This is a genomic window from Pseudomonas sp. R15(2017) (genome assembly GCF_002112685.1).
GTDB classification, from domain to species: domain Bacteria; phylum Pseudomonadota; class Gammaproteobacteria; order Pseudomonadales; family Pseudomonadaceae; genus Aquipseudomonas; species Aquipseudomonas glycinae.
This window is the reverse complement of the sequence record NZ_NEII01000001.1, coordinates 1-113,349: the sequence shown is the minus strand read 5'-3', so window position 1 is coordinate 113,349 and position 113,349 is coordinate 1. Positions and strand designations below refer to the sequence as shown.

Here is a 113,349-nt window from a genome sequence, read left to right as displayed (position 1 = left end):
CCTGGGTGGTCAGCAACTGCGACCGGGTTTCGGGAATTCTGAAAAGAAAAAAGGGTAGCCGAGGCTACCCTTTTTTATCAATCGCACAACAAGTGGCTGACGGATTAACCGCCAAACTTCTTGCGGATCTGCTGGACGGTGCGCAGCTGAGCTGCAGCCTCGGCCAGACGTGCGGACGCAGCTCCGTAGTCGAAATCTGCGCTCTTCTCGTGCAGAGCAGCTTCGGCAGCCTTGAGAGCTGCTTGAGCCTGAGCTTCATCCAGGTCGGCGGCACGTTGCACGGTATCGGCAAGCACCTTGACCATGTTCGGCTGAACCTCGAGGAAACCACCGGAGATGTAGAACACCTCGGCTTCCCCGCCTTGCTTGATCAGGCGGATCGGACCTGGCTTCAGATTAGTGATCAGCGGCGCGTGGCCCAGAGCGATACCAAGATCACCCAGAGCACCGTGCGCAATCACCATCTCGACCAGGCCGGAAAAGATTTCTCCTTCCGCGCTGACGATGTCGCAATGGACTGTCATAGCCATCTGATTGCCTCAACCTAAATTAGCGCCCGTTGCCGGGCGCCTGGATTACAGTTTCTTGGCTTTCTCGATCGCTTCTTCGATGCCGCCGACCATGTAGAACGCTTGTTCTGGCAGGTGGTCGTAGTCACCGTTGAGGATGCCTTTGAAGCCAGCAATGGTGTCTTTCAGGGAAACGTATTTACCCGAAGCACCGGTGAAGACTTCAGCCACGAAGAACGGCTGCGACAAGAAGCGCTGGATCTTACGAGCACGGTTTACCAACTGCTTGTCGGCTTCCGACAGCTCGTCCATACCCAGGATCGCGATGATGTCCTTCAGCTCTTTGTAACGCTGCAGCACGTACTGAACACCACGAGCGGTCTCGTAGTGATCGTTGCCGATCACGTTCGGGTCCAGCTGACGCGAAGTCGAGTCCAGTGGGTCAACCGCAGGGTAGATACCCAGGGAAGCGATGTCACGGGACAGAACGACGGTGGCGTCCAGGTGAGCAAACGTGGTCGCTGGCGACGGGTCAGTCAAGTCGTCCGCTGGTACGTATACGGCCTGGATCGAAGTAATCGAACCTTGCTTGGTCGAAGTGATGCGCTCTTGCAGCACGCCCATCTCTTCAGCCAGGGTCGGCTGGTAACCTACTGCCGAAGGCATACGGCCCAGCAGTGCGGATACTTCGGTACCGGCCAGGGTGTAACGATAGATGTTGTCGACGAACAGCAGAACGTCGTTACCTTCGTCACGGAACTTCTCGGCCATGGTCAGACCGGTCAGCGCTACGCGCAGACGGTTTCCCGGTGGCTCGTTCATCTGACCGTAGACCAGGGCTACCTTGTCGAGAACGTTGGAGTCCTTCATCTCGTGGTAGAAGTCGTTACCCTCACGAGTACGCTCACCCACACCGGCGAACACGGAATAACCGCTGTGCTCGATGGCGATGTTACGGATCAGTTCCATCATGTTTACGGTCTTGCCTACACCGGCACCACCGAACAGACCGACTTTACCGCCCTTGGCGAACGGGCAAACCAGGTCGATAACCTTGATGCCTGTTTCCAGCAGCTCGTTGCCACCGGCCTGTTCAGCGAAGGAAGGAGCGGCGCGGTGGATACCCCAACGCTCTTCTTCGCCGATCGGGCCAGCTTCGTCGATCGGGTTGCCCAGTACGTCCATGATCCGGCCCAGGGTCGCTTTACCGACCGGTACGGAGATGGCTGCGCCAGTGTTGTTGACGTCCAGACCGCGCTTCAAGCCTTCGGTGGAGCCCATCGCAATGGTACGAACCACGCCGTCGCCCAGCTGCTGCTGAACTTCCAGAGTGGTTTCGGCGCCTTGAACCTTCAAGGCGTCGTAGATGCTCGGTACGCTGTCGCGTGGAAATTCCACGTCGATAACGGCGCCGATGATTTGAACGATACGTCCGCTACTCATAGCTGGATCCTCTGAATATTTGAACCGTTAAACCGCGGCAGCGCCGCCGACGATTTCCGAGATCTCTTGGGTGATCGCAGCCTGACGCGCCTTGTTGTAGATCAGCTGCAAATCGCTGATCAAATCACCGGCGTTGTCGGTAGCGTTCTTCATCGCGATCATCCGCGCAGCCTGTTCAGCCGCGTTGTTCTCGACCACCGCCTGGTACACCTGCGACTCCACGTAACGCACCATCAAGCCGTCAAGCAGCTCTTTGGCGTCCGGTTCGTAGAGATAGTCCCAGTGGTGCTTGAGATCCTGATCCGGGGTTGCCACCAGTGGAATCAACTGCTCCACGGTAGGCTGTTGTGTCATGGTGTTGATGAACTTGTTGGATACCACGGACAGGCGGTCGATACGGCCGTCCAGGTAGGCATCCAGCATCACCTTGACGCTGCCGATCAGATCATTGATCGACGGCTCTTCACCCAAGTGGCTGATAGCTGCAACGACGTTACCGCCGAAGTTGCGGAAAAAAGCCGCACCCTTGCTACCAACGACACACAGATCGATCTCGACGCCGTTTTCGCGGTTTACCGCCATGTCCTTGACCAGGGCCTTGAACAGGTTGGTGTTCAAGCCGCCGCACAGACCACGGTCACTGCTCACGACGACATAACCGACGCGCTTTACTTCGCGATCGATCATGAACGGGTGGCGGTATTCCGGGTTGGCGTTGGCCAGATGCCCAATTACCTGGCGGATACGCTCCGCATAAGGACGGCTAGCAGCCATGCGCATTTGTGCCTTGCGCATTTTGCTGACCGCCACTTTTTCCATGGCGCTGGTAATTTTTTGCGTGCTTTTGATGCTCGCAATCTTACTGCGAATCTCTTTTGCGCCTGCCATGTAACACCTATCAGGTTAGCAAGCGGGAGCCTTGCGGCTCCCGCTGCGGCTTACCAGGTTTGGGTGGCCTTGAACTTCTCGATACCAGCCTTCAGGCCAGCGTCGATTTCGTCATTGAAGTCACCTTTAACGTTGATCTTGGCCATCAAGTCGGCGTGATCGCGGTTGAAGAAAGCGATCAGCGCTTGTTCGAAGCTGCCGATCTTGGCGATTTCAATGTCAGTCAGGAACCCACGCTCAGCGGCATACAGCGACAGCGACATGTCGGCGATCGACATTGGCGCGTATTGCTTCTGCTTCATCAGCTCGGTAACGCGCTGACCATGCTCAAGTTGCTTGCGGGTCGCTTCGTCCAGGTCAGAAGCGAACTGGGCGAATGCCGCCAGTTCACGGTACTGAGCCAGAGCGGTACGGATACCACCGGACAGCTTCTTGATGATCTTGGTCTGAGCGGCACCACCCACACGGGATACCGAAACACCGGCGTTCACTGCAGGGCGGATGCCCGAGTTGAACATGGCCGATTCCAGGAAGATCTGACCGTCGGTGATGGAAATCACGTTGGTCGGAACGAATGCGGAAACGTCGCCAGCCTGGGTTTCGATGATCGGCAGTGCAGTCAGGGAACCGGTTTTGCCGGTCACTGCGCCGTTGGTGAACTTCTCTACGTACTCTTCCGAAACGCGGGATGCACGCTCCAGCAGACGGGAGTGGAGATAGAACACGTCGCCTGGGTAAGCTTCACGGCCTGGTGGACGGCGCAGCAGCAGGGAAATCTGGCGGTAAGCCACTGCTTGCTTGGACAGATCGTCATAAACGATCAGCGCGTCTTCACCGCGGTCGCGGAAGAATTCACCCATGGTGCAACCGGAGTACGGAGCCAGGAATTGCAGTGCTGCAGATTCCGAAGCGCTCGCAGCAACGATGATGGTGTTAGCCAGTGCACCGTTTTCTTCCAGCTTGCGAACCACGTTGGCGATGGTCGATTGCTTCTGACCGATTGCCACGTAGACGCAGAAAATGCCGCTGTCTTTCTGGTTGATGATCGCGTCGATCGCCAGAGCGGTTTTACCGATCTGACGGTCACCGATGATCAGCTCACGCTGGCCACGGCCGACAGGGATCATGGCATCGACAGCCTTGTAGCCAGTCTGTACAGGCTGGTCTACCGACTTACGCCAGATCACGCCCGGAGCAACTTTCTCGACCGCGTCGGTCTCGGTGTTGCCCAGTGGACCTTTGCCGTCAACAGGGTTACCCAGTGCGTCGACAACGCGACCCAGCAGTTCCTTGCCAACCGGAACTTCGAGGATGCGGCCGGTGCACTTGGCGCTCATGCCTTCAGCCAGACTGGTGTACGCGCCCAGTACAACGGCACCTACGGAGTCTTGCTCCAGGTTGAGGGCCATACCGTAGACGCCGCCCGGAAACTCGATCATCTCGCCGTACATGACGTCGGCCAGACCGTGAATCCGCACGATACCGTCAGATACGCTGACGACAGTGCCTTCGTTACGGGCTTGGGAGGTCACATCGAGCTTTTCGATGCGGCCCTTGATAATTTCACTTATTTCGGAAGGATTGAGTTGCTGCATTGCTCTGCTGCCCCTTCAAACTCAAGATTTCAATGCTTCGGCAAGTTTCGCGATTTTGCCGCGAATCGAGCCATCGATAACCAGGTCGCCGGCGCGGATGACCACCCCCCCGATAAGGGAGCTGTCTTCCTCGACTTGCAGGCGCACTTCCCGGTTGAGTCGTGCACTGAGAACCTTGGCGAGTTTGTCTTGCTGTTCTTGGTTCAATGCAAAAGCACTGGTCACTTCAACGTCTACCGATTTCTCTTGCTCGGCCTTGTACAGGTCGAACAGAGCGGCGATCTCCGGCAGAAGCGGGAGACGGTCGTTTTCGGCAACGACATTGATGAAGTTCTGTGCCTTGGCATCAAACTTGTCGCCGCACACGTCAATGAACGTGGCGGCCTTTTCTGCGCTCGTCAGTCGCGGGGCCTTGAGCACGCGCTGCATGGTGTCGTCTTGCGACACCGCTGCTGCCAGGCCGAGCATGGCTGACCAATTGGCCAGTTGCTGGTGGGCCTGAGCGTGCTCGAAGGCCGCCTTAGCGTAAGGTCGGGCCAACGTGGTCAGTTCTGCCATGATCGCCCTCGCTTAGATTTCAGCAGCCAGTTGGTTAACCAGCTCTGCGTGCGCGTTTTGATCGATTGTGGCACCCAGGATCTTCTCGGCGCCGCCGACAGCCAGCAAGCCCACTTGGGCGCGCAGCTTGTCTTTGACACTGTTCAGTTCCTGTTCGATCTCGGCTTGAGCCTGAACCTTCACACGGTCAGCGTCGATGCGGGCCTTTTCAACGGCCTCTTCGACAATCTGGTTACCGCGTTTCTTGGCTTGCTCGATGATTTCAGCTGCCTGAGCTTTCGCTTCGCGCAGTTGCTGACCCGCTTTCTCTTGGGCCAACTCCAGGTCGCGAGCTGCACGGCTGGCAGCGTCCAGACCATCAGCGATCTTCTTTTGACGTTCGTGCAGAGCTGCGATGACCGGAGGCCATACGAACTTCATGCAGAACAGTACAAAAATCAGGAACGCAACGGACTGGCCAATCAGGGTCGCATTAATGTTCACGCCAACACCTCGCAGTTACGTTGTCCATCACACCAAATCACTCGGAGATCCGAATGATTAGCCAGCGATCTGACCAACGAACGGGTTCGCAAAGGTGAAGAACAGAGCGATACCAACACCGATCATGGTTACGGCGTCGAGCAGACCGGCAACGATGAACATTTTAACTTGCAGCATTGGAACCATTTCTGGCTGACGCGCTGCGCCTTCCAGGAACTTGCCGCCCAGCAGGCCGAAACCAATTGCGGTACCCAGTGCGCCCAGGCCGATCAACAGTGCAACAGCGATAGCGGTTAGACCAACTACAGTTTCCATCTTTCCTCCCGACTTTTACGTCGTATGGTTTAGGTTTTTTAGATTAAAGCGGTAAAACAAATCGTTTCATGGTGCCCCGTGAGGAGCCCCTTCCCGTTTGACCGGGAAGGACATCAGACTAGTCGAGACTGGTCTTAATGGTTTTCTTCGTGCGCCATCGACAGGTAGACGATGGTCAGCATCATGAAGATGAACGCCTGCAGGGTGATGATCAGGATGTGGAACACAGCCCACGCCCACTGCAGGACAACGCCCAGGCCGCTGAGCCAGAGCAGGCCGCTGCCGAACATCACAGCGATCAGGATGAACACCAGCTCGCCGGCATACATGTTGCCGAACAGACGCAGAGCCAGAGAGATCGGTTTGGCGATCAGGGTCACGAATTCCAGCAGGAAGTTCACCGGGATCAGCAGGGCCTGAACGAAGATGTTCTTGCTGCCGAACGGGTGCAGGGTCAGTTCGCCGATGAAACCGCCGATGCCCTTGACCTTGATGCTATAGAAAATGATCAGTGCGAAAACCGAGAACGCCATGCCCAGCGTCGCGTTCGGGTCGGTAGTCGACACGGCGCGGAACGGGATGTGGTGGTCGCCGGAGATCAGGATGGCCAGCTGAGGAATCCAGTCGACCGGTACCAGGTCGACGGCGTTCATCAGGAACACCCAGACGAAGATGGTCAGTGCCAGCGGTGCGATCACCGGGCTACGGCCATGGAAGCTGTCTTTCACGCTGCCATCGACGAATTCGACCAGGACTTCAACGAAGTTCTGCAGTGCACCCGGCTGACCGGAAGTCGCCTTCTTGGCCGCCATGCGGAAAAGAATGACGAAGATCAGACCCAGTGCGACCGACCAGCCGAGAGTATCGACGTGGAAAGCCCAGAAGCCCATTTCCTTGGCTTCTGCTGCGGTGTGGGCAAAGCCCCAGCCGCCGTTGGGTAGCTGACCGAAGGTCAGGTTCTGCAAGTGGTGCTGGATATAGCCCGAAGCGGTTGTTTCTGCCATGGTTGCCTCAAACGCCCTAAGGTCTCGAAAGTCTTGTTCTCATCAGCAGGGGAGCGAACCAGCTGACCGACTGAGTCAGCACGAAGGCGCCGAATACAGCGATCGGCGCCAGTGGCTTCACACCTGCAAACACCAGTGCAAACAGCACTGCCGTCAAAATCAGTTTGCCTGCCTCGCCGGCATAAAAAGACCGGACGATGGACTGGGCTGCTCGGGCGCCGGAAAACCGAAATGCCTTGTGAGCGAAATAAACATTGGGCAGCAAGGCTATCAGGCCTCCGCAAAGTCCCGAGTATCCGGCAACGACTCCGTGCCATTGCCAGAGCGCCAAAGCGGCAATGAGCAAAATGACAAATTGAGCCATCAACACCGGAAAAACCGCCAGGCGATGGAACGGCAGGCGGTTTGGCTTGCGGGTTTCCATCACTATTGCTCTCCAATGGTCGGCTGCCGAAATTCAATAACTTGGCATAATTTGTGCCGACAAAATGCGCGCAGAGTATAGGGGCGGTTCTGCCCCTATTCAACTGTCAGGTAGTGATTTCCGACTGCGCGCTACAAGAGGAATTGTTTCAGCGGATGTGTGCGAGCACACCTTGAAGCTCATCGAGGGAGTTGTAACCAATCACCAGCTGACCCCTGCCCTTCTTGCCGTGGCGGATCTGCACCGCAGAGCCTAGGCGCTCGGCCAGACGCTGTTCGAGGCGGGCGATATCCGGATCAGGTTTCGCAGGCTCTACCGGCTCCGGTTTGCCACTCAACCATTGGCGAACCAGTGCCTCAGTTTGGCGCACAGTGAGACCGCGTGCGACAACATGTCGCGCCCCTTCCACCTGCTGATTGTCCGGCAGACCGAGCAATGCACGAGCATGACCCATCTCCAGGTCGCCGTGGGACAACATGGTCTTGATGACTTCCGGAAGCGCAATCAGGCGCAACAGGTTGGCCACGGTGACGCGGGACTTACCCACAGCGTCGGCAACCTGTTGCTGAGTGAGCTGGAATTCCTGCTGCAAGCGCTGCAGGGCCACCGCTTCTTCGATCGGGTTCAGGTCCTCGCGCTGGATGTTCTCGATCAGCGCAATGGCGATCGCGGTTTCATCCGGCACGTCGCGGACCATCGCCGGGATGGTTTCCTGGCCGGCCTGCTGACTTGCGCGCCAGCGACGTTCGCCGGCGATGATCTCGAAGCGGCCACCACCAATCGGACGAACCACGATCGGCTGCATCACGCCCTGGGCCTTGATCGACTGCGCAAGCTCTTCCAGCGCCTGAGGATCCATGTCCCGGCGTGGCTGATACTTGCCGCGCTGCAGCAGGTCCAGTGGCAGGTGCTGCAACTCACGGCTGTCAGCCTGCGCCGCTTGTTCTTCCAGCGAGCTGACAGTCGGACCGCTCAGCAGCGCGTCCAGTCCTCGTCCGAGACCTCGTTTCTTGACGGCCATGGGGATTCCTTAAGTTGGCTGGGCAGCGGCGATGCGTGAATTTTTGCGCTGACGGCGAACCATCTCGCCCGCCAGGGCCAGGTAGGCCAGCGCACCACGCGATTGCTTGTCGTAAGCCAGCGCCGGCATGCCATAGCTCGGGGCTTCAGCGAGGCGGATGTTGCGCGGGATCACCGTGTCGTACAGCTGATCGCCAAAGTGTTCCTTGAGCTGTGCCGAAACGTCGTTCATCAGGCTCAGGCGCGGGTCGTACATGGTCCGCAGCAGTCCTTCGACTTTCAGGTTCGGGTTCAGCAGTTCGGCGATGCGTTTGATGTTATCCACAAGGTCGCTCAGACCTTCGAGCGCAAAGTACTCGCACTGCATGGGGATAATCACCCCGTCAGCGGCGACCAGTGCGTTCAGCGTGAGCATCGACAGCGACGGCGGGCAGTCGATCAGGATGTAATCGTAGTTTTCACGGACCGGCGCCAGCGCGCTGCGCAGACGGCTTTCTTTCATCTGCATTTCCAGCAGAACCACTTCAGCCGCCGTCAGGTCACGGTTGGCCGGCAGCAGCTGATAACCGCCATGTTCCGAATAGTGCATGGCCTGGGCCAGATCGCATTCGCCGATCAGCAGGTCGTAGACCGAGTTTTCCAGGCCATGTTTATCCACACCGCTACCCATGGTGGCGTTGCCCTGTGGATCGAGATCGATCAACAGCACCCGGCGCTTGGTCGCGACCAGGGATGCTGCGAGGTTGATGCAGGTGGTGGTCTTGCCCACACCACCCTTCTGGTTCGCTATCGCGAATACCTTAGCCATTCTTGCTTGTGTTCCCAATCATGCCGTGCGGCGCAGTATCAGCAGATGGCGTTGGCCTTGGCAACCGGGTACGGCCAGGGCGTGTTCGCTATCGAGTTTGAAGTCTGCCGGCAATGCTACCAGCTCATCGGCCGGATGAACGCCCTTCATTGCCAGCCAGCGCGTATCGGCGTCGCCGAGGTGGCGAGTCCAGTTGGTGAAGTTCTCCATGCTGCTGAATGCCCGGGAAATGATCCCGTTGAACGGCTGTGCAGGCTGGAAGGCTTCGACGCGGCTGTGGATAACTTGCAGGTTATCCAGTTTGAGTTCGAGTTTGACCTGGGTCAGGAAGCGGGTTTTCTTGCCGTTGCTGTCCAGGCAGGTCACTTGCGAGTCCGGATACAGGATCGCCAGAGGGATCCCCGGCATGCCGCCGCCGCTGCCGACATCCAGCCAGCGGCCGTTTTCGATGAACGACATCACGCTGAGGCTATCGAGCAAGTGACGGGACACCATTTCGTCCGGATCGCGAACGGCAGTCAGGTTGTAGGCCTGGTTCCATTTGATCAACAGGGCCAGATAACCCAGCAACAAATCGTGCTGGGCTTCAGTGAGATTGACACCGAGCGCGCGGGCTCCTGTGGATAACTCTTCGGCGTGTTGCGAAGTGACCTTAGAACTCAAGCGCTTTGCTCCAACTGACGGCCCGCGCCGCGTTTTTTCAAGTGAATCATCAACAGCGAAATCGCTGCCGGAGTCACGCCCGGGATCCGCGAAGCCTGGCCAAGCGTCTCGGGACGCGTGGCACCCAGCTTGCTCTGGATCTCCTTGGAGAGACCGGAAATGTTGGTGTAATCGATATCCACAGGCAGTTTTGTGTCTTCGCTTGCACGCAGGCGGGCGATTTCGTCCTGTTGGCGATCGATGTAACCGGCGTATTTGGTCTTGATCTCGACCTGCTCGGCGACCTGTGGATCTTCGGCGCCCTGCCCGGTCACTTCGACCAGACCAGCGTAGTCGATTTCCGGACGGCTCAAGAGATTGAGCAAGTTGTATTCGTGAGTCAGCGGCGTACCGAATTTCTCGGCAATCGCATCGCCCTGCGGAGTGCCCGGGCGAACCCAGGTGCTTTTCAGGCGCTGCTCTTCGAGTTCGATACTTTCGCGTTTCTTGCAGAACGCTGCCCAGCGCGCGTCATCGACCAGACCCAGTTCGCGACCTTTTTCGGTCAGACGCAGGTCGGCGTTGTCCTCACGCAGGATCAGGCGGTACTCGGCACGGGAAGTGAACATGCGGTACGGCTCTTGGGTACCGAGGGTGATCAGGTCGTCGACCAATACCCCGATGTACGCCTCATCGCGACGCGGGCACCAGGCTTCTTTGCCTTTCGCACGCAATGCGGCGTTGGCACCGGCCAGCAAACCTTGCGCACCGGCTTCTTCGTAACCGGTGGTGCCGTTGATCTGGCCAGCGAAGAACAGACCGCCGATGACTTTGGTTTCCAGGCTGTACTTCAGATCACGCGGATCGAAATAGTCGTACTCGATCGCATACCCCGGACGCACGATGTGCGCGTTTTCCATGCCGCGGATCGATTGCACGATCTGCAACTGCACGTCGAACGGCAGGCTTGTGGATATGCCGTTCGGATACAACTCATGGGTGGTCAGGCCTTCCGGCTCGATGAACACCTGATGGCTTTCCTTGTCGGCAAAGCGGTGGATCTTGTCTTCGATCGACGGGCAATAACGCGGACCAATGCCTTCGATTTCACCTGCAGCGGAATACATCGGCGAACGGTCGAGGTTCGCGGCAATGATTTCGTGGGTGCGCGCGTTGGTGTGGGTGATCCAGCAACTGACTTGCCGTGGATGCTGTTCCTTGTTGCCCATGAACGACATCACCGGGATCGGCGTATCGCCTGGCTGCTCGGTCATCACCGAGAAATCCACAGACTTGCCGTCGATACGCGGTGGCGTACCGGTTTTCAGGCGACCGACACGTAGCGGCAGTTCACGCAGACGATGCGCGAGGGCGATCGACGGTGGATCACCGGCGCGACCACCGGAAAAATTCTGCAAACCGATGTGGATAAGTCCGCCCAGGAACGTACCGGTGGTCAACACCACAGAATCGGCGAAGAAACGCAGACCCATTTGGGTGACAACACCGCGCACTTGTTCCTGCTCGACGATCAGGTCGTCAGCGGCTTGTTGAAATATCCACAGGTTCGGCTGATTTTCCAGAATTTCGCGGACAGCGGCCTTGTAAAGAATACGGTCGGCTTGCGCACGGGTTGCACGTACGGCCGGGCCTTTGCGGCTGTTCAGTACGCGAAACTGGATACCGCCCAAATCGGTGGCCATGGCCATCGCGCCGCCGAGGGCGTCGATTTCCTTGACCAGATGGCTTTTGCCAATGCCACCGATTGCCGGGTTGCAACTCATGGCACCGAGGGTCTCCACGTTATGCGTCAGCAGAAGGGTTTTTGCACCCATGCGTGCTGAGGCCAGTGCTGCCTCGGTACCGGCATGACCGCCGCCGATGACGATCACTTCAAAACGGGAAGGGAAATCCACCACGCACCTCGTGCCTGCTTAAGTAGGTCATTCAGGAATAGTTTGAGATCAGGTTTCTGGACCTGGTCGGCAAGTATAGGGACTTCGCCCTTCCTAAAGAACCCTTTGCACAAAATTTAACCAGCTGTGGAGAACTCGCGGTTAAAAGAATAAAAAAGAGAGAAATTTATAAAACCTTTGTTTTAAAGCTTATTCTTACTGCCCTTCGTTTCTGTGGATAGATTTCTACAGGCCTCTATTTTCAATGTGTACAGAGATTTAAAACCCTGTGACCATGTCGCCATGAGGCCCTTGGATAACCGGTGTAAGCCTGTGGATGAATGAGGTGGTTATCCACAGCGGCAGTTATGTTCAGTTTTCAGGCCCTGTTATCAACTGCCCTTAGCGGCAGTTATTCACAGGGCTTAATCCACAGAAATCGGATGAATGAAGGAATCGCGGACACGGAAAATCCGCTCAGGAATAGATATCTGTCCGGCACTGGAGGAAGGAAATACGAGGGAGGGAGAACAGACAGGTCGCGAACGGACCTGTCTGTGGAAAACGGAAGGCTTATTTACCGATGCAGAAGCTGGAAAAGATCCGTCCCAACAGATCATCGGAGCTGAACGCTCCGGTGATTTCCCCAAGGGACTGCTGGGCCTGACGCAGGTCTTCGGCCAGCAGTTCACCAGCACCCGCCAACGTCAGCTGGGCACGCCCATGTTCCAGGGCATCACTGGCATGACGCAGGGCTTCCAGGTGCCGGCGGCGTGCGCTGAAACTGCTTTCCGACGTTTGTTCGTAGCCCATGCAGGCCTTGAGGTGATCGCGCAGCAAGTCCAGCCCCTCACCGGCGGATTTGGCGCTCAGGCTGATCGTCACATGGCCATCGTCACTGACTTCCAGGGCAATGGGTTCGCCGGTGAGATCAGCTTTGTTACGGATCAACGTGACCTTCGCCGGATCCGGTCGGGTTTCGAGGAATTCAGGCCACAGGGCGAACGGGTCGGCAGCTTCAGGTGCTGTGGCATCGACGACCAGCAGCACTCGATCAGCCTCGCCAATGGCTTTCAATGCTCGTTCAACGCCGATTTTTTCCACATGGTCATCGGTATCACGCAGACCGGCGGTGTCCACAACGTGCAGCGGCATGCCGTCGATGTGGATATGTTCGCGCAGGATATCCCGGGTGGTGCCGGCGATTTCGGTGACGATCGCGGCTTCGCGACCGGCCAGCGCGTTGAGCAGGCTGGATTTGCCGGCATTCGGACGACCGGCAATCACCACGGTCATGCCGTCACGCAGCAATGCACCCTGTCCGGCTTCGCGCAATACAGTGGATAACTCGTCGCGAACCTTGTCGAGCATGCTCAGCACGTGGCCATCGGCGAGGAAGTCGATTTCCTCTTCAGGGAAGTCGATGGCTGCCTCGACATAAATCCTCAAGCCGATCAGTTGTTCGGTGAGGTGATGCACACGCTGGGAAAACGCTCCCTGTAAGGAACGCAATGCGTTGCGTGCAGCCTGTGCAGAACTGGCTTCGATCAGGTCGGCGATGGCCTCGGCCTGAGCCAGGTCGAGTTTGTCATTGAGGAATGCTCTTTCGCTGAACTCACCGGGACGGGCCAGACGGCAGCCCAGTTCCAGGCAACGCTTGAGCAACATGTCGAGAACGATCGGGCCGCCGTGGCCTTGCAGTTCCAGCACATCTTCACCGGTGAACGAGTTCGGCCCCGGGAAATACAGCGCCAGACCTTCATCCAGCACCTGTTGATCGTCACTGAAGAACGGGCCGTAGTGGGCAAACCGTGGTTTCAGTTCGCGGCCGCTGATGGCTCTGGCCGCGACGCTGGCCAGCGGCCCGGAAATTCGAACGATGCCCACGCCGCCACGGCCCTGGGCGGTGGCGACGGCTGCGATGGTTTCACGAGGTGCGCTCATAAACCGGTATCCAGACAAAAATGGCAGATAGCAAAACGCCCCACTAGGGGGCGTTTTGAGTGGTGTTATCCACAGAGTAAGTTACGCCTCGGCTTTTTTCGTCGCCGCTTCGATCTTACGCGTGATGTACCACTGTTGGGCAATCGACAGGCAGTTGTTCACAACCCAGTACAGCACCAGACCCGCCGGGAACCACAGGAAGAAGAAGGTGAAGATGATTGGCATCATTTTCATCACCTTGGCCTGCATCGGATCCGGAGGAGTCGGGTTCAGACGCTGCTGGATGAACATGGTCGCGCCCATTATGATCGGCAGGATGAAGAACGGATCCTTGATCGACAGGTCGGTAATCCACAGCATGAACGGCGCCTGGCGCATTTCCACGCTTTCCAGCAGAACCCAGTACAGGGAAAGGAAAACCGGCATCTGCACAAGGATCGGCAAGCAGCCGCCCAGCGGATTGATCTTCTCTTTCTTGTACAGCTCCATCATGGCTTGCGACATTTTCTGCCGGTCATCGCCATGTTGCTCTTTCAGTGCAGCCAGTTTCGGAGCCACGGCGCGCATGCGGGCCATCGACTTGTAGCTGGCGGCCGACAGAGGGAAGAAGATCCCTTTGATCAGCATGGTCAGGAAGATGATCGACCAGCCCCAGTTGCCGACGATGCTGTGGATATGTTGCAGCAGCCAGAAGATTGGCTGGGCAATGAACCACAGAATGCCGTAGTCGACGGTCAATTCCAGACCAGGGGACAACTCTTTCAGCACCGCCTGGCTTTTCGGACCGGCGTACAGAACAGCGCTGGTTTCGACTTTCGCACCCGGTGCAGCGGTCAGCGAAGGACCGGTGTAACCGATGATGTAGTTGCCTTTGCTGTCCTTACGGGTCTGGACGATGTTGTTTTCGCCCTTCGGAGCAACCCATGCAGTCACGAAGTAGTGTTGCAGCCAGGCTACCCAGCCACCGGTGACGGTTTCCTTGAGCTGAGCCTTGTCCATGTCCTTCATGGACACTTTCTTGTATGGCTCGGAACTTGTCCACAGGGCGGCGCCCAGGTAGGTCGCGGTACCGGTAGCAGTCGTGGAAGAAGGATCGGCGCTGGCGTCGCGTTTCAGCTGGGCGAACATCGAACCGGACCAAGGCTGAGCGCTCTGGTTGTCGATCAGATAGGTCACGGTCACGTCATACAGGCCACGTTTCAGAGTGAAACGCTTGATGTAATTGACGCCGTCCTTGCTGAATTTCAGGTCGACGACCAGTTGGTCCTGACCGTCAGCCAGTTGATAAGTCTTCTTTTCCGAAGAGTAGATCGGGCGACCGGCCGGGTTTGCATCCGGACCGTTGGTGCCAATCAGACCGCTCTGTGCCAGATAGGTACGTTCGCCACCGTTGTCGAACAGTTGGAACGGAACGTCCGGACGATCCTGACGACGTGGATACAGCGGCAAGGTCAACTGAGCAACATCACCACCTTGTGGATCGATCGACAGATCGAGCACGTCGGTTTTGACCTGGATCAGATCCTTGCTGGCGGCGACCGGCGTTTCGGCAGGTGCGCTGGTATCGCTTGCGGCGCGCGGAATATCGTCACTGGCAGCAGCATTATTGCCAGTGGCGGTGTCCGGCAAACCGGATGTAGTCGTACTGGAAGCAACATTCTGAGTCGGCAGGGCAGCCTGGCCGTAGTCCTGGTTCCATTTAAGGACCATGACGTAGGACACGATTGCCAGGGCGACGATCAGGATCGTGCGTTTGATATCCATGATTACTCGGCCATCGAAGAAGAACGGGAGGTAGGGATAGGTGGAACCGGGTCATAACCACCGGGATTCCACGGATGACAGCGACCTAAACGACGAAAGGTCAGCCAGCCACCGCGCAGAAGGCCATGATTTTCGATGGCTTCATACGCGTAGCAAGAACAACTGGGGTAGAAACGACAGTGACTGGCCATCAGGGGACTAATGGCATAGCGATAAAACTGGATCGGAACGAGTGCCAGTTTACGCATCTGGACTGTCTACCCCTACAGTTTCGGTTTTGACTGCTGGTACCGGCTTGTTGCGTGCCAGACGCTTCCAGAGTTTGCCGAAATGCTGAATCAATTCGGGGTTTTCTACGTCACCCAAACCTTTGCGCGCGACGATAACAATGTCCCAGCCGACCAGTGAATCCTGGTGCAGGCGAAACGATTCGCGCATCAGACGTTTGAGGCGATTGCGCTCGACGGAGAGCTTGACGCTCTTTTTCCCGATAACCAGCCCGAGACGGGGGTGATCGAGATCGTTGTTGCGCGCAAGGAGCAGGAGATTTTTCCCCGGAACCTTGCCGGTAGGGGAGTCAAAGACTGCCTTGAAATGCCGGGGAGTAAGCAGACGCTTTTCCCGACTGAAGTCCTGACTCACCTCCAGTGCCGGATTATCAAACTGCCAGACGTGCGCGGCCTTTGGCGCGACGACGCGACAGTACGGCACGACCGTTCTTGGTAGCCATGCGAGCACGGAAACCGTGGGTACGAGCGCGTTTGATAGTGCTTGGTTGGAAAGTACGTTTCATGTCGTGTTACCTGGTTCGTCCACAACGGGCCGGAATGGCCCCCGTTTTAAGAGACCGGGGATTCTAGAGAAAGCAAGTCCATAGGTCAATTTCCAACCAACGTTTCCTTATAAATAGATCTTCGGAGCGTCCGGAACGGATTACCCGTTTGCCAAAGATAAAAATAAAGAAGGGAATTATTTAAAGCTTTTCTGTAAAGCTTGTAAAAGCTAGGCAGGCCCTTCTCTGTGGATAACTGGCTCAAGGCCTTGTATCAAGCGATGTACAGAGAATGACAACTACAGTGGAAAACCGTGTTCAGCCTGTGCCGCACTGTCGGATAACCTGTGCGTGGAATGGGCGGTTATCCACAGGCTGGTTATCCACCGACTTTCGCCCCCGGTTGTCCAGTGTGCTCAGATAGGGTTATCCACAGAGCTTATGCACACACCGTCGGTCGCCTTTTTCTCGTTTAACGCATTGATAAATCATGTCGACCGGGCAACCTGCATGTGGATAAGTGGACGACTGGCCGCTACAATGGCCGCTTGTTTTTGCCTCACCGGCTTTCAACTTAGGGGATATCCGTGTCAGTGGAACTTTGGCAGCAGTGCGTGGAGCTTTTGCGCGAAGAGCTGCCTGCCCAACAATTCAACACCTGGATCCGTCCACTACAGGTCGAAGCCGAAGGCGACGAGTTGCGCGTCTACGCACCGAACCGTTTTGTTCTGGACTGGGTCAACGAAAAGTACCTGGGGCGCGTCCTTGAACTGCTGGATGAGCATGGCAACGGTCTGGCACCGTCGCTTTCCTTATTAATAGGCAGCAAACGCAGTTCGGCCCCGCGTGCCGCGCCGAATGCGCCCTTGGCCGCGGCGCAAGTGTCCCAGGCTCAGGCCAACGCAGTGCCGGCCAGTGCGCCAGCGCCAGCGCCAGCCCATACGCCTGCGCCGACCAAGCGTTCAACGCAGAAAACCGAAGAAATCAGTGAAGAGCCGTCCCGTGACAGCTTCGATCCGATGGCTGGTGCCGCTTCGCAACAGGCGCCGGTTCGTGCCGAACAGCGCACCGTGCAGGTCGAAGGCGCGCTCAAGCACACCAGCTACCTGAATCGCACCTTCACCTTTGAAAACTTCGTCGAAGGTAAATCCAACCAGCTCGCCCGTGCGGCGGCCTGGCAGGTGGCGGACAACCCGAAGCACGGCTACAACCCGCTCTTCCTTTATGGGGGCGTAGGTCTTGGTAAGACTCACTTGATGCACGCGGTGGGTAACCACCTATTAAAGAAGAACCCGAATGCCAAGGTTGTGTACCTGCATTCCGAGCGTTTCGTGGCTGACATGGTCAAGGCACTGCAGCTGAACGCGATCAACGAGTTCAAGCGTTTCTACCGTTCGGTGGACGCCCTGCTGATCGACGACATTCAGTTCTTCGCCCGCAAGGAACGTTCCCAGGAAGAGTTTTTCCACACCTTCAACGCCCTGCTTGAAGGTGGCCAGCAGGTCATTCTCACCAGTGACCGCTACCCGAAAGAAATCGAAGGCCTAGAAGAGCGCCTCAAATCCCGCTTCGGCTGGGGCCTGACAGTTGCCGTCGAGCCGCCTGAGCTGGAAACCCGCGTAGCGATCTTGATGAAGAAGGCCGACCAGGCCAAAGTCGAGTTGCCACACGATGCAGCATTCTTCATTGCCCAACGTATTCGCTCCAACGTCCGTGAGCTGGAAGGCGCGCTGAAACGCGTGATCGCCCACTCGCACTTCATGGGCCGCGACATCACCATCGAGTTGATCCGCGAATCCCTGAAAGACCTCTTGGCGCTGCAGGACAAACTGGTCTCTGTGGATAACATTCAGCGCACCGTCGCCGAGTACTACAAGATCAAGATTTCCGACTTGCTGTCCAAGCGCCGTTCGCGTTCGGTCGCTCGTCCGCGTCAGGTGGCCATGGCATTGTCCAAGGAACTGACCAACCACAGCCTGCCGGAAATCGGCGATGTGTTTGGCGGCCGCGACCACACGACCGTGTTGCACGCCTGCCGCAAGATCAACGAACTTAAGGAATCCGACGCGGACATCCGCGAGGACTACAAGAACCTGCTGCGTACACTGACCACTTGATGAACACCAGCGCAGCTTATTAAGGCAAGGGACTAGACCATGCATTTCACCATTCAACGCGAAGCCCTGTTGAAACCCCTGCAACTGGTCGCAGGCGTCGTCGAGCGCCGACAGACCTTGCCGGTACTGTCCAACGTGCTGCTGGTTGTCGATGGCCAGCAACTGTCGCTGACCGGTACCGACCTGGAAGTCGAGCTGGTCGGTCGCGTGCAACTCGAGGAGCCGGCTGAGACAGGTTCCATCACTGTGCCTGCGCGCAAGCTGATGGACATCTGCAAGAGCCTGCCGAACGATGCGCTGATCGACATCAAGGTCGACGAGCAGAAGCTGGTGGTGAAAGCCGGCCGTAGCCGTTTCACCCTGTCGACCCTGCCGGCCAACGACTTCCCGACTGTGGAAGAAGGCCCGGGTTCGCTGACCACCAGCCTGGAACAGAGCAAGCTGCGTCGCCTGATCGAACGCACCAGTTTCGCCATGGCCCAGCAGGACGTGCGTTATTACCTCAACGGCATGTTGCTGGAAGTCTCGACCGGTGTGATCCGCGCCGTGGCCACTGACGGTCACCGTCTGGCCATGTGCTCGATGCAGGCCGACATCGGTCAGCAGGATCGCCACCAGGTGATCGTGCCGCGCAAAGGTATTCTCGAACTGGCACGTCTGCTCACCGAGCCGGACGGCAACGTCAGCATCGTCCTGGGCCAGCACCACATCCGCGCGACCACCGGCGAATTCACCTTCACCTCGAAACTGGTCGACGGCAAGTTCCCGGACTACGAGCGCGTTCTGCCGAAGGGCGGCGACAAGCTGGTACTGGGTGATCGTCAGGCGCTGCGTGAAGCGTTCAGCCGTACCGCTATTCTGTCCAACGAAAAATACCGCGGTATCCGTCTGCAACTGGCCAGCGGTCAGTTGAAGATCCAGGCCAACAACCCGGAGCAGGAAGAAGCGGAAGAAGAAGTAGGCGTGGAATACAACGGCGGCTCCCTGGAAATCGGCTTCAACGTCAGCTATCTGCTCGACGTGCTGGGTGTGATGACCACCGAGCAGGTTCGCCTGATCCTGTCCGACTCCAACAGCAGTGCGCTGGTGCAAGAGTCCGACAACGACGATTCGGCTTACGTTGTTATGCCGATGCGTCTGTAATCAGCTGACTCTGGATGTCTTTAAGTCGCGTCTCGGTCACCGCGGTGCGCAATCTGCACCCGGTGACCTTCTCCCCCTCCCCCCGAATCAACATTCTTTACGGCGCCAACGGCAGCGGCAAAACCAGTGTTCTGGAAGCCATTCACCTGCTGGGGCTTGCGCGTTCGTTTCGTAGCACGCGGCTGTTGCCGGTCATCCAGTACGAGCAGCTGGCCTGCACCGTATTCGGCCAGGTCGAGCTCGCCGAGGGTGGCCACAGCGCATTGGGGATATCTCGTGACCGTCAGGGCGAGTTCCAGATCCGCATCGACGGTCAGAACGCTCGCAGCGCTGCGCAACTGGCGGAGATCCTGCCGCTGCAGTTGATCAACCCCGACAGCTTTCGCCTGCTGGAAGGCGCGCCGAAGATTCGCCGGCAGTTTCTCGACTGGGGCGTGTTCCACGTCGAGCCGCGGTTCATGGCCACCTGGCAGCGTTTGCAGAAGGCCTTGCGCCAGAGAAACTCCTGGCTGCGGCATGGTACACTTGACGCCGTTTCGCAAGCGGTTTGGGACAGGGAACTGTGCCAGGCCAGCGCTGAAATCGATGAATACCGCCGCGCTTATATCAAAGCCTTGAAACCGGTCTTTGAACAAACCTTGAGCGAACTGGTTGAGCTCGAAGGTTTGACGCTCAGCTATTACCGAGGCTGGGACAAAGACCGGGAATTGAGCGCCGTACTTGCCGGATCCGTGCAACGGGACCAGCAGATGGGTCATACCCAAGCCGGGCCACAACGGGCTGACTTGCGTCTTAGATTGGGCGCACACAACGCCGCGGACATCTTGTCCCGGGGGCAGCAGAAGTTGGTGGTCTGTGCATTGCGGATTGCCCAGGGGCATCTGGTGAGCCAGGCCCGACGCGGCCAGTGTATTTATCTGGTGGATGATTTGCCGTCCGAACTGGACGAGAGCCACCGCCGCGCGCTGTGCCGTTTGCTGGAAGACTTACGCTGCCAGGTTTTTATCACCTGTGTAGATCACGAATTATTGAGGGAAGGCTGGCAGACGGAAACGCCAGTCGCTCTGTTCCACGTGGAACAGGGCCGTATCACCCAGACCCACGACCATCGGGAGTGAAGGCATTGAGCGAAGAAAATACGTACGACTCATCGAGCATTAAAGTGCTGAAAGGCCTGGATGCCGTGCGCAAACGTCCCGGTATGTACATTGGTGACACCGACGATGGCAGCGGTCTGCACCACATGGTGTTCGAGGTGGTCGACAACTCGATCGACGAAGCCCTCGCCGGCCACTGCGACGACATCAGCATCATCATCCACCCGGATGAGTCCATCACCGTTAAAGACAACGGCCGTGGCATCCCGGTAGACGTGCACAAAGAGGAAGGCGTTTCCGCCGCCGAGGTCATCATGACCGTCCTCCACGCCGGCGGTAAGTTTGACGACAACTCCTACAAGGTATCCGGCGGTCTGCACGGTGTAGGTGTTTCGGTTGTGAACGCGCTGTCCGAAGAGCTGGTCCTGACCGTTCGCCGCAGCGGCAAGATCTGGGAACAGACCTACGTCCACGGCGTACCTCAGGCACCGATGGCGATCGTTGGCGACAGCGAAACCACCGGCACCCAGATTCACTTCAAGGCTTCCAGCGAAACCTTCAAGAACATTCACTTCAGCTGGGACATCCTGGCCAAGCGCATTCGTGAACTGTCCTTCCTCAACTCCGGTGTCGGCATCGTCCTCAAGGATGAGCGCAGCGGCAAGGAAGAGCTGTTCAAATACGAAGGCGGCCTGCGTGCGTTCGTTGAATACCTGAACACCAACAAGACTGCGGTCAACCAGGTGTTCCACTTCAACATCCAGCGTGAAGACGGCATCGGCGTGGAAATCGCCCTGCAGTGGAACGACAGCTTCAACGAGAACCTGTTGTGCTTCACCAACAACATTCCGCAGCGCGACGGCGGCACCCATCTGGTGGGCTTCCGTTCCGCACTGACGCGTAACCTGAACAACTACATCGAGCAGGAAGGCCTGGCGAAGAAGCACAAAGTCGCCACCACCGGTGACGATGCCCGTGAAGGCCTGACCGCGATCATCTCGGTGAAGGTGCCTGATCCGAAGTTCAGCTCCCAGACCAAAGACAAGCTGGTGTCTTCTGAAGTGAAGACCGCGGTCGAACAGGAAATGGGCAAGTACTTCTCCGACTTCCTGCTGGAAAACCCGAACGAAGCCAAACTGGTCGTCGGCAAGATGATCGACGCTGCCCGTGCCCGTGAAGCGGCGCGCAAGGCCCGTGAGATGACCCGCCGCAAAGGCGCGCTGGACATCGCCGGCCTGCCGGGCAAGCTCGCTGACTGCCAGGAAAAAGACCCGGCGCTGTCCGAACTGTACCTCGTGGAAGGTGACTCCGCGGGCGGCTCTGCCAAGCAGGGACGCAACCGCAAGACCCAGGCCATCCTGCCGCTGAAGGGCAAGATCCTCAACGTCGAGAAAGCCCGTTTCGACAAGATGATTTCGTCCCAGGAAGTGGGCACCCTGATTACCGCGCTGGGCTGCGGTATCGGTCGCGAAGAGTACAACATCGACAAGCTGCGCTATCACAACATCATCATCATGACCGATGCTGACGTCGACGGTTCGCACATCCGTACCCTGCTGCTGACCTTCTTCTTCCGTCAGTTGCCGGAGCTGATCGAGCGCGGCTACATCTACATCGCCCAGCCGCCGCTGTACAAGGTCAAGAAAGGCAAGCAAGAGCAATACATCAAAGACGACGACGCCATGGAAGAGTACATGACGCAGTCGGCCCTGGAAGATGCGAGCCTGCACCTGAACGAAGACGCCCCGGGTATTTCCGGTGAAGCGCTGGAACGTCTGGTGAACGACTTCCGGATGGTGATGAAGACCCTCAAGCGTCTGTCGCGCCTGTACCCGCAGGAGCTGACCGAGCACTTCATCTACCTGCCGGCCGTCAGCCTGGAAATGCTCGGCGACCACGCCAAGATGCAAGATTGGCTGGCCCAGTACGAAGTTCGTCTGCGCACCGTCGAGAAGTCGGGCCTGGTCTACAAGGCCAGCCTGCGTGAAGACCGCGAGCGTGGCGTGTGGCTGCCAGAGGTCGAACTGATCTCCCACGGCCTGTCGAACTACGTCACCTTCAACCGCGACTTCTTCGGCAGCAACGACTACAAGACCGTCGTCACCCTCGGCGCTCAACTGAGCACCCTGCTCGACGAAGGCGCGTACATCCAGCGTGGCGAGCGCAAGAAAGCGGTCACCGAGTTCAAGGAAGCCCTGGACTGGCTGATGGCCGAAAGCACCAAGCGCCACACCATCCAGCGATACAAAGGTCTCGGTGAAATGAACCCGGATCAGCTGTGGGAAACCACCATGGACCCAAGCGTGCGCCGCATGCTGAAAGTCACCATCGAAGACGCCATTGGCGCAGACCAGATCTTCAACACCCTGATGGGTGATGCGGTCGAACCTCGCCGTGACTTCATCGAGAGCAACGCTCTGGCGGTGTCCAACCTGGATTTCTGATCCCGGTCGGCACCAACGAAAAGGCCAACGCACCAGCGTTGGCCTTTTTTATTGCCTGCAATTCACTCCCCCGCTGCCACACTCTCCAACCGATACCCATACCCGTAAATCGTCAGCAACTGCCAACCCCGATCCGCCGTCAGCCCGAGCTTGTTGCGCAGGCGATAGATATGAGTGTCCAGCGGTCGCGACGTGGACATTTCTTCGTGGGGCCAGAATCGTTCGTAAAGGTAATCCCGTGACAGCGGTCGGCCGAGGTTGCTGAACAGGCAATGGGCGAGGCGATACTCGCGCTCGGTCATGGCGATCGGTTTCCCGTCGCGGGTGACGGTCAGTTCGGCGTCGTCGAACACCAGGTCGTTGAAACGCAGGACGTCGGCCGCGGCGTTACGTTGCAGGCTGTGTCGACGCAGTACCGCCGCCACGCGGGCCTTCAGTTCATTGGGCCGAAACGGCTTGCTGACGTAATCGTCGGCCCCGGCATTCAGGGCCTGGACGATATCGCTCTCACCATCGCGGCTGGTCAGCATGATGGCCGCTGGCGGCGCTTCCATGTGTTCGCGGGTCCAGCGCAGCAGCGCCAGGCCAGTGAGGTCGGGCAATTGCCAGTCGAGGATCAGCAGGTCGAAGGTTTCCCGGCGCAACTGTCGCAGCAGGTCTTCACCGCTTTCGAAGCTGTGCAGTGACCAGGGCTGTCCTCCGGTCTCGGCCATTTGCTGCAGGGTCTGCTCGACCCGACGCAGTTCGGCGGGTTCATCGTCCAGTATCGCAACGCGCATACGCGGTGGTTCCTTGTCGCTCGGGCAATGGGTGCCGACCAGATCGGCTCACTCCATGCAGTGAAAGTAAGCGGCACGCCTTGGGGTGAGCCGCTATGATTCTTCGGGTCTACGTCCTCAGACCGGCCGCCTATGAAACCATTCAACCCGCCCTGCCCTGTTTCCCATGAATAACCAGCGCCGACACGAAAGCCGCGTACCCAGCCAGGTTCAGCGTTTGTTCCGGCAACTGGTGCGCGAGTGGGTGTGGATAAGTCTAGTGCTGTTACCGCTGACTGCACTGCTTTCCTGGCGGGCGCAGATCAATTTGCATGACCCGGCGCCGTTGATGGGCGCAGGACTTTCGGTAGTCATGGTCGCGTGTGTACTTGGGTTGCTGCTGTGGCGCCCGCGACTGGCGTTATGGCTGACATTGGGCGGGATTGCCTGCGTGCTGCTGACCAGTGCAGGCCTGGCTGAAATGCGGCGTTGGTGGTCGCCGACGCCTGCGGCGCTGGGCATGTTGTTCGGCTATCTGATCTGGAACTGGCGTCGCTTGAGTGTAGTGCTCACCTACTTCGGCTGGGAGCTGGCGCGGCTGGACAGCGAACCGAAAGTCTTTCCTGAACGACGTCGGGCGCAGTTTCCCAGCGCCGACCGCTTGCAGGGGCAGATCATGGCGCTTGAGCAAGCCATGAGCCGCACCCGCGATACCCGCCGCTTCATTGCCGACGGGCTGGAATATCTGCCGGTCGCAACACTGATCAGCGATCCTCGAGGACAAGTCTTGTTGGGCAATCGCAAGGCGCGGAGCCTGTTCGATCACAATCTGGTGGGCGAGGATGTCCTCGATCAACTGGCGCGCCTGGGCTATCCGGAGTTGTCCACAGAGCCGCGCCCGCCGCTCTCCGAGCTGCCTCTGCTGGAGTTTCGTGATCACAAGGAACGTAGCCTGCGCCTGGAACGCGCCGCGTTGTTGCCAGTGGATGGCGACATACCGATTGGCTGGCTGCTGAGTCTCACTGACCTGAGCGCCGAACGCGCCGCCGAGGAACAGCGCGGTGTGTTGCTGCGCTTCCTGTCCCATGACCTGCGCGCTCCCCACTCGGCGATTCTTGCCCTGCTTGAGGTACACCGGCATCAGACGGGGACGGATTCGCCGCTGTTCGAACAGATTGAACGCCAGGTCCGTCGGGCGCTGGAACTGACCGATGGCTTCGTTCTGTTGGCCCGGGCCGAGTCCGAGGCGTATCAGTTCCAACCAAGTCTGTTCGGGATGCTGGTCATGGACGTTCTGGATCAGGCGTTGCCCATCGCTCAGCAAAAACGCATCGAGCTATTGAGCGACATGGACGAACAATCACAGGAGCGTCTGATTATGGCCGATCAGGGTTTGTTGACCCGCGCCCTGTTCAACCTGCTGGAAAATGCGATCAAGTACAGCCCGGCTGGATCCACAGTGAATCTGCATGTCAGTTGCGACAACGACTGGCTGCGGTGTGAACTGTCCGATCAAGGCAAAGGAATCGCTGCAGAAGAACTGCCTGACCTGTTCAGCCAGTACCGGCGGTTTTCCTCTGCGCAGGGTATCGATGGCGTGGGCCTGGGGTTGTCGATGGTCAAAGCCGTTGTGGATCACCATGGCGGCCGAATCGAATGCCTCAGCGTGGTCGATCAAGGCACGACGTTCCGTCTGGAACTGCCACTGATCGCTGAAGAGCAGGCATAAAAAAACCGGCTATATCAGCCGGTTTCCTTACTTCCGAAAAAAACTTATGCACCTTTTACGGTGATTTATCAGCTTCGGAAATATATAAGTAAATCAGTAAGTTAATTCGATAATTCGGGATTTTGCGAACAAACCGTACACAGGTTATCCACAAATCTCAGACAGCGATCTGATCGTTCGCAGCCGGTGCCTGGGGGGCCGGAGGCAGCGAGCCCATTTCTCGTTGCGTTTTCTCGTTCCACGCCTGCACCCGGTCATTCAGATCGGCGATGGCGCGCGGGCCACTGCCCTCGGCGTACATCGGCTCACCGATGACCACGGTAATCACACCCTGCTTTTTACCCCAACCAATCTTCGGCCAGAACTTGCCGGCATTGTGTGCGATTGGCAGCACCGGAAGCGCCGCATTCACCGCCAAGGCACTGCCACTGCGGGAGAACTTGCCGATAGTGCCATGAGGAACGCGAGTGCCTTCCGGGAAGATCAGCACCCAGACATTGTCCTTGAGCAACTCATCACCTTTCGCCGCGACCTGCTTGAGGGCGGCTTTCGGGTTGTCCCGGTCAATCGCGATCGGCCGCAGCATGGCCATCGCCCAGCCGAAGAACGGCACGTAGAGCAATTCGCGCTTGAGCACCTGGCTCAAAGGCGAGAAATAAGCGGAAAGAAAGAACGTCTCCCAGGTGCTCTGGTGGTTCGATTGAATCACGCAGGGCCGGTCAGGCACGTTTTCCGCGCCTTTGACTTCGTAACGGATACCGAGAAACACCTTGGTCAACCACAAGGCACAACGGCACCAGTACACGTTGATGAAACGATAGCGCGCCTTGAACGACAGAAAGGGCGCGATAAAAAAGCTCAGGCTGCACCACAGCAGGGCGGTGGTGCCCAGCAGCAGGTAAAAGAGGAAGATTCTGATGGCCTGCAGTATCGACATGGCGACGTTTACCGTTACGGGCAATGCCCGACTGTTCAAGCGCACTCCCGATCAATCCCTGGTCAGGAACTTCAGAAGCACTCTAGTTGTGGATAAGTTCTGCGGCAATCGCCGCGAGATCGTCAAAAATCAGGGTGCCCACCGGCAAGGTCTTGGCCTGAGTCTTTTCGCCTTTCCCGGTCTTTACCAAAACGGGCTGTGAATCGACGGCTTTGGCGGCCTCCAGGTCACCAAGGCTGTCGCCGACGAACCAGACATTCGTCAGCGCGACGTTGTAATGCTGCGCGATGGTTTTCAACATCCCCGGTTTCGGCTTGCGGCAGTCGCAACCCTCATCCGGCCCATGCGGGCAATACACGATCAGCCCGACTTCACCGCCCTGCTCCGCCACCAGTTCGCGCAGGCGCGCGTGCATGGCATCGAGGGTGGCGAGGTCGTAGTAGCCGCGAGCAATGCCCGACTGGTTGGTGGCGACCGCCACCGTCCAGCCGGCCTTGCTCAACTGCGCAATCGCTTCGATCGAGCCGGGCAGCGGAATCCACTCCTCTACCGACTTGATGTAAGCGTCGGAGTCGTAATTGATCACTCCGTCCCGATCGAGAATCAGCAGTTTCAACAGCAATCCCTCAACCCAGCAGCGAAATGTCGGCAACGCCCAGGAACAGGCCACGCAGACGCGCCAGCAGCGCGTAGCGGTTGGCCCGCACATTGGCGTCTTCGGCATTGACCATCACTGCGTCGAAGAACGCGTCCACCGGCTCGCGCAGGGCGGCCAGGCGTGCCAGCGATTCGTTGTACTGACGTGCTGCGGCCATTGGCTGTACAGCCTGGTCCGCTTGCTGGATCGCCGAATACAGCGAGAACTCGTTGGCGTTGTCGAAGTACTTGGCCTGGACTTCGGTCGGCACCGAGCCTTCCACCTTGCTCAGCAGGTTCGACACACGCTTGTTCACCGCCGCCAGCGCTGCCGCTTCCGGCAGTTTGCGGAAGGCCTGAACCGCTTGCACACGTTGGTCGAAGTCCAGCGCCGAACCCGGCTTCAGGGCACGCACCGACAGGTAAGTGGCGACATCCACGCCTTCGTCTTCGTAACGGGCACGCAGACGGTCGAAGATGAACTCCAGCACCGCGTCGTTCAGGCCGGCAGCCTTGACCTTGGCACCGAACGCATTCACGGCGAACGCCACAGCATCGTTCAGGTCCAGATCCAGTTGTTTCTCGATCAGGATCCGCAGTACGCCCAGTGCTGCACGGCGCAGGGCATACGGGTCTTTGCTGCCGGTCGGCAGCATGCCGATGCCGAAGATGCCGACCAGGGTGTCGAGCTTGTCGGCGATGGCCACGGCCGCACCGGTCAGGGTGGCTGGCAGTTCAGCGCCGGCACCGCGTGGCATGTACTGCTCGTTCAGCGCCAGGGCGACGTCTTCCGGCTCGCCGTCATTGAGGGCGTAGTAGTAGCCGGCGACACCTTGCATCTCCGGGAACTCGCCGACCATTTCGGTGGCCAGGTCGCACTTGGACAGCAGGCCTGCGCGGGCAGCCCACGAAGCGTTGCCGCCGATGCGTGCGGCGATGTACGCCGCCAGTTTCGAGACGCGCTCGGCCTTGTCGTAGACGCTGCCGAGTTTTTCCTGGAACACCACGTTCTGCAGGCGATCGTTGAAGGCTTCGAGCTTCTGCTTCTTGTCCTGCTTGAAGAAGAACTCGGCGTCGGTCAGACGTGGGCGAACCACTTTCTCGTTACCGGCGATGATCTGCTGCGGGTCTTTGGATTCGATGTTGGCCACAGTGATGAAACGCGGCAGCAACTTGCCGTCGGCATCCAGCAGGCAGAAGTACTTCTGGTTGTCCTGCATGGTGGTGATCAGTGCTTCCTGCGGCACGTCGAGGAAACGTTCCTCGAACGAGCACACCAGCGGCACTGGCCACTCGACCAGCGCGGTCACTTCGTCGAGCAGCGCCGGCGGCACGATCGCAGTGCCTTCCTGACGGGTCGCCAGTTCTTCGGTGCGTTTGCTGATGATTTCGCGACGCTCGTTGGCATCGGCCAGCACGTAGGCGGCACGCAGGTCGGCCAGGTAGCTCGACGGCGAACCGATGCGCACGCTTTGCGGGTGGTGGAAGCGGTGGCCACGGGATTCACGGCCAGCCTTCTGCGCGAGAATCGTGCAGTCGATGACCTGGTCGCCGAGCAGCATCACCAGCCATTGGGTCGGACGCACGAACTCTTCCTTGCGCGCACCCCAACGCATGCGTTTCGGGATCGGCAGGTCGTTTAGCGAGTCTTCGACGATGGTCGGCAGCAGGCTGGCGGTCGGCTTGCCGGCGATGTTCTGGCTGTAGCGCAGTTTCGGACCGCTCTGGTCGATTTCGCTCAGCTCGACGCCGCACTTCTTGGCGAAGCCCAGTGCCGCTTGAGTCGGGTTGCCTTCGGCATCGAACGCGGCCTGACGTGGCGGGCCGTCGAGGTTGATGCTGCGATCCGGCTGCTGGGTGGCCAGCGCGGTGATCAGCACAGCCAGACGACGCGGCGCGGCGTAGACGGTTTTGCTCTCGTAATTCAGGCCGGCAGCTTGCAGGCCTTTGTCGATACCGGCCAGGAACGCTTCGGCCAGGGTGTTCAGGGCTTTGGGTGGCAGTTCTTCGGTGCCCAGTTCAACCAGAAAATCTTGAGCACTCATTGTGCAGCCTCCAGCTTGGCCAGTACTTCGTCACGCAGGTCCGGGGTTGCCATCGGGAAGCCCAGCTTGGCGCGGGCCATCAGGTAGGCTTGGGCGACGGAACGCGCCAGGGTGCGTACGCGCAGAATGTATTGCTGACGCGCAGTCACCGAGATCGCCCGGCGCGCATCCAGCAGGTTGAAGGTGTGCGAGGCCTTCAGGACCATTTCGTAGCTTGGCAACGGCAGCGGCTGGTCGAGTTCGATCAGGCGCTTGGCTTCGCTTTCATAGAAGTCGAACAGCTCGAACAGCTTGTCGACGTTGGCGTGTTCGAAGTTGTAGGTGGACTGCTCGACTTCGTTCTGGTGGAACACGTCGCCGTAGGTCACTTTGCCGAACGGACCGTCAGCCCAGACCAGGTCGTAGACCGAATCCACGCCTTGCAGGTACATGGCCAGACGCTCGAGACCGTAGGTGATCTCGCCGGTCACCGGGTAGCACTCGATGCCGCCCGCCTGCTGGAAGTAAGTGAACTGGGTCACTTCCATGCCGTTCAGCCAGACTTCCCAGCCCAGACCCCAGGCGCCGAGGGTCGGCGATTCCCAGTTGTCTTCGACGAAGCGGATGTCGTGGACCAGCGGGTCCAGGCCGACATGCTTGAGGGAGCCCAGGTACAGCTCCTGGAAGTTGTCCGGGTTCGGCTTCAGGACGACCTGGAACTGGTAGTAGTGCTGCAGACGGTTCGGGTTTTCGCCGTAACGGCCGTCAGTCGGACGGCGGCTTGGCTGCACGTAGGCGGCGTTCCAGGTTTCCGGGCCGATGGCGCGCAGGAATGTCGCGGTGTGGAAAGTGCCGGCGCCTACTTCCATATCGTAGGGCTGAAGTACCACACAACCTTGCTCGGCCCAGTATTGCTGGAGCGCGAGGATCAAGTCTTGGAAGGTACGCACGGCTGGCGTAGGCTGGCTCACGAAATTCACCTGTTTCTTGGGCTGCGATTTAAAGAGCGGGAGTATACCCGATTCAGTCGCACCTCCACCCCCTGGAGCCTTATGCCACGCTGCTTTTGGTGCAACGAAGATCCGCTGTACATGGCTTACCACGATCAGGAGTGGGGTACGCCGCTACGCGATGCGCAGGGTTTGTTCGAGTTGCTTTTGCTCGAAGGGTTCCAGGCCGGGCTTTCGTGGATCACCGTGCTGCGCAAACGTGAGCGATATCGCGAGGTGCTGTTCGGCTTCGACGTACAGCGCGTGGCGCAGATGAGCGATGCGGAAATCGATCAATTGATGCTCGATCCGGGGATCATCCGCAACCGCCTCAAGCTCAACGCCGCCCGGCGCAACGCCCAGGCCTGGCTGGCGCTGGAAGATCCGGTGGCCTTCCTCTGGTCGTTTGTGGATAACCGGCCGGTGATCAATCATTTCAAGGATCGCAGCGAAGTCCCGGCCATTACCCCGCAAGCCGTGGCCATGAGCAAAGGCCTGAAAAAGGCCGGCTTCACCTTCGTCGGCCCAACCATTTGCTATGCGCTGATGCAGGCCTCGGGCATGGTCATGGATCACACCCAGGACTGCGACCGCTACGCGCAGCTCGCCAACGGCGGTTAGAATGGCCGCCTCGCGCACAGCACAAGATCAGGAGTGACCTGTGGAAAAGTTTAAAGGCGCCATGCTGGTTGGCGCTCTGCGGCTGTTTGCCCTGCTTCCGTGGCGGGCCGTGCAGGCCGTGGGTTCGGCGATCGGCTGGATCATGTGGAAAACCCCCAACCGTTCCCGCGATGTGGTGCGGATCAACCTGGCCAAATGTTTTCCACAGATGGACCCGGCCGAACGCGAGCGTCTGGTCGGTCAGACCCTGAAAGACATCGGCAAGTCCCTGACCGAAAGCGCCTGCGCCTGGATCTGGCCGGCCCAGCGGTCCATCGACCTGGTGCGCGAAGTCGAAGGCCTCGAGGTGCTGAAAGAAGCGCTGGCCTCGGGCAAGGGCGTGGTCGGCATCACCAGCCACCTGGGCAACTGGGAAGTGCTCAACCACTTCTATTGCAGCCAGTGCAAACCGATCATTTTCTACCGGCCGCCGAAGCTCAAGGCTGTGGATGAATTGCTGCGCAAACAACGCGTGCAACTGGGCAACAAGGTCGCTGCGTCAACCAAGGAAGGCATCCTCAGTGTCATCAAGGAAGTGCGCAAGGGCGGTCAGGTGGGGATCCCCGCAGACCCGGAACCGGCCGAATCCGCCGGGATCTTCGTGCCGTTCTTCGCTACTCAGGCCCTGACCAGCAAGTTCGTGCCGAACATGCTCGCCGGCGGCAAAGCCGTCGGGGTGTTCCTGCATGCCCTGCGTCTGCCGGACGGTTCCGGCTACAAGGTGATCCTCGAAGCGGCGCCGGAAGCCATGTACAGCACCGACACTGAAACCTCCTGCGCGGCGATGAGTCAGGTGGTCGAGCGTTACGTGGCGGCTTATCCGAGCCAGTACATGTGGAGCATGAAGCGCTTCAAGAAGCGTCCGCCGGGTGAGGCGCGCTGGTACTGATCAGACCTGGGCAATTGTGGATAACCTGATCACACGGGTTATCCACAGCCGTCACGGCTTCTGCCGATCGAGCTTCTTCAGAAACACCGTCATTTCCTTCTCGGCCTGCTTGTCGCCATGGGCCCGGGCCGCTTCCACCCCCTGCTCCCACGCCTGCCGCGCAGCCGTCAGGTCACCCAGCGCCAGTTGCGCCTTGCCCAGCAGTTTCCAAGCAGCCGAATACTTCGGATCGAAGCCGACACACCGCTGGAAATGCTCGGCTGCCTTCGCGTTTTCCCCCAAATCCAGATAACCCTTGCCGAGGCCGAAGCGCAGCAGCGAGTTATCCACACCCTTGGCGAGCATTTTTTCCAGGGATTCGATCATCGGTTTCGCCTCTCGGTCGATCAGAAGAAACTCAGTCCTACGTGGAACAGCTTCTCCACATCGCGAATATGCTTTTTATCCACAAGGAACAGGATCACGTGGTCGCCGGCGGCGATCACCGTGTCGTCGTGGGCAATGATCACTTCTTCATCGCGGATGATCGCGCCGATGGTGGTTCCCGGTGGCAGCGCGATGTTTTCGATGGCCTTGCCGATCACCTTGCTCGACTTCGAATCGCCATGAGCCACCGCTTCGATGGCTTCCGCCGCGCCCCGGCGCAACGAGTGCACGCTGACGATATCGCCGCGCCGCACGTGGGCCAGCAAGGTGCCGATAGTCGCCAGTTGCGGGCTGATGGCAATGTCGATGTCGCCGCCCTGGATCAGGTCGACGTAGGCCGGGTTGTTGATGATCGTCATCACCTTCTTCGCGCCCAGACGCTTGGCCAGCAGCGACGACATGATGTTGGCTTCGTCATCGTTGGTCAGCGCGAGGAAAATGTCCGCGTCGGCGATGTTCTCTTCCAGCAGCAGGTCGCGATCCGACGCGCTGCCCTGCAGCACCACGGTACTGTCGAGGGTATCCGAGAGATAACGGCAGCGTGCCGGGTTCATCTCGATGATCTTCACCTGATAGCGGCTTTCGATGGCCTCGGCCAGCCGTTCGCCGATCTGCCCGCCACCGGCGATGACGATGCGCTTGTAGCTTTCGTCGAGCCGGCGCATTTCGCTCATCACCGCGCGAATGTTCGCACGGGCGGCGATGAAGAAGACTTCGTCGTCGGCCTCGATCACCGTATCTCCCTGGGGAAGAATCGGTCGGTCGCGGCGGAAAATCGCGGCCACTCGGGTTTCCACATTCGGCATGTGTTCACGCAACTGGCGCAGTTGCTGGCCTACCAGCGGCCCGCCGTAATAGGCGCGCACCGCGACCAGTTGCGCCTGGCCTTCGGCGAAATCGATCACCTGCAACGCGCCAGGGTGCTGGATCAAACGCTTGATGTAGTTGGTGACGACCTGCTCGGGACTGATCAGCACGTCGACCGGAATCGCCTCGTTCTGGAACAGTTGCTCCTCGCGGGTGAGGTACGACGCTTCGCGCACCCGGGCAATCTTGGTCGGGGTGTGGAACAGGGTGTGAGCAACCTGGCAGGCAACCATGTTGGTTTCGTCGCTGTTGGTCACCGCCACCAGCATGTCGGCGTCGTCGGCACCGGCCTGACGCAGCACGGTCGGCAGCGAGCCACGGCCCTGCACGGTGCGGATGTCGAGGCGGTCGCCAAGATCGCGCAGACGGTCGCCGTCAGTGTCGACCACCGTGATGTCGTTGGCCTCGCTGGCCAGATGTTCAGCCAGCGAACCGCCGACCTGTCCCGCACCGAGGATGATGATTTTCATCCAGTCACTCCGTTGAATCCGTTTAGCCGCGCGCGGCAGCGATCTTGATCAGCTTGGCGTAGTAGAACCCGTCATGCCCGCCCTGTTGGGCCAGCAATTGGCGACCATGAGGCTGTTTGATTCCGGCGGTGGTAGCCAGATCCAGCTCCCGGGCGCCCGGCGTGCGCTCAAGAAACGCGCCGATGACTTCGGTATTTTCGGTCGGCAAGGTCGAGCAGGTGGCGTAGAGCAGGATGCCGCCCACTTCGAGGGTTTTCCACATCGCGTCGAGCAACTCGCCTTGCAATTGCGCGAGGGCTGGGATGTCGCCGGCCTGGCGGGTCAGCTTGATGTCCGGATGGCGGCGGATCACGCCGGTGGCCGAGCACGGTGCGTCGAGCAGGATGCGCTGGAACGGTTTGCCGTCCCACCACGCTGCCGTGTCGCGACCGTCGGCGGCGATCAGTTCGGCGTTCAGGCCGAGACGCTCGAGGTTTTCCTTCACTCGCACCAGACGTTTGGCTTCCAGGTCCACCGCCACCACGCCGGCCAGCGCCGGTTCGGCTTCGAGGATGTGGCACGTCTTGCCGCCCGGTGCACAGCAGGCGTCCAGCACTCGCTGGCCCGGCGCGAGGTCGAGCAGGTCGGCGGCCAGTTGCGCGGCTTCGTCTTGCACGCTGATCCAGCCTTCGGCGAAGCCCGGCAGGCTGCGCACGTCGGCGGCGGCCTCCAGCACGATGCCGTCGCGGCTGAAAGTGCACGGCTGTGCGGCGATACCGGCTTCAGTCAGCAGACTCAGGTACGCGTCACGGCTGTGATGACGACGGTTGACCCGCAGGATCATCGGCGGATGCGCGTTGTTGGCTTCGCAGATGGCTTCCCATTGCTCAGGCCAGAAGGCCTTGAGGGATTTTTGCAGCCAGCGCGGGTGAGCGGTGCGCACCACCGGATCGCGTTCCAGTTCGGCGAAGATCGCCTCATGTTCGCGCTGGGCATTGCGCAGTACGGCATTGAGCAGACCTTTGGCCCATGGCTTTTTCAGCTTGTCGGCGCAACCGACGGTTTCGCCGATGGCGGCGTGTGGCGGGACGCGGGTGTAGAGCAGTTGATAGAGACCGACCAGCAGCAGCGCCTCGACATCGGCGTCGGCCGCCTTGAACGGTTTCTGCAGCAGTTTTTCCGCCAGCGCCGACAAGCGTGGCTGCCAGCGCGCGGTGCCGAATGCCAGATCCTGGGTGAAGCCGCGATCGCGATCCTCGACCTTGTCCAGTTGCGTCGGCAGGGAGCTGTTGAGCGAAGCCTTGCCACTGAGAACAGCGGCGAGTGCCTTGGCGGCGGCCAGACGTGGGTTCATTGAGCGTCCACCGCTGCACCCAGCACGGTGCCGGTGGCGAATTTCTCACGACGGCTGTTGAACAGATCACTGAAGTTCAGCGCCTTGCCGCCGGGCAATTGCAGACGGGTCAGGCACAGCGCCTGTTCGCCACAGGCGACGATCAGACCGTCCTTGCTGGCGCCGAGGATGGTGCCCGGTGCGCCTTTGCCTTCGGCCAGTGTCGCCGCCAACACTTTCAGCGCTTCGCCGTTGAGCGTGCTGTGGGTGATCGGCCATGGATTGAAGGCACGGACCAGACGTTCCAGCTCAACGGCCGGGCGGCTCCAGTCGATGCGTGCTTCGTCTTTGTTCAGTTTGTGCGCGTAGGTGGCGAGTTCGTCGTTCTGCACTTCGCCTTCCAGGGTGCCAGCGGCCAGACCGGCAATCGCCTGCACCACGGCAGGTGGGCCCATTTCGGCGAGACGGTCATGGAGGCTGCCACCGGTGTCTTCGGCGCTGATCGGGGTCACGACTTTAAGCAGCATCGGCCCGGTATCGAGGCCGGCTTCCATGCGCATCACGGTGACGCCGCTCTCGGCATCGCCCGCTTCCACGGCACGCTGGATCGGCGCCGCACCGCGCCAGCGCGGCAGCAGCGAGGCGTGACTGTTGATGCAACCCAGGCGCGGAATATCCAGCACCGCTTGCGGCAGGATCAGGCCGTAGGCCACCACCACCATCAAGTCAGGCTTCAGCGCAGCGAGCTCGGCCTGAGCGTCAGCATTGCGCAGGGTCGGCGGCTGCAACACCTGGATATTGTTTTCCAGGGCGAGCTGTTTGACCGGGCTCGGCATCAGTTTTTGTCCGCGACCGGCCGGGCGATCCGGTTGGGTGTAGACCGCAACGATCTCGTAAGGGCTGTCCAGCAGGGCCTTGAGGTGTTCGGCGGCGAATTCCGGGGTGCCGGCAAAAACGATGCGCAGTGGCTCAGTCATGGGGGAGTCTCATAAAAAGAAAAAGGCTTGCCGCAGCAAGCCTTTGGAGAGGGGCATCAAGCGTTCTGGCGGTGCTGCTTTTCCAGTTTCTTCTTGATCCGGTCGCGTTTGAGCGTGGACAGGTAATCGACGAACAACTTGCCGTTGAGGTGGTCGCATTCGTGCTGGATGCACACGGCGAGCAGGCCTTCGGCGATCAGTTCGTAAGGCTTGCCGTCACGGTCCAGAGCCTTGATCTTGACCTTCTGCGGGCGGTCGACATTTTCGTAGAAGCCCGGCACCGAGAGGCAGCCTTCCTGGTATTGCTCCATTTCGTCGGTCAGCGGTTCGAACTCGGGGTTGATGAACACCCGGGGTTCGGTGCGGTCTTCGGAAAGGTCCATCACGACGATACGTTTGTGCACGTTGACCTGGGTCGCGGCAAGGCCGATGCCCGGCGCTTCATACATTGTTTCAAACATGTCATCGACCAGCTGACGCACTTCGTCGTCCACTACAGCCACAGGTTTGGCGATAGTGCGCAGACGCGGGTCCGGAAATTCGAGGATGTTCAAAATGGCCATAAGCTTGATTGCTGCACGTGTGAGGTAAAGTCGGGCGATGGCCTGGCGGGTCCGAAGATGCAGGCTACCGTTGTGAAACGTAGCTCCTTGATTTTCAGCATAGAGCAGGGAGCGAGCCACGGGGGCTCTGGCGTTTCACGCGAACGCACATAATAAAGGGATTCACCGCATGAGGAAATCACTACTCGCCCTGCTGTTTCTGGCCTCGGCCGGCGCCGCGCACGGGCAAGTGCAACTCAAGGAAGGTTTTCCACAGCAATACACGGTGGTTTCGGGGGATACGCTCTGGGACATCTCCGGTAAATATTTGCGCGAACCCTGGCAGTGGCCACAGCTGTGGCGGGCCAATCCGCAGATCGAAAACCCCAACCTGATCTACCCCGGCGACACACTGACGCTCAGTTACGTCAACGGTCAGCCGCGCCTGACCGTCAATCGCGGCGAGTCGCGCGGCACCATCAAGTTGTCGCCGCGCATCCGTACCAGCCCGGTGGCCGAGGCGATTCCGAGCATTCCGCTCAAATCCATCAACAGCTTTCTGCTGAGCAACCGCATCGTCGACAAGGTCGAGGACTTCGACAAGGCGCCGTACATCGTCGCCGGCGATGCCGAACGGGTGCTCAGCGGCACCGGCGACCGGATCTTCGCCCGTGGCCATTTCGACCCGAACCAGCCGGTCTACGGCATCTTCCGCCAGGGCAAGGTCTACACCGATCCGCAGACCAAGGAGTTTCTGGGGATCAACGCCGACGACATCGGCGGCGGCGAAATCGTCGCCACTGAAGGAGACGTCGCCACCCTCGCCCTGCAACGCACGACCCAGGAAGTGCGCCTCGGCGACCGCTTGTTCAGTGGCGAAGAGCGTTCGATCAACTCGACCTTCATGCCCAGCGCTCCCACCACTGACATCAACGGCCTGATCATCGATGTGCCGCGCGGCGTCACACAAATCGGCGCGATGGACGTGGTGACCCTGAACAAGGGCAAACGCGACGGCCTGGCCGAGGGCAACGTACTGGTGGTGATGAAAACCGGGGAAACCGTGCGTGACCGGATCACCGGCCAACCGCTGAAAATCCCCGATGAACGTGCTGGACTGCTGATGGTGTTCCGCACCTACGACAAACTCAGTTACGGCCTCGTACTGAACGCATCGCGCTCGCTCGCGGTGCAGGACAAGGTGCGAAATCCTTAGCTGGCTTCACAAGTTACCAACAGAGTTATCCACAGCTTGTTCCGAAAGGTTCGGGCCTTATAACGATCAAGGATGATCCATGATGATGCCTGTCTCTGCGTCGGTTTCCCCGGCGGAACTGGAAGCGCGCCTGCGCCTGCACCGCTTGCCGGAAGTCGGTCCCAAACGTTTTGCCAAACTGCTCGAAGCCTTCGGCTCTGCCTCCAAGGCAATCAGCGCGCCGGCCAGCGCCTGGCGCTCGTTGGGTTTGCCGGCGGCTTGTGCCGAGGCCCGGCGCTGTCCTGAAGTTCGCGACGGCGCCAGCCACGCATTGCGCTGGCTAGAGCGTGCGGGTCAACATTTGCTGATGTGGGATCACCCGGATTACCCGGCCTTGCTGGCGCAGATTCCCGACCCGCCGCCCCTGCTGTTTGTCGCTGGCGACCCGCGGATTCTGGAAAAACCGCAACTGGCGATGGTCGGCAGTCGACGTGCTTCACGCCCTGGCATGGACACCGCCACTGCGTTTTCCCGCAGCCTCGCCGGGGCCGGGTTCGTTATCACCAGCGGTCTGGCGCTGGGCATCGATGCGGCGGCGCATCAAGCCGCTGTCGACGTCGGCGGGCAGACGGTCGGCGTGCTGGGTACTGGCCTGGAAAACTTTTATCCACAGCGCAATCGGCGGTTGGCGGACGTGATGATTGCGTCCGGCAGTGCGGTGGTTTCGGAATTCCCTCTGGACACCGGGCCGGCGGCCAGCAACTTCCCAAGACGCAATCGGATCATCAGCGGCTTGTCCCTCGGCGTGCTGGTGGTCGAGGCCAGCGTGGCCAGCGGTTCGTTGATCACCGCGCGGCTGGCGGCGGAACAGGGGCGCGAGGTGTACGCCATTCCGGGTTCAATTCATCACCCAGGCGCTCGCGGCTGTCATCAACTGATCCGTGACGGAGCCGTTTTGGTGGAAACCATTGAGCATATTCTCGAAGCCCTGCGCGGCTGGCAGCAGTTGCCGCTGTCCGCCTCCGCGCCGGATCCCGATCACCCTCTGCTGGATCTGTTGCACGCCGCGCCGCACACCAGCGAGGGCCTCTCCGACAGCAGTGGCTGGGCATTGCCCAAAGTGCTGGCGGCATTGACCGAACTGGAGATGGATGGCCGCGCCGTTTGCGAAAACGGCCGCTGGTTTGCACGCGCAAGCTAGGTTTTACATTGAAGATCGGTAAACTGCGCGAAACCTGTTTGCGGAGAGTTTTTCATGGTCAACAGTTGGCGTGTGCAACAAGCCGCACGAGAGATTCGCGCCGGGGCGGTGATTGCCTATCCAACCGAAGCCGTCTGGGGGCTGGGGTGCGATCCTTGGAATGAAGAAGCGGTGGATCGTCTGTTGGCGATCAAGAACCGTTCGGTGGACAAGGGGTTGATCCTGGTCGCCGACAACATTCGTCAGTTCGATTTTCTGTTCGAGGATTTCCCCCAGGACTGGATCGACCGCATGGCCAGCACCTGGCCGGGCCCGAACACCTGGCTGGTGCCGCACCAGAACCTGCTGCCGGAGTGGGTGACCGGGGTGCATGACACCGTGGCGCTGCGGGTCAGCGATCATCCGCAGGTGCGGGATCTGTGCTCGCTGGTGGGACCGTTGATTTCGACGTCGGCCAATCCGCAAGGGCGGCCGGCAGCGCGCACGCGCTTGCGGGTCGAGCAGTATTTCCGTGGTCAGGTCGATCTGGTGCTCGGCGGAGCGCTTGGCGGTCGCAAGAACCCGAGTCTGATTCGGGATCTGGCCACCGGCAATATCGTGCGCCCGGCCTGAGGCCGGGTGCCTTCAATCGCCGGCTTGCCGGCGATGACGCCTTAAGGCAGTAAAACAGTCGAACCTGTCGTGCGCCGCGCCGACAGCTCGGTTTGCGCTTTCGCCGCGTCAGCCAGTGGATAACGCTGGCTGATGTCCACTTTCAGCTTGCCGCTGGTGATCATCCCGAACAGCTCATCCGCCATGCGCTGCAGGTTCTCGGCGTTGTTGGCGTAGGTCGCCAGGGTCGGCCGGGTGACGTACAGCGAACCTTTCGCCGCCAGAATCCCCAGGTTCACCCCGTCCACCGCACCCGAGGCGTTGCCGAAGCTCACCAACAGGCCACGGGGCGCCACGCTGTCCAGCGACGCCGGCCAGGTGTCCTTGCCGACGCCGTCGTAGACCACCGGGACTTTTTTCCCGTCGGTCAATTCCAGCACCCGTTGGGCGACATTTTCGTGGCTGTAGTCGATGGTTTCCCAAGCGCCATGGGCCTTGGCCAGATCGGCTTTGGCTTTCGAGCTGACGGTGCCGATCAGCTTCACGCCCAGGGCCTTGGCCCATTGGCAGGCAAGCAGGCCGACACCGCCGGCCGCCGCGTGGAACAGAATGGTTTCGCCACCCTTGAGTTCATAGGTCTGGCGCAGCAGGTACTGCACGGTCAGGCCCTTGAGCATCACGCCGGCGGCGGTTTCGAAGCTGATGACGTCCGGCAGGTGCACCAGATTCGCTTCCGGCAGAACGTGGACGTCGCTGTACGCGCCCAACGGGCCGCTGCCGTACGCCACACGATCACCGACCTTGAACCGCGTGACCTCGCTGCCCACCGCCTCGACAATGCCGGCGCCTTCCGCACCCACGCCCGACGGCAACGCCGGTGGCGCGTACAGACCGCTGCGGTAGTAGGTGTCGATGAAGTTCAGGCCGATGGCCTTGTTGCTCACGCGAACCTGCTGCGGACCGGGTTCGGCCGGTTGATAGTCAACGTACTCGAGCACTTCGGGGCCGCCGTGGGCGCGGAACTGGATTCGCTTGGCCATCTGCCTACTCCTTGGGTCATTCGGGAAGGTCCCTATCGAACGCTCATGCTTGATCTTCGTCAACTGCGGCGTGCCGGTTTGCGATGGTATGCTACGCGCCCATTTGCGCGGGGCGCCGCGCAGTTCCGCCCGATCCAAGGTGAAGCCATGACGACCCGCACCGACGCCGTAAAGGCCTATCTGCTCGACCTGCAAGACCGCATCTGCGCCGCGCTGGAAACTGAAGACGGCGGCACGCGCTTCGTCGAAGACGCCTGGACCCGTCCAGCCGGCGGTGGCGGTCGGACCCGGGTGATCGAGAACGGCACTGTGATCGAAAAGGGCGGCGTCAACTTTTCCCATGTCTTCGGCAGCGGTTTGCCACCGTCTGCCAGCGCCCATCGGCCGGAGCTGGCCGGGCGTGGTTTCGAAGCCCTCGGCGTGTCGCTGGTGATCCACCCGCATAATCCGCATGTACCGACGTCCCACGCCAACGTGCGTTTTTTCATCGCCGAGAAGGAAGGTGAAGAGCCGGTCTGGTGGTTCGGCGGTGGCTTTGACCTGACCCCGTATTACGGCAACGAAGAAGACTGCATCCATTGGCACCGCGTCGCAGAGCAGGCTTGCGCGCCGTTCGGCCCGGACGTCTACCCGCGCTACAAGGCCTGGTGCGACACCTACTTCCACATCAAGCATCGCCACGAACCGCGCGGCATCGGCGGCCTGTTTTTCGATGACCTGAACGAGTGGGATTTCGACACCAGTTTCGCCTTCATGCGCGCCATCGGCGATGCGTACATCGACGCTTACCTGCCGATCTTGCAGCGCCGCAAGAACGACGCCTTCACCGCCAAACAGCGCGAGTTCCAGGAATTCCGCCGTGGCCGCTACGTCGAATTCAACCTGGTTTACGACCGTGGCACCCTGTTCGGCCTGCAATCGGGCGGGCGTACCGAGTCGATCCTGATGTCGCTGCCGCCGCAAGTGCGCTGGGCCTACGACTGGAAAGCCGAGCCGGGCAGCGAAGAAGCGCGCCTGACCGAGTACTTCCTGCAAGACCGCGACTGGCTGGCCCAGGCCTGAGGACTTCTGATGGATCGTTACGTCGTTTTCGGTAACCCGATCGGCCACAGCAAGTCGCCGATGATTCACAAACTGTTCGCCGAACAGACCGGGCAAAGCCTCGACTACAGCACCCTGCTGGCGCCGCTCGACGATTTTTCCGGCTGCGCCACGGCGTTTTTCCAGGAAGGTCGCGGTGCCAACGTGACCGTGCCGTTCAAGGAAGATGCTTATCGCCTGGCCAACAGCCTGACCGCCCGCGCCGAACGCGCGGGTGCGGTGAACACTCTGAGCAAACTGGCTGACGGCAGCCTGCTCGGCGATAACACCGACGGCGCCGGGCTGGTGCGGGACCTGACGGTCAACGCCGGGTTCAGCCTCACCGGCAAACGCATTCTGCTGCTTGGCGCCGGTGGCGCGGTGCGCGGTGCGCTGGAGCCGTTGCTGGCGGAAAAACCGGCCTCGGTGATCATCGCCAACCGCACAGTGGACAAGGCCGAGCTGCTGGCCGAACTGTTCTGCGATCTGGGACCGGTGTCGGCCAGTGGTTACGACTGGTTGCGCGAGCCGGTGGACGTGATCATCAACGCCACGTCTGCCAGCCTCACCGGCGACGTGCCGCCGATTGCCCCAAGCCTGATCGAGCCCGGCAAAACCCTGTGCTACGACATGATGTATGGCAAGGAACCGACCGCGTTCTGCCGTTGGGCCAGCGAGCACGGCGCAGGCGTGGTGATGGATGGCTTGGGGATGCTGGCGGAGCAGGCTGCCGAGGCGTTTTTCCTGTGGCGTGGCGTGCGTCCCGACACGGCGCCAGTGCTGGCTGAGCTACGCCGCCAACTGGCACTTTAAAAGCATCGCTGGCAAGCCAGCTCCCACAGGGACTCAGCTGATCCTGGTGGGAGCTGGCTTGCCAGCGATGGAAGTCGACACTGAATATCAGATCAATCCTCAAATCGGATCGGGCACTTCTCCGGCCCTTCGAGCTTGCGCAATTCCTCCACCACCTGCGGTCGCGCCTGACGCAAGGTCAAGCTGCGATCCTGGCGCAACAGGCGCCGGGCTTCCTGATGGAGCATTTCCACGCCTGAATAGTCGATGAAGTTGATCTGTTGCGCCTCGATCACCACCCGCGCGCCATGCATCCGTTGCAAGCGCACTTGCAGATAGTGGCTGGCGCCGAAAAAGATCGACCCGCCGACCCGCAACACATCGTCTTCGCCATCGCGCCAGTGCTGCACTCTCGGCTGAGAAGTGCGCTTGAGGTAGAAAAACAGCGAGGCCAGCACGCCGGCATAGATGGCCGTCTGCAACTCCAGCAGCAACGTGGCAACGCAGGTCAGGCTCATCACCACGAATTCCGCCCGGCTGACCCGCAACAGCGCGCGAATGCCGCGATGATCCACCAGTCCCCAGGCGATCAGCAGAATGCTGCCGGCCATGGCCGGAATCGGAATGTGCGCGATCAGCCCGGCACCGAAAATCGCGAACAACGCCACCCACAACGCCGAGAACACCCCGGCCAGCGGCGAGCAGGCCCCGGCCTCATAACTCAGCCCGGAACGGGTGAACGAGCCGGCGGACAACGATCCCGAAAAGAACGCCCCGACAATGTTCGAAAGACCCTGCGCGCGGACTTCCTGGTTGGCGTCGAGCAGCTGTTGCGAGCGTGCGGAAATTGAACGGGCAATCGACAGGCTGGTGACCAGCCCGAGCATGCCCACCGCCACGGCGCTGGGCAGCAGGCGCAGGATCAGGTCCATATCCAGCGGCAATCCGCTGAACGGCGGCAGGCGCCCGACAAACGCGCTGACCAGTTGAACATGGCCGAACATCGCCGGCCACAGCCACACCACCAGACTGCCGAGGACCAAGGTCATCAACAGCGTCGGCCAGCGTGGCAGCCATTGTTTGAGCAACGCGCCGACCACCACCGTCGCCACCCCGAGGACCAGTGACGGTTTATCCACAGCCCCGAGGTGGCGCAGCAGATCCATCAGGCTGGTCAGTGCCGTCGCTTTGGCTGGCAGATCCAGTCCCAGCAGGTTCGGCAATTGACCGATGGCGATCACCACTGCCGCGCCGAGGGTGAAACCCAGCACTACGGAATGTGAGACGAAATTCACCAGCGCGCCGAAGCGCAACAGGCCGAGCAGCCACTGGAAAATTCCGGCAAGGAAGGTCAGCAGCAGGATCAGGGTGATGTAGTCCTGTGACGCAGGCACGGCCAACGGACTGACACTGGCGAACAGCACAATCGAAATCGCTGCCGTCGGCCCGCAGATCAGATGCCACGACGAACCCCACAGGCAGGCGATCAACACCGGAACGATGGCGGCGTAGAGCCCGTATTCCGGTGGGAGACCGGCGATCAGGGCGTAGGCAATCGACTGGGGCAACGCGAGAATCGCCCCGCTGAGCCCGACGACCAGGTCCCGCCCGACGCTGGCGCGGGTCTGCCGGGGCAGCCAGGTCAGGAAGGGGAAAAGTGAGCGACGGCTGGGGAGGGTCATGGATCCTCGCGGGTGAAATTTTGCGCATTGTACGCAGCCCGGGACGCGGAGCGTCCATTGCGACATTCCCACGCAGAGTGTGGGAACGATCGGCCCGCGCAGTTACAGTTTGGACTTAACGGCCGCCAACGCATCTTTGCCGTCCACGGTCTTCACACCATCAAGCCACTTGTCCAACACCGCCGGATTCGCCTTGATCCAAGCCTTCGCCGCCTCCGCATTGCTGACCTTCTTGTTCACCACCTCGGCCATGATGCTGTTCTCCATCTCCTGAGTGAACGCAAGATTGGTCAGCAATTTACCCACATTCGGACAGGCTTCGGCGTAACCCTTGCGGGTCAGGGTGTAGACGCTGCCGGTGTCGCCGAAGTATTTCTCGCCGCCCTTGAGGTAATGCATTTTCAGCTGCACGTTCATCGGGTGCGGGGTCCAGCCGAGGAAGGTGACGAATTTCTGTTTCTTCACCGCCCGCGAGACTTCGGCCAGCATCGCCTGTTCGCTGGACTCGATCAGCTTCCACTGGCCCAGGTCGAAGTCGTTCTTCTTGATGATCTCTTGCAGCGAGATGTTCGCCGGCGCGCCGGAGCCGATGCCGTAGATCTTCTTCTCGAATTTATCGGCGTACTTATTCAGGTCGGCAAAGTTATGCACACCCGCGTCCCACACGTAATCCGGCACGGCCAGGGTGAATTCGGTGCCGTCGAGGTTCTTCGCCAGTTGCGTGACGTCACCCGTGGCGACGAACTTGTCGTAGAAGCCCTGCTGCGCCGGCATCCAGTTGCCGAGGAACACGTCGACCTGTCCATCCTTCAAGCCGCCGAAGGTGATCGGCACCGCGAGGGTGTCGACCTTGGCCTTGTAGCCCATGCCATCGAGCAGAAACCCGGTGATGGCGTTGGTCGCGGCGATGTCGCTCCAGCCGGGATCGGCCATTTTCACCGTGTCGCAGCTCTCGGCGAACGCGGATGCGCTGCCCAGTGCCAGCAGACTGACCGTCACGACTGTGGATAACTTGACCATGGACTTCCCCTTAACGTTATTGGTTTTGGCAGGGTTGTGGATAACGGGCCTTGCGCTCCAGGTCATCGAGGTCGATGTGGTTGCGCATGTATTGCTGACTGGCGTCCACCAGCGGCTGGTGATCCCAGCTCTTCAGTTTGCCGATCGTCAGCGCCTCGGCGACGAAACGCCGACGGCGTTGGCTCTCGAGGACTTCGCGGTGGATTGCCGGGATGTCCCACTTGGCCCGCGCTTCGGCGAGAAAATCGTCGAACAGTTGGCGATGTTGTGGCGATTGGCTGAGTTCTTCCTGCTCGCGTGGATCGTTATCCACATCGAAGAGTAGGCAAGGGTCGGTTTCGCTGTAGATAAATTTGTAGGCGCCACGCCGGATCATCATCAGCGGGCTGACGGTGCCTTCGGCCATGTATTCACCGAACACTTCGTCGTGACCGCCCTGCCCGTTCAGGTGCGGAACCAGCGAGCGGCCGTCCAGCGGCAGATTCGGTTCCAGGCTGCCGCCCGCCAGCTCGACGAAGGTCGGCAACAGGTCGGCGGTGGAGACTGCAGCGCTGACACGGCCCGATTTGAACTGACCGGGTGCACTTATCAACAGGGGCACGCGAGCGGCCATTTCGTACCAGTGCATTTTGTACCAGAGGCCCTTGTCGCCGAGCATGTCGCCATGGTCACCGGAAAACACGATGACGGTGTCATCCATCAGCCCGCAATCTTCGAGGGTTTGCAGAAGTTTGCCGACGTTGGCGTCGATATAGCTGCAAGCACCGAAGTAGGCACGGCGCGCGTCGCGAATCTTATCCACAGGTAGCGGCTTGTCCCAAAGGTCGTAGACCTTGAGCAAACGCTGGGAATGCGGATCGAGTGAATGCTGATCCGGCGTCGTCGGAAGCGGGATATCCGCATCGTCGTACAAATCCCAGAATGCCTTGGGAATCGTGTACGGATCGTGCGGGTGAGTCATCGACACGGTCAGGCAGAACGGCTGGTCGCCATCCTCGCGAATATGGTCGAACAGATATTGCTGAGCCTTGAACACCACCTCTTCGTCGAAGTCGAGCTGGTTGGTGCGCACGCACGGCCCAGCCTGCAACACCGAAGACATGTTGTGATACCAGCTCGGCCGCACGTCGGGCTCATCCCAGTTCACCGCCCAGCCGTAGTCGGCCGGGTAGATATCACTAGTCAGTCGCTCTTCGTAACCGTGCAGTTGATCGGGGCCGCAGAAGTGCATCTTGCCGGAGAGCGCGGTGCGGTAACCGAGGCGGCGCAGGTAATGGGCGTAGGTGGGAATGTCGGCGGGGAAATCGGCGGCGTTGTCGTAGGCGCCGATCTTGCTCGGCAACTGCCCGCTGACCAAGGTAAAACGCGACGGTGCGCACAGCGGGCTGTTGCAGTACGCGGCATCGAACACCACGCCTTGTTCGGCGAGGCGGCTGAGATTCGGCAGTTTGATTGGCGACGGGCCGTAGAACGGCAACATTGGCGCGGCCATTTGATCGGCCATGATGAAAAGAATGTTCTTGCGCTTCATGTGATCGCGGCATTCCATAGTGAATATTTATGCGACATTGCTGCGATCGAGCATGGATTCCACGCAATATCCAGTAAAGCCCGCGCCGGACAATGACTAGGATAAGCACAGCTTATGTATGAAGCCCTCGGTGATTTGTCGCTGGATCTGCTGCGCGCCTTCGAGGCGGCGGCCCGTCATCGTAGTTTCACCGCTGCGGCGGTGGAGCTTGGTACGACGCAACCGGCGATCAGTCAGCAGATCAAACGGCTGGAGGAACAGCTCGGAACGCGGCTGTTCGACCGCATCTACCGGGGCATCGAACTGACCGAGGTCGGATCGATCCTGTTCGAGCAAGTTACCCTCGGTTTGCAGAATATCGACGCAGGATTAGGCGCGATCAGCACGCAGCAGCAACATGAAGTACTGCAGGTCGCCACCGATTTCGCCTTCGCTGCGTATTGGCTGATGCCGCGCCTGCACCGCTTCCATGAAGCTTATCCACAGGTGGACGTGAGCCTGGTCACCAGCGAGCGCAATCACAACATGCTGCGCCCGGATATCGACGTTGCCGTGCTATTCGGCGACGGTCGCTTCAAACAGGGCGAAAGTCACTGGTTGTTCAGCGAAGAAGTGTTTCCGGTGTGCAGCCCGCAACTGCTCAAGGATCGCCCGCTGCCCTTGCCGGCCCAGGCATTGATGGAGTTTCCGCTGCTGCACCTGCGCGGGGAAAACAGCAGCAACTGGTTCGACTGGAGCGGTCTGTTCCGCGCGCTGAACATCAGCGCGCCGCCAGCCCCGGGCCAGTTGCGCTTCGACAATTACACTTTGTTGATTCAAGCGGCGATTGGCGGTCAGGGCGTGGCAATTGGCTGGCGGCACCTTGTGGATAACTTGCTCACCCAGGGTTTGTTGTGCCGACCGATAGCCGAAACCACCCTGTCGCGCCTCGGTTATTACGTGGTGCTGCCGCAACGCAAACGCCGGGGCGCGTTGATCCAGACGTTTGTGGATTGGCTGATGGCCGAACAGGCGAGCAGCGCCGAATCCTTGGCCGGACTTCCGCTGCCGTCGATTGCGGTGTAACGGATCAGGAAGCAGCAACAAAATCCACGTGCTGACGCAGATGCAAATTCAGCCGCAGCTCATCGGCAATGCCCACCGCCACCCGGTTCAGGCGCTCCAGCGGTTCGGCCAGACCCGGTTCAAGCGTGCGGCCGACCTGACTGAAATGCTCGATCGTCAGCCCGGCCACGCTGCGCGGTGCATTCACCAGCGTCCAGTGCAGCGGGCTGCTTTGCAGGGCTTCGCGCACCTCTTGAGCGGCGTGGCGTTGCAACGGGTCGGCATTTTCCGGATCGTCCAGGGCTTCGAATTCGCCGATGACAAACAGCCGCGAGACGTTCGCCGCGTGCAGTCCATCGATCAGCGCATCCACTGCCAGCACCTGCTCCACCGGCCCCAACACCACGGATTTCTCGACATGATCACTGCTCAGCGGCAAGCCCGGCGCATTGAGCAGGCAGATCACTGCCGAGCTGCCGGCCACGCTCTGGTTGACCCGCTCGGCATCGAGCAGATCGCCGCTTTTGGTGCGCAGCCCCGGCCGTGGGGCGAGCGCCGTCAGATCGTCGAGGATCGCGATGACTTCGTGCTGGCGACGCAGCAGTTCAGCCATCAACGCACTGCCCAGGCTACTCATGGCACCATAGAGCACCACTTTCACCGCCGGGGTTTCGGCATTTTTCATGGCTGAGTTCCCTTTTGTTTTCCCTTGTATGGCGTGTGACATACGGTCAACGGCGAGGGTTCGAACCGATTCAGAGGGTTTGCGATGCAGACGATCAAGGGTTATCACGCCCACGTTTATTACGACGCCAGCACGATCAAACAGGCGCGGGCGCTTTGTGAGCAGGCAGCAGCGCTGTTTCCATTGAAGATGGGCCGCATGCACGAACGCCCGGTGGGCCCGCACCCGGACTGGAGCTGCCAGCTGGCCTTCGGCCCGGAGCTGATCGGCGACGTGCTGCCGTGGCTGGCGCTCAATCGCAAGGGTTTGGTGGTGTTCCTGCACCCGGACACCGGCGATGACTTGCTCGATCACACCGAACACGCGATCTGGATGGGCGCGATGCGGCCGCTGGATCTGTCTATTTTTTAATCAGATGGTTTCTTCGGGTTCGCCAGGCAAATGCTCGTCCAGGTGCAGCCATGGCAACTGGCTGTCGGTCCAAATGTGCCGCTCGGCGGCGGCCCGCTCCGGGTGATCCAGCGTGGCGATGGTCAGATCGATGCTCTCGGGGCTGAGCAACGTCACCAGCGCCAGTTGTGCCCCGCAGTTCGGACAGAAGAACCGTGCGCAACTCGTCGAGGAGTCGTAGCGCGAAGGTTTCCCTGTCAGCCACTGGAAGTTCGCCGCCGGCAACGTGATCCAGGTGGTGACGATGCCGCCGCTGACCTTTCGACAGATCGAACAATGACAATGGGCGATGTCGTGCAACGCTCCGCTGAACTGATAGCGGATATGTCCGCAATGGCAGCCACCGCTGTGCAAGTCAGTCATCGCCCTGCCCTCCGCTTCCCGTGTTCATTGACTCTAGCCCGCATCCGACGGCCGGTTGGCCGTTCGCCCAGAGCTTTCTTGCGCGAAAGGTAGCTGAAAGGTTCCCCGATTAGGATCGCCCCCACTGCCGGCAACAGACCGGTTGGCCAACGCGTGTGATTGCTCGCACGACAGGCCCAATTAACAACAACAATGGTGATTCTGATGTCCTCTGCAACCCGCCTCTTCGCTGCAACTCCGCCCGTACGCCTCGTGCTTCCCGTTCTGCGCTGATCCCGCCCGATCCGCTCACTTACCTAGCCGCGCTACGCCTGGAGTATTCCCATGCTGACTTTCCTTGGCTTCGCCATGGTCATCACGTTCATGTTCCTGATCATGACCAAGCGCCTGTCTGCGCTGATCGCTCTGATCATCATCCCGATCCTGTTCGCCCTGTTCGGTGGTTTCGCGCCGAAGATCGGCCCGATGATGCTCGAAGGTATTACCAAGCTTGCGCCGACCGGCGTGATGCTGATGTTCGCGATTCTGTATTTCGCCCTGATGATCGACTCCGGCCTGTTTGACCCGGCCGTGCGCAAGATCCTCAAACTGGTCAAGGGCGACCCGCTGAAAGTTTCGGTCGGCACCGCCGTACTGGCGCTCGTCGTTTCCCTCGATGGTGACGGCGCGACCACATACATGATCTGCGTGGCCGCGATGCTGCCGCTGTACAGCCGCATCGGCATGAGCCCGCGGATCATGGCCGGTCTGATCATCCTCGCCGGCGGCGTGATGAACATGACCCCATGGGGTGGCCCGACCGCCCGTGCCGCCAGTGCGCTGCACGTGGACCCGTCGGACATCTTCGTACCGATGATCCCGGCGATGGCTGCCGGTGTGGTAGCGATCCTGATCATTGCCTACTTCTACGGCAAACGTGAGCGTGCGCGTCTGGGTGAGCTGCACCTGATCGGCGACGAAATCGATCACAGCGAAATCAGCGTCTCGCAATTCCCGGATGCCCGTCGTCCGAAACTGATCTGGTTCAACGGCCTGCTGACCCTGGCCCTGATGTGCACCCTGATCGCCGGCCTGCTGCCGCTGCCGGTGCTGTTCATGGTGGCGTTCAGTATTGCCATGATCGTCAACTATCCTTGCCTGCAAATGCAGAAGGATCGTGTCGCGGCCCACGCCGGTAGCGTGCTGTCGGTGGTCAGTCTGATCTTCGCGGCGGGCATTTTCACCGGTATCCTGTCGGGCACCGGCATGGTCGATGCCATGTCGAAAAGCCTGCTGGCGGTGATCCCTGATTTCCTCGGCCCGTACCTGGCGGTGATCACGGCGCTGGTGAGCATGCCGTTCACGTTCTTCATGTCGAACGACGCGTTCTACTACGGTGTGTTGCCGGTGTTGTCCGAAGCGGCCAGCCATTACGGCATTACCGCAGTGGAAATGGCCCGCGCTTCGATCGTCGGCCAGCCGGTTCACCTGCTGAGCCCCCTGGTGCCGTCGACATACCTGCTGGTGGCACTGGCGGGGATCGAGTTCGGCGATCATCAGCGTTTCACCCTGAAGTGGGCAGTGCTGGTCTGCCTGTGCATACTGGTCGCAGCCTTGCTGTTGGGGACTTTCCCGCTGTTCAGCACGTTGTAACGGCACCAAACTCACCCGGACGCCAGCTGATTGCTGGCGTCCTGGTTTAACACTCGCTCAAAGGAATACACATGGAATGGCTGACCAACCCTGAGATCTGGGTTGCCTTCTTCACCCTGACCGCCCTGGAAATCGTTCTGGGCATCGATAACATCATCATGATTTCGATCCTGGTCAGCCGCATGCCCAAACACATGCAGCAGCGCACCCGGATCTTCGGTCTTGGCCTGGCGATGATCACGCGGATCCTGTTGCTGCTGTCGATCACCTGGGTCATGCGCCTCACCGCCGACCTGTTCGAAGTGTTCGGCCAGGGCATTTCCGGTCGCGATCTGATCCTGTTCTTCGGTGGCCTGTTCCTGCTGTGGAAAAGCTCCCAGGAGATGTACCACGCACTGGAAGGTGAAGACGAAAGCGACGACGAGCCTTCGGGCAAGGGCGGCAACTTCCTCTACACCATCATCCAGATCGCGATCATCGACATCGTGTTCTCGCTGGACTCGGTGATCACCGCCGTCGGCATGGTGTCCCACGTACCGGTGATGGTCGCGGCGATCATCGTGGCGGTGCTGGTGATGATGGCGGCCTCGGGCAAGATCAGCGAATTCATCGACAAGCACCCGTCGCTGAAAATGCTCGCGCTGTCGTTCCTGCTGGTGGTCGGTACCGTGCTGATTGCCGAATCGTTCGACGTGCATGTACCGAAAGGCTACGTCTATTTCGCCATGGCGTTCTCGCTGGCGGTCGAAGCGATCAACATCAAGATGCGCACCGCCATCGCGAAAAAACGCAAACAGCAGGATCCGGTGAAACTGCGCAAGGATATTCCGGGTCAGTAACCCGAACGCTGCGCAACAGATCGAAGGGCCTCCGGGCCCTTTTTTCATGGCCGCATGAACCTGTTTTCATGACACTTTTGTTTCAATCCCCGCTTTAGCTGTGCAATGCTGGCGCCCAGACCGTTAGCCAACTACAGCTTAAGTATCAGAACGTAGAAATTGCGCGGTACCGTCCACTTGCCCCTCTGGGGCGCTGCCATTACAGGGGGTCTGCATGCTCACCCTGCTCAATTTGCTGTCTGCCGTGGCCCTGCTGATCTGGGGCACGCATATCGTTCGAACCGGCATCCTGCGGGTGTACGGCACCAATCTGCGCCACGTGATCGGCCAGAACATGTCCAGGCGCTGGCTGGCCTTTGTCGCCGGCATCGTTGTCACTGCGATGGTGCAGAGCAGCAACGCCACCGCCATGCTCGTGACGTCCTTTGTCGGTCAGGGCCTGATGGCGTTGACACCGGCCCTGGCGACCATGCTCGGCGCCGACGTCGGTACGGCGCTGATGGCGCGGGTGCTGACGTTCGACCTGTCGTGGCTGTCGCCGCTGCTGATTTTTATCGGGGTGATTTTCTTTCTGTCGCGCAAACAGACGCGGCTCGGGCAGATGGGCCGGGTGTCCATTGGGCTTGGGCTGATCATTCTGGCGCTGCAACTGATCGTCGAGGCCGCCGCGCCGATCACCCATGCCCAAGGGGTGAAGGTAATTTTCGCCTCGCTGACCGGCGATATCCTGCTTGACGCCCTGGTCGGTGCGCTGTTCGCGATGATTTCCTATTCCAGCCTGGCGGCTGTGCTGCTGACCGCGACGCTCGCCGGCGCTGCGGTGATCAGTCTGCCGGTGGCGATCGGTCTGGTGATTGGCGCCAACATCGGCAGTGGTGTGCTGGCGTTCATGAGCACCAGCATGCAGAACGCCGCCGGCCGGCAGGTGGCGCTGGGCAGCCTGCTGTACAAACTGATCGGGCTGCTGCTGATCATCCCGGTGCTCGACCCGCTGGTGCACTGGATCGACAGCCTGGATTTCAGCCCTCAGGAAATGGTCATCGGCTTCCATCTGCTCTACAACACCGCGCGCTGCCTGATCCTGCTCCCGAGCGTCGGCCCGATGGCGCGGCTGTGTGCCTGGCTGCTGCCGGAGCGCCCCGAGGTCAATGGCACCGCCAAGCCCCGTCACCTTGATCCCACCGCGCTGGTCACGCCGAGTCTGGCGCTGGCCAACGCCGCCCGGGAAACCCTGCGCATGGGCGACCTGATCGACAACATGCTCGACGCGACCCTCGACGTGCTGCGCGGCAAGCAGACCGCCGTCACCCAGGAAATGCGCAAGCTGACCGATGACGTCGAAGCGCTGTACAGCGCGATCAAGCTGTATCTGGCGCAGATGCCCCGCGAGGATCTCGGCGAACAGGACAGTCGGCGCTGGGCGGAGATCATCGAGCTGGCGATCAACCTCAAACTCGCCAGCGACCTGATCGAACGCATGCTGCGTAAAGTGCAGCAGCAGAAGACTTCGCAACGCCGGTCTTTTTCCGAGGACGGACTGGAAGAACTGGCCGGCCTGCACCAGCAATTAATTGCCAACCTGCGGCTCGGGCTATCGGTGTTCCTCAGCGGCGACAAGGAGAGCGCCCGCCAGTTGCTGCGCGAGAAACGGCGCTTTCGCGCCCAGGAGCGGCGTCTGGCCCATGCCCATGTCAGCCGATTGCAACGCAAGATCGTGCAGAGTATCGAGACCAGTTCATTGCACCTGGAGTTGATTGCCGACATGAAACGCCTGAGCTCGCTGTTCTGCAGCAGCGCCTATGTGGTGCTGGAAACTTCCGATACCGGCGCGCTGGCGGCGGACGATATGGCGGACATCACGCATTCGCCTTGAACGTCTGGGGTTGTGGTCAGTCAGTAACTCATAGTTCAGTCTTGAGGCCCCCTTCGCTGGCAAGCCAGCTCCCACAGGGTTTTGTGAGCGCCGCCAATCCTTGTGGGAGCTGGCTTGTCGGGTCGCCGCATCGCAGTGATGGGGCCCGGACTGACGACACGGATCTCCAATTCAGCCGTATGGAAGCTCGTTATGCGTTGCCTGTTGTTCGCCTGTCTGCTGCTCGGTTCCCTGCCCGCCTTCGCCCTGGATCGTTTTCAGGTCGAAGGCTATGCGCTGCCCAACGGTCTGCAATTGCTGCTCAAGCCCGGCACCGAACGTGGGCACGTGGCGATCCGGCTGGTGATCGGCGTCGGTCTGGACGATTTCGACTGCAATGAAAAAGAGCTGCCGCATCTGCTCGAACACTTGCTGTTCAGCGGTATCGACGCCACCGGTGAAGGTGGCCTCGAAGAGCGCATGCAGGCCCTCGGCGGTGACTGGAATGCCTTCACCAGCAACGCCGACACCACGTTCGTCATCGAAGCCCCGGCGAAAAACCAGCGCAAGGTCCTCGACCTGCTGCTGGCTCTGCTGACCCAGACCCGCTTCGACGACAACGCGATCAACGCTGCCAAGCGGGTGGTCGAGCGCGAGGACGGCGGCCATTACACCCGGTTGCAACGCTTTCTCGACCGGCAGGACCTGGGCCACACCGCGAGCAATCAACTGGCGGTCGAGCTGGGCCTGAAATGCCCGCAGCGGGCCGAAGTCGATGGCCTGACCCGCGAGCAGCTGGATAAGGTGCGCAAGGCCTGGTACGCGCCGAACAACATGACCCTGATCGTCGTCGGTGACCTCGACAAACTGCTGCCGGCCTATCTGGAACGGGCGTGGGGCACGCTGGAAGCGGTCGATCCGAGCGAACACCGTCCGTTGCCGGACATCCGCGCCAGCGCCGCCCACGAACGCACGATCACTCGCGGCTTCATCGGCAACAGCGCCAAGCTGCACTGGCTGGTGCCGGAGCCGGTGCTGGACGATCAGTACGACGAAACCTTCGACCTGCTCAAGGAATACCTGGAGTGGGCGCTGTACCGCCAATTGCGCCTGAACCACGGTTTGTCCTACGGGCCGTGGGCCGAACGCGAGGTGTTCGGTGGCGTCGGCTTCATGAGCCTCAACGCCGACCTGGATCGCGGTGACATCGCCGAAGCCGAACAGGTGCTGGAAGACCTCAAGGCCGACCTGCTGAAAAACGGCCTCGATGCCGACACCTTCAATCGCTTGAAACAAGCCGCCATCGCCCACCAGGCCTGGGCCGTGCAAGGCACCAGCGCCCTGGCCGATTACTACTGGAGCGCGCTGGGCGACTACGAGGATGGCCGCTTTGCCGATCCTGCGCGGGAGCTGCAAGGCGTGACGCTGGAGGCGGCGAACAAGGCCATGCGCGAGTTGCTGCTGCAACCGGGCTATCTGCGGATCGAGAAACCGCTGCTCAGCGACGATCAGGTGTTGTGGCTGCTGGCGGGCGGATTGGGCGTGCTGGTGCTGATTCTGCTGGGCTGGCGCCTGCATCGGCGCAAGCCCGTGGATCCAGACTGACCGGCAGCCTCGCCACGGGGCCCGGCGGGCGGTACTCTGTCGAGGTTTTTTTCCTATCCAGTCGTGAACCGCCCCCATGTCTAAATTGACCCTCCTGATCCAGCGCATTCTCGAACTGATGAAGCGCTACCCCGGGGTCATTGCGCTCGGTGGTTTCATCTCCGGGGTCGGCAGCTTCATTCTGGTCGACCGGCAACAGGGGCTGGCGAGCTGGATCACCACGATCATGCTGCTGAGCTGGATCTGGCTGATGCTGGAAAACAGCCTGACCAAACTGTTCACGCGGATCTTCAAACGGGAAATCCCCCAGCCGCTGCTGCGTTACGCGACGCAGATGATCCACCAGGAAAGCCTGTTTTTCGTCCTGCCGTTCTTCTTCATCACCACCACCTGGAACAGCGGCCAGCTGTTTTTCACCGGGCTGCTGTGCATCGCGGCGCTGATCTCGATCGTCGACCCGCTCTACTACAAGTGGCTGGCGCCACGGCGCTGGGCGTTCCTCGCGCTGCACACCCTGACACTGTTCGCCGCTCTGCTCACGGCGCTGCCGGTGATCATGCACCTGACCACTTCGCAGAGCTTCAAATGGGCGCTGGGGATTGCGGTGGTGTTGTCGTTCCCGAGCCTGGCGTCGATCTTCCCGATCCGCACCGTGCGCAACGCGCTGGCGATCCTCAGCATCACCATCGGGATCGGCGGCGTGGGCTGGGTCCTGCGTTCATGGGTGCCGCCAGCGACGCTGTGGATGACCGACGTGGCGATCAGCACCCAGGTGCAGGACCGGGTTCCGGGCGCCAGCCTCAAGGAAGTCAGCGCCGAACAGATTCGTGGCGGCGGGCTCTACGCCTACACCGCGATCAACGCGCCGCGCGGGCTCGATGAGCGGATTTATCACGTCTGGCAGTTCAACGGCAAAGAGGTCGACCGCATCGCCCTCGACATTCACGGCGGGCGCAAGGAAGGCTACCGGGCCTGGACCCACAAACAGAATTTCCCCGGCAACCCGGCGGGCAAGTGGCAGGTGCGGGTGTTGACCGAGGACGGACAGGTGATCGGCGTGCTGCGCTTCAAGGTCACGGACAGCACACCGACCAAAGAAAAGTAACCGGGTTCGTGCTATTACGTAGGTTCGTCTCAAAAGCCGAACAAGCACGGAGCTTATGACCAGCAGCCCAACGACCGGCAGTGCCCGCCTGGACACCTCGATCACCCCTGCCCGCCTGCGGGTGACCGGGGACTGGACGCTTGCCCATTACGCCGAGCTCAAGCAACTGAGCGAAACGCTCCACGGCCAGTACGACGCCAACACTCCCATCGATCTCAACGGCCTCGGCGCCCTCGACACCGCCGGCGCGTCGCTGCTGGTGGAACTGCTCGGCTCCGAGCGGCTGGGCAAATCCGCCGAACACCCCGACTGCACGATTTCCAGCGCCGACCGCGCCTTGCTGCAAACCGTGTATCGCTCGCTGACCGACTTCTGCGTGCCGATCAAGGAACCGGAAATCAGCGTCAGCGTGCAACTGCTGACGCGCATCGGTCGGGCCGTCGACACGGTCTGGCAGGACACCCTGCAATTGCTCGGCTTCGTCGGCCTGATCCTCGAAACCATCGCCCGCAGCCTGTTCCGCCCCAAGCGCTGGCGGATCACGCCGATGATTGCGCACATCGAACAGACCGGCCTCGACGCCGCGCCCATCGTGGCGTTGCTGACCTTTCTGGTGGGGGCCGTGGTGGCGTTCCTCGGGGCGACGGTACTGGCCAGTTTCGGCGCCAGCGTGTTCACCGTGGATCTGGTCGGCTTCGCCTTCCTGCGCGAGTTCGGTGTGTTGCTCACAGCGATCCTGATGGCCGGTCGTACGGCCAGTGCCTTCACCGCGCAGATCGGCTCGATGAAGGCCAACGAGGAAATCGACGCGATTCGCACCCTCGGCCTCGATCCCATGGAATTGCTGGTGGTGCCGCGGGTGCTGGCGCTGCTGGTGGCGCTGCCGATGCTGACCTTTCTGGCGATGATCTGCGGGATTGTCGGCGGCGCGGTGGTCTGCGCGGTGTCGCTGGATATCTCGCCGGCGATGTTCCTGTCGCTGCTGCAAAGCGACATAGGGATTCAACATTTCCTGGTGGGCCTGGTCAAAGCCCCGATCTTTGCGTTCCTGATCGCCGCCATCGGCTGTCTGGAAGGCTTCAAGGTCAGCGGCAGCGCCGAATCGGTCGGCGCCCACACCACCTCCAGCGTGGTGCAATCGATTTTCGTGGTGATCGTGCTCGATGCGGTCGCCGCGTTGTTCTTCATGGAGATGGGCTGGTGAGTCGTCTACCCCGCGCGCCCTCCGAGGCGGTGATCGAAGTTCGTGGCCTGTGCAATCGCTTCGGCCACCAGAGCGTGCACGAGAACCTCGACCTCGACTTGTACAAAGGCGAGATCCTGGCCGTGGTCGGCGGTTCCGGCAGCGGTAAATCGGTGCTGCTGCGCAGCATCGTCGGCCTGCGCCGGCCCAGCGAAGGCATGGTCAAGGTGTTCGGCCAGAACCTGCCGAGCCTGGCGGAGCATGAGCGTTCGCTGATCGAGCGGCGCTTCGGTGTGCTGTTCCAGAAGGGCGCGCTGTTCTCGTCGCTGACCGTCACCGAGAACGTCGCCCTGCCCCTCATCGAACACGCCGGGCTCAGCCGCGACGACGCCGAGCATCTGGCGGCAGTGAAGCTGGCGCTGGCCGGGCTGCCGCTGTCGGCGGCGGACAAGTACCCGGCCTCACTGTCCGGTGGGATGATCAAGCGCGCGGCGCTGGCCCGGGCGCTGGCGCTGGATCCGGACATCCTGTTTCTCGACGAACCCACCGCCGGCCTCGATCCGATTGGCGCGGCGCAGTTCGACCAATTGATCCTGACCCTGCGCGACGCGCTGGGCCTGAGCGTGTTTCTGGTGACCCACGACCTCGACACGCTCTACACCATCACCGACCGCGTCGCGGTACTGGCGCAGAAGAAAGTGCTGGTGGCGGGCCCCATCGACGTGGTCTCGGAAACCGACGACGCTTGGATTCACGAATATTTCCACGGCCCTCGCGGCCGCTCGGCGCTGGACGCCGCCACACAGCTCAACGAGGTCTGACATGGAAACCCGAGCCCATCATGTACTGATCGGCCTGTTCACGGTGATTGTGGTGGCAGGCGCCCTGCTCTTCGGCCTGTGGCTGGCCAAGTCCAGTGTCGATACCGAGTTCAAGGATTACGAAGTCGTCTTCAACGAGGCGGTCAGCGGTCTGTCCCGGGGCAGTCCGGTGCAGTACAGCGGGATCAAGGTCGGCGACGTGGTCAGCCTGCGCCTCGACCCGAAGGACCCGCGTCGAGTGCTGGCACGCATTCGCCTGGCCGGCGACACGCCGGTCAAGGAAGACACCGAGGCCAAACTGGCCTTGGCCGGGATCACCGGCACCTCGATCATCCAGCTCAGCGGAGGCACGCCGCAAAGTCCGAAACTCAAGGGCCATGACGGCAACCTGCCGACCATCGTCGCCTCGCCCTCGCCCATTTCGCGGCTGCTCAGCGACAGCAACGATTTGATGAGCGGGGTCACGACGTTGCTCAGTAATGCCAATCAGATGTTCTCTGCCGACAACATCGAGCGCGTGAGCAAGACCCTCGAGCATCTGGAGCAGACCACCGGCTCGATCAACGATCAGCGCGGCGACCTGCGTCAGGCCATGCAGCAACTGGCGACGGTGGGCAAACAGGCGGGCAACATGCTCGAACAGACGTCCGCGCTGATGCGCAACGCCAACGGCCTGCTCAACGATCAGGGTAAACAGGCGCTCGGCAGTGCCGAACAGGCGATGAAATCCCTGGAGCAAAGCAGCGTCACCATCAACGGCCTGCTCAGCAAGAATCAGAATTCCCTCGACAGCGGCATGCAGGGCCTCAACGGCCTGGCCCCGGCGATCCGCGAACTGCGCGAGACCCTGAACTCGCTGCGCGCCATTTCCCAACGCCTGGAGGCCAACCCCAGCGGTTACCTGCTGGGCAGTGACAAGAACAAGGAGTTCACGCCATGAAGCTGACTCGCCTCGCCCTCCTCGCCGGCTTCACGCTGATCGGCGCGTGCTCGATCCTGCCCAAGTCCGAACCGCTGGACGTCTACCGTTTGCCGGCCGCACAGGCGCCCGCCTCGGCCGGTTCGGCATCTACGCAGCACTGGTCGCTGCGCCTGAACAAACTGCAGGCCAGCGAAGCGCTGAACCGACCAAGCATCGCGGTGATTCCTCAGGGCGATGTGATCAGCAGCTACAAGGCCTCGCGCTGGAGCGATCCGGCGCCGGTGCTGGTGCGTAACCGCTTGCTCGATGGTTTTCAGCGCGATGGCCGAGTATCGCTGTTGAGCACCGACGACAGCAATTTCCAGGCAGACCTGGAACTGGGCGGCAGCCTGCAGGCGTTTCAGACCGAGTATCAGGGCACACAGGCCAGCGTGGTGGTGCGTGTCGATGCGTTGCTGGTGCGCGGTTACGACCAGCGGATTCTCGCCAGTCGCCGCTTTGAAGAGCGTCAGCCGCTCAGTGATGTGAAGGTTCCGGCGGTGGTGGCCGGATTCGGGCAGGCCAGTGATCGTCTAACCGCGAAGGTGGTGGCGTGGGCGGTGGAGCAAGGGCAGAAGGTTGCCCCACCTGCCCGGCCTTGAGGCTTAACCGAAGAACCAGTAGCAGACACCGATAGCGCCGAGCACGCCCGCGAGTTCGGCCAGCAGCGCACAACCCACGGCATGCCGGGCGCGCTGGATGCCCACCGCGCCGAAGTACACCGCCAATACGTAGAACGTGGTTTCGGTGCTGCCCTGGATCGTTGCGGCCACCAGTGCCGGGAAGCTGTCCACGCCCGAGGTCTTCATCGTCTCGATCAGCATCGCCCGGGCGGCGCTGCCGGAGAACGGTTTGACCATCGCAGTCGGCAGCGCATCGACGAAGCGCGTGTCCCACCCTGCCCACTCCACCAGATGGCGGATGCCGTCGAGGCCGAAGTCCAGCGCGCCCGATGCGCGCAATACGCCGATCGCGCAGAGCATCGCCACCAGATACGGCAGCAGGTTCTTGGCCACGTCGAAACCTTCCTTCGCACCTTCGACGAAGGCCTCGTAGACCTTCACCTTGCGCAAGGCGCCGATCATCAGGAACAGCATGATCAGGCCGAACAGCGTCAGGTTGCCGAGGATCGACGACAGCCCCGCCAGCGCGGTGGCCGACATTGTCGCGAGCAACGCCATGAAGCCGCCGAGGATCAGCGCGCCGGGAATCAGGTAAGCCAGCACCACCGGGTCCCAGACCCGCAGGCGCTGCATGAACGCCACCGACAGGAAGCCGACGATGGTCGAGCAACTGGTGGCCAGCAGGATCGGCAGGAACACCAGCGTCGGGTCCGGCGCGCCTTGCTGGGCGCGGTACATGAAGATCGTCACTGGCAACAGGGTCAGGGACGACGCGTTGAGCACGAGGAACAGGATTTGCGCGTTGCTGGCGATGGTCGAGCTGGGGTTGAGCTCTTGCAGCGCCTTCATGGCTTTGAGGCCGATCGGCGTGGCGGCATTGTCCAGGCCCAGGCCGTTGGCGGCGAAGTTCAGGGTGATCAGGCCCAGCGCGGGATGTCCGGCTGGAACTTCCGGCATCAGCCGCAGGAACAGTGGCCCGAGCACTTTGGCCAGCCATTCAACGATGCCGGCCTTTTCGGCAATGCGCAGGAAACCCAGCCACAGGGTCAGCGTGCCGAACAGCAGCACCATGACTTCGACCGATAGCTTGGCCATGGCAAAAATGCTTTCCACCATCGCCGCGAAGATCCCGGCGTTGCCGCCGATCAGCCATTGCCCCAGCGCCGAAACGGCTGCCACGACGAAGAAGCCAAGCCACAGGCCATTAAGCATCAGTCAAATCCCCCGGAAGATGCGGCGAATGATAGCGGGGCTGCCAGAAACGACAAACCCCGGATTTCTCCGGGGTTTGTTGGTAAGGCTTGCATCAACCACTGTGGGAGCGGCGGTGCGACGACTCGACTTGCCCGCGATGGCGGTGTTCATTCAGCGAATATGTTGAATGTGCGCACCTCATCGCTGGCAAGCCAGCTCCCACAGGGTGTTGCATCAGTTTTTGGAGATTTCACCGGCCGGCAGTTTTTCCTTGCTGCGCCAGTGCGGCAGCGAGTTCCAGTAGCGCTGGCCCTTGGCGTCGTCGTACATGCCTTCCCAACGGGCGATGACCAGTACGGCGAGGGCGTTGCCGATCACGTTCAGGGCGGTACGCGCCATGTCCATCACACGGTCGACACCGGCGATGAACGCCAGGCCTTCCAGTGGAATGCCGACGCTGCCCAGAGTGGCCAGCAATACCACGAAGGACACGCCCGGTACGCCGGCGATACCTTTGGAGGTAACCATCAGGGTCAGGACCAGCAGCAGTTGCTGGCTGATGGACAGGTCGATGCCGTACAGCTGAGCGATGAAGATCGCCGCGATGGACTGGTACAGGGTCGAGCCGTCGAGGTTGAACGAGTAGCCGGTCGGTACTACGAAGCTGCAGATGGCTTTCGGTGCGCCGTAGGCTTCCATCTTCTCGATCACCCGTGGCAGCACGGTTTCCGAGGAAGCGGTGGAGTAAGCCAGCACCAGCTCATCCTTGAAGATGCGCATCAGCTTGATCACCGAGAAACCGAACATCTTGGCGATCAGGCCCAGAATCACGAAGGCGAAGAAAGCGATGGCGACGTAAACCAGGATCACCAGCTTGGCCAGCGGCAGCAGCGAGGCGAAACCGAAGTTGGCCACGGTCACCGCGATCAGGGCGAATACGCCGATCGGGGCGTAGTTCATGATCATGTGGGTGACTTTGAACATGCTTTCCGAGACGCCCTGGAACATCTTCACCAGCGGCTCGCGCAGGTCAGACTGCAGGCTCGACAGACCGAGACCGAACAGTACGGAAAAGAAGATGATCGGCAGCATCTCGCCGCGGGCCATGGCCGCGAAGATGTTCGACGGGATCAGGTTGAGGATGGTCTCGATGAACGCGTGTTCATGCTGCACTTCGGCGGCGGTCGCCTGGTACTTGGAGATGTCCACAGTGCCCAGGGTGCTCATGTCGATGCCGGCACCCGGGTGGAACAGGTTGGCCAGCAGCAGGCCGACAACGATGGCGATGGTGGTGACGATTTCGAAGTAGATGATGGTCTTCAGGCCGATGCGCCCGAGCTTCTTGGCGTCGCCCACGCCGGCGATGCCGACGATCAGGGAAGAGATAACGATCGGGATCACGATCATTTTGATCAGACGGATAAAGATATCGCCTGCCGGTTGCAGGACATTGCTGATCCACCAGGCCTTTTCGGCACTGAAGTGGTTGAGCAACGCACCGATTGCAATTCCCAATACCAGACCGATGAGGATCTGCCAGGCGAGGCTAAGCTTTGCCTTCTTCATTATCTTTACCCTTACTTGCGTTTGACTCAGGCACATGCAGGAACTGGAACGCTCATCAGCGGAAAAGTCTGTGCATCTGCCTCCGTATAAGGTGCCCCGAAGCGCGTGTTTACGGCTCTCCGGCAGGCGAAAAAAGGCGCAACTATTCCGATGCAAGGTTGCGCCGTCTAATGCCGTAAACGCCTACCCTATGCCGAATCGGCATGAGCTTTTTTAAATGAAACTGGCGTCCCAACCGGTTCGAATACGACATTTCGGCAGGCATAAGTGCCGTGAACCGGCCATTACAGCGTAGGTTGGTTATTTTTTGAACGAGTGATTTCGACGAAAAATTTAGGAAAAAGCCTACGTTCGGAAACTAAATGTCCGACTTGGTGGATCGACTCTTTCTCGATATACGGTCGCCAGGAAACACCGCGAAATGCTTTCGCACGCAGTGTGGGCGATAAAAATGAAGAGCAGAACGCTCTGGATCAACGTTTTGTCACGTTGAAAGCTCAGCGCAAGTCCGTCAAACCGCTTCGGCTGGCGAACTTGCGTCGCAGCTTTTACCCTGACCTGGCCCTCATCGCAGGCACTCCCTGTACCCGTAGGTCACTCCGACCCTGCAACAGTCAGAACATCCCGGCCCCCTGGTCATGCGCCGGCCTTCCTCGGGCCGACGCAATGGAGGACAGCCTTTCGGCTGTCCTCGTGTTCAATACCAGTTCGGATCTTTCTTCAGCGTTTCCATCAGAAGATCCTGCATGCCCTGATCGGGTTTGCCGAGGAAGCGGTAAGTGGCATGTCGCGTGGGCGACTTGTCGGCCGGCAATCCTTCGGGCACATCCACAAGCATGGCGTAAGCGTCTTTCTTGTCGAAGCTGAAGGCGACGATCAAGCGATGGTTCATGCACTTGTCTGCGGATTCGCAGAGCGGGCCGACCAGATACTTGTCGCCATCTTCGGTCACGGCATTCATCTGCTGGTCAGGCGTGCCGGACAGGTTCATCACCCATTCCGGCAGGCGTTCTTCCTTCTTCACCACGCCTTCCCAGGTTTCCCTGTATTGCGGGTCTGAACTCAACAGTTCGTTGACCCGCGTCTGGCCGTCATTGGCCGCAATCGCCAAGGCACTACCGCCCAGAAGCAGGGCGGCTGCCAATGTCTTTAAACCCTTCATGTTCAACCTCGACCGCGACGGCCAAAGAAGAAGGAAGCGATGAACATCACCAGGAACACGACAAAGAGAATCTTGGCGATACCCGTGGCGGTGCCCGCGATACCACCGAAGCCCAGTACTGCGGCGATGATGGCAATGATCAGGAATGTGATTGCCCAGCTCAACATGGTGATTCTCCTTGCTTCTATTTAGGGATGTTGCCGGTCTCGGCGCAGCGGCGCCCAGATTCGTTGATCAGAAAACCCAGCGTTCTTCACGGGGCATGTCGCCCATTGGCTGTGGCTGGTCGACGTCCATCATGCGCATCGCGCCGTTGTCGGCCTGGCTGTTGCTGACGGCGCTGAAGTGCGTCTGCGTCGCGTGTTGCATGGAAATCAGGGGCTCAGTCTGCTGGCTCTGCTCCCAGCGCAGATATTGCTGGCAGGCGATCAAAGTGATCAGCAGCGCAAGTGCGCCAAACAGGGCCTGCTGCAAGTGCAGTGGCGAGATACGCATTTGGGCGGCACGTGGGCGAGTCATCCTGGGTTCCTCACTCTTGTTCGATTGGGGCAGTGCATATCTGCCCGGGCTGAAAGAGATATTGCAGCCTGCGTGCCAGCTTTTTTGTTTGGAAAAAACCAATAAAATCAGCTAGTTACAAACGGTATGAAAATTCCTGACGACGCATCCTGCACGATGGTCCGCATAGGGTCGTGCGTAATGCACGATTATTTCGTAGGAGAAATCATTATTTTTGAATTGAGGACAGGGTACGGATGTCAGAAAAGTAGGCAGGAAACCGACCTGAAACTGTGCGATGTTTAAAAAACCAATGAAATCAGTTGATTAGCCGTTAGGGCAGGAGAGAGCTACCCTGCTATGACTGGAATCGATCAGAATCAACCATGCAACTTGCCCGATTTTTCCGGGACTAACCCAAGACATTCACTTATGGAGCGTAGGAAAAATGGAATCAGCCACTGAGCACCAAGGCCGCATTCTGCTGGTGGACGATGAATCCGCCATCCTGCGAACCTTTCGTTATTGCCTCGAAGACGAAGGTTATACCGTCGCCACCGCCAACAGCGCGGCTCAGGCTGACGCGCTGCTGCAACGCCAGGTGTTCGACCTGTGCTTCCTTGATTTGCGCCTGGGTGAAGACAACGGCCTGGATGTATTGGCGCAGATGCGCATTCAGGCGCCGTGGATGCGGGTGGTGATCGTCACCGCGCATTCGGCCGTCGATACTGCGGTAGACGCGATTCAGGCCGGCGCTGCCGATTATCTGGTCAAACCGTGCAGCCCGGATCAATTGCGCCTTGCAACAGCCAAGCAGCTTGAAGTGCGCCAGCTGTCGGCGCGTCTGGAAGCCCTCGAAGGCGAGATCCGCAAACCCAAGGACGGCCTCGATTCCCACAGCCCGGCGATGAAAGTCGTACTGGAAACAGCGCGGCAAGTGGCGGGCACCGACGCCAACATCCTGATCCTGGGTGAGTCGGGCACGGGTAAAGGTGAACTGGCCCGAGCCATTCACGGCTGGAGCAAGCGCGAGAAGAAATCCTGCGTCACCATCAATTGCCCGTCGCTGACCGCCGAACTGATGGAAAGCGAGCTGTTCGGTCACAGTCGTGGCGCCTTCACCGGGGCTAGCGAAAGCACCCTGGGTCGCGTCAACCAAGCCGATGGAGGTACGCTGTTTCTTGACGAGATCGGCGATTTTCCCCTGACATTGCAACCCAAGTTGCTGCGTTTCATTCAGGACAAGGAATATGAGCGGGTAGGGGATCCGGTCACCCGCCGCGCCGATGTGCGCATCCTTGCCGCCACCAACCTTAACCTTGAGGACATGGTGCGCGACGGACGTTTCCGCGAAGACCTGCTCTATCGCCTGAACGTCATCACCCTGCATCTGCCGCCGCTGCGTGAGCGGGCCGAAGACATCCTGACCCTGGCCGACCGTTTCCTCGCCCGTTTCGTGAAGGAGTATGCGCGTCCGGCACGGGGCTTCAGCGACGAGGCTCGCGAAGCACTGCTGGGCTACCGTTGGCCCGGCAACATCCGTGAGCTGCGCAACGTGGTCGAGCGCGCGAGCATCATTTGCCCGCAGGAACGGGTGGAAATCAGCCACCTCGGCATGGCCGAGCAACCGGCCAACAACGCGCCACGGGTCGGCGCCGCGCTGAGCCTCGACGAGCTGGAAAAGGCTCACATCGGCGCAGTACTGGCGACCGCCGGGACCCTCGATCAGGCTGCCAAGACTCTGGGGATCGACGCCTCGACCCTGTATCGCAAGCGCAAGCAGTACAACCTGTGAGCATCCGCCGATGAAACTGGCGATGAAGTTGCGGACTCGCTTGTTCCTGAGCATTTCCGCGCTGATCACCGTGGCCTTGCTCGGGCTGATGCTCGGGCTGGTCAGTGTGATGCAGATGGCCGGCACTCAGGAGGCGCTGATCCGCAACAACTTTGTCACCCTGGATCTGGGGCTCAAGCTGCGCCAGACACTCGGCGATCAACTGATCATGATGCTCGCCGAAAAGCCCGATCCCGTGGCGTTCGAAGCGTCCAAGCAGCATTACTTCCAGTTGCTCGATGAAGGCATCGCTCAGGAACAGAAAGACGATGACCGTCAGTATGGTTTCAGTCAGGCCAAAGCCGATTACCTGAGCTTTCTCGAGGCGTTCGACATCACCCGAGACCCGGCCGCCGCCCTGAGTGGTGGGGGTGATTTGCGTGAACGGTTCAACACCCTGCGCAACGGGTTGATCACCGAACACAAACACGCGCTGAACAACATCAATTCGGTCCAGCACGCCGCTCGCGACCGCGCGTTGCTGATCGCCGGCCTGTTGGGACTGGTGGGGCTGGCAGTGCTGATCATTGGCTTCGTTACCGCCCAGGGCATTGCTCGGCGTTTTGGTGCGCCGATCGAAGCGCTGGCCAAGGCGGCGGACAATATCGGCCAAGGCAATTTCGAAGTGACACTGCCAGTGTCCTCGGCGATGGAGATCAACCTGCTGACCCGGCGCTTCGGGCTCATGGCCGAAGCCCTGCGCGAACATCAGGCGACCAACGTCGACGAATTGCTTGCCGGCCAGCAGCGTCTGCAAGCGGTACTCGACAGCATCGATGACGGTTTGTTGATGATCGACCGTCAGGGTCGACTGGAACACTTGAACCCGGTGGCCCAGCGGCAGCTGGGCTGGGACAGCGATCGCTTCGGCGAGGGCCTCGGCACGGCGCTTCAGCGACCCGAGCTGGATGCACAACTGCAATTGGTACTGCGCGGCGGCACCCTTGAACGGGCACCGGAAGATTTGAGCATCGAGGTTGATGGCGAATCGCGCCTGCTGACCTACAGCCTGACGCCCGTCAGTCATACCCAGGGACATATCCTCGGTGCTGTGATGGTCTTGCATGACGTCACCGAGCAACGCGCCTTCGAGCGGGTACGCAGCGAGTTTGTCCTGCGTGCGTCTCACGAATTGCGCACACCGGTCACGGGCATGCACATGGCGTTCGGGCTGTTTCGCGAACGGGCCAAGTTTCCTGAGGAGTCTCGGGAGTCCGACCTGCTCGACACGGTTAATGAGGAAATGCAGCGCCTGATGCAGCTGATCAACGATCTGCTGAACTTCTCGCGCTATCAGAGTGGTTTGCAAAAACTCACGTTGGCGCCTTGCTCCATCGAGGAACTGCTGGAGCGGGCGCGTTTGCGTTTCGCCGATTCAGCAGCGCAGAAGGGCGTTGCCCTGAATGTCGAAGCGCAGGGCCCGCTGCCACGCTTGCAGGCGGATCAGGCGCAGCTCGATCGAGTCCTCGACAACCTGATCGACAACGCCTTGCGCCACACGGCGCGCGACGGGCTGATCCGCTTGCAGGCCCGTCGCCATGGCGAGCGGGTGATCATCAGCGTCGAAGACAACGGCGAAGGGATTGCCTACGGTCAGCAAGGGCGGATTTTCGAACCCTTCGTCCAGGTCGGCAGGAAAAAGGGCGGGGCCGGGCTTGGCCTGGCGCTGTGCAAGGAGATCGTCCAGCTGCACGGTGGGCGGATGGGCGTTTACTCGCGGCCGGGGCAGGGTACGCAGTTCTACATGGCGCTGGCGGTCTAGGCCTCGTCGTCGAGCCGGCGTCCGGCGAGCCGCCGTCCACGGGTGATCAGCTCAATGAATTGCACGGCGCTCAGGGCATGAGCGAACAGCCAGCCTTGACCGAACTTCACCCCTTCGCTGCTCAGTAGCGCCGCTTGTGACTCGAATTCGATCCCTTCGGCAATCACCTTGAGATCCAGCGCCTGAGCCATGTGAATGATGTGCGGCGCGACACCGCTGCTGGCGGCGTCATGGCCGAGTGCGTCGATGAATGCCTTGTCGATCTTCAGGCAGTCCACCGGCAAGGTTTGCAGGTACGCCAGGCTGCAATAACCGGTGCCGAAATCGTCGATCAGCACCTGGTGTCCGACATCCCGCAGCGCCTGCAGATTCTCCCGGGCCACTACCACATCGATCAGGCCGCGTTCAGTCACCTCGAAAGCAATTTGCCGCGCGGCAACCCGGTGCAGGGTCAACAGCCGCGCCATGACCTGGCCGATGCGCGGCACCATCACGTCGCAGGCAGCCAGGTTCACCGAGATGTACAGCTGCGGATTGGCCCGCAGCAACTGGCCGAGCTGCTCGAGCAAGCGTTGCAGGACGAAGTCGGTCATCTGGCGAATCTGCCCGGTGTTCTCGGCCATCGGGATGAACAGGTCGGGGCTGGTCAGCGTGCCGTCCGGCCGGCGCCAGCGCAGCAAGGCTTCGGCGCCGACGCAGTTGCGACTGTCGAGATCGAAGATTGGTTGATAAAGCACCTGCAACTCGCCCCGGCGGATTGCGCCGTGCAGCTCGGCATCCAGCGATTGGCGCTGGCGGACGATCCAGAACACCAGAACGCCGACAAACGCCCCAAGCACGAGGCAGAACGGCACCATCCACCACCAGAGCTCCGGAATGTGCATGCCCGTGCGTGGGCTGATCAGCACCAGTTGGTATTCCGGGTTGTCGGTGGGCATGCGATAGATCAGGTGCGACTGGGTAACTTGCAGCGCATTCGGGGTTTTCGGCGGCCAGGGCTCGGTGGGTGGCCAGGCCTGTGGCACGCCAAGTACCGGAATCGCTCGGGTTCCATGATCCAGCACCACCAGCAGACTGCTGCCGGGCGACAGATCAACCATGTCGGTCAGATGCCCGCGTGAGGTGGCCACGCGAAAGTTGCCGCGCCCGAGCATCAGGGCAGCGCGGTTTTCATCGGGTTCGGTGGTGGTGTTCAGCCAGTAGCTGTAGGTCGGGCCTTTGATGTCCGGCGGGCGAATGACCGACAGGCCTTCCTGGCGTGGACGGTTGGAGCAGATCCGCGTGGCGTCCATGTAAGCGGCTTCGTAGACGAAGCGATAGTTGAACGTCACTTGCTGCAACGTGGCGATCATTTCGTCGTCGCAACTGCGCAAGGGCTGGGCTTCGAGGTCGTCGAGGCTTTCGCGCAACTGGCCGAACAGTTGCTCAAGGCGCGCCAGGAACCGCTCGCCCTGAGCGTTCATTTCCTGGCTTTCGCTTTGTTCGACCTGGCGCATGGCCACGAACAGCCCACCGGTGATCAGCAGGCTCGCACTGAGGACAGCCGCGATCATCGCCAGAAACCAGGGGCGATAAAACCAGCTACGCAGCGTCTCTCGGGTAGCAACCATCATGGATATCCGAAGAATTACCAATGAGTTATAGCTGCTGATTGCGAATTCGCCCGGACCGTCGGGCGGGCGTCATTATTTTGTCTGATTCAACACCAGCAGCAACGCTGCCGTTTGCGCATCCGGCGTGCCGTCAAAGCGCGCAGGGCGGTAGTGCATCTGGAACGCTGCGAGCACATGGCGGGTTGCCACATCCAGCTCGCCGGTCTGCGGCGTCGAGTAGCCCAGGCGCGCCAGTTGGCTCTGGAACCAGGTGATGCTCGGCAGTTCGGCGTTGAATTGCGCCTGCTGACGTGCCACCGCTTGCTCGTCGGGCCAGAGCCCCAGTCCTTCGGCTGCCAGGCGTTTCCAGGGGAACAGTGGCCCCGGATCGAGCTTGCGCAGCGGGGCGATGTCGCTATGGCCGATGATGTGACGCGGGCTGATGCCCTGGCGTTTGCTGATGTCCTTGAGCAGAACGATCAGCGATTGCACCTGGGCTTCGCTGTAGGGATACCAGAGGCGACCGGTCGGAGTGTCCTTGAAACCCGGATTGACGATTTCGATGCCGATCGAGCTGGAGTTGAGCCAGGTACGACCTTGCCATTCGCTTTCGCCGGCATGCCAGGCACGCAGGTTTTCGTCCATCAGCTTATAGATGGTGGCGTTCTTGTCGTCGCCGATCAGGTAATGGCTGCTCACCTCACCATGGGTCAGCAATTGCAGTGAGCGCTCCAGCGAGGCAGAGGTGTAGTGCACGATCACAAACTGCACGCGACTGTCGTGATTGATCGAAGGATGGCTGGTGTCGAAACGCGGGCCGCTGGCACAACCGGCCAGTAAGAGCAGCGACGCGAGCAGGGTGAAAAATTTCATGGCAGAGGGCAGTACACGCAAGACGATAATGCAACAGTGTAACGTATCGCCTTGCGCTTCGACGCTTAAAGGGCTGTTTTAAACAATATGGAACAATTGCCTCAGCCCAGCTCCACCCGGTTTCGTCCTGCGTTTTTCGCCCGATAAAGCGCCTGATCGGCTCTTTTAAGCACCAAATCGCTGTGTTCTCCCGCCCGGAACGTCGCCAGACCCATGGAAACGGTGATCGTGACGCGCTCGCCCTTGAAGTGAAACGGGCAGGCCTCGATGGCAGCGCGCAGGGTTTCCAGAAGTTTGGCCCCGACCGCCGGGGAGGTGGCGGGAAGCAGAAGGACAAACTCTTCACCGCCGAAACGGGCGATGAAGTCGTTGCCACGCATACGCTTGCGCAGGACCGTGGCGATGATCTTCAACACCTTGTCGCCTGCCAGGTGCCCGTAGTTATCGTTGATCCGTTTGAAGTGATCGAGGTCGAGCATGGCCAGGCTCAGAGTATTGCCGTGTTGCTGCCACTGGGCGATTTCCTGTTCGAGTCGTTCGGTCCAGGCGGCGCGGTTGGGCAGGCCGGTAAGCGGATCGATCAGGGCTTTCTGGCGTTGTTCTTCAAGGTGTTCGCGATAGCCCAACGCTTCCTGTTCCATGTGCGCGACACGCTCGGCCAGGCTTTTCAGGCGTCCGGCGACTTCCTGTTCCCGAGCGTCGCGCTGCTTCTGGTGCTGATCCATGGTGCCGAGCAGGCCCTCGAGGTGGTTTTCCAGCACTTGCTTGAGATCATCCAGATCCGCCGCCTCCTGGACGCTGGTCTGCAAGCCGTCGACCTGTTCGCGGATCTGCGTGTCCATTGCTCTCGCGGCGGAGCTGTTGTCGGCGTGTCCTTCGCTGGCAGCCTGCAAGTTGCTCTGGAATGCTTCGAGGCGTTCATTGAGTTGCTGCAGATAGGCTTCGAACTCGTGCTGGCCGCTGTCTGTGATGGCCAGCATCAATGTCGCAAGATCGTCGAGGATCGGTAGCAGTTCGTACCAGTTAAGGCCATTTTTCAGGCGGTCGCGCATCGCCTCGGCTTGCGGGCGGTGGCGCTCCGGCAGGGTCAGGTCATCCAGCAAGCCAATCAGCGTGTCTTCAATGTGTCGGGCGACCGAGCTGTAGGACGGCTCTGGCGAGTCCGGCAGGGCATAGAGAATGTCATGCTCGGATTGTTCCGGATCGATGGCGGCCAATGCCTGGGCGATGGGTTCGGGCAGGGGCAGGCTGTCGAGGATCACGGGCGGAGGGGTATCGCCGGGTAGGATCAACTCGTCGGGGTTGATGGCCGTGGGCACTGCCGGCGCGAAAACCGGAGGAGGCGTGAAGGGTTGCAGCTTTGATTCCGGCTCGACGGGTTCTGGTTCGCCGGGAGCGCTGGGCTCTTCGGTGAGGATTCTGGCCGGCTCAAATGCGACCACCTCCGGCTCTGCAAAGTCTTCTGGGATTGGCTCTGGAGCTTTAGATGGTTCGGCCATGGGGGCGGCGATCAGCGCTGGGCTGACGGGCGCAGTGGCGACCTGTTCAGCGCTTGTAACAGGCGCTTGCGGCGCTGGCACAGCTTCATGTGTGACGGGTGGTTGCTCTGGCTGCACTGACGGGGTCACCGCAGGAGCCTGGGCCACTTGAGCAGGGGTTTCCTCGCTGTCGCGGCTGCCGAACAGGCGCTGCAACAACCCGGGACGCCCCGGTTCCGCCGGCGTCGCCAGCTGACTCAAGGCCTTGCCCTGCAGGCCGCTGAGTTCGCTGAGCAGCAGCGGCATTTCCCTTGCCTGACTCACCCGGCCGTCCAGCTGCTTGGCGAACTTCTTCAGCGGCTGGGCCACTTCTCGGGGCAGCGGCAGGGATTGCAATTGAGTAACCAGCGCAGTCAGTGCGGTGCTGACCTGTTCGATCCGGGTTTCCCGGCGTTGCTCGGAATCGAGCACGGCTTTTTCCAGGCGAGGGAGCAGGGCGGCGAGGCCGGCGTCCATGTCATCGGTGCGCACCACGTCGCGCATCTCTTTCATGCATTGATCGACCACGCGGTCGGTGCCTTCCGCCGCCAGGGTGCTGCGCACCAGGCCGCGGCGCAGCAGATCGAGCCGGGCGTCCCATCGACGTTCGAGCTTTTCCTGTTGTTCGATGCTTTTGAGGTATTTCTCTTTCCAGCGCTGGGCTTCGTCGCTCATTCAGGGGTTCCGCGAAGGGCAGTGCTCAACGCGGGCAATGCATCGGCCGTGAGCGAACCCGGCAGACGAATCTCTACCGCGACCGGCAGGTGATCGGAAATCGGTTGCGCCAGCACTTCGACCTTTTCCAGGGTCAGGGTCGGGCTGATCAGAATATGGTCCAGGCAGCGTTGGGGGCGCCAGCTGGGGAATGTCGCTTCGAGTTGCGGGGCCAGCAGGCCGAGGTCGCGCAATGGCGAGTGTTGCAGCAGATCGCTGGCGTGGGTGTTCATGTCGCCCATCAGCACCTGATGCTTGTAGCCGCCGATCAGCTCGCGGATATAGGCCAGTTGCATGCTGCGAACTCGGGCGCCGAGCGCCAGGTGCATCATCACCACCACCAGTGCCTCCGGGCCTTCGCCGAAGCGCACCAGAATCGCCCCGCGCCCCTTCGGACCCGGTAAAGGGTGGTCTTCGATCGCCCACGGCCGCAGGCGACTGAGCACGCCATTGCTGTGCTGGGCCAGTCGGCCAAGATTGCGATTGAGTTGTTGATACCAGTAGGGGAAGGCGCCGAGCTGGGCCAGGTGTTCGACCTGATTGACGTAGCCTGAACGCAGGCTGCCGCCATCGGCTTCCTGCAGGGCGACCAGATCGAAGTCGCCGAGCAGATTGCCGATCTTTTGCAGATTGCTGGAGCGCCCGGGGTGCGGCAGCAGATGCTGCCAGCTGCGGGTCAGGTAGTGCCGATAGCGCTCGGTGCTGATACCGACCTGAATATTGAAACTGAGTAGGCGCAGACGGCTGTCTGCGGGCAGGCCCGTCGATTCCAGGTGATGCTCGTTGACCTGCGGTTCATGCAGGCCAACGACGCGTTCGGCTCCCCAGCGGCGCATGGCGATTGCTGCGCTTAGTTGGCGGCTGCCTTGTTGGCCGCTCGCTCTTTGGCCACCAGTTGGTCAGCCAGTTTCAACGCCTGTTCGGCCCCGCCGGCAGAGCCGATGTCAAAACGATACTTGCCATTGACGATCATGGTTGGAACGCCGGAAATTTCATACTTCTTGGCCAGCTCGCGGGCTTTCACGATCTGACCCTTGATGGCGAACGAGTCGAAGGTGGCCAGGAACTTGTCCTTGTCCACGCCTTGAGTGGCGAGGAAGTCGGCCATGTCGTTCTTGTCGGTCAGCTTCTTGTGTTCTTTCTGGATCGCGTTGAATACGGCCGCGTGCACATTGTGCTCGACGCCCATGGCTTCCAGAGTCAGGAACATCTGGCCGTGAGCGTCCCACGGGCCACCGAACATCGCAGGAATGCGCACGAAGTTGACGTCGGACGGCAGTTTTTCAACCCACGGATTGATCACCGGCTCGAACGCGTAGCAGTGCGGGCAGCCATACCAGAACAGCTCGACCACTTCGATCTTGCCAGGCACGGCGACCGGTACCGGGTTGCTCAGCTCGACGTAAGGGGCAGCAGGGGCTTCGGCGGCCTGGGCGGTGACGCCGAACAGGCTGGCAGCGACGAGGGCGGCGCTGATGATCAGATTACGCATGCTTTACTCCTGGACAATTTTGGTCGCCTCGCGCGACCTGTTTTCAGACAGATCCTGGCGGGCATGAGTTCTGTAGTGTAACGGCAGCGGCCACAAAAAAGGGCGGCCAAAGCCACCCTTTTTATACTTCCTGCGACGGATTAATCGAGCGTTAACGTGGCAGGCGTTGGCCATTGCACGCACCGCTCGAATCGCATGTCTTAGTGCAGACCCTGAATGTAGCTGGAGACTGCCGCGATGTCTTCGTCGCTCAGCTTGCGGGCGATGGTACGCATGGTCATCGCGTCGCCGTCGTTGTTGCGGCCGGCTTCTTCCTTGCGGAAATCGGTCAGTTGCTTGGCGATGTACTGAGCGTGTTGGCCACCCAGGTGCGGGAAGCCGGCGGCTGCGTTGCCGGCACCGTTCGGCGAGTGGCAACCGGTGCAGGCTGGCAGGCCTTTCTCGAGGTTGCCGCCACGGAACAGGGCTTCACCGCGAGCGACGATCTTCGGATCGGCGGCGCCGACGCTGCCTTTCTGGCTGGCGAAGTAGGCGGCGATATCGGCCAGGTCCTGATCGCTCAGGTTGGTCAGCAGGCCGGTCATTTCCAGAACGGTGCGCTTGCCCGACTTGATGTCGTGCAATTGCTTGGTCAGGTAGCGTTCACCCTGTCCGGCCAGCTTTGGAAAGTTTGGCGCCATGCTGTTGCCATCCGGGCCATGGCAGGCGCCGCATACGGCGGCTTTTGCCTGGCCTGCGGCTGCATCACCGGCAGCATGGGCGAAGCCTGAGATTCCCACGGTCAACAGCAGACTCACGATCAGTTTGTTCATCAGCTAATCCAACTACGGCTAAGGGTTAAGAGTTATGGACCGGGCTTACTCTCGCTCATCCAGAGGATGAGGGCCTGGTAATCCTCGGCACTGCAGTCCATGCACAAACCACGCGGCGGCATCGCCTTGAAACCCTGGGTCACGTGTTGCACCAGCGTCTCCATACCTTTCGCCAACCTCGGCGTCCAAGCTTCCTGATCGCCTCTTCTGGGCGCCATGGGTAGTTGGCCGGAATGACAGGCTCCACAAACACGGTTGTACACGGCTTCCGGATCCTGTGTAGCCTGTGCGCTGTAAAGCGGCATCAAGACTCCGGCAGCCAGCAGCCATTTCGTCATAAAACGACCTTTTCAGGGTTGAGAGCGTTCTGCGTTCTAATGCGCAATCAAGGTCTGTCGCTCTCGTGAACTTCATCCTTCGCTGGGACAAAGCACACACAAAATCTGCGGCATTATATACTGGCGTCACTGAAACGGAAGCGACACCGCGTTCCGCGCCCAATCCCGGCGCCGCCCACATCGGAAATCCCATGCAACTCAAGAATCCCATCCTCGGCCTGTGCCAACAGTCCACGTTCATGCTCAGTGCCGCCAAAGTCGATCAGTGCCCCGACGACGAAGGCTTCGAAGTGGCGTTCGCCGGTCGTTCCAACGCCGGTAAATCCAGTGCGTTGAACACTCTGACTCACGCCAGCCTGGCGCGCACCTCGAAAACCCCGGGTCGCACACAGCTGTTGAACTTCTTCAAGCTAGACGATGAACGGCGTCTGGTCGACCTCCCGGGCTACGGTTATGCAAAAGTACCGATCCCGCTGAAGCAGCACTGGCAGCGTCACCTCGAGGCTTACCTCGGTGGCCGCGAGAGTTTGAAGGGTTTGATTCTGATGATGGACATCCGTCATCCAATGACCGACTTCGACCTGCTGATGCTCGATTGGGCCGTTGCCGCCGGCATGCCGATGCACATCCTGCTGACCAAGGCCGACAAACTGACCTACGGCGCAGCCAAGAACACGCTGCTCAAGGTGCAGTCGGAAATCCGTAAGGGTTGGGGCGATCAGGTAACGATCCAGCTGTTCTCCGCCCCGAAACGCATGGGCCTGGAAGAGGCCTACACTGTGTTGGCGGGCTGGATGGAACTGGCAGACAAAGGCGCTGAATTGCCTGCTGAGTAAATCGCAGGCAAAAAAAGCCCCGGACTTCATATGGGGAGGGAGAAGTTCCGGGGTTCAAGTTCCGAACCGCTAGGGCGGGGTTCAGATATCTGCCAACACTTAACACAACATAGGAGCATCGAAGGGCTTCACCAGCCATTCAGTATCTCTGAGTACCCTGGCGCAAGATTAGTTCAGATTCTTTTCAAAAAACTTTGGAATAATCTCAAGAACAATCCGACCTAAGCCCCACTCGATGCCTTTGCCGCGACGCACTGTCGCGGCAAAATCCCGTCCCAGAGGCCTCAGTGTGCCTCGTCCCAGTTGTTGCCAACTCCCACTTCCACCAGCAACGGCACGTCCAGTTTTGCCGCTTCGCTCATGTGCACGCGAATTTCTTCGCGAACCTGATCGACCAGATCCTCGCGGACCTCCAGCACCAGTTCGTCATGCACCTGCAGGATGACTTTGGCGTCCAGCCCGGAAGCGCACAGCCAGTTATCCACTGCCACCATGGCTTTCTTGATGATGTCCGCTGCAGTGCCCTGCATCGGCGCGTTGATTGCCGTGCGTTCGGCGGCCGCGCGTTCCTGCGACTTGTTGGAGTTGATGTCCGGCAGATACAGGCGACGACCGAAGATCGTTTCCACGAAGCCCTGATCGGCTGCCTGAGCGCGGGTGCGATCCATGTACTCGCGAACGCCCGGGTAGCGCGCGAAGTAGGTGTCGATGTAGGCCTTGGCGGTCTTGGTATCGACGCCGATGTCCTTGCCCAGTTTCTGCGCGCCCATGCCGTAGATCAGACCGAAGTTGATCGCCTTGGCGCCCCGGCGCTGGTCGGACGTCACTTCATTCAGCTCGACCTTGAACACTTCGGCCGCCGTGGCGGTGTGCACGTCCAGGTTATTGCGGAAAGCATTCATCAGGCCTTCGTCGCGGGACAGGTGGGCCATGATCCGCAGTTCGATCTGCGAGTAGTCCGCTGCCAGCAGTTTGTAACCTTTCGGCGCAACGAACGCCTGACGGATGCGTCGGCCTTCGGCGGTGCGCACCGGGATGTTCTGCAGGTTCGGATCGCTCGACGACAAGCGACCGGTCGACGCAACGGCCTGATGGTACGAAGTGTGAATACGCCCGGTACGCGGGTTGATCTGCTCCGGCAGGCGATCGGTGTAGGTGCTCTTCAGCTTGCTCATGGAACGGTGTTCCATCAGCACTTTCGGCAAGCGGTGGTCGTCTTCGGCCAGTTTCGCCAGCACTTCTTCGGCGGTGGATGGCTGGCCCTTGGCGGTCTTCTTCAACACCGGCAGGCCAAGTTTTTCGTAGAGGATCACGCCCAGTTGCTTTGGCGAGCCGAGGTTGAATTCTTCACCGGCAATCTCGAAGGCTTCACGCTCCAGCGCGACCATTTTGTTGCCCAGCTCAATGCTTTGGATACCGAGCAGGTCAGCGTCGACGAACGCGCCCTGGCGCTCAATGCGCGCCAGTACCGGCACCAGCGGGATCTCAATGTCGGTCAGCACGCTGGCCAGGCTCGGGATGGCGCTGAGTTTTTCGAACAGGGTCTGGTGCAGGCGCAGGGTCACGTCGGCATCTTCGGCGGCATACGGCCCGGCCTGTTCCAGAGCGATCTGGTCGAAGGTCAGTTGCTTGGCGCCTTTGCCGGCGATGTCCTGGAAGCTCACGGTGGTGTGATTCAGGTACTTTTGCGCCAGGCTGTCCATGTCGTGACGGGTGGCGGTGGAGTTGAGCACATAGGACTCAAGCATCGTGTCGAAGGCAATCCCGCGCACGGTGATGCCTTCGTTCTGATCGCCACCGATGGCGCAGTTGGCCAGGATGTTCATGTCGAACTTGGCGTGCTGGCCGACCTTGAGCTTGTTCGGGTCTTCAAGGATCGGCTTGAGTGCGCGCAGCACAGTGTCGCGATCCAGCTGCTCCGGCACGCCGATGTAGGAGTGGGTCAGCGGGATGTAGGCCGCTTCGTTGGCCTGCACCGCGAAGGACAAGCCGACCAGTTGCGCCTGCTGCGCGTCGATGCCGGTGGTTTCGGTGTCGAAGGCGAACAGTTTGGCGTTCTTCAGCTTTTCCAGCCAAACGTCGAATCGCGCCTGATCGAGGATGGTTTCGTACGCGGCTTCAGCCGCAGCGGCGGGCGCTTCCTCTTCGGCAGGCGCGCTGAACAGATCACCGGCCGGCGCAGGCTCGGCGGCCGCGCTCAGTTCCTGGCGCTTGGCATCGCGATCCAGGTCATTCAGCCAACTCTTGAATTCCAGCAGGGTGTACAACTCGTAAAGTTTGGCCGGATCTTCCGGACCCATTTGCAGGTCGTCGAGGCCGATATCCAGCGGCACGTCGACCTTGATGGTCGCCAGTTGATAGGAGAGGAACGCCATCTCCTTGTGCTCTTCGAGCTTGGCCGGCAGGGTCTTGGCGCCGCGGATCGGCAGGGTCGGCACGATGTCGAGCTGCGCATACAGCTCGGTCAGGCCGCCGTTGACCCCCACCAGCAGGCCGGACGCGGTTTTCGGGCCGATGCCGGGAACGCCGGGGATATTGTCCGAAGAATCGCCCATCAGGGCCAGATAATCGATGATCTGCTCCGGAGCGACGCCGAATTTCTCCTTCACGCCCTCCACATCCATCGAACTACCGGACATGGTGTTGACCAAGGTAATGTGGCCATCTACCAGTTGCGCCATGTCCTTGTCGCCGGTGGAGATGATTACCGGGCGATCGGCGGCCGCGCTGCTGCGGGCCAGGGTGCCGATCACGTCGTCGGCCTCGACGCCTTCGACGCAAAGCAGCGGGAAACCGAGGGCGATCACGCTCTGATGCAGCGGTTCGATCTGCACGCGCATGTCGTCAGGCATGCTTGGGCGGTTGGCCTTGTATTCGGCGTACATCTCATCGCGAAATGTCCCACCCTTGGCGTCGAACACTACCGCGAACGGGCTGTCCGGATACTGCTTGCGCAGGCTCTTGAGCATGTTCAGCACGCCTTTGACCGCACCGGTCGGCAGGCCTTTGGAGGTGGTCAGCGGTGGCAGCGCGTGAAAGGCGCGGTACAGGTAAGACGAACCGTCCACCAGGACGAGGGGGGCTTGGCTCATGAGCAGAATCAACCTTTTCGGCGGGCCCGGCGCTAGAATAGCGGGACCGTTGACGACAAAGGGACAAGGTTATCATGCGTACGTTAAATCGCTTGCTGCTGGTCAGTCTGATTGCTGTCTCACCGCTGGCCGCGATCGCGGCGGATGATGCGCCATCGTCGGAGCCGGAAGTTACCATTAGCACGCACACGGAAGGCGACAAGGTCATTCAGGAATACAGCCGGAGTGGATTCGTGTATGCGATCAAGGTCACACCGAAGGGCGGCAAACCCTATTTCCTGGTGCGCGCCGATGGTACGGACGCGAACTACATCCGGTCCGACCAGCCGGATATGCTGATTCCGTCGTGGGAAATCTTTACCTGGAAGTAAGTTTCCTGACTTTTAATCGGCGCCGTTTGATGGCGGCGCCAGAACTGAGCAGTTTTTAACCATGTCTGTGTTCACCCCCCTGGCTCGGCCCGAGCTGGAAACCTTTCTCGCCCCGTACGGGCTCGGCCGTCTGCTCGATTTCCAGGGGATCGCCGCCGGCAGTGAAAACACCAACTTCTTCATCAGCATGGAAAAGGGCGAGTTCGTCCTGACCCTGGTCGAGCGCGGCCCGGTGCAGGAAATGCCGTTTTTCATCGACCTGCTCGATGTCCTGCACGAAGCCGATCTGCCCGTGCCCTACGCACTGCGCACCACCGACGGCGTGGCCCTGCGCGAGCTGAAAGGCAAACCGGCGCTGCTGCAACCGCGCCTGGCCGGCAAGCACATCAAGCAGGCCAACGCCCAGCATTGCGCGCAGGTCGGTGACTTGCAGGCGCACCTGCACCTGGCGACCCAGGGCGACAACATGATCAAGCGCAAGACTGATCGTGGCCTGGACTGGATGCTGGAAGAGGGCACGCAGTTCCTTTCGCACCTTAGCGAGAAGCCGCGCGCGTTGCTGCAAAAGTCTCTGGATGAAATCACCCAACAGAAAGAGAAAATTCTCGCGCTGCCTCGGGCAAACATCCACGCGGACCTGTTCCGCGACAACGCGATGTTCGAAGGCACGCACCTGACCGGGTTGATCGACTTCTACAACGCCTGCTCCGGGCCGATGCTCTATGACGTGGCGATTGCCCTGAACGATTGGTGTTCCGATGACGACGGCCTGATTGACGGCCCGCGTGCTCGGGCCTTCCTCGGTGCATATGCGGCACTGCGCCCATTCACGGCGGCCGAGGCCGAGCTGTGGCCGACCATGCTGCGAGTGGCGTGCGTTCGGTTCTGGCTGTCGCGTTTGATAGCGGCGGAATCGTTCGCCGGGCAGGACGTGCTGATTCACGATCCGAAAGAGTTCGAGCAGCGGCTGGCGCAGCGTCAGACGGTCAGTACACCGCTACCTTTCGCCCTGTAAAAGAAAAAACCGCAGCCTGTGCAGGCTGCGGTTTTTTTGTATCAGAGCGATTCGAGACAACCCGCCAGATCATTCCCCAGCTTCTCCAGCACTTGCTCATAACCCTGAGCCGTCGCAGGCGTGTATCCGCCCAATGCATCCAGTTCTGCCAGCTTCACCGGCAGGCCTGCCACCAGGGTCTCGGCCAGACGTGGACGCAGCGGCGGCTCACTGAACACGCAGGTCTTGCCGACTTCCTGCAACCGCGCGCGCATCGCCGCCACATGCTGGGCGCCGGGTTGCACTTCTGCTGCAACGCTGAACACGCCGGTGTGTTTCAAGCCGTAAGCCTCTTCGAAGTAGTCGAAGGCTTCGTGGAAGACGAAGTAGGGTTTGCCTTCAACACTGGCCAAGCGTTTCTTCAAACGCTGATCCAGTGCATCCAGACGCTCGTCGAACGCTTTGGCGTTACTCTGATAACGCTCGGCGTTGGCCGGGTCTGCAGCGCTCAAGTCGGCGGCCATTTTGTCGGCAATAACCCGCGCGTTCACCGGCGATAGCCACAAATGCGCATCGAGGCTGCCCGGGCGATGGTCGTGATCGTGTTCGTCGGCTTCTTCGGCATGGGAATGACTGTCCGCGGCGAAGCGGCGCAGTTTCATGCCCGGCAGGTCCTGTACCGCAACGCTCGGCAGCGTACGACCGTTCAGCACGCGAGGCAAAAAACCTTCCATGTCCGGGCCGATCCAGTACAGCAGGTCCACCGATTGCACCTTGCGTACGTCGGACGGACGCAACGCGTAGTTATGCGGCGAAGCGCCCGGTGGCAGCAGCACTTCCGGAATCGCCACGCCGTCCTGCACCGCAGCGGCAATCAGTTGCAGGGGCTTGATGCTGGTGAGGACTCTGACCTCGGCCTGAGCCGGACCGATCAGCAGAAAACCGGTGATGAATACGACAAAAACAGAAAAAAGTCGGGACACGATGACCACTCAATGAGGCGAGAACGGGTAACATAATAACGTCTCTAACCAAACTCGTCGCCGCTCATGCCTATTACACCGATTGCCAGCCGTCCCCACGACCATTCGCACTGCGTTCACAGCGCGCTGTCCGAGGCCGATGCCCTGTGTGCACAGAAAGGCTTGCGCCTGACCGCGTTGCGCCGGCGCGTGCTGGAACTGGTCTGGCAGAGCCACAAGCCGCTGGGTGCCTACGACATTCTGGCGGTACTCAGTGAGCAGGACGGCCGCCGCGCCGCGCCGCCAACCGTGTACCGGGCGCTGGATTTCCTGCTGGAAAACGGCCTGGTGCACCGCATCTCCTCGCTCAACGCCTTCGTCGGCTGCGTTCACCCGAAACATTCGCACCAGGGCCAGTTCCTGATCTGCCGTGAATGCCACGCCGCCATCGAACTTGAGCAAAAAACCATCAGCGACGCCATCGTCCACAGCGCCAGGGATGTCGGCTTTATCGTCGAGGCCCAGACCGTCGAAGTGGTTGGTCTCTGCTCCGGTTGCCGGGGGGCTTGATGAGCGATGCGCTGATCCGTCTGGAGCAGGTGGCGGTCCGGTTTGCCGGGCAGAACGTGCTGGACAACATTCACCTGAGCGTCGAGCCGGGGCAGATCGTCACCCTGATCGGCCCCAACGGCGCCGGCAAGACCACGCTGGTGCGCGCCGTGCTCGGGCTGCTGAAGCCCGACAGCGGCAGCGTATGGCGCAAGCCGAAACTGCGCGTCGGCTACATGCCGCAAAAACTTCATGTCGATCCGACCTTGCCACTGTCGGTGCTGCGCTTCCTGCGGCTGGTGCCGGGCGTCGATCGCCCGCGTGCGCTGGCGGCACTCAAGGAAGTCGGCGCCGAGCACGTCATAGATAGCCCGGTGCAAAGCGTTTCCGGCGGCGAGATGCAGCGCGTGCTGCTGGCCCGTGCCTTGTTGCGCGAGCCGGAGCTGCTGGTGCTCGACGAGCCGGTGCAAGGCGTCGATGTCGCCGGGCAAGCCGAGCTGTACAGCCTGATCACCCGTCTGCGCGACCGTCACGGTTGCGGCGTGTTGATGGTGTCCCACGATCTGCATCTGGTGATGAGCACCACCGATCAGGTGGTGTGCCTCAACCGTCACGTCTGCTGCTCCGGGCATCCCGAGCAGGTCAGCGGCGATCCGGCGTTTGTCGAGCTGTTCGGCAACAACGCGCCGAGCCTGGCGATCTATCACCACCATCATGACCACGCCCACGACCTGCACGGTTCGGTGGTCAAAGGGCCTGTGACAGGCCAACCTCACGTTCACGGAGATAGCTGCAAGCATGGCTGATTTTCTGTTCTACGCCCTGCTTGCAGGTCTGGCGCTGGCGGTGGTCGCGGGGCCGCTGGGCTCGTTCGTGGTCTGGCGGCGCATGGCCTATTTCGGCGATACGCTGTCCCACGCCGCATTGCTCGGCGTTGCGTTGGGCTTTTTGCTGGATGTCAGCCCGACCGTGGCGGTGACCGTGGGCTGCCTGCTGCTGGCGGTGTTGCTGGTGACCTTGCAGCAGCGTCAGCCACTGGCGTCCGACACGCTTCTGGGAATTCTCGCACCGAGCACGCTCTCTCTCGGGCTGGTGGTACTAAGCTTCATGCATGAAGTGCGGATCGACCTGATGGCCTATCTGTTTGGTGATCTGTTGGCGATCAGCCCGACCGATCTGGCGTGGATCCTCGGTGGCAGCGCAGCCGTGCTGGTGTTGCTGGTGACGCTATGGCGCCCATTGCTGGCGATCACCGTGCACGAAGAGTTGGCCAGGGTCGAAGGCCTGCCGGTGGCCGGTTTGCGCATGGCGCTGATGCTGTTGATCGCGGTGGTGATCGCAGTGGCGATGAAAATCGTCGGTGTATTGCTGATTACTTCGCTGTTGATCATTCCGGCGGCTGCGGCACAGCGTCACGCCCGTTCTCCGGAGCAGATGGCACTGGGCGCGAGCGTGCTGGGCATGCTCGCCGTGTGTGGCGGGCTGGCGTTGTCGTGGTTCAAGGACACCCCGGCCGGTCCGTCAATCGTTGTGACGGCCGCCGCACTGTTTCTGCTGAGTTTTGTTCTGCCCCGTCGAGGGGTGTAGACTTGCTCGTTTTTTGCGCAAATAGAGAGTCGCAGGAATGAAGCCGTTCGCCTCCCGTTATCTGCTCCTTGTGGCCTTTTCAGTGCTGCTGGGCGCCTGCCAAAGCACGCCGCCGGTGGCCGAAGTCCCCGATGCGCGGGCCACGGCCATCGCACAGCTGGAGCAAAGCCTGGCCAGCAGCGAACTGGCCACTGCCGAAGACCAATTGGCAGCCTTGCAGGCCGAAACACCCAACGATCAATCCCTTGAGCAATACCAGCGCCAGTTGGCCGAAGCCTATCTGCGCCGCAGCCAGATCGTCCTGCAAAAGGGCGATGTCAATGCGGCCGCGACCGCGCTGGCCCGTGCCCGTGTGCTGATGCCCAAGGCCCCGGCACTGACCGGTGGCGTCAACGGCGCGATCACTGAAGCGCGCAAGGCCGAGCTGGAGAAAGCCGAAGCGGCGCTGCAAGCCGCTGAAGCCAAGCCGAAAGCCAAGGTAATCGATCCGACCGCCGAGAGCACCACGGTCGCGCTGAACATCACCGATAGCCGCAAACTTCGCCGCCAACTGGATGCGATCGCCGCCGATGTGGTGAATTACGACTGTGCGGTGAGCATTCAGGCTCCACGCACCAATGATTACCCGTGGCTGGCGACGTTGATCACCAAGCGCGTGAAGAAGCTTGATCCGGATTTCGATCTGAAGATCGAGAAACAGATTCTGCGCACGGTACCGGCGCAGATGGTTCTGAGCCCGCGCAAACTTTAAAAAGCATTGTCGGAACGCCGCCCGGAGCAAGCCCGCTCTACAGGTACAGTGCAGTCCTGTGGGAGCGGGCTTGCCCGCGAAGGCGTCCTGTCAGTCAACCAACATCCTTAAGCGGGAATGGCCTTGGCCTTAGGCTCCCGATCCCATACCCGATGCTGCCCGATCGCAGCAAAGAATGGCTTGGTCAGCGCGCCAACATCCTTGCCCTCCAGCAACCCGGCATCCGTTTCCAGCTTCAACACGTCCAGCAACTGCTTGGCCTCACCCTGCAGCGCAATCGCCTTCAGGTGCTTGTATGCCTCCAGCAGGTAATGCAACGCCACGCCGTCACCGCTCAACGTCTTGACCGACGCCGCGCCACCCGGCACGAATACCGCATCGAACGCCACAGAAGGCAAACCTTCCATCGACGCATCCACCGCCAGGCTTTTGCCATCGGCGGTTTTCACCGGCGCCGAGGTCGGGCCGAGCAGTTTGGCGTGCGCACCCTCTGCCGCCAGCGCCTTCTTCATCGCATCAATTGCCGCACCATCGACACCATTGGCCGCAAGGATCGCGACTTTTCGTGTCTTGATGTTCTCTGGCAACAGGTTGGCCTGACTCAACGATGGAGAGCGATCCAGTGATGTTTTCGGTACGTCGACGGTGCCTTTGCCTGGCGCTGGCAGACCCAGGTTGGCCGCCACGCGTTTGGCCAGCTCCAGATCGATGTTGGCGAGAATCTCGTTCACTTGCCGCGCCCGGATGAACTCACGCTCAACCTTGCCCAGTTCGAAACTGTAGGCGGCGATGATGTGCTCTTTCTCGTGCGCGCTCATGCTGTTGAAGAACAACCGCGCCTGGGAGAAGTGGTCGCTGAACGACTCGCTGCGCTGGCGGATCTTGTTGGCATCGATGCGCTCCGGATAGCTTTCGAACCCGCCGTCCTGCGCCGCCGGTGGGGTTTCCTTCGGCCAGCCGCCATCGATGGAATTGGGTTCATACGAAGCGCGGCCCTTGTCGATCACCGTACGGTGCTGGGCGTCGCGCTGGCCGTTGTGGAACGGTGCGACCGGGCGATTGATCGGCAACTCATGAAAGTTCGGCCCGCCGAGTCGGCTGATCTGCGTGTCGGTGTAGGAAAACAGCCGGCCTTGCAGCAGTGGGTCATTGGAGAAGTCGATGCCCGGTACGATATGCCCGGGGCAAAACGCGACCTGCTCGGTTTCGGCGAAGAAGTTGTCCGGGTTGCGGTTGAGGGTCATCTTGCCCAATGGCGTGATCGGGACGATTTCCTCGGGAATCAGTTTGGTCGGGTCGAGGATGTCAAAATCGAAGTCGTGTTCGTTTTCCTCTTCGATGACCTGAACGCCGAGTTCCCATTCCGGGTAGTCGCCCATTTCGATGGCTTCCCAGAGATCGCGCCGATGGTAGTCGGTGTCTTTGCCCGCAAGTTTTTGCGCCTCGTCCCACACCAAAGAACAGGTGCCGGCGGTAGGGCGCCAGTGGAATTTGACGAAGCGCGATTTGCCCTCGGCATTGATCAGCCGGAAGGTGTGCACGCCGAAGCCCTGCATGCTGCGCAGGCTTTTCGGGATCGCCCGGTCGGACATGGCCCAGATAACCATGTGCGCCGATTCCGGCACCAAGGACACGAAGTCCCAGAAGGTGTCGTGGGCCGAGCCGCCGGTGGGGATCTCGTTATGCGGTTCGGGTTTTACCGCGTGGACGAAGTCAGGAAACTTGATCGCGTCCTGAATGAAGAACACCGGCATGTTATTGCCGACCAGATCGAAGTTGCCTTCGTCGGTGAAGAACTTCACGGCAAAACCACGCACGTCACGCACGGTGTCGCCGGAACCACGCGGCCCTTGCACTGTGGAAAAACGCACGAACACCGGGGTTTTCTTCCCCGGATCCTGCAGGAAACCGGCCTTGGTCAGCGTCGAATGGTTCTCGTAGCTCTGAAAGAAACCATGGGCGCCGGTGCCGCGGGCGTGGACGATGCGCTCGGGAATCCGTTCATGGTCAAAGTGCGTGATCTTTTCACGCATGATGAAGTCTTCCAAAAGCGACGGCCCGCGAGCTCCGGCCTTGAGGGTGTTCTGATTATCAGCAATTTTCACGCCCTGGTTGGTGCGCAGGGCCTGACCGGTAGCGTCGGAGCGAAACTTCTCCAGGCTGTCGAGTTTGGCATTGGTGTTGGCGCGATCCGGGGTATCGGTGCCGGCCAGTTGGCTTTTGTCATTGGCAGGTTTCTTGGTACTCATCAGTCATGAACTCCTGTTTGTCCCGGGATTGCCCCGGAACGCTTGAGTGTTTCCCAGGCACGGCACCCAGGGTTTTCAAGTCGCTTAATTAGTGACTGATGAGGGTTTCGGGCGTTCCTTTTTTATGACCTTTGATCCTGTTATTGCCAAATCGAAGGTTATTCGCGAAATAAATGCTAAGAACCTCTATACGGACAGGCTAAAATGCGCGCCCGGCTAACCGCTGATCCTTTTCCAACGCGCCCCACAAGGTTCGCTACGTGATCGAGTTTCAAAACGTCCATAAGACTTACCGCGTCGCCGGTAAGGACATCACCGCGCTGCACCCGACCAGCTTCTCCATCGAGAACGGTCAGGTGTTCGGCCTGATTGGCCATTCCGGCGCGGGAAAAAGTACCCTGCTGCGTCTGATCAATCGCCTGGAGCAATCCAGTGGCGGCAAGATCATCGTCGACGGTGAAGAAGTCACCGCGCTGGACGCCAACGGCCTGCGCCGTTTTCGTCAGCAGGTCGGGATGATCTTCCAGCACTTCAACCTGCTGGCATCCAAGACCGTGGCCGACAACGTCGCGCTGCCGCTGACCCTGGCCGGTGAACTGTCCCGCGCCGAGATCGACCAGCGTGTGGCCGAGTTGCTGGCGCGGGTCGGTCTGTCCGATCACGCCAAAAAGTACCCGGCGCAACTGTCCGGCGGTCAGAAGCAGCGCGTCGGCATTGCTCGCGCCCTGGCGACCAAACCGAAGATCCTGCTGTGCGACGAGGCCACCAGTGCCCTCGACCCGCAGACCACGGCATCGGTCCTGCAACTGCTGGCCGAGATCAACCGCGAGCTGAAGCTGACCATCGTCCTGATCACCCACGAGATGGATGTGATCCGCCGCGTTTGCGATCAGGTCGGCGTGATGGATGCCGGCGTGATCGTCGAGCAAGGTTCGGTGGCCGATGTGTTCCTGCATCCGAAGCACCCGACCACCAAGCGCTTTGTTCAGGAAAGCGAGCAGATCGACGAAAGCGAGCAGCGCGATGACTTCGCTCACGTGCCGGGTCGCATCGTGCGTCTGACCTTCCAGGGCGAAGCGACCTACGCGCCGTTGCTCGGTACCGTCGCCCGGGAAACCGGTGTGGACTACAGCATCCTGGCCGGTCGTATCGACCGCATCAAAGACATTCCCTACGGGCAATTGACCCTCGCCGTCACCGGTGGCGACATGGACGCAGCTTTCGCCCGCTTCACCGCCGCTGACGTTCACATGGAGGTGTTGCGCTAATGGAAGACCTGATGAGTTTCTTCACCAATATCGACTGGTACGAAATCTGGCTCGCCACTGGCGACACCCTGATGATGCTCGGCGGTTCGCTGCTGTTCACCGTGCTGCTCGGCCTGCCGCTGGGCGTGCTGCTGTTCCTGTGCAGCCCGCGTCAGTTGCTCGAAGCCAAAGGCGTGTACGCCTTGCTGTCGCTGGTGGTGAACATCCTGCGTTCGCTGCCGTTCATCATTCTGTTGATCGTGATGATCCCTATCACCGTGCTGATCACCGGCACCTCGCTGGGCGTGGCCGGTGCGATTCCGCCGCTGGTAGTGGGCGCGACGCCGTTCTTCGCGCGGCTGGTGGAAACCGCCCTGCGTGAAGTCGATCGCGGCATCATCGAGGCAACCCAGTCGATGGGCGCGACCACTCGCCAGATCATCATGAACGCCCTGCTGCCGGAGGCCCGTCCGGGCATCTTCGCTGCAATTACGGTGACGGCGATTACACTGGTTTCCTACACGGCGATGGCCGGTGTGGTCGGTGCCGGTGGCCTGGGTGACCTGGCGATCCGTTTCGGCTACCAGCGGTTCCAGACTGACGTGATGATCGTCACCGTGGTATTGCTGCTGATTCTGGTGCAAGTGCTGCAAATGGTCGGCGACCGACTGGTCGTGCACTTCTCGCGCAAATAACCGGTTTTGTAATGACATGAGCCGGCCATTCGCTGGCAGGCGCCAGACGGGCGCCGTAAAAAGGAGTTAGCTGAATGAAAAAACTGATCGTTGCCCTGGCTGCCGTTGCAGCGTTCTCGGCCCACGCCGACGAAACCCTGACCGTTGCTGCCACCCCGGTGCCGCACGCGGAAATCCTCGAATTCGTGAAGCCGGTACTGGCCAAAGAAGGCGTGGATCTGAAGGTCAAGGTCTTCACCGACTACGTTCAGCCGAACGTCCAGGTGGCCGAGAAGCGTCTGGACGCCAACTTCTTCCAGCACCAGCCGTACCTCGATGAATTCAACAAGGCCAAGGGCACCAACCTGGTTTCCGTGACTGGCGTGCACCTGGAGCCGCTGGGCGCCTACTCCAGCAAGTTCAAGAAAATCGAAGAGCTGCCAAGCGGCGCCAACGTGGTGATCCCGAACGATGCCACCAACGGCGGCCGTGCGCTGTTGCTGCTGGCCAAGGCCGGCGTGATCACCCTGAAGGATCCGACCAACATCCTGTCGACCGTCAAGGACATCGCCCAGAACCCGAAAGACCTGAAGATCCGTGAACTGGAAGCCGCGACCATCCCGCGCGTGCTGACCCAGGTCGACCTGGCGCTGATCAACACCAACTACGCGCTGGAAGCCAAGCTCGATCCGTCCAAGGATGCGCTGGTCATCGAAGGCAGCGACTCGCCGTACGTGAACATCCTGGTGTCCCGCGCGGACAACAAGGACAGCGACGCCATGAAGAAACTGGCCGCTGCGCTGCACAGCCCGGAAGTGAAGAAATTCATTACCGAGAAATACAAAGGCGCGGTGTTGCCGGCGTTCTGATTCGGACGCCGCAACGAAAAGGGGACGCCACTGGCGTCCCCTTTTTTGTCCCCAAAACACATCCCCTGTGGGAGCGGGCTTGCCCGCGAAAGCGGTGGGTCAGATAAACATAGGTCGACTGACACACCGCGCGAGCAAGCCCGCTCCCACATTGGAACAGTGCTGTTCTTACTTGCGGTTCAACATCACCGGCAACTGCGCCACCAGCTTGGCATTATTCAACGGCGCGCGAATAAACCCGCGCTGTGTCCCGTCCGGCCCGATCACCGCCAGGTTGCCGCTGTGATCCACCGTGTAATTCGGCTTGCTGGTGTCCGCCGGAATGAACGGAATGCTCACTGCGTTCGCCACCTTCTGCAGCTCGTCGATCGACTTCGGTGTCAGGCCGATGAACTGTGGATCGAAGTAGCCCAGGTACTGCTTCAACTGCGCGGGGTTGTCGCGGTTCGGATCGACGCTGACCAGCACGATCTGCAATTTATCCACAGCATCCTTCGGCAGTTCGCTTTTGATCTGGCGCAGCTGGGCGAGGGTGGTCGGGCAGATGTCCGGGCAGAAGGTGTAGCCGAAGAACAGCAGGCTCCACTTGCCCTTGAGCTCGTTGACCGTGACCGGTTGGCCGTCCTGATTGGTCATCGTCACGTCCGGCAGGTTGCGGCTCTGCGGCAGCAGGATGATGCCGGCGTCGATCAGTGCGGTCGGGTCGCCCTGGCCCTTGCCGCTCAGCACTTTGTTGACGGTCAGGCCGAGGATCAGCGCGATCACGGCGACGAGGATGAAGACGGTTTTCTGGGTTCGAGTCATAGGTTCAACAGTAAGTAGTGGTCTACGAGCAGGGCGATGAACAGCAGAAACAGGTACCAGATAGAGTACTTGAAGGTGTTGATCGCCGCGTGCGGCCGAGTGCCACGGTACAGCACCACGGCCCATTGCAGAAACCTGGCGCCCAGACCGAGCGCGCAGATCAGGTACAGCAGGCCGCTCATGTGGATCACGTACGGCAACAGGCTGACCGCCAGCAGTGCGAAGGTGTACAGCAAAATGTGCACCTTGGTGTAGTGCTCGCCGTGGGTGACCGGCAGCATCGGAATGTCGGCCTTGGCGTATTCCTCCTTGCGATGGATCGCCAGCGCCCAGAAGTGCGGCGGGGTCCAGGCGAAGATGATCAGCACCAGCAGCAACGGTTCGGCGCTGACGTGGCCGGTCGCGGCGGTCCAGCCGAGCAGCGGCGGCGCGGCGCCGGCAAGGCCACCGATGACGATGTTCTGCGGCGTCGCGCGTTTGAGGAAACCGGTGTAGATCACCGCGTAGCCGAGCAGCGAGGCCAGGGTCAGCCACGCAGTCAGCGGATTGGTGAAGGTCAGCAGCAGGGCCTGGCCGAGCAGTGCCAGCACCAGCGCAAAGGTCAGTGCGCCTGTGGGCGAAACCCGGCCCTCCGCCAGCGGCCGTTTGTGGGTGCGGGCCATGACCGCATCGATGCGCCGGTCCACCACATGATTGACCGCCGCCGCGCCACCGGCACACAACGCGATCCCCAGATTGCCGAACACCAGCACCGTCCACGGCACCCCGGCGCGGGTCGCGAGGAACATGCCCACCAGCGAAGTGATGAGCATCAGCACCACGACTTTCGGTTTGGTCAGCTCCAGGTAATCACGCCACAGCGCCTGCGCCGGACGTTCGCCGATCAGAATCGCCATGGCGTCTCTCCTTTAATAGTGATGGGCGCCGCCGAGTGTTTGCGCGGGCTGAGGCGCCAGCGCGCGATCATCGGCTGCCGGACCCGAACCAGGCTGGTCCGTGCGTGGTAGTTGACCAGCACCATCGTCAGCAGCAGCGCGGCACCGCCGGCGTTATGCGCCACGGCCACCGGCAGCGGCAGATGGAACAACACGTTGCTGATGCCGAGGGTGATCTGCGCGGCGAGGGCGATCAGCACCAGCCCGGCCAGTCGGGTCATGCCCACCACTTTCAGTTGCCAGGCCAGACCGAGCAGGACAATCGTCACCAGCAACGCGCCGATGCGGTGAGTCAGATGAATCGCCGTGCGTGCATCGCTGTCGAGTTGCCCGCCGAGGTAATTGGGGCCGATGTGTTGAGTCAGGTGAAAGCCGTTGGCGAAATCCGCCGGCGGCAGCCATTGTCCGTGGCAGGTTGGGAAGTCGATGCAGGCCACCGCCGCGTAGTTGGAACTGACCCAGCCGCCGAGAGCAATCTGGCCGATCACCAGCAACAGGCCGGCGGTCGCCCAATATTGCAGACGCTTGGGCACGGTCAGCGCCGGCAGCACGCCGGACAGTCGCAACGTCAGCAGAAACAGCAGGCTCAGGGTCGCGAAGCCACCCAGCAAATGCCCAGTCACCACTTGCGGCCAGAGCTTGAGCGTCACCGTCCACATGCCGAACGCCGCCTGGGCGAACACCACCGCCAGCAGAAACAGCGGCAGTTTCAGCGGTTGCCCGGGATGACGACGATTGACCCATGCGCGCCCGGCCAACACCGAAATCAGCAGGCCGAGGGTGCCAGCGAAGTAGCGGTGGATCATCTCGTTCCAGCCTTTATGCGCCTCCACCGGCGAGTCGGGGTAATGCAGTTCGGCATGGGCCAGTTGGGCTTCGCTTTTCGGCACGCTGATGAAGCCGTAGCAGCCCGGCCAGTCCGGACAGCCGAGGCCGGCGTGGGTCAGGCGGGTGTAGGCGCCGAGCAACACGACGATCAGCGCCAGCAGGGTGGCAAACAGCGCGAGGCGAAATCCAGGTTTGGCCATGACGATGCCCTTATCCGATGTTCGACAGTTTCAGCAGGTGGCGCAGGTCGTTGAGCAGATCCTTGCCCTTGACGCTCGGGTCGTAACGCAGCACGAGGTTGCCGTGGGGATCGATGATCCACAGTTGCGGCGTGGCCTTGTCGCCCGTGGCCTTGCTGAAGGTCGCCGGGTCCAGCGGGTAGCGTTGCAGCTGCGGATATTCGCGGGTCAGCTTGGCTTCGTAGTCGGCAGTCAACGGTTGTGCAGCGGCCAGGGCGTGGCTGGCGCGCCCGGCTTCGCGGCCCAGGCCGATCTGGATCTGCCGCGCCAGGTACACCAGTTGCTGGCAGTCCACCGCGCAATCCTTCGGTGCGGTCACCAGCATCTGCCAGCGCGTTTCGTCAGCCTGGATACCGAGGTCAGCGCGGGTCTGGCCGTTGCCGATCAGTTCGCCGTGATAGCTGCGACCTTCCGGCACCCAGAACTGCAACTTGTACATGCCGGTGGCGAGGATCATCGGACCGACCACGCCGAGCACGATCAGCAGCAGCTGGATGCGTCCGCGACGGCGACTGGCCGGGACTTTCGTTTCAGACATGCTGGGTGGATTCATGGCCGCTCCCATGGTGTTTCTCCTTTGCGTTGTGCCAGCCGAGATAGAGGTAGAGACCGAGCAGGGCGGTGGCCATGGCGAACCACTGCACGGCGTAACCGAGGTGTTTCTCCGGGCCCATCGCGACCACCGGCCAGTCGGCCTGATAGCTGGCCGGGCCGGGTTCGGCGCGTAATTCGTAGGCGAAGCCGTCGCGTTCGAGGGTTTTCCACAGCTTCGCGGGTTCGACGGCGGTGACGGTTTGCGGCCAGGTGCTGCTGACCGGATCGGCATGTAGCTGGAAGGTGGCACCGGGGGCGATATACACCCAGGCATCCACGTTTACGGCGTCGGCCGGCGTGGTGAATTGCGGTGCCGTGCGCCGGTCCGGCCACGGCAGCCAGCCGCGATTGACCAGCAGCCACTGGCCGCTGCGCTGATCCTGAAACGGTTGCAGCAGTTCGACGCCGACCTTGCCGTTGCGCTGACGGTTGTCCAGCAACAGGCTGTGGGCGGCATCGAACTGGCCGTGCAGATGCACCCGGCGAAAGGCCGGATCGGCGCTGTGCAGCAACTCGGTGCTGGCCATCGGTTCGGCGGCGCGGCGTTCGGCGTAGCTGGCGAGCAGGGCGGTTTTCTCCGCGCCACGGCCCAGTTGCCAGAAGCCCAGCGAAATCAGCAACGGCAGCAGCAGGCCGACTACCAGTGTCGGCACCACGCCCGGCCGGAAGCGCTTCATGGCCGCGCCAGAAAGTCAGTGAGTGCGATCGCTATACTCAACTGCATCGCTTGTTCCCCCGGAGTTCTTCCCATGCTCAAAGCAGCCATCGTCCTGATGCTGATTGCCACGGTGGTCAGCCTGTTCAGCGGCCTGTTTTTCCTGGTCAAGGACGACAGCAGCTCGAATCGCCTGGTGATCGCCTTGAGTGTTCGGGTGGCATTGGCCGCTTGCACCGTCGGCTTGATTGCCTGGGGTTTCTACAGCGGCCAACTGGTGTCGCACGCGCCGTGGTAGCTGCAAGCACCAAGCTACAAGCTACAAGCCTTACCGTTTTGACTTGAAGCTCGCAGCTCGCAGCTCGCGGCTTGCAGCTGCTGTTAAAGCACATAAACGAAGATGAACAAGCCGATCCACACCACATCGACGAAGTGCCAATACCAGCTCGCCGCTTCAAAACCGAACTGATGTTCGTTGTCGAAATGGCCTTTCATGATGCGCATCAACATCACGAACAGAATGATCGTGCCGATGGTCACGTGGGCGCCGTGGAAACCGGTGAGCATGAAGAACGTCGCGCCGTAGATGCCCGAGCCGAGGGTCAGCCCCAGTTCGTGGTAGGCGTGGATGTATTCTTCGGCCTGGAAGCCGAGGAACGCGCAACCCAGCAGCACGGTGATCGCCAGCCACAGTTTCAGCGCGCCGCGATGACCTTTCTTCAGCGCATGGTGGGCGATGGTGATGGTCACGCTGGAGCTCACCAGCAGGATGGTGTTGATCAGCGGCAGGCCCCAGGGGCTGATGACTTCCTTGGGCGGCGGGAACAGTTTCGGATCCGGCGTGTGCAGCAGCGGCCAGGTGAACTGGAAGTTCGGCCAGAGCATGTGGGCGATGCCTTTGGTGCCTTCGCCACCCAGCGCCGGGCCGGAAATGTGCCGCACGTAGAACAGCGCGCCGAAGAAGGCGATGAAGAACATCACCTCGGAGAAGATGAACCAGCTCATGCCCCAGCGGAACGAGCGGTCCAGTTGCGGGCTGTACAACCCCGCGCGGCTCTCCTTGATCACCGTACCGAACCAGCCGAACAGCATGTACGCCAGCAACAGACCGCCGACGAAAAAGATCAGCGGGCCATGGGATTCCGGACGCGCTGCCTTCAGATCGTTGAACCAGGTCGCCAGACCGTACACGGTGACGAACATCCCCACCGTGGCGACGATCGGCCACTTGCTCTGGGCCGGGACGTAATAGTGCTCATGAGTTGCCATTTATTGTTCTCCTTATCGGGCACGCTTAACCGCCAGTGTTTGCAGCCACCGGAGGATGTCGGGCGGTGATATCGAACAGCGTGTAGGACAGCGTCAGGTGCTTCACGTCCTTGGGCATGTCGCGGTCAACGATGAAACGCACCGGCATCTCGATCTGCTGACCGGGCTGCAGCACCTGCTGGGTAAAACAAAAGCATTCGGTCTTGTGGAAATACGCCGCCGCATTGCTCGGCGCGATGCTCGGTACGGCTTGAGCGCTCATCGGTTTGTCGGTGGGGTTGCGCGCGATGAAGATCATCTCGTTCACCGCGCCGGGGTTGGCCGTCAGTTCGTCATGCTTGGGGTAGAAATCCCAAGGCATGTCGGCGGTGTTGGTCGACAGAAACTGCACCCGCACCTGCCGCGAGGCATCGACGGTCTGCTCGCCCTCGTACTGCCCGGCGGTCTTGCCGTTGATACCGAACGCTTTGCACATCACGTCGTAGATCGGCACCAGGGCAAAGCCGAAGACGAACATCGCCACCACCACACCGAGCAGTCGGGTGACCAGCTTCTTCATCGAAATCGAGTCAGCCATGATCTTTGCCCTCGGCCGAGAACCCTGTGGGAGCTGGCTTGCCAGCGATGCAGCCGAAGCGGTGTTTCAGGCAGGCCGCCATCGCGGGCAAGCCCGCTCCCACAGGCGTTTCCACAAGGCAGAAAATGTTCATTTCACTTCCGGCGGCGTGGTGAAGGTGTGATACGGCGCCGGTGACGGCACGCTCCACTCCAGACCTTCGGCACCATCCCACGGTTTGGCCGGAGCCGGTTCGCCGCCACGGATGGTCTTGATCACGATGAACAGGAAGAAGATCTGCGTGGCACCGAACATGAACGCGCCGATCGACGACACCATGTTGAAGTCGGCGAACTGCAGGTTGTAGTCCGGAATCCGCCGGGGCATGCCCGCCAGACCCACGAAGTGCATCGGGAAGAAGGTCAGGTTCATGCCGACGAAGGACAGCCAGAAGTGCAGCTTGCCCAGGGTTTCGTCGTACATGTGGCCGGTCCATTTCGGCAGCCAGTAATAGGCCGACGCGAAGATCCCGAAGATCGCCCCCGGCACCAGCACGTAGTGGAAGTGCGCGACCACGAAGTAGGTGTCCTGGTACTGGAAGTCCGCCGGAGCGATGGCCAGCATCAGCCCGGAGAAACCGCCGATCGAGAACAGGATCACGAACGCCACGGCAAACAGCATCGGCGTCTCGAAGGTCATCGAGCCTTGCCACATGGTGCTGGCCCAGTTGAACACCTTCACCCCGGTCGGCACCGCGATCAGCATCGTCGCGTACATGAAGAACAACTCGCCCACCAGCGGAATGCCCACCACGAACATGTGGTGCGCCCAGACGATGAACGACAGGAACGCGATGCTCGCCGTGGCGTAGACCATCGAGGTGTAGCCGAACAGCGGCTTGCGCGAGAAGGTCGGGATGATCTGGCTGACGGCACCGAAGGCCGGCAGGATCATGATGTACACCTCGGGGTGGCCGAAGAACCAGAACACATGCTGGAACAGCACCGGGTCACCGCCACCGGCGGCACTGAAGAAGCTGGTGCCGAAGTGGATGTCCATCAGCATCATCGTCACGCACCCGGCCAGCACCGGCATCACCGCGATCAGCAGGAACGCGGTGATCAGCCACGTCCAGACGAACAGCGGCATTTTCATCAGGGTCATGCCGGGGGCGCGCAGGTTGAGGATGGTGGCGATCACGTTGATCGCGCCCATGATCGAACTGATCCCCATCAGGTGGATGGCGAAGATGAAGAACGTCACGCTTTCCGGGGCATAGGTGGTGGACAGCGGCGCGTAGAACGTCCAGCCGAAGTTCGGCCCGCCACCGGGGGTGAACAGGGTCGAGACCAGCAGCAGGAACGCCGCCGGCAGCAGCCAGAAGCTGAAGTTGTTCATCCGCGGCAGGGCCATGTCCGGCGCACCGACCATCAACGGGATCATCCAGTTGGCGAGGCCGACGAACGCCGGCATCACCGCACCGAACACCATCACCAGACCATGCATGGTGGTCATCTGGTTGAAGAACGCCGGCTCGACGATCTGCAGGCCGGGCTGGAACAGCTCGGCGCGGATCACCATGGCGAACGAGCCGCCGAGCAGGAACATGCAGAATGCAAACCACAGGTACAGCGTGCCGATGTCCTTGTGGTTGGTAGTCAGCACCCAGCGCATCAGGCCTTTGGCGGGGCCGTGGGCGTGGTCGTGGTCGGCATGACCGTGGTCATCGATGACAGCGCTCATGGCCGGTCTCCTTCATGTGAGTGGACTGGGCAGGTCGGAGCGCAGGGCTCCGACCGGTTCACGAAGTACGCAATAGACCGGCTCATTTGCTTTCCGCCTGTTTCAGCTCCAGCACTTCTTTTGGCGTGACCATGTCGCCCTTGTTGTTGCCCCAGGCGTTACGTTCGTAGGTCACGACCGCTGCGATATCGACTTCCGACAGCTGCTTGCCGAACGCCGCCATGGCGGTGCCGGGCTTGCCGTGGAAGACAATGCTCAGGTGCGCCTCTTTCGGGCCGGTGGCGATTTTCGAGCCCTTGAGGGCCGGGAACATCGGCGGCAGGCCCTGGCCTTCAGCCTGGTGACAGGCGACGCAGGTGGTGTGGTAGATCTTGTCGCCACGTTCCTTGAGCTCGTCCAGGGTCCATTCCTTGCTGGTCAGCTCCTTGAGCTGCAACGCTTCGGCCTTGCGCTCGGCGAGCCATTTTTCGTAGTCGGCCTTCTCCTTGACGTCGACCACGATCGGCATGAAGCCGTGGTCCTTGCCGCACAGCTCGGCGCACTGGCCACGGTAGAGGCCGGGCTTGTCGATGCGGGTCCAGGCTTCGTTGACGAACCCGGGGATCGCATCGCGCTTGACCGCGAAGGCCGGCACCCACCAGGAGTGGATCACGTCGGCGGAGGTCACGAGGAAGCGCACCTTGGCCCCGGTCGGCAGCACCAGTGGCTTGTCGACCTCGAGCAGGTAGTGCTCGCCCTTGGCTTCCTTGTTGTGGATCTGCTCGGCGGGGGTGGCCAGGTTGCTGAAGAACTCGACGTCCTGGCCCAGGTATTTGTAGTGCCACTTCCACTGATAACCGGTGATCTGGATATCGATATCCGGCTCACTGGTGTCGTACATCTTGATCAGGGTCGCGGTCGCCGGAACGGCCATCGCCACCAGGATCAGCAGCGGGACGACGGTCCAGAGAATTTCGACGGTGGTGCTTTCGTGGAATTTTGCGGCGACCTGCCCGGTAGAACGGCGGTGCACCATCATCGACCAGAACATGGCGCCGAAGACGATGATCCCGATCACCACACAGATCCAGAAAATGGTCATGTGCAGGTCGAATACTGCGTGACTGATTTCAGTCGCTCCAGGCGCCATATTCACAGTCCAGGCAGCGTGCGCCGGGCTGAAAATCGACCACAACAGGAGGCCCATCCAGACGTGTGGATGTCGCATCATTGCGGGTTCCCCTTATCGTTCTTGTTATCCCGCCGGCTTTCACCAGAGGCAAGGGAGCGGCTGCATCAGACTACGAACTTGAATCGCCGGGCCTTGCTGCGTGGGCAGTCGGGCGTCATCAGCTAACTCCATTCAATGGCGAGTATAGACAGCCGCTGAGAAATGCAATGTGAGGACGTAAATCGTATGAAACAGCTGGCACTTGCGTTCCAGGGCACGAATGGAGAAGGATGCAGACGAGTGTTGGCAAACCGATATAACGCCGGTGCATCAAGGATGAAATAATTATGACAAATGCGTCTTAGCATTTTTCGTAAGCCAGCTAAGTTATGTCTTCCCTATTTCATTGCCTTGTTTCCTGGAGTTTTCATGAACACCGCCGCATTGCGCGAGCAGATCCACATAGCCCGACAACACGAGATTGAGACCGGAAAGCTGACCCGTCAGCTGGAAGCCCAACTGCAACACCTGCACCCGGCGATCCAGTTGCCGGAAACCGACGCCAACGGTGTGCTGACGCGTTTTGTCGCCGCCTACATCGACGAAGTGCCAGACCTGCTGGATGCAGCCAATGAAGTCGCCAGGGAAGCGGGAATCGAATCGCAGATCAAACCGGTGCTGAAAATCGCCGAGCAGTACTTCATCCAGCCGCCCGTGGGCCTGGACAGTCTGCTGGACGAGGCCTATCTGGCGCACCGTTTTGTCGAAGAGGTCAACGACCTGTACATCAAGCATTTCGGCCAGCCACTGATCCCCTTGGACATGACGGTCGCCAATCTGATTGCTCACCAGTTGATCGGTGAGGAATTTGCCAATCAACTCGACGAAGTGGTGCATCACGCGGTGGACAGCATGCTCGACGACGACAGCTTCGCGCTGGAGTCGGTGGAAGCCTATCGCGAGAAACTCAGCAGCCCGGACACCGGTGCGGCGTGGAAGCGCTGGCCGTGCATGAGTCGCCGCCTGGGCGTGGGCCTGGAGCTGGATCAGCCTGCCGCATAACCGGAATATGCCCGGATACCTGTGGGAGCTGGCTTGCCAGCGATAGCGGTGGATCAGTCGAAATCATCAGAGACTGACACTCCGTCATCGCTGGCAAGCCAGCTCCCACAAGGTTTATTTCCAGATGGGGGTTAGCCCGCCGCACCGATCCCGGTCGTGGTGCGGATCCGCCCCTCGAGCCGTCGCTTCAACCCGCGCGACTCGATCAACAGTTTCGCCCCCTTCGCCGCATTCGCCCGGCCCCACTCTTCAAGCAGTTCCAGACACGAATGGTCGATGTAGCTCAGGTTGTTGAGTGGCACATGCACCGTCGTGCCCGGCGGAATGCTGCCCAGCACCTGAGTCAGTGCCGGCACTTTGAGGAACGTTGCCGCGCCCACCAGACGCAACTCCATTTCCCCTTCCTGCGGCAGATCGATCAGGCTGATTTTCAGGCGCGAGGCCTTGAACGCCAGCTTCAACAGGGTCAGGCCGAAACCGATCAGCACCCCGGTCAACAGGTCGGTGAAGATGATCGCCAGCGCCGTGGCTGCGTAGGTGAACATCGGCATCCGGCCATAACGCCCCAGACCACGGAACGCCTTGAGATCCACCAGTTTGAAACCGGTGTAGACCAGAACGCCCGCCAGACTCGCCACCGGAATGCTCTGCAGCAGGCTCGACAGCAACAACACGAACGCCAGCAGCCAAAGGCCATGGAAAATCGTCGAATAGCGTGTGGTAGCGCCGGCCTGGACGTTGGCCGAACTGCGCACGATCACCCCGGTCATCGGCAGCGCGCCGACCAGACCGCAGAGCATGTTGCCGACGCCTTGCGCCGACAGCTCACGGTCGAAATCCGAACGCGGGCCGCTATGCATACGATCCACGGCAGCGGCGGACAGCAGGGTTTCGGCGCTGGCGATGAAGGCCACGGCAAACGCGGCGATCAGCAGCGTCGGGTCGGCCAGGCTGAGCAGATCCGCCGGTTTCAGCCAGTCGATGGCTTCCGCCAGATTCGCCGGCACTTCAACCCGCTTTACTTGCAGCGCCAGCAAAAGGCTGGCACCTGTCGCCAGACCGACACCGAGCAGCGCGCCCGGAATGAAACGCAGCGAATGCGGGCGGAATTTCTCCCACAGCCACATCACCGCGATGGTCGACAGCCCGAGCAAACCGGCCTGCCAGCCAACGGACGGCAACGCCTGCGCCACCGCGCCGGGGAATGCCGTGAGGTTGTCGAGACCAGAGGGTTTCGGTGACGCATCGAGCATCACATGCACCTGTGAGAGCACGATCAGCACGCCGATCCCCGCAAGCATGCCGTACACCACTGCTGGCGCCGTGACCCGGAACCAGCAACCGAGCTTCAGCCGTCCCGCTACCAGTTGCAGGAAACCGGCGAGCAGCAGGATCGGCCCGAGCATTTCGATGCCGTGCTGGCGCACCAGCTCGAACACCAGCACCGCCAGACCCGCCGCCGGCCCGCTGACCTGCAACGGGGAGCCCGCCAGCCAGCCCACCACCAGACCGCCGATGATCCCGGTGATCAGGCCTTTGGCCGGCGGCAGCCCTGAAGCAATGGCAATGCCCATGCACAGCGGCAGAGCGACCAGAAACACAACCACTGAAGCGAGCAACTCCCGTGGCAACACAGCTTTCAATTGAGCCGCACGCATGGCGATTCTCCCGAAGTTTTCTTCAGGCGTGGCAAGGCCTGGCCGCTGAAACAGCGGCCGGCGTCAAACCACACGGATTTTTAGGAGGATTTAGAAGCGCGCTTTGGGCGTCGCCACCGGAATCGGATGGCTGCCGTCGAGCGGCAGGAAGCAACCCTGATCCGCGTCGTAAGCTTTGATTTCGCTGGTTTCGATGTTGTAGACCCAGCCATGGATGAACAGATGACCGTTCGCCATGCGCGAGGCTACCGAAGGATGGGTACGCAAGTGCTGCAGTTGGGCGATGACGTTCTCCTCGGTGAGGATCGGCATGCTTTCTTTTTCGTCGGTGCAGTTGCAGTTGTCATGCACCATGGTTTTCGCGACTTCGGCGTGGCGCAGCCAGGCTTTGACCGTCGGCATCTTTTCCAGGCTGTCCGGGTTGAGCACCGCCCGCATGGCGCCGCAGTCGGAGTGGCCGCAAATGATGATGTGCTGCACGCCGAGGGCCAGGACCGCGTATTCGATGGCGGTGGAAACGCCGCCGTTCATCTGGCCGTAGGGTGGCACGACGTTGCCGACGTTACGGGTCACGAACAGATCGCCGGGCGAACTCTGGGTGATCAGTTCGGGCACGATGCGCGAGTCGGCGCAGGTGATGAACATCGCCCGTGGCGACTGTGCCGTGGCGAGTTTCTTGAAGAGTTCTTCCTGCTGCGGAAAGACCTCATGATGAAAATGCAAAAAGCCGTCAACGATACGCTTCAACGCTGCATCGGCGGATTCCGCCACAGGGGCGGCTTGCGCCGACGCAGCCAACGGCTGTTTATCCTTGTCACTCATGATTCATCCTCATTGGCGGATTCGGGGAGTCGTTCCCGTGTATTCCGGTGTGAAGCCAGTGGCTGTTTAGAACATCCGGGTCATCCCGACCCGTCAGTCACTCGATGAACAAGGTAACTGCCGAAACTTAACTCAAACTGAATCAAGCGCTCTAGAACGTGTGTTCCAGGTCACAAAAAACGTGACCGGGGTAAACCGGTCAAGCATTCCTGCCGCTCAACCATCGGCCAATTGTTCCTAAATCAGCGCCATCTGGCGACCCGGCGGACAGAAGGCCGTGCAATCGAGGTTGAAACCTTCGCGGTGATTGAGCCCAAGACGTTTCAATGCTTTGGCGAAGCGCTGGGCGAGCAGGTCGGCAAACGGCCCCTCGCCGCGCATCCGGGTACCGAAACGACTGTCGTACAGCTCGCCGCCACGGCTCTGGCGGATCAGGCTCAGTACATGCGCCGCACGCTGCGGGTAGTGCGCCTCGAGCCATTCCTCGAACAGCGGCGCCACCTCCAGCGGCAGGCGCAGCATCATGTAGGCCGCGCTCTGGGCGCCGGCCGCGTGGGCCTCGGTCAGCAGGCTTTCGATTTCGCTGTCGTTGATCATCGGAATCATCGGCGAACACAGCACACCGACCGGAATCCCCGCCTCGCGCATGACCCGGATGGCCCGCAACCGGGCCTTGGGCGCGGCGGCGCGGGGCTCGAGGATGCGTTTGAGCTCGTCGTCGAGGGTGGTCAGGCTGATCATCACCGCCACCAGCCGCTGTTGCGCCAGTTCGGTGAGCAGGTCGAGGTCGCGCAGGATCAGCGAGCCCTTGGTGACGATGGTCACCGGGTGCCGGTAGCGCAGCAGCACTTCCAGGGTCTGGCGGGTGATTTTGTGTTCGCGTTCGATCGGTTGATACGGGTCGGTGTTGGAGCCGAGATTGATCGGCGCGCATTGATAGCCTTTCTTGCCAAGCTGTTCCTCCAGCACCTGGGCGGCATTGGTCTTGGCGATCAGCCTGGTTTCGAAATCCAGCCCCGGCGACATGTCCCAATAGGCGTGGCTGGGCCGTGCATAGCAATAAATGCAGCCATGCTCGCAGCCGCGATAGGGATTGATCGAGCGGTCGAAGGGCAGGTCCGGCGAGGTGTTGCGGGTGATGATGGTCTTAGCTGTCTCGAAACTGACCTCGGTGCCCTGGGTCAATGGCACTTCCTGATACCAGCCGTCGTCCTCGGCCACCGAGCGATTCGGTGCAAAGCGGTTGTGCGGGTTGGTGGCGGTGCCGCGACCGCGCGGAGGAAGAGGGGTGGACATGGCAGCGCCTCGATACTGTGTGCATATACAGTATCGAGGCGCTGTCGATCTGACTAGTGCCGTTGGGCGAACAGTCAGTTGTGCTGTGTCACCTGGCCGAGGTCATCGTTCGAGGTTTGCTTCATATCGTCCTTGCGCAATTCGGCGACATCAGCGGCCTTGACGGGCGCGCCCTTGTTGCCCCAACTGCCACGAATAAAGCTCACGACATCCGCCACTTCCTGATCCGACAGGCGCCAGGCGAAACCGGGCATGGTGAAGGTGGACGGTGCCGTGTGCGTCGCAGGCAGGGTGCCACCCTTGAGCACGATGTGGATCAGCGAAGTCGGGTCGTCCGATTGCAGCACCGGATTGCCTGCCAGCGCCGGGAACACCCGGGTGTAGCCATGGCCGTCGGTGCGGTGGCACGCGGCACAGTTGTCGATGTACACCGACGCACCGCGCTGACTGTCGTCACCGTTCCACAAGGCCTTGGCAGCTTTTTCGTCGTACTGGTGCGGCTGGTCGGCAGGGTCATTGGCCGGCAGCGATTTCAGGTAACGGGCAATCGCGGTCAGGTCGGCGTCGGTCATGTATTGCATGCTGTGGGTGACCACGTCGCTCATGCCACCGAATACCGCACTGCGGTCGCTGCGCCCGGTCTTGAGGAACTGCACCAGTTGTTCGTCGCTCCAGCTGCCGAGACCGTCCTTGTGGTCGCCGCGCAGACTTTTGGCGATCCAGCCTTCCAGCGGTGCACTGCCTGACAGAAAACTGCTGCCTTCGGCCGCGCTCAAGGATTTTTCCTGCATGGTCAGAGCCCGTGGCGTATGGCAGGCGCCGCAATGTCCGAGGCCTTCCACCAGATACGCCCCACGGCTGACGACGGCGTCGTCCGACGCGGGTTTGTAGTCTTCGACCTTCGGCGCGAACAGCCAGCGCCAGCCCATCAGCGGCCAGCGCATGCTCAATGGCCACGGGATGTCGCTGGCCTTGTTCTCTTGCGCCACCGGTTCAACGCCGTGCATGAAGTAGGCGTAGAGCGCCTGCATGTCGGGTTCGCTGACACGGGCGTAGGACGGGTACGGCATCGCCGGGTACAAGGTACTACCGTTTTTGGCGACGCCATGCCGTACGGCCTGGTCGAAGTCCTCGAAGCTGTAGTCACCGACACCGGTTTTATCCGGTGTGATGTTGGTCGAGTAGATCGTGCCGATCGGGGTCTCCATCGGCAGGCCACCGGCGAACGGCTTGCCGTTCTTGGCTGTGTGGCAGGCCACGCAGTCGCCGGCACGGGCGAGGTATTCACCTTTTTTGATCAAGGATTGATCAACTTCGGCGCCATGAACGGCAGCGCTGCCGAGCAGGGCCAGGGTCGCGATAACGAGAGTTTTCATGGTCATCGCTCCTTAAGCCTGAACCAGCGGGCCGGGATTTTTCAGGTACTGCTCGCGGATCGCTTTCGCCGACCAGTAGGTCAGCGCGGCAACCAGGCCGGTGGGGTTGTAGCCCAGGCCTTGCGGGAAGGCCGAGGCGCCCGGGACGAACACGTTGTGCACGTCCCAGCTCTGCAGATAGCGGTTGAGCGCGCTGGTCTTCGGATCGGTGCCCATGATCGCGCCACCGTTGAGGTGGGTGGTCTGGTACGACGCGGTGTTGAAGTGGTCGCCGACTTTCTTGCCGATCACGGCAATGGCTTTCGGGCCCATGGCCTCGGCGATCTTGCCCATTTTCTCGACCATGAAGCGGTTCATCTTGATGTCGTTTTCCTGCCAGTCGAACGTCATCCGCAGCAGCGGCATGCCGTAGGCATCGCGGTACACCGGATCCAGATCGAGGTAGTTGCCACGGTAGGACTGATGCGCGCCGTGGGCGTCCATCGACACCTGGTGGGTGTAGTAATCGGCGGTGGCGCGTTTCCACGCACTGCCCCAGGCCGGGGTGCCCGGCGGGTTGGAGGTGCCGGCGATCGGTCGGCTGCCGGCCTGGTTGACCCACATCGGCGAGCCACCGACGAAACCGTGAGGCCCGTGGTCGAAGTTGTCGGCGTTGAAGTCATCCACTGCCACACCGTTGCCGCCGGCACCGATGAAGTTGTTGGTGTGGGTGTCCTTGTCAAAGAACGCCTTGATGGTGGCCATGTTCTGGTAGGCGAAGTTGCGCCCGACCACACCTTCACCACTGACCGGGTCGTAGGGTTTGCCGATACCGGAGAGCAGCATCAGGCGCACGTTGTGCAACTGGAACGCGCCGAGGATCACCAGATCCGCCGGTTGCTCGATCTCGCGACCCTGTCCGTCGATGTAGGTGACGCCGGTGGCTTTGGTTTTCGTGCTGTCGAGGTTGACCCGCAGCACATGAGCGTTAGGCCGCAACTCGAAATTCGGCAGTGGCTTCAGCGCCGGCAGAATGTTCACGTTCGGCGACGCCTTGGAATACATGTAGCAAACGTAACCGCTGCAGAAACCGCAGAAGTTGCACGGACCCATCTGCGCGCCGTAGGGGTTGGTGTACGGCCCCGACGTATTGGCGGATGGCAGGTTGTAGGGTTTGTAACCGACTTCGGTAGCCGCTTTGCCGAACAGCTGTGCGGAAACCGTGTTCTTCTGCGCTTGCAGCGGGAATGGATTCGAGCGATCCGGGGCGTACGGGTTGCCGCCCTTACCCTGACCGACCAGTTGGCCTTTCACGGTCCAGGCCTGACCGGAGGTGCCGAAGACTTTTTCGGCGAAATCGAAGAACGGCTCCAGCTCTTCATAGCTGACGCCGAAGTCCTGGATGGTCATGTCCTTGGGGATGAAACTTTTGCCGTAGCGCTCTTCGTAGTGGCTGCGCATGCGCAACTCGATCGGGTCGACCCGAAAGTGCACGCCCGACCAGTGCAAACCGGCGCCGCCCACGCCATTGCCCGGCAGGAACGCGCCCAACTGGCGGTTTGGCAGGGCGATGTCGTTGACGCTGTGACGGATGGTGACAGTCTCTTTGGAAATGTCCTGGAAGAGTTTTTTCCGCACGCTGTAGGTGAGTTCGTCGATCACCTGGGGATAGTTGCCGTCAGGGTAGGTGTCCTGCATCGGCCCGCGTTCCAGCGCCAGCACGTTGAGGCCTGCTTCGGTCAGCTCTTTGGCCATGATTGCGCCTGTCCAGCCGAAACCGACGATCACTGCGTCGACCTTCTTCATTACCGTTGCCATGCTCACGCCCTCTCGCCGCGAATCGAAACTGCCGGGAAGGGGTATTGCTCGTTGCGTTCCACCCAATCCATGAAATCGGCGCGGGCGCCGGGGAAGCCGATCATGGTCCAGCCGACCATGCCTTTATTGCCGCCGTGGATCGGGTCGCAGAAGAACCCTTCCTTGGTGTTCTGCAGCAGCAGACTGAAGAAAATCTTCGCCGGAACCGCGTCGAATTGCGGTTTTCCGGCTTCAAGCTGCTTGAGCAGATCGTCTCGGGTAGCGCTGTCTTGCTCGGCAAATGTTTTGCCGTTGATGGATTTTGCCCACTGATCCGTGGCGGCAATGCCGAGGCGATAGATCTCTTTTGGCACCAGTTTGCTCTGCCAGCCCATCTCGGGCGCCGCGTCGGCGTTGAATGGCCCTTGCATGTACCAGAGGGCTCCGGCGGCGTACGGCGTGTTCATCTGGCGGTCGATGTATTCCGGCACGCCGGCCTCGAGTGCACCTGGACCCTGCGCATCGTTGGGGATCAATTGCGCGACGGCGGCATTGATGAACGCCCACTCTTCAGCGGTGAAGTAGCTCGGCTGATACGTGCTGGCTTCAACCGTGGCCGATTTTGCCTGGGCTTTGGCAGGCGCGCTTTCGGGCGCGGCTTGCAGCACCGTGCTGCCGAGACCGCTGCCGGCCAGAGTCACGACCGGAATCAGGGTCAGGGATTTGCGCAAAAACTCACGCCGCGGGTTGTCTCGCTCTTCATCAAACATGGGGGGTGCACCTCATCAGGCATTGATGGTTGTCAGCCGTTTCTGCGAACGGCTCAAGAATTTTCTGTTTGCGACGTGGCCGGAAGGCCGGGAACAACGAGGACGCGTCTGCAACATGATGTGACAAATGGTAGCAGGCTAAGCAACGAGATGAACCGATTCAGCCAAAAAAACAGCGTTTTTCGCCAAGTAAACCGGTGTCTTCACGATTCTTTTACAAGCGCCTCACGGGGATTTGACTGCATGGCTCGCAAGCTGAGGCCTTCAATGACAAAACCCACACGGTCGCCGCAAAGCATGTTCCTGACGCGTTTTTCCTCCGCATTCTGTTTGTCGCTGCTTGCCCTGTTCAGCTGTATTCCCGCCCAAGCGGCGGAGGCTCCGGCTGCTGCTCGTCCCACTGAGTGGGCGCAACCGGTCGAGGTGCAATACAACCTGTTCCAGATGTCGCCCACGCTTTACCGCAGTGCACTCCCCGATGACGGTGCAGTGCCGTTGTTGAACAACCTGAAAGTGGCGACGGTTATCAACTTCCTGCCGGAAGCGGATTCCAACTGGCTGAAAGCCCCCGGAATCCATCAGGTGCAATTGCCCTATCGCACCAATCACGTGGACGACAGTGATGTGCTCAAGACCCTGCGTGCCATTCAGTCCGCCGAAGCCGAAGGCCCGGTGCTGATGCACTGCAAGCACGGCTCCGATCGCACCGGCCTGATGGCGGCGATGTACCGGATTGTCGTGCAGGGCTGGAGCAAGGAAGACGCCCTGAACGAAATGACTCAGGGCGGGTTTGGTGAAAGCGGCCACTTCAAGGACGGCGTTCGCTACGTGATGCAGGCTGATGTCGATAAATTGCGCACCGCACTGGCCAATGGCGATTGCAGCACCAGCGCGTTTGCCACGTGCTCGATGAAGAGCTGGTTTCAGACGGTCAATCTGAAGTAACTCCTCCGGCCTCCATTTCAACGAGGCCGGCGACCGGCCGGCCGATGAACGCTTCCACCGCGTCCAGCAATGGACGCCCTGCACCCGGCGCAAAGAAGGTCGCGCGAAACTCGCGGCCGGTTTGCGCGTTGAATACCCAGTCGCGGCTGAAGCGCTTGAACGCTTCCTGGGCCAGCACGCCCGACCAGACGTAGGTGTAAACCGAAGCGTCGTACTGGGTCACCATGTAATCGAAACCATTGGCGAACCGGTGATTGTCCGGCAGTTGCAGATGACCCAGAGTGCGCTGCACGTCGGTGCAAACCTCTTCGACCGAGCGCCCATCACCGTGGGTCAGGTGCAGCTCGAAATCGATCATCGCTCCCATCAGCAACAAGGCCTGTTGTCGACTGGAATGAGCCTGGCTGGCCGACAACGCCGCGTCGATCCGTGCGGTGCTCAAGCGTTCGCCAGTCTGGAAATGCACGCCGAGCCAGCGCAAAAACTCCCGTGACAGACACCACTGCTCGAACAACTGCCCGGAAAACTCCGCCGCTTCATGGCTCAATTGCAGGACACCGGACAGGTTGTAGTGGGGTGAGCGCGTCAGCACATGCTGGAGGCAATGCCCGAACTCATGAAACAGCACCCGCAGATCATCGAGCTCGAGCCGACAGGGATGGGTGTCGGTAGGCCGTGTGAAATTGCTGTAGAGCAGGGCTATCGGCAGCGCCGGGCGACCTTCGGCATTGATGCGGCGGTTGCGCAGTGTGGAGGTGCCGGGGAAATCCGCAGCGTTGTCACGGTGAAACGGCTCAAGGTAAATGTAGCCGATGACCTGCCCATGCTCGCTGACTTGCAGCAGGCGCACATCGTCATGCCAGTGCCCCCCGCCGGACTGCTCGACGATGCGGATCCCGAACATCCGCTCGCAGAACAGACAGAGCCTGCGCAGGGAGCCCTCCAGCGGGAAGTAATCCCGCAGGTTTTCCAGCGCACCGGGAAACTGTTGTTGGCGCCATTGCTCGGCGAGGAAATCTTCATCCCATGGCTGGACCCGGTCGATCCCGCGTTGTCGGGCAAAGGCAGCCAATTGTTTGGCATCCTGTGCGAGGACAGGTGCCAGCTGCGTCGCCTGACGCTGAAGAAACCCACTGACCCACGCCGTGGTCCCGCCGCTTTCCTTTGCCAGACTCCGTTGCGCGGCGTTTTCATGACCGAGAAAACGGGCTTTTTGCTGGCGCAAGGCTAGCAGCTTGACCAGCACCGGGCCGTTGTCGAAGCGGCCGGCCAGCGGTCCGCGATCGGATGCGCGGGTCGCGTAGGCAATGCAGCATTCCTGGCGCAAGGCTCGGTTTTCGGCGTATTTGAGGATGTGCTAGCAGGTGTTCTGATCCAGGCGGATCAGCCAGCCGTCATGCCCGGCCTGGCGTGCGGCAAGTGCCAGCTGATCTTTCATCGCCGGCGACAGGCCCGCGAGCAGTGCAGCATCGCCGATGTGCTTATTCCAGCTCGCGGCCCAGCGTTCGAGGTTATCCAGAAATACATACTCCAGCCCACCGATCTCGCGGTTCAACCGCGCCAGTTCCTGTTGCTGGTCAGGGGGAAGCTCAATGCCCGACTGCTTGAATCTTCGCAGAATCCGCGCCAGGGCGCGGGTGCGCGATTCATCGAAACTGCCGGCGATCGAACTCTGCGCCAAACGCTGATAGGTCTCGTACAACGGGCGATTGCGGGCCTTTTCGGAGCGATACTGATTGATTGCCAGATGCGCCTTGGCACTTTCCACTAGCCAGACGGCATCGTCGGACCTGCCCACCGACAGGGTTTCGAGAATCGAGCGGACTTCACTGAGGCGGGCGTCGGCTTCGTCGATGCTCAGGACCAGATCATCCCAGCCGGGAAGATCGGTCTGACTGATTATCACCTGGGCGATGATGCGTCGATTGTCGGTAATGATGCGGTTGACTGCCGGCACGAGATGCTCGGCGCGAATCGCCGGCCAGGGTGGCAGCGTCCAGGGTTGCAGGAGGGGATTGGTGTCGGGCATGGCAGCTTCCTTCGAGGCGTGGCGCAAAAGGCCAGCCTACGAAGCAAGTGCGGGGGACAGGTGGTAAGCCAATACCACCTTGCGCCGTGATCCGGCAAAAGGTGGTTCGGGATCAGTGTTGCTCGTCGGGCTTTTTCTTCAGCTTCGGATTCGGGAAGAACTGCACCGCCTGAACCGTTTTGTCCGGTGCAGGCTTGAGCGCGCTGGTATTGACCCGCGTGCCCAGTTCTTTCGGCACCGACAGCCCTTGGGCATTCAGCGTATCGCTGTAGCCGCACGCCACGCATTCGCGGTGTGGGACATCGTCCTCGCTCCACATCATCAGCTTGTCCGGCTCGCTGCACGCCGGGCAGACCGCCCCGGCGATAAAGCGTTTTTTGGTCTTCACGGGTGCCTCACTCATGCTGCCGCGTCCTCACTCAGGCCGCTGTGGCGCAAGAGTGCGTCAATCGACGGCTCACGGCCACGGAAGTCGACGAACAGCACCATCGGCGCCTGCGAACCTCCGCGGGCGAGGATCGCTTCGCGGAACGCGCGACCGGTGTCGGCATTGAGCACGCCGTCTTCTTCGAATTTGGAGAAGGCATCCGCCGACAGCACTTCCGCCCATTTGTAGCTGTAGTAACCCGCCGCGTAACCGCCGGCGAAGATGTGCGCGAAGCTGTTCGGGAAGCGGTTGTAGGCCGGAGGTCGCATTACCGAGACTTCGTTGCGTACGCCTTCCAGCACTTGCGCGACGCTGCGGCCGTCACCGTGGGTGGCGTGCAGTTCGAAGTCGAACAGCGAGAACTCCAGCTGACGCACCATCATCAGGCCGGACTGGAAGTTCTTCGCCGCGAGCATTTTTTCCAGCAGATCCTGCGGCAGCGGTTCGCCGGTTTCGTAGTGGCCGGAAATCAGCGCCAGACCTTCCGGCTCCCAGCACCAGTTTTCCATGAACTGGCTCGGCAGCTCGACCGCGTCCCACGCCACGCCGTTGATACCGGAAACGCCGGCATGCTCGACGCGGGTCAACAGGTGATGCAGGCCGTGGCCGAATTCGTGGAACAGGGTGGTCACTTCATCGTGGGTCAGCAGCGCAGGTTTGCCGCTGTCGGCCGGGGTGAAGTTGCAGACCAGGTTGGCTACCGGGCTTTGCAGTACGCCGTTGAGGGTGCGGCGACGGTCGCGGGCGCCGTCCATCCACGCGCCGCCACGCTTGTTGGCGCGGGCGTAGAGGTCGAAGAAGAAGCGACCGACGTGCTGGCCGTTTTCCTTGATCTCGAACAGGCGAACGTCCGGGTGCCAGGTGTCGAAGCCTTTCAGTTCGGCGATTTCGATGCCGTACAGGCGCTGAACGATGGCGAACAGACCACCCAGCACTTTGTCGATCGGGAAGTAGGCGCGCAGGGTTTCCTGAGCGACGCTGTAACGCTGTTCACGGAGTTTTTCACCGTAGAAACCGCTGTCCCAGCTTTGAAGATCGGCGCAGCCCTGCTCGGCGGCGTAAGCCTTGAGCTGTTGCAGATCCTGGGCGGCGAACGGTTTGCTGCGCTTGGCCAGGTCGCGCAGGAAACTCAGCACCTGATCGCTGGATTCAGCCATTTTTGTGGCCAGGCTCAACTCGGAGAAGCTGGAGAAACCAAGCAGTTTGGCCAGCTCCTGACGCAGGTCGAGGATTTCGTCCATCACCGGGCCGTTGTCGTTCTGGCCGGCGTTCGGGCCTTGATCCGACGCACGGGTGCAGTAGGCAGCGTAGACTTCTTCACGCAGCGCACGGTCCTGGGCGTAGGTCATCACCGCGTAGTAGCTCGGGAATTCCAGGGTGATCAGCCAGCCGTCGAGGCCTTTGGCCTGTGCGGCAGCAGCCATTTGCGCCTTGGCCGAATCAGTCAGGCCGGCGAGGGCGGCTTCGTCGGTCAGGTGCTTGGTCCAGGCCTGGGTGGCGTCGAGCAACTGGTTGGAGAAGCGGCTGCCCAGCTCGGACAGCTTGCTCTGCACTTCGGCGTAGCGTTTCTGATCGGCTTCGGGCAGGTCGATACCCGAGAGGCGGAAATCGCGCAGCGCATGTTCCAGAATGGTTTTCTGGGCCACGTCGAAACTGGCGGCCTCCGGGCTGTTGGCCAGGGCTTCATAGGCCTGGAACAGCTCGCGATTCTGGCCCATTTCGGTGGAGTAGGCGCTCAAAGCCGGCAGGCACGACTCGTAGGCTTCACGCAGTTCGGCGCTGTTGCACACGGCATTGAGGTGGCTGACCGGGCTCCAGGCAGCACCCAGGCGATCATTGAGTTCGTCCATCGCCAGCACCAGCCCGGCCCAGGTCGGGTTCTGGCCCTGGGTCTTGAGGATTTCGGCGATGGCGGCGCGGTTGTCGGCCAGGATGGTTTCGATGGCCGGCTGCACGTGTTCGGCACGGATCGCGGAGAACGGCGGCAGGTCGTAGGACTGCAGAAGAGGGTTGTTCACGCTCACGGTTGGCACCTTGGCTGGAAGAAACATGCGCCCATCTTAATTACAATCGACACCCACCGCAGCTATCGGCGACAGAGAGAGAACTAATCGTGTCCCTTCGCAAGTACCAGAATCACACCCCACGCTTGAGCCAAGGCGCTTTTGTCGACGGCTCGGCGGTGGTGATCGGCGACGTCGAAATCGGCGAAGACAGCTCCGTGTGGCCGCTGACCGTGATCCGCGGCGACATGCACCGCATCCGCATCGGCGCGCGCACCAGCGTGCAGGACGGCTGCGTGTTGCACATCACCCACGCCGGCCCGTTCAATCCGGACGGCTTTCCGCTGTTGATTGGCGATGACGTGACCATCGCCCACAAGGTGATGCTGCATGGCTGCACCGTCGGCAGCCGCGTGTTGATCGGCATGGGCAGCATCGTCATGGACGGCGCGGTGGTCGAGGACGATGTGATCATCGGCGCCGGCAGCCTGGTGCCGCCGGGCAAACGCCTGGAAAGCGGCTTTCTTTACGTGGGCAGTCCGGTAAAACAGGTCCGCCCGCTGACCGACAAGGAAAACGCCTTTTTCACCTACAGCGCGGCGAACTACGTGAAGCTCAAGGACCTGCATCTGGCTGAAGGCTACGACCAGCTCTGACTTTTCTTTCTACCGCCCGGGATTTTTCATGCATTACCAGACCGTACTGTTCGACCTTGACGGCACCCTCACCGACCCGCGTGAGGGCATCACCCGTTCCATCCAGTTCGCCTTGAGCAAACTCGGCATCGACGAGCCGGATCTGACCAGACTGGAACACTTCATCGGCCCGCCGTTGTTGCAGGCGTTCATGCAGTTTTATGGTTTCGACGAAGCCAAGGCCTGGGAGGCGGTGAATTACTACCGCGAGCGCTTCAAGGTTACCGGCCTGTACGAGAACCGGGTGTTCGACGGCGTCACGCCGTTGTTGGAAACCCTGAGCAGTCAAGGCCGGCAGCTCTATATCGCGACGTCGAAGCCTTGGGTGTTCGCCCGGGAAATCGCCCGGCACTTTGATTTCGCCAAACACTTCAAGGTGATCTACGGCAGCGAACTGGACGGCACCCGTACCAACAAGGTCGAGCTGATTGCCCACCTGATCGCCGAGGAAAGACTGGACCCGGCCAGTACGTTGATGATCGGTGACCGCAAACACGACCTGATCGGTGCTCGCAGCAACGGTCTGGATGCGGCGGCCGTGGGTTACGGTTTTGGCAGCCATGAAGAGCTGAGCGCTGAAGCACCGGCGTATCACTTCGAGACGCTGGCGGAGCTGCATCAGGCGTTTTTGCAGCGCCAGTGATATCGCCTTCACGGGCAAGCCCGCTCCCACAGGAAACCGAGTACCACTGCTGAAACACTGTCCCTGTGGGAGATTCTATGTTGCAGGGGAACCCTGCAACCTTAAATTGGGTTGGTATTCGCTCTGATTTTTCATGAGGGCGAATGCCACCCGGCAAAGCTTA

108 protein-coding genes are annotated in these 113,349 nt (G+C 60.7%); 40 read left to right on the top strand and 68 right to left on the bottom strand.

All coding sequences use genetic code 11. From position 1 onward, the window contains the following. Positions 1-104 precede the first annotated feature (104 nt). The 18 genes from CAF77_RS00545 to rpmH form a co-directional block, all read right to left on the bottom strand. Positions 105-530: a F0F1 ATP synthase subunit epsilon gene (locus CAF77_RS00545; protein ID WP_007954164.1), complete on the bottom strand. Its 426-nt coding sequence runs from the start codon at positions 528-530 to the stop codon at positions 105-107. Between the two features lie 45 nt (positions 531-575). Continuing rightward, positions 576-1,952 (bottom strand): F0F1 ATP synthase subunit beta, encoded by a 1,377-nt coding sequence (gene atpD / locus CAF77_RS00540; protein WP_007954162.1) that lies wholly within the window; start codon positions 1,950-1,952, stop codon positions 576-578. Positions 1,953-1,979: 27 nt separating this feature from the next. Further along, positions 1,980-2,840 (bottom strand): F0F1 ATP synthase subunit gamma, encoded by an 861-nt coding sequence (atpG, locus tag CAF77_RS00535; protein ID WP_007960781.1) that lies wholly within the window; start codon positions 2,838-2,840, stop codon positions 1,980-1,982. 50 nt (positions 2,841-2,890) lie between these two features. Further along, on the bottom strand, positions 2,891-4,435 hold the full coding sequence (gene atpA, locus CAF77_RS00530) for a F0F1 ATP synthase subunit alpha (protein WP_039764983.1): 1,545 nt from the start codon (positions 4,433-4,435) through the stop codon (positions 2,891-2,893). A 21-nt stretch (positions 4,436-4,456) separates the two neighbouring features. Next, entirely contained in the window at positions 4,457-4,993 is a 537-nt protein-coding gene (locus CAF77_RS00525; protein WP_011336717.1) for a F0F1 ATP synthase subunit delta, read from the bottom strand. 12 nt (positions 4,994-5,005) lie between these two features. Beyond that, on the bottom strand, positions 5,006-5,476 hold the full coding sequence (locus tag CAF77_RS00520) for a F0F1 ATP synthase subunit B (RefSeq protein WP_011336718.1): 471 nt from the start codon (positions 5,474-5,476) through the stop codon (positions 5,006-5,008). Between the two features lie 57 nt (positions 5,477-5,533). After that, complete coding sequence (gene atpE / locus CAF77_RS00515) at positions 5,534-5,791, bottom strand: F0F1 ATP synthase subunit C (RefSeq protein WP_003097235.1); 258 nt, start codon at positions 5,789-5,791, stop codon at positions 5,534-5,536. A gap of 134 nt (positions 5,792-5,925) precedes the next feature. Further along, positions 5,926-6,795 (bottom strand): F0F1 ATP synthase subunit A, encoded by an 870-nt coding sequence (gene atpB, locus CAF77_RS00510; protein ID WP_039764981.1) that lies wholly within the window; start codon positions 6,793-6,795, stop codon positions 5,926-5,928. Positions 6,796-6,811: 16 nt separating this feature from the next. Beyond that, complete coding sequence (locus tag CAF77_RS00505; RefSeq protein ID WP_003229783.1) at positions 6,812-7,219, bottom strand: F0F1 ATP synthase subunit I; 408 nt, start codon at positions 7,217-7,219, stop codon at positions 6,812-6,814. A 148-nt stretch (positions 7,220-7,367) separates the two neighbouring features. Beyond that, positions 7,368-8,240, bottom strand: coding sequence for a ParB/RepB/Spo0J family partition protein (locus CAF77_RS00500; protein WP_064379654.1), 873 nt, complete (start codon positions 8,238-8,240; stop codon positions 7,368-7,370). 9 nt (positions 8,241-8,249) lie between these two features. Next, a complete protein-coding gene (locus tag CAF77_RS00495; protein ID WP_064379652.1) occupies positions 8,250-9,047 on the bottom strand; it encodes a ParA family protein in 798 nt (265 codons plus the stop codon). Between the two features lie 18 nt (positions 9,048-9,065). Further along, entirely contained in the window at positions 9,066-9,710 is a 645-nt protein-coding gene (gene rsmG / locus CAF77_RS00490) for a 16S rRNA (guanine(527)-N(7))-methyltransferase RsmG (protein WP_064379650.1), read from the bottom strand. Beyond that, positions 9,707-11,605, bottom strand: coding sequence for a tRNA uridine-5-carboxymethylaminomethyl(34) synthesis enzyme MnmG (gene mnmG / locus CAF77_RS00485; protein ID WP_007954140.1), 1,899 nt, complete (start codon positions 11,603-11,605; stop codon positions 9,707-9,709). The genes rsmG and mnmG overlap by 4 nt, the downstream gene beginning before the upstream one ends. A gap of 552 nt (positions 11,606-12,157) precedes the next feature. Then, on the bottom strand, positions 12,158-13,528 hold the full coding sequence (mnmE, locus tag CAF77_RS00475; RefSeq protein ID WP_064379648.1) for a tRNA uridine-5-carboxymethylaminomethyl(34) synthesis GTPase MnmE: 1,371 nt from the start codon (positions 13,526-13,528) through the stop codon (positions 12,158-12,160). An 81-nt stretch (positions 13,529-13,609) separates the two neighbouring features. Next, positions 13,610-15,292 (bottom strand): membrane protein insertase YidC, encoded by a 1,683-nt coding sequence (gene yidC / locus CAF77_RS00470; RefSeq protein WP_064379646.1) that lies wholly within the window; start codon positions 15,290-15,292, stop codon positions 13,610-13,612. 2 nt (positions 15,293-15,294) lie between these two features. Beyond that, positions 15,295-15,540 (bottom strand): membrane protein insertion efficiency factor YidD, encoded by a 246-nt coding sequence (gene yidD / locus CAF77_RS00465; RefSeq protein WP_010465488.1) that lies wholly within the window; start codon positions 15,538-15,540, stop codon positions 15,295-15,297. Further along, positions 15,533-15,934 carry a ribonuclease P protein component gene (rnpA, locus tag CAF77_RS00460; protein WP_011336726.1) on the bottom strand — a complete coding sequence of 134 codons (402 nt, stop codon included), beginning with the start codon at positions 15,932-15,934 and terminating at the stop codon, positions 15,533-15,535. The genes yidD and rnpA overlap by 8 nt, the downstream gene beginning before the upstream one ends. A 16-nt stretch (positions 15,935-15,950) precedes the next feature. Next, positions 15,951-16,085, bottom strand: coding sequence for a 50S ribosomal protein L34 (gene rpmH, locus CAF77_RS00455; RefSeq protein WP_003213577.1), 135 nt, complete (start codon positions 16,083-16,085; stop codon positions 15,951-15,953). A 566-nt stretch (positions 16,086-16,651) separates the two neighbouring features. Between rpmH and dnaA the strand changes: the two genes are divergently transcribed. Genes dnaA through gyrB form a run of 4 tightly spaced genes read left to right on the top strand, consistent with a single transcriptional unit; the run spans position 16,652 to position 22,865 of the window. Continuing rightward, positions 16,652-18,181, top strand: coding sequence for a chromosomal replication initiator protein DnaA (gene dnaA / locus CAF77_RS00450; RefSeq protein WP_085653906.1), 1,530 nt, complete (start codon positions 16,652-16,654; stop codon positions 18,179-18,181). Positions 18,182-18,220: 39 nt separating this feature from the next. Continuing rightward, positions 18,221-19,324 carry a DNA polymerase III subunit beta gene (gene dnaN, locus CAF77_RS00445; protein ID WP_011331733.1) on the top strand — a complete coding sequence of 368 codons (1,104 nt, stop codon included), beginning with the start codon at positions 18,221-18,223 and terminating at the stop codon, positions 19,322-19,324. A 14-nt stretch (positions 19,325-19,338) separates the two neighbouring features. Next, complete coding sequence (gene recF / locus CAF77_RS00440; RefSeq protein WP_003220208.1) at positions 19,339-20,442, top strand: DNA replication/repair protein RecF; 1,104 nt, start codon at positions 19,339-19,341, stop codon at positions 20,440-20,442. 5 nt (positions 20,443-20,447) lie between these two features. Further along, on the top strand, positions 20,448-22,865 hold the full coding sequence (gene gyrB / locus CAF77_RS00435) for a DNA topoisomerase (ATP-hydrolyzing) subunit B (protein WP_011331734.1): 2,418 nt from the start codon (positions 20,448-20,450) through the stop codon (positions 22,863-22,865). Positions 22,866-22,927: 62 nt separating this feature from the next. Here the strand turns inward: gyrB and CAF77_RS00430 are convergent, their stop codons facing one another. Beyond that, the gene (locus CAF77_RS00430) at positions 22,928-23,644 is read right to left on the bottom strand and encodes a response regulator transcription factor (RefSeq protein ID WP_085653905.1); all 717 of its coding nucleotides are present in this window, start codon (positions 23,642-23,644) and stop codon (positions 22,928-22,930) included. Positions 23,645-23,810: 166 nt separating this feature from the next. On the opposite strand from CAF77_RS00430, the gene CAF77_RS00425 reads away from it, so the two are divergent. Then, positions 23,811-25,352 (top strand): HAMP domain-containing sensor histidine kinase, encoded by a 1,542-nt coding sequence (locus CAF77_RS00425; protein WP_085653904.1) that lies wholly within the window; start codon positions 23,811-23,813, stop codon positions 25,350-25,352. A 157-nt stretch (positions 25,353-25,509) separates the two neighbouring features. On the opposite strand, the gene CAF77_RS00420 is transcribed toward CAF77_RS00425, so the two are convergent. From CAF77_RS00420 to glyQ, 4 genes are all read right to left on the bottom strand, one after another. Then, entirely contained in the window at positions 25,510-26,289 is a 780-nt protein-coding gene (locus tag CAF77_RS00420; protein WP_064379638.1) for a 1-acyl-sn-glycerol-3-phosphate acyltransferase, read from the bottom strand. A gap of 82 nt (positions 26,290-26,371) precedes the next feature. Then, complete coding sequence (gmhB, locus tag CAF77_RS00415; protein ID WP_164872121.1) at positions 26,372-26,911, bottom strand: D-glycero-beta-D-manno-heptose 1,7-bisphosphate 7-phosphatase; 540 nt, start codon at positions 26,909-26,911, stop codon at positions 26,372-26,374. 4 nt (positions 26,912-26,915) lie between these two features. Further along, a complete protein-coding gene (glyS, locus tag CAF77_RS00410) occupies positions 26,916-28,970 on the bottom strand; it encodes a glycine--tRNA ligase subunit beta (RefSeq protein WP_064379634.1) in 2,055 nt (684 codons plus the stop codon). Next, positions 28,967-29,920, bottom strand: a complete 954-nt coding sequence (gene glyQ / locus CAF77_RS00405; protein WP_064384049.1) for a glycine--tRNA ligase subunit alpha — start codon at positions 29,918-29,920, stop codon at positions 28,967-28,969. Before glyQ ends, glyS begins: the two co-directional genes overlap by 4 nt. 81 nt (positions 29,921-30,001) lie before the next feature. On the opposite strand from glyQ, the gene tag reads away from it, so the two are divergent. Together tag and CAF77_RS00395 are read left to right on the top strand one after the other, a co-directional pair. After that, complete coding sequence (tag, locus tag CAF77_RS00400) at positions 30,002-30,559, top strand: DNA-3-methyladenine glycosylase I (protein ID WP_064379633.1); 558 nt, start codon at positions 30,002-30,004, stop codon at positions 30,557-30,559. Between the two features lie 40 nt (positions 30,560-30,599). Beyond that, the gene (locus tag CAF77_RS00395) at positions 30,600-31,487 is read left to right on the top strand and encodes a lysophospholipid acyltransferase (protein WP_064379631.1); all 888 of its coding nucleotides are present in this window, start codon (positions 30,600-30,602) and stop codon (positions 31,485-31,487) included. 51 nt (positions 31,488-31,538) lie between these two features. On the opposite strand, the gene CAF77_RS00390 is transcribed toward CAF77_RS00395, so the two are convergent. Genes CAF77_RS00390 through def form a run of 5 tightly spaced genes read right to left on the bottom strand, consistent with a single transcriptional unit; the run spans position 31,539 to position 36,102 of the window. After that, a complete protein-coding gene (locus tag CAF77_RS00390) occupies positions 31,539-31,853 on the bottom strand; it encodes a tetratricopeptide repeat protein (RefSeq protein ID WP_064379629.1) in 315 nt (104 codons plus the stop codon). 20 nt (positions 31,854-31,873) lie between these two features. Beyond that, positions 31,874-33,250, bottom strand: a complete 1,377-nt coding sequence (gene trkA, locus CAF77_RS00385; RefSeq protein ID WP_064379627.1) for a Trk system potassium transporter TrkA — start codon at positions 33,248-33,250, stop codon at positions 31,874-31,876. A 22-nt stretch (positions 33,251-33,272) separates the two neighbouring features. After that, entirely contained in the window at positions 33,273-34,583 is a 1,311-nt protein-coding gene (rsmB, locus tag CAF77_RS00380) for a 16S rRNA (cytosine(967)-C(5))-methyltransferase RsmB (RefSeq protein ID WP_064379625.1), read from the bottom strand. Next, the gene (gene fmt, locus CAF77_RS00375) at positions 34,580-35,539 is read right to left on the bottom strand and encodes a methionyl-tRNA formyltransferase (protein WP_064379623.1); all 960 of its coding nucleotides are present in this window, start codon (positions 35,537-35,539) and stop codon (positions 34,580-34,582) included. The genes rsmB and fmt overlap by 4 nt, the downstream gene beginning before the upstream one ends. A 56-nt stretch (positions 35,540-35,595) precedes the next feature. Continuing rightward, positions 35,596-36,102 (bottom strand): peptide deformylase, encoded by a 507-nt coding sequence (gene def / locus CAF77_RS00370; RefSeq protein WP_039764933.1) that lies wholly within the window; start codon positions 36,100-36,102, stop codon positions 35,596-35,598. A gap of 169 nt (positions 36,103-36,271) precedes the next feature. Here def and CAF77_RS00365 point away from each other — a divergent pair, with 169 nt between their 5' ends. From CAF77_RS00365 to CAF77_RS00355, 3 genes are all read left to right on the top strand, one after another. After that, on the top strand, positions 36,272-37,297 hold the full coding sequence (locus CAF77_RS00365; RefSeq protein ID WP_064379622.1) for a LysM peptidoglycan-binding domain-containing protein: 1,026 nt from the start codon (positions 36,272-36,274) through the stop codon (positions 37,295-37,297). 79 nt (positions 37,298-37,376) lie between these two features. Next, entirely contained in the window at positions 37,377-38,477 is a 1,101-nt protein-coding gene (dprA, locus tag CAF77_RS00360) for a DNA-processing protein DprA (RefSeq protein ID WP_064379619.1), read from the top strand. A 54-nt stretch (positions 38,478-38,531) separates the two neighbouring features. Then, a complete protein-coding gene (locus CAF77_RS00355; protein WP_011331748.1) occupies positions 38,532-39,089 on the top strand; it encodes an L-threonylcarbamoyladenylate synthase in 558 nt (185 codons plus the stop codon). 41 nt (positions 39,090-39,130) lie between these two features. Here CAF77_RS00355 and CAF77_RS00350 read toward each other — a convergent pair whose 3' ends face one another. Further along, positions 39,131-40,108 (bottom strand): NADPH:quinone reductase, encoded by a 978-nt coding sequence (locus CAF77_RS00350; RefSeq protein ID WP_064379618.1) that lies wholly within the window; start codon positions 40,106-40,108, stop codon positions 39,131-39,133. A 147-nt stretch (positions 40,109-40,255) separates the two neighbouring features. Between CAF77_RS00350 and hemF the strand changes: the two genes are divergently transcribed. Continuing rightward, a complete protein-coding gene (gene hemF, locus CAF77_RS00345) occupies positions 40,256-41,170 on the top strand; it encodes an oxygen-dependent coproporphyrinogen oxidase (protein ID WP_064384048.1) in 915 nt (304 codons plus the stop codon). A gap of 9 nt (positions 41,171-41,179) precedes the next feature. Next, complete coding sequence (aroE, locus tag CAF77_RS00340; protein WP_064379616.1) at positions 41,180-42,001, top strand: shikimate dehydrogenase; 822 nt, start codon at positions 41,180-41,182, stop codon at positions 41,999-42,001. Between the two features lie 92 nt (positions 42,002-42,093). On the opposite strand, the gene CAF77_RS00335 is transcribed toward aroE, so the two are convergent. From CAF77_RS00335 to betC, 3 genes are all read right to left on the bottom strand, one after another. Further along, on the bottom strand, positions 42,094-43,662 hold the full coding sequence (locus CAF77_RS00335; protein ID WP_064379614.1) for a SulP family inorganic anion transporter: 1,569 nt from the start codon (positions 43,660-43,662) through the stop codon (positions 42,094-42,096). 102 nt (positions 43,663-43,764) lie between these two features. Next, the gene (choX, locus tag CAF77_RS00330) at positions 43,765-44,682 is read right to left on the bottom strand and encodes a choline ABC transporter substrate-binding protein (RefSeq protein WP_064379612.1); all 918 of its coding nucleotides are present in this window, start codon (positions 44,680-44,682) and stop codon (positions 43,765-43,767) included. A gap of 16 nt (positions 44,683-44,698) precedes the next feature. Continuing rightward, positions 44,699-46,213 (bottom strand): choline-sulfatase, encoded by a 1,515-nt coding sequence (gene betC, locus CAF77_RS00325; protein ID WP_064379611.1) that lies wholly within the window; start codon positions 46,211-46,213, stop codon positions 44,699-44,701. Positions 46,214-46,327: 114 nt separating this feature from the next. Here betC and CAF77_RS00320 point away from each other — a divergent pair, with 114 nt between their 5' ends. Further along, the gene (locus tag CAF77_RS00320) at positions 46,328-47,278 is read left to right on the top strand and encodes a LysR family transcriptional regulator (protein ID WP_064379609.1); all 951 of its coding nucleotides are present in this window, start codon (positions 46,328-46,330) and stop codon (positions 47,276-47,278) included. Between the two features lie 4 nt (positions 47,279-47,282). Here the strand turns inward: CAF77_RS00320 and CAF77_RS00315 are convergent, their stop codons facing one another. After that, positions 47,283-47,942, bottom strand: coding sequence for an NAD(P)-dependent oxidoreductase (locus tag CAF77_RS00315; protein ID WP_064379607.1), 660 nt, complete (start codon positions 47,940-47,942; stop codon positions 47,283-47,285). 84 nt (positions 47,943-48,026) lie between these two features. Between CAF77_RS00315 and CAF77_RS00310 the strand changes: the two genes are divergently transcribed. After that, a complete protein-coding gene (locus tag CAF77_RS00310; protein WP_064379605.1) occupies positions 48,027-48,353 on the top strand; it encodes a DOPA 4,5-dioxygenase family protein in 327 nt (108 codons plus the stop codon). On the opposite strand, the gene CAF77_RS00305 is transcribed toward CAF77_RS00310, so the two are convergent. Continuing rightward, entirely contained in the window at positions 48,354-48,755 is a 402-nt protein-coding gene (locus CAF77_RS00305; protein ID WP_064379603.1) for a GFA family protein, read from the bottom strand. A gap of 324 nt (positions 48,756-49,079) precedes the next feature. Here CAF77_RS00305 and CAF77_RS00300 point away from each other — a divergent pair, with 324 nt between their 5' ends. The 9 genes from CAF77_RS00300 (at position 49,080) to CAF77_RS00260 (ending at position 59,355) form a co-directional block, all read left to right on the top strand. Next, entirely contained in the window at positions 49,080-50,387 is a 1,308-nt protein-coding gene (locus tag CAF77_RS00300) for a CitMHS family transporter (RefSeq protein ID WP_007954069.1), read from the top strand. Positions 50,388-50,458: 71 nt separating this feature from the next. After that, positions 50,459-51,226, top strand: coding sequence for a TerC family protein (locus CAF77_RS00295; RefSeq protein WP_011331759.1), 768 nt, complete (start codon positions 50,459-50,461; stop codon positions 51,224-51,226). Positions 51,227-51,440: 214 nt separating this feature from the next. After that, positions 51,441-53,099, top strand: a complete 1,659-nt coding sequence (locus tag CAF77_RS00290) for a Na/Pi cotransporter family protein (RefSeq protein WP_064379601.1) — start codon at positions 51,441-51,443, stop codon at positions 53,097-53,099. Between the two features lie 192 nt (positions 53,100-53,291). Continuing rightward, positions 53,292-54,683 carry a pitrilysin family protein gene (locus CAF77_RS00285; protein WP_064379600.1) on the top strand — a complete coding sequence of 464 codons (1,392 nt, stop codon included), beginning with the start codon at positions 53,292-53,294 and terminating at the stop codon, positions 54,681-54,683. Between the two features lie 76 nt (positions 54,684-54,759). Then, positions 54,760-55,788 (top strand): DUF5924 family protein, encoded by a 1,029-nt coding sequence (locus tag CAF77_RS00280; protein WP_064379598.1) that lies wholly within the window; start codon positions 54,760-54,762, stop codon positions 55,786-55,788. 55 nt (positions 55,789-55,843) lie between these two features. After that, the gene (locus CAF77_RS00275; protein ID WP_064379597.1) at positions 55,844-56,992 is read left to right on the top strand and encodes an ABC transporter permease; all 1,149 of its coding nucleotides are present in this window, start codon (positions 55,844-55,846) and stop codon (positions 56,990-56,992) included. Next, positions 56,989-57,792, top strand: a complete 804-nt coding sequence (locus CAF77_RS00270; protein WP_064379593.1) for an ABC transporter ATP-binding protein — start codon at positions 56,989-56,991, stop codon at positions 57,790-57,792. Before CAF77_RS00275 ends, CAF77_RS00270 begins: the two co-directional genes overlap by 4 nt. Position 57,793: 1 nt before the next feature. Next, positions 57,794-58,732 carry an MlaD family protein gene (locus CAF77_RS00265; RefSeq protein WP_064379592.1) on the top strand — a complete coding sequence of 313 codons (939 nt, stop codon included), beginning with the start codon at positions 57,794-57,796 and terminating at the stop codon, positions 58,730-58,732. Beyond that, positions 58,729-59,355, top strand: a complete 627-nt coding sequence (locus tag CAF77_RS00260; protein WP_064379590.1) for an ABC-type transport auxiliary lipoprotein family protein — start codon at positions 58,729-58,731, stop codon at positions 59,353-59,355. Before CAF77_RS00265 ends, CAF77_RS00260 begins: the two co-directional genes overlap by 4 nt. A gap of 3 nt (positions 59,356-59,358) precedes the next feature. Here CAF77_RS00260 and CAF77_RS00255 read toward each other — a convergent pair whose 3' ends face one another. The 5 genes from CAF77_RS00255 to CAF77_RS00230 all read right to left on the bottom strand — a co-directional run bounded on the left by CAF77_RS00255 (position 59,359) and on the right by CAF77_RS00230 (position 63,817). Then, positions 59,359-60,588, bottom strand: a complete 1,230-nt coding sequence (locus CAF77_RS00255) for a nucleoside recognition domain-containing protein (protein ID WP_064379589.1) — start codon at positions 60,586-60,588, stop codon at positions 59,359-59,361. A gap of 216 nt (positions 60,589-60,804) precedes the next feature. Beyond that, on the bottom strand, positions 60,805-62,136 hold the full coding sequence (gene gltP / locus CAF77_RS00250) for a glutamate/aspartate:proton symporter GltP (protein ID WP_064379587.1): 1,332 nt from the start codon (positions 62,134-62,136) through the stop codon (positions 60,805-60,807). A 697-nt stretch (positions 62,137-62,833) separates the two neighbouring features. Continuing rightward, complete coding sequence (locus tag CAF77_RS00240; protein ID WP_064379586.1) at positions 62,834-63,298, bottom strand: inhibitor of vertebrate lysozyme family protein; 465 nt, start codon at positions 63,296-63,298, stop codon at positions 62,834-62,836. Positions 63,299-63,300: 2 nt separating this feature from the next. After that, positions 63,301-63,465 (bottom strand): DUF1328 domain-containing protein, encoded by a 165-nt coding sequence (locus tag CAF77_RS00235; RefSeq protein ID WP_003177151.1) that lies wholly within the window; start codon positions 63,463-63,465, stop codon positions 63,301-63,303. A 67-nt stretch (positions 63,466-63,532) separates the two neighbouring features. Next, positions 63,533-63,817 (bottom strand): hypothetical protein, encoded by a 285-nt coding sequence (locus CAF77_RS00230; protein WP_064379584.1) that lies wholly within the window; start codon positions 63,815-63,817, stop codon positions 63,533-63,535. Between the two features lie 427 nt (positions 63,818-64,244). On the opposite strand from CAF77_RS00230, the gene algB reads away from it, so the two are divergent. Further along, a complete protein-coding gene (algB, locus tag CAF77_RS00225; protein WP_007954049.1) occupies positions 64,245-65,591 on the top strand; it encodes a sigma-54-dependent response regulator transcription factor AlgB in 1,347 nt (448 codons plus the stop codon). Between the two features lie 10 nt (positions 65,592-65,601). After that, the gene (locus tag CAF77_RS00220; protein WP_064379583.1) at positions 65,602-67,392 is read left to right on the top strand and encodes a KinB sensor domain-containing domain; all 1,791 of its coding nucleotides are present in this window, start codon (positions 65,602-65,604) and stop codon (positions 67,390-67,392) included. Here the strand turns inward: CAF77_RS00220 and CAF77_RS00215 are convergent. The 7 genes from CAF77_RS00215 to CAF77_RS00185 form a co-directional block, all read right to left on the bottom strand. After that, positions 67,389-69,005, bottom strand: coding sequence for an EAL domain-containing protein (locus tag CAF77_RS00215; RefSeq protein WP_011331772.1), 1,617 nt, complete (start codon positions 69,003-69,005; stop codon positions 67,389-67,391). The two genes, CAF77_RS00220 and CAF77_RS00215, sit on opposite strands and share 4 nt — an antisense overlap. A gap of 72 nt (positions 69,006-69,077) precedes the next feature. Further along, a complete protein-coding gene (locus CAF77_RS00210) occupies positions 69,078-69,857 on the bottom strand; it encodes an N-acetylmuramoyl-L-alanine amidase (RefSeq protein ID WP_064379581.1) in 780 nt (259 codons plus the stop codon). Positions 69,858-69,958: 101 nt separating this feature from the next. Further along, positions 69,959-72,049, bottom strand: a complete 2,091-nt coding sequence (locus tag CAF77_RS00205; RefSeq protein WP_085653903.1) for a diguanylate cyclase — start codon at positions 72,047-72,049, stop codon at positions 69,959-69,961. Continuing rightward, entirely contained in the window at positions 72,046-72,924 is an 879-nt protein-coding gene (locus tag CAF77_RS00200) for an endonuclease/exonuclease/phosphatase family protein (protein ID WP_064379577.1), read from the bottom strand. Before CAF77_RS00200 ends, CAF77_RS00205 begins: the two co-directional genes overlap by 4 nt. A 14-nt stretch (positions 72,925-72,938) precedes the next feature. Further along, on the bottom strand, positions 72,939-73,580 hold the full coding sequence (locus tag CAF77_RS00195; RefSeq protein ID WP_039764866.1) for a thiol:disulfide interchange protein DsbA/DsbL: 642 nt from the start codon (positions 73,578-73,580) through the stop codon (positions 72,939-72,941). Between the two features lie 200 nt (positions 73,581-73,780). Then, entirely contained in the window at positions 73,781-74,392 is a 612-nt protein-coding gene (locus CAF77_RS00190) for a cytochrome c (protein WP_039764863.1), read from the bottom strand. A gap of 32 nt (positions 74,393-74,424) precedes the next feature. Then, positions 74,425-74,730 carry a cytochrome c5 family protein gene (locus tag CAF77_RS00185; protein ID WP_045121721.1) on the bottom strand — a complete coding sequence of 102 codons (306 nt, stop codon included), beginning with the start codon at positions 74,728-74,730 and terminating at the stop codon, positions 74,425-74,427. Positions 74,731-74,921: 191 nt separating this feature from the next. On the opposite strand from CAF77_RS00185, the gene yihA reads away from it, so the two are divergent. After that, positions 74,922-75,566, top strand: coding sequence for a ribosome biogenesis GTP-binding protein YihA/YsxC (gene yihA / locus CAF77_RS00180; protein WP_011331778.1), 645 nt, complete (start codon positions 74,922-74,924; stop codon positions 75,564-75,566). A 284-nt stretch (positions 75,567-75,850) separates the two neighbouring features. Here yihA and polA read toward each other — a convergent pair whose 3' ends face one another. Then, entirely contained in the window at positions 75,851-78,658 is a 2,808-nt protein-coding gene (gene polA, locus CAF77_RS00175; protein ID WP_085653902.1) for a DNA polymerase I, read from the bottom strand. Positions 78,659-78,732: 74 nt separating this feature from the next. On the opposite strand from polA, the gene CAF77_RS00170 reads away from it, so the two are divergent. Beyond that, on the top strand, positions 78,733-79,029 hold the full coding sequence (locus CAF77_RS00170; RefSeq protein WP_011331780.1) for a DUF2782 domain-containing protein: 297 nt from the start codon (positions 78,733-78,735) through the stop codon (positions 79,027-79,029). Positions 79,030-79,090: 61 nt separating this feature from the next. Next, on the top strand, positions 79,091-80,044 hold the full coding sequence (locus CAF77_RS00165; protein WP_064379575.1) for a homoserine kinase: 954 nt from the start codon (positions 79,091-79,093) through the stop codon (positions 80,042-80,044). A 41-nt stretch (positions 80,045-80,085) separates the two neighbouring features. Here CAF77_RS00165 and CAF77_RS00160 read toward each other — a convergent pair whose 3' ends face one another. After that, entirely contained in the window at positions 80,086-81,015 is a 930-nt protein-coding gene (locus CAF77_RS00160) for a zinc ABC transporter substrate-binding protein (protein ID WP_064379574.1), read from the bottom strand. Positions 81,016-81,072: 57 nt separating this feature from the next. Between CAF77_RS00160 and zur the strand changes: the two genes are divergently transcribed. The 4 genes from zur to CAF77_RS00140 are packed head-to-tail and all read left to right on the top strand — an operon-like array spanning position 81,073 to position 83,872. Beyond that, complete coding sequence (zur, locus tag CAF77_RS00155; protein WP_064379572.1) at positions 81,073-81,555, top strand: zinc uptake transcriptional repressor Zur; 483 nt, start codon at positions 81,073-81,075, stop codon at positions 81,553-81,555. Then, positions 81,555-82,340, top strand: a complete 786-nt coding sequence (gene znuC / locus CAF77_RS00150) for a zinc ABC transporter ATP-binding protein ZnuC (protein WP_064379570.1) — start codon at positions 81,555-81,557, stop codon at positions 82,338-82,340. Before zur ends, znuC begins: the two co-directional genes overlap by 1 nt. After that, on the top strand, positions 82,333-83,121 hold the full coding sequence (gene znuB, locus CAF77_RS00145; RefSeq protein WP_085647186.1) for a zinc ABC transporter permease subunit ZnuB: 789 nt from the start codon (positions 82,333-82,335) through the stop codon (positions 83,119-83,121). Before znuC ends, znuB begins: the two co-directional genes overlap by 8 nt. A 37-nt stretch (positions 83,122-83,158) precedes the next feature. Next, positions 83,159-83,872, top strand: a complete 714-nt coding sequence (locus CAF77_RS00140; protein WP_085653901.1) for a PA5502 family lipoprotein — start codon at positions 83,159-83,161, stop codon at positions 83,870-83,872. Between the two features lie 107 nt (positions 83,873-83,979). Here the strand turns inward: CAF77_RS00140 and katE are convergent, their stop codons facing one another. Beyond that, on the bottom strand, positions 83,980-86,121 hold the full coding sequence (katE, locus tag CAF77_RS00135; protein ID WP_085653900.1) for a catalase HPII: 2,142 nt from the start codon (positions 86,119-86,121) through the stop codon (positions 83,980-83,982). Between the two features lie 260 nt (positions 86,122-86,381). Here katE and CAF77_RS00130 point away from each other — a divergent pair, with 260 nt between their 5' ends. From CAF77_RS00130 to CAF77_RS00120, 3 genes are all read left to right on the top strand, one after another. Continuing rightward, a complete protein-coding gene (locus CAF77_RS00130; RefSeq protein ID WP_011331788.1) occupies positions 86,382-87,389 on the top strand; it encodes a methionine ABC transporter ATP-binding protein in 1,008 nt (335 codons plus the stop codon). Beyond that, positions 87,389-88,063 (top strand): methionine ABC transporter permease, encoded by a 675-nt coding sequence (locus CAF77_RS00125; protein ID WP_085653899.1) that lies wholly within the window; start codon positions 87,389-87,391, stop codon positions 88,061-88,063. The genes CAF77_RS00130 and CAF77_RS00125 overlap by 1 nt, the downstream gene beginning before the upstream one ends. Positions 88,064-88,137: 74 nt before the next feature. Continuing rightward, positions 88,138-88,911, top strand: coding sequence for a MetQ/NlpA family ABC transporter substrate-binding protein (locus CAF77_RS00120; RefSeq protein WP_085653898.1), 774 nt, complete (start codon positions 88,138-88,140; stop codon positions 88,909-88,911). 168 nt (positions 88,912-89,079) lie between these two features. On the opposite strand, the gene CAF77_RS00115 is transcribed toward CAF77_RS00120, so the two are convergent. Genes CAF77_RS00115 through CAF77_RS00095 form a run of 5 tightly spaced genes read right to left on the bottom strand, consistent with a single transcriptional unit; the run spans position 89,080 to position 92,988 of the window. Continuing rightward, positions 89,080-89,715, bottom strand: coding sequence for an SCO family protein (locus CAF77_RS00115; RefSeq protein ID WP_007953994.1), 636 nt, complete (start codon positions 89,713-89,715; stop codon positions 89,080-89,082). Continuing rightward, positions 89,712-90,611, bottom strand: coding sequence for a heme o synthase (gene cyoE, locus CAF77_RS00110; protein ID WP_007953992.1), 900 nt, complete (start codon positions 90,609-90,611; stop codon positions 89,712-89,714). The genes CAF77_RS00115 and cyoE overlap by 4 nt, the downstream gene beginning before the upstream one ends. Next, the gene (locus CAF77_RS00105; protein WP_085653897.1) at positions 90,599-91,678 is read right to left on the bottom strand and encodes a heme A synthase; all 1,080 of its coding nucleotides are present in this window, start codon (positions 91,676-91,678) and stop codon (positions 90,599-90,601) included. Before CAF77_RS00105 ends, cyoE begins: the two co-directional genes overlap by 13 nt. A 10-nt stretch (positions 91,679-91,688) precedes the next feature. Then, positions 91,689-92,282, bottom strand: a complete 594-nt coding sequence (locus tag CAF77_RS00100) for a hypothetical protein (RefSeq protein ID WP_085654030.1) — start codon at positions 92,280-92,282, stop codon at positions 91,689-91,691. Beyond that, positions 92,248-92,988 (bottom strand): SURF1 family protein, encoded by a 741-nt coding sequence (locus tag CAF77_RS00095; protein WP_064379558.1) that lies wholly within the window; start codon positions 92,986-92,988, stop codon positions 92,248-92,250. Before CAF77_RS00095 ends, CAF77_RS00100 begins: the two co-directional genes overlap by 35 nt. 72 nt (positions 92,989-93,060) lie before the next feature. Between CAF77_RS00095 and CAF77_RS00090 the strand changes: the two genes are divergently transcribed. Continuing rightward, positions 93,061-93,264 carry a twin transmembrane helix small protein gene (locus CAF77_RS00090; RefSeq protein ID WP_064379555.1) on the top strand — a complete coding sequence of 68 codons (204 nt, stop codon included), beginning with the start codon at positions 93,061-93,063 and terminating at the stop codon, positions 93,262-93,264. Between the two features lie 83 nt (positions 93,265-93,347). Here the strand turns inward: CAF77_RS00090 and CAF77_RS00085 are convergent, their stop codons facing one another. From CAF77_RS00085 to coxB, 4 genes are all read right to left on the bottom strand, one after another. After that, positions 93,348-94,235, bottom strand: coding sequence for a cytochrome c oxidase subunit 3 (locus tag CAF77_RS00085; RefSeq protein WP_011331798.1), 888 nt, complete (start codon positions 94,233-94,235; stop codon positions 93,348-93,350). Between the two features lie 25 nt (positions 94,236-94,260). Beyond that, complete coding sequence (locus tag CAF77_RS00080) at positions 94,261-94,812, bottom strand: cytochrome c oxidase assembly protein (protein WP_011331799.1); 552 nt, start codon at positions 94,810-94,812, stop codon at positions 94,261-94,263. Positions 94,813-94,941: 129 nt separating this feature from the next. Next, positions 94,942-96,534, bottom strand: coding sequence for a cytochrome c oxidase subunit I (gene ctaD, locus CAF77_RS00075; protein WP_007953983.1), 1,593 nt, complete (start codon positions 96,532-96,534; stop codon positions 94,942-94,944). An 82-nt stretch (positions 96,535-96,616) separates the two neighbouring features. Next, positions 96,617-97,744, bottom strand: a complete 1,128-nt coding sequence (coxB, locus tag CAF77_RS00070; RefSeq protein WP_085653896.1) for a cytochrome c oxidase subunit II — start codon at positions 97,742-97,744, stop codon at positions 96,617-96,619. A gap of 369 nt (positions 97,745-98,113) precedes the next feature. Between coxB and CAF77_RS00065 the strand changes: the two genes are divergently transcribed. Next, a complete protein-coding gene (locus tag CAF77_RS00065) occupies positions 98,114-98,746 on the top strand; it encodes a hypothetical protein (protein WP_007953981.1) in 633 nt (210 codons plus the stop codon). A gap of 131 nt (positions 98,747-98,877) precedes the next feature. Here the strand turns inward: CAF77_RS00065 and CAF77_RS00060 are convergent, their stop codons facing one another. The 6 genes from CAF77_RS00060 to CAF77_RS00035 form a co-directional block, all read right to left on the bottom strand. Continuing rightward, positions 98,878-100,404 carry a SulP family inorganic anion transporter gene (locus CAF77_RS00060; protein WP_085653895.1) on the bottom strand — a complete coding sequence of 509 codons (1,527 nt, stop codon included), beginning with the start codon at positions 100,402-100,404 and terminating at the stop codon, positions 98,878-98,880. Positions 100,405-100,494: 90 nt separating this feature from the next. After that, the gene (locus tag CAF77_RS00055; protein ID WP_011331804.1) at positions 100,495-101,226 is read right to left on the bottom strand and encodes a carbonic anhydrase; all 732 of its coding nucleotides are present in this window, start codon (positions 101,224-101,226) and stop codon (positions 100,495-100,497) included. Positions 101,227-101,463: 237 nt separating this feature from the next. Beyond that, positions 101,464-102,522: a PA0069 family radical SAM protein gene (locus CAF77_RS00050; protein WP_085653894.1), complete on the bottom strand. Its 1,059-nt coding sequence runs from the start codon at positions 102,520-102,522 to the stop codon at positions 101,464-101,466. A gap of 74 nt (positions 102,523-102,596) precedes the next feature. Further along, complete coding sequence (locus CAF77_RS00045; RefSeq protein ID WP_085653893.1) at positions 102,597-103,898, bottom strand: cytochrome c; 1,302 nt, start codon at positions 103,896-103,898, stop codon at positions 102,597-102,599. A 12-nt stretch (positions 103,899-103,910) separates the two neighbouring features. Next, the gene (locus tag CAF77_RS00040; protein WP_064379545.1) at positions 103,911-105,695 is read right to left on the bottom strand and encodes a GMC family oxidoreductase; all 1,785 of its coding nucleotides are present in this window, start codon (positions 105,693-105,695) and stop codon (positions 103,911-103,913) included. A 2-nt stretch (positions 105,696-105,697) separates the two neighbouring features. After that, the gene (locus CAF77_RS00035) at positions 105,698-106,444 is read right to left on the bottom strand and encodes a gluconate 2-dehydrogenase subunit 3 family protein (protein WP_085653892.1); all 747 of its coding nucleotides are present in this window, start codon (positions 106,442-106,444) and stop codon (positions 105,698-105,700) included. Positions 106,445-106,741: 297 nt separating this feature from the next. Between CAF77_RS00035 and CAF77_RS00030 the strand changes: the two genes are divergently transcribed. Continuing rightward, positions 106,742-107,389, top strand: a complete 648-nt coding sequence (locus tag CAF77_RS00030; protein WP_085653891.1) for a dual specificity protein phosphatase family protein — start codon at positions 106,742-106,744, stop codon at positions 107,387-107,389. Here CAF77_RS00030 and CAF77_RS00025 read toward each other — a convergent pair. The 4 genes from CAF77_RS00025 to prlC all read right to left on the bottom strand — a co-directional run bounded on the left by CAF77_RS00025 (position 107,376) and on the right by prlC (position 111,896). Next, positions 107,376-108,743, bottom strand: coding sequence for a M3 family metallopeptidase (locus CAF77_RS00025; RefSeq protein WP_256576104.1), 1,368 nt, complete (start codon positions 108,741-108,743; stop codon positions 107,376-107,378). The two genes, CAF77_RS00030 and CAF77_RS00025, sit on opposite strands and share 14 nt — an antisense overlap. A gap of 3 nt (positions 108,744-108,746) precedes the next feature. Further along, a complete protein-coding gene (locus CAF77_RS29445) occupies positions 108,747-109,418 on the bottom strand; it encodes a hypothetical protein (protein ID WP_256576089.1) in 672 nt (223 codons plus the stop codon). Positions 109,419-109,530: 112 nt separating this feature from the next. Continuing rightward, positions 109,531-109,821 (bottom strand): YheV family putative zinc ribbon protein, encoded by a 291-nt coding sequence (locus CAF77_RS00020; protein WP_007953955.1) that lies wholly within the window; start codon positions 109,819-109,821, stop codon positions 109,531-109,533. Beyond that, a complete protein-coding gene (prlC, locus tag CAF77_RS00015) occupies positions 109,818-111,896 on the bottom strand; it encodes an oligopeptidase A (protein WP_170928905.1) in 2,079 nt (692 codons plus the stop codon). The genes CAF77_RS00020 and prlC overlap by 4 nt, the downstream gene beginning before the upstream one ends. A gap of 62 nt (positions 111,897-111,958) precedes the next feature. Between prlC and CAF77_RS00010 the strand changes: the two genes are divergently transcribed. Both CAF77_RS00010 and CAF77_RS00005 read left to right on the top strand, forming a co-directional pair. Then, a complete protein-coding gene (locus tag CAF77_RS00010; RefSeq protein WP_064379538.1) occupies positions 111,959-112,504 on the top strand; it encodes a gamma carbonic anhydrase family protein in 546 nt (181 codons plus the stop codon). A gap of 28 nt (positions 112,505-112,532) precedes the next feature. Continuing rightward, a complete protein-coding gene (locus tag CAF77_RS00005; RefSeq protein ID WP_064379536.1) occupies positions 112,533-113,186 on the top strand; it encodes an HAD family hydrolase in 654 nt (217 codons plus the stop codon). Positions 113,187-113,349: the final 163 nt, after the last annotated feature.

Bases quoted from the DNA above. Each gene is read 5' to 3' on its own strand.
- CAF77_RS00090 (WP_064379555.1), top strand. From the start codon at position 93,061: ATGCTCAAAGCAGCCATCGTCCTGATGCTGATTGCCACGGTGGTCAGC.
- CAF77_RS00040 (WP_064379545.1), bottom strand. From the start codon at position 105,695: ATGGCAACGGTAATGAAGAAGGTCGACGCAGTGATCGTCGGTTTCGGC.
- CAF77_RS00165 (WP_064379575.1), top strand. From the start codon at position 79,091: ATGTCTGTGTTCACCCCCCTGGCTCGGCCCGAGCTGGAAACCTTTCTC.
- glyS (WP_064379634.1), bottom strand. From the start codon at position 28,970: ATGAGTGCTCAAGATTTTCTGGTTGAACTGGGCACCGAAGAACTGCCA.
- CAF77_RS00050 (WP_085653894.1), bottom strand. From the start codon at position 102,522: ATGTCCACCCCTCTTCCTCCGCGCGGTCGCGGCACCGCCACCAACCCG.
- CAF77_RS00005 (WP_064379536.1), top strand. From the start codon at position 112,533: ATGCATTACCAGACCGTACTGTTCGACCTTGACGGCACCCTCACCGAC.
- CAF77_RS00120 (WP_085653898.1), top strand. From the start codon at position 88,138: ATGAAAAAACTGATCGTTGCCCTGGCTGCCGTTGCAGCGTTCTCGGCC.
- CAF77_RS00355 (WP_011331748.1), top strand. From the start codon at position 38,532: ATGGTCAACAGTTGGCGTGTGCAACAAGCCGCACGAGAGATTCGCGCC.
- CAF77_RS00125 (WP_085653899.1), top strand. From the start codon at position 87,389: ATGGAAGACCTGATGAGTTTCTTCACCAATATCGACTGGTACGAAATC.
- CAF77_RS00320 (WP_064379609.1), top strand. From the start codon at position 46,328: ATGTATGAAGCCCTCGGTGATTTGTCGCTGGATCTGCTGCGCGCCTTC.
- CAF77_RS00505 (WP_003229783.1), bottom strand. From the start codon at position 7,219: ATGGAAACCCGCAAGCCAAACCGCCTGCCGTTCCATCGCCTGGCGGTT.
- CAF77_RS00350 (WP_064379618.1), bottom strand. From the start codon at position 40,108: ATGGCCAAGCGAATCCAGTTCCGCGCCCACGGCGGCCCCGAAGTGCTC.
- CAF77_RS00335 (WP_064379614.1), bottom strand. From the start codon at position 43,662: ATGACCCTCCCCAGCCGTCGCTCACTTTTCCCCTTCCTGACCTGGCTG.
- dprA (WP_064379619.1), top strand. From the start codon at position 37,377: ATGATGATGCCTGTCTCTGCGTCGGTTTCCCCGGCGGAACTGGAAGCG.
- CAF77_RS00255 (WP_064379589.1), bottom strand. From the start codon at position 60,588: ATGCTTAATGGCCTGTGGCTTGGCTTCTTCGTCGTGGCAGCCGTTTCG.
- CAF77_RS00425 (WP_085653904.1), top strand. From the start codon at position 23,811: ATGAATAACCAGCGCCGACACGAAAGCCGCGTACCCAGCCAGGTTCAG.
- CAF77_RS00290 (WP_064379601.1), top strand. From the start codon at position 51,441: ATGCTCACCCTGCTCAATTTGCTGTCTGCCGTGGCCCTGCTGATCTGG.
- CAF77_RS00275 (WP_064379597.1), top strand. From the start codon at position 55,844: ATGACCAGCAGCCCAACGACCGGCAGTGCCCGCCTGGACACCTCGATC.
- recF (WP_003220208.1), top strand. From the start codon at position 19,339: ATGTCTTTAAGTCGCGTCTCGGTCACCGCGGTGCGCAATCTGCACCCG.
- CAF77_RS00315 (WP_064379607.1), bottom strand. From the start codon at position 47,942: ATGAAAAATGCCGAAACCCCGGCGGTGAAAGTGGTGCTCTATGGTGCC.
- CAF77_RS00295 (WP_011331759.1), top strand. From the start codon at position 50,459: ATGGAATGGCTGACCAACCCTGAGATCTGGGTTGCCTTCTTCACCCTG.
- CAF77_RS00205 (WP_085653903.1), bottom strand. From the start codon at position 72,049: ATGAGCGACGAAGCCCAGCGCTGGAAAGAGAAATACCTCAAAAGCATC.
- choX (WP_064379612.1), bottom strand. From the start codon at position 44,682: ATGGTCAAGTTATCCACAGTCGTGACGGTCAGTCTGCTGGCACTGGGC.
- CAF77_RS00170 (WP_011331780.1), top strand. From the start codon at position 78,733: ATGCGTACGTTAAATCGCTTGCTGCTGGTCAGTCTGATTGCTGTCTCA.
- ctaD (WP_007953983.1), bottom strand. From the start codon at position 96,534: ATGAGCGCTGTCATCGATGACCACGGTCATGCCGACCACGACCACGCC.
- yidC (WP_064379646.1), bottom strand. From the start codon at position 15,292: ATGGATATCAAACGCACGATCCTGATCGTCGCCCTGGCAATCGTGTCC.
- algB (WP_007954049.1), top strand. From the start codon at position 64,245: ATGGAATCAGCCACTGAGCACCAAGGCCGCATTCTGCTGGTGGACGAT.
- hemF (WP_064384048.1), top strand. From the start codon at position 40,256: ATGACGACCCGCACCGACGCCGTAAAGGCCTATCTGCTCGACCTGCAA.
- CAF77_RS29445 (WP_256576089.1), bottom strand. From the start codon at position 109,418: ATGCCCGACACCAATCCCCTCCTGCAACCCTGGACGCTGCCACCCTGG.
- CAF77_RS00085 (WP_011331798.1), bottom strand. From the start codon at position 94,235: ATGGCAACTCATGAGCACTATTACGTCCCGGCCCAGAGCAAGTGGCCG.
- cyoE (WP_007953992.1), bottom strand. From the start codon at position 90,611: ATGGCGATTCTGATCGGCGAACGTCCGGCGCAGGCGCTGTGGCGTGAT.
- znuB (WP_085647186.1), top strand. From the start codon at position 82,333: ATGGCTGATTTTCTGTTCTACGCCCTGCTTGCAGGTCTGGCGCTGGCG.
- CAF77_RS00525 (WP_011336717.1), bottom strand. From the start codon at position 4,993: ATGGCAGAACTGACCACGTTGGCCCGACCTTACGCTAAGGCGGCCTTC.
- CAF77_RS00235 (WP_003177151.1), bottom strand. From the start codon at position 63,465: ATGTTGAGCTGGGCAATCACATTCCTGATCATTGCCATCATCGCCGCA.
- gltP (WP_064379587.1), bottom strand. From the start codon at position 62,136: ATGAAGAAGGCAAAGCTTAGCCTCGCCTGGCAGATCCTCATCGGTCTG.
- betC (WP_064379611.1), bottom strand. From the start codon at position 46,213: ATGAAGCGCAAGAACATTCTTTTCATCATGGCCGATCAAATGGCCGCG.
- atpD (WP_007954162.1), bottom strand. From the start codon at position 1,952: ATGAGTAGCGGACGTATCGTTCAAATCATCGGCGCCGTTATCGACGTG.
- prlC (WP_170928905.1), bottom strand. From the start codon at position 111,896: ATGTTTCTTCCAGCCAAGGTGCCAACCGTGAGCGTGAACAACCCTCTT.
- CAF77_RS00500 (WP_064379654.1), bottom strand. From the start codon at position 8,240: ATGGCCGTCAAGAAACGAGGTCTCGGACGAGGACTGGACGCGCTGCTG.
- rsmB (WP_064379625.1), bottom strand. From the start codon at position 34,583: ATGAACCCACGTCTGGCCGCCGCCAAGGCACTCGCCGCTGTTCTCAGT.
- atpB (WP_039764981.1), bottom strand. From the start codon at position 6,795: ATGGCAGAAACAACCGCTTCGGGCTATATCCAGCACCACTTGCAGAAC.
- polA (WP_085653902.1), bottom strand. From the start codon at position 78,658: ATGAGCCAAGCCCCCCTCGTCCTGGTGGACGGTTCGTCTTACCTGTAC.
- rpmH (WP_003213577.1), bottom strand. From the start codon at position 16,085: ATGAAACGTACTTTCCAACCAAGCACTATCAAACGCGCTCGTACCCAC.
- katE (WP_085653900.1), bottom strand. From the start codon at position 86,121: ATGAGTACCAAGAAACCTGCCAATGACAAAAGCCAACTGGCCGGCACC.
- CAF77_RS00095 (WP_064379558.1), bottom strand. From the start codon at position 92,988: ATGAAGCGCTTCCGGCCGGGCGTGGTGCCGACACTGGTAGTCGGCCTG.
- CAF77_RS00045 (WP_085653893.1), bottom strand. From the start codon at position 103,898: ATGAAAACTCTCGTTATCGCGACCCTGGCCCTGCTCGGCAGCGCTGCC.
- dnaN (WP_011331733.1), top strand. From the start codon at position 18,221: ATGCATTTCACCATTCAACGCGAAGCCCTGTTGAAACCCCTGCAACTG.
- CAF77_RS00300 (WP_007954069.1), top strand. From the start codon at position 49,080: ATGCTGACTTTCCTTGGCTTCGCCATGGTCATCACGTTCATGTTCCTG.
- atpG (WP_007960781.1), bottom strand. From the start codon at position 2,840: ATGGCAGGCGCAAAAGAGATTCGCAGTAAGATTGCGAGCATCAAAAGC.
- CAF77_RS00285 (WP_064379600.1), top strand. From the start codon at position 53,292: ATGCGTTGCCTGTTGTTCGCCTGTCTGCTGCTCGGTTCCCTGCCCGCC.
- CAF77_RS00305 (WP_064379603.1), bottom strand. From the start codon at position 48,755: ATGACTGACTTGCACAGCGGTGGCTGCCATTGCGGACATATCCGCTAT.
- aroE (WP_064379616.1), top strand. From the start codon at position 41,180: ATGGATCGTTACGTCGTTTTCGGTAACCCGATCGGCCACAGCAAGTCG.
- CAF77_RS00495 (WP_064379652.1), bottom strand. From the start codon at position 9,047: ATGGCTAAGGTATTCGCGATAGCGAACCAGAAGGGTGGTGTGGGCAAG.
- CAF77_RS00210 (WP_064379581.1), bottom strand. From the start codon at position 69,857: ATGAAATTTTTCACCCTGCTCGCGTCGCTGCTCTTACTGGCCGGTTGT.
- CAF77_RS00215 (WP_011331772.1), bottom strand. From the start codon at position 69,005: ATGATGGTTGCTACCCGAGAGACGCTGCGTAGCTGGTTTTATCGCCCC.
- CAF77_RS00240 (WP_064379586.1), bottom strand. From the start codon at position 63,298: ATGAAGGGTTTAAAGACATTGGCAGCCGCCCTGCTTCTGGGCGGTAGT.
- CAF77_RS00310 (WP_064379605.1), top strand. From the start codon at position 48,027: ATGCAGACGATCAAGGGTTATCACGCCCACGTTTATTACGACGCCAGC.
- CAF77_RS00060 (WP_085653895.1), bottom strand. From the start codon at position 100,404: ATGCGTGCGGCTCAATTGAAAGCTGTGTTGCCACGGGAGTTGCTCGCT.
- CAF77_RS00390 (WP_064379629.1), bottom strand. From the start codon at position 31,853: ATGATCGAATCCCTGGAAAAAATGCTCGCCAAGGGTGTGGATAACTCG.
- CAF77_RS00365 (WP_064379622.1), top strand. From the start codon at position 36,272: ATGAGGAAATCACTACTCGCCCTGCTGTTTCTGGCCTCGGCCGGCGCC.
- CAF77_RS00280 (WP_064379598.1), top strand. From the start codon at position 54,760: ATGTCTAAATTGACCCTCCTGATCCAGCGCATTCTCGAACTGATGAAG.
- coxB (WP_085653896.1), bottom strand. From the start codon at position 97,744: ATGATGCGACATCCACACGTCTGGATGGGCCTCCTGTTGTGGTCGATT.
- CAF77_RS00055 (WP_011331804.1), bottom strand. From the start codon at position 101,226: ATGAGTGACAAGGATAAACAGCCGTTGGCTGCGTCGGCGCAAGCCGCC.
- znuC (WP_064379570.1), top strand. From the start codon at position 81,555: ATGAGCGATGCGCTGATCCGTCTGGAGCAGGTGGCGGTCCGGTTTGCC.
- CAF77_RS00030 (WP_085653891.1), top strand. From the start codon at position 106,742: ATGTTCCTGACGCGTTTTTCCTCCGCATTCTGTTTGTCGCTGCTTGCC.
- CAF77_RS00420 (WP_064379638.1), bottom strand. From the start codon at position 26,289: ATGTCGATACTGCAGGCCATCAGAATCTTCCTCTTTTACCTGCTGCTG.
- CAF77_RS00115 (WP_007953994.1), bottom strand. From the start codon at position 89,715: ATGACTCGAACCCAGAAAACCGTCTTCATCCTCGTCGCCGTGATCGCG.
- tag (WP_064379633.1), top strand. From the start codon at position 30,002: ATGCCACGCTGCTTTTGGTGCAACGAAGATCCGCTGTACATGGCTTAC.
- fmt (WP_064379623.1), bottom strand. From the start codon at position 35,539: ATGACTGAGCCACTGCGCATCGTTTTTGCCGGCACCCCGGAATTCGCC.
- CAF77_RS00230 (WP_064379584.1), bottom strand. From the start codon at position 63,817: ATGACTCGCCCACGTGCCGCCCAAATGCGTATCTCGCCACTGCACTTG.
- CAF77_RS00185 (WP_045121721.1), bottom strand. From the start codon at position 74,730: ATGACGAAATGGCTGCTGGCTGCCGGAGTCTTGATGCCGCTTTACAGC.
- CAF77_RS00035 (WP_085653892.1), bottom strand. From the start codon at position 106,444: ATGTTTGATGAAGAGCGAGACAACCCGCGGCGTGAGTTTTTGCGCAAA.
- atpE (WP_003097235.1), bottom strand. From the start codon at position 5,791: ATGGAAACTGTAGTTGGTCTAACCGCTATCGCTGTTGCACTGTTGATC.
- CAF77_RS00065 (WP_007953981.1), top strand. From the start codon at position 98,114: ATGAACACCGCCGCATTGCGCGAGCAGATCCACATAGCCCGACAACAC.
- CAF77_RS00195 (WP_039764866.1), bottom strand. From the start codon at position 73,580: ATGCGTAATCTGATCATCAGCGCCGCCCTCGTCGCTGCCAGCCTGTTC.
- CAF77_RS00020 (WP_007953955.1), bottom strand. From the start codon at position 109,821: ATGAGTGAGGCACCCGTGAAGACCAAAAAACGCTTTATCGCCGGGGCG.
- atpA (WP_039764983.1), bottom strand. From the start codon at position 4,435: ATGCAGCAACTCAATCCTTCCGAAATAAGTGAAATTATCAAGGGCCGC.
- CAF77_RS00265 (WP_064379592.1), top strand. From the start codon at position 57,794: ATGGAAACCCGAGCCCATCATGTACTGATCGGCCTGTTCACGGTGATT.
- CAF77_RS00100 (WP_085654030.1), bottom strand. From the start codon at position 92,282: ATGGGAGCGGCCATGAATCCACCCAGCATGTCTGAAACGAAAGTCCCG.
- CAF77_RS00105 (WP_085653897.1), bottom strand. From the start codon at position 91,678: ATGGCCAAACCTGGATTTCGCCTCGCGCTGTTTGCCACCCTGCTGGCG.
- yidD (WP_010465488.1), bottom strand. From the start codon at position 15,540: ATGCGTAAACTGGCACTCGTTCCGATCCAGTTTTATCGCTATGCCATT.
- yihA (WP_011331778.1), top strand. From the start codon at position 74,922: ATGCAACTCAAGAATCCCATCCTCGGCCTGTGCCAACAGTCCACGTTC.
- CAF77_RS00080 (WP_011331799.1), bottom strand. From the start codon at position 94,812: ATGGCTGACTCGATTTCGATGAAGAAGCTGGTCACCCGACTGCTCGGT.
- trkA (WP_064379627.1), bottom strand. From the start codon at position 33,250: ATGAAAATCATCATCCTCGGTGCGGGACAGGTCGGCGGTTCGCTGGCT.
- CAF77_RS00200 (WP_064379577.1), bottom strand. From the start codon at position 72,924: ATGCGCCGCTGGGGAGCCGAACGCGTCGTTGGCCTGCATGAACCGCAG.
- def (WP_039764933.1), bottom strand. From the start codon at position 36,102: ATGGCCATTTTGAACATCCTCGAATTTCCGGACCCGCGTCTGCGCACT.
- CAF77_RS00220 (WP_064379583.1), top strand. From the start codon at position 65,602: ATGAAACTGGCGATGAAGTTGCGGACTCGCTTGTTCCTGAGCATTTCC.
- CAF77_RS00430 (WP_085653905.1), bottom strand. From the start codon at position 23,644: ATGCGCGTTGCGATACTGGACGATGAACCCGCCGAACTGCGTCGGGTC.
- mnmE (WP_064379648.1), bottom strand. From the start codon at position 13,528: ATGAGCGCACCTCGTGAAACCATCGCAGCCGTCGCCACCGCCCAGGGC.
- CAF77_RS00545 (WP_007954164.1), bottom strand. From the start codon at position 530: ATGGCTATGACAGTCCATTGCGACATCGTCAGCGCGGAAGGAGAAATC.
- zur (WP_064379572.1), top strand. From the start codon at position 81,073: ATGCCTATTACACCGATTGCCAGCCGTCCCCACGACCATTCGCACTGC.
- CAF77_RS00190 (WP_039764863.1), bottom strand. From the start codon at position 74,392: ATGAACAAACTGATCGTGAGTCTGCTGTTGACCGTGGGAATCTCAGGC.
- CAF77_RS00260 (WP_064379590.1), top strand. From the start codon at position 58,729: ATGAAGCTGACTCGCCTCGCCCTCCTCGCCGGCTTCACGCTGATCGGC.
- CAF77_RS00140 (WP_085653901.1), top strand. From the start codon at position 83,159: ATGAAGCCGTTCGCCTCCCGTTATCTGCTCCTTGTGGCCTTTTCAGTG.